The organism is Xenorhabdus vietnamensis (assembly GCF_002127535.1).
Classification (GTDB): Bacteria; Pseudomonadota; Gammaproteobacteria; order Enterobacterales; family Enterobacteriaceae; genus Xenorhabdus; species Xenorhabdus vietnamensis.
Genome location: NZ_MUBJ01000013.1, coordinates 1 through 115343 on the forward strand (window position 1 = coordinate 1; position 115343 = coordinate 115343).

Annotated in this window: 92 protein-coding genes and 2 pseudogenes (1 of these 94 running past the window's edge); 56 read left to right on the forward strand and 38 right to left on the reverse strand. The window is 40.7% G+C overall.

The window, feature by feature from the left end:
* Positions 1-7 precede the first annotated feature (7 nt).
* Positions 8-130: a tail fiber assembly protein gene (locus Xvie_RS12305; RefSeq protein WP_086109700.1), complete on the forward strand. Its 123-nt coding sequence runs from the start codon at positions 8-10 to the stop codon at positions 128-130.
* 136 nt (positions 131-266) lie between these two features.
* Here Xvie_RS12305 and Xvie_RS12310 read toward each other — a convergent pair whose 3' ends face one another.
* From Xvie_RS12310 to Xvie_RS12320, 3 genes are read right to left on the reverse strand one after another with little or no spacing between them, the layout of a single operon-like run.
* Positions 267-917: a hypothetical protein gene (locus tag Xvie_RS12310; RefSeq protein ID WP_086109608.1), complete on the reverse strand. Its 651-nt coding sequence runs from the start codon at positions 915-917 to the stop codon at positions 267-269.
* Positions 910-1344, reverse strand: coding sequence for a hypothetical protein (locus Xvie_RS12315; protein ID WP_244175612.1), 435 nt, complete (start codon positions 1342-1344; stop codon positions 910-912). The genes Xvie_RS12310 and Xvie_RS12315 overlap by 8 nt, the downstream gene beginning before the upstream one ends.
* Positions 1322-2170, reverse strand: coding sequence for a ParA family protein (locus Xvie_RS12320; protein ID WP_086109609.1), 849 nt, complete (start codon positions 2168-2170; stop codon positions 1322-1324). The genes Xvie_RS12315 and Xvie_RS12320 overlap by 23 nt, the downstream gene beginning before the upstream one ends.
* 301 nt (positions 2171-2471) lie before the next feature.
* On the opposite strand from Xvie_RS12320, the gene Xvie_RS12325 reads away from it, so the two are divergent.
* The 7 genes from Xvie_RS12325 to ruvB all read left to right on the forward strand — a co-directional run bounded on the left by Xvie_RS12325 (position 2472) and on the right by ruvB (position 8902).
* On the forward strand, positions 2472-2870 hold the full coding sequence (locus Xvie_RS12325; RefSeq protein ID WP_086109610.1) for a hypothetical protein: 399 nt from the start codon (positions 2472-2474) through the stop codon (positions 2868-2870).
* Positions 2871-3520: 650 nt separating this feature from the next.
* Complete coding sequence (aspS, locus tag Xvie_RS12330; protein ID WP_086109611.1) at positions 3521-5290, forward strand: aspartate--tRNA ligase; 1770 nt, start codon at positions 3521-3523, stop codon at positions 5288-5290.
* The gene (nudB, locus tag Xvie_RS12335) at positions 5290-5724 is read left to right on the forward strand and encodes a dihydroneopterin triphosphate diphosphatase (RefSeq protein ID WP_086109612.1); all 435 of its coding nucleotides are present in this window, start codon (positions 5290-5292) and stop codon (positions 5722-5724) included. Before aspS ends, nudB begins: the two co-directional genes overlap by 1 nt.
* 38 nt (positions 5725-5762) lie before the next feature.
* Complete coding sequence (locus tag Xvie_RS12340; RefSeq protein ID WP_086109613.1) at positions 5763-6506, forward strand: YebC/PmpR family DNA-binding transcriptional regulator; 744 nt, start codon at positions 5763-5765, stop codon at positions 6504-6506.
* Between the two features lie 153 nt (positions 6507-6659).
* Entirely contained in the window at positions 6660-7181 is a 522-nt protein-coding gene (gene ruvC, locus Xvie_RS12345) for a crossover junction endodeoxyribonuclease RuvC (RefSeq protein WP_086109614.1), read from the forward strand.
* A gap of 79 nt (positions 7182-7260) precedes the next feature.
* On the forward strand, positions 7261-7878 hold the full coding sequence (gene ruvA, locus Xvie_RS12350; protein ID WP_086109615.1) for a Holliday junction branch migration protein RuvA: 618 nt from the start codon (positions 7261-7263) through the stop codon (positions 7876-7878).
* A gap of 16 nt (positions 7879-7894) precedes the next feature.
* Positions 7895-8902 (forward strand): Holliday junction branch migration DNA helicase RuvB, encoded by a 1008-nt coding sequence (gene ruvB / locus Xvie_RS12355; RefSeq protein ID WP_086109616.1) that lies wholly within the window; start codon positions 7895-7897, stop codon positions 8900-8902.
* Positions 8903-9159: 257 nt separating this feature from the next.
* Here ruvB and znuB read toward each other — a convergent pair whose 3' ends face one another.
* Together znuB and znuC are read right to left on the reverse strand one after the other, a co-directional pair.
* Positions 9160-9945, reverse strand: coding sequence for a zinc ABC transporter permease subunit ZnuB (znuB, locus tag Xvie_RS12360; RefSeq protein ID WP_086109617.1), 786 nt, complete (start codon positions 9943-9945; stop codon positions 9160-9162).
* Positions 9942-10691: a zinc ABC transporter ATP-binding protein ZnuC gene (gene znuC / locus Xvie_RS12365; RefSeq protein WP_422645933.1), complete on the reverse strand. Its 750-nt coding sequence runs from the start codon at positions 10689-10691 to the stop codon at positions 9942-9944. Before znuC ends, znuB begins: the two co-directional genes overlap by 4 nt.
* Positions 10692-10776: 85 nt before the next feature.
* On the opposite strand from znuC, the gene znuA reads away from it, so the two are divergent.
* The 3 genes from znuA (at position 10777) to lpxM (ending at position 14196) form a co-directional block, all read left to right on the forward strand.
* Positions 10777-11736, forward strand: a complete 960-nt coding sequence (gene znuA / locus Xvie_RS12370; protein WP_086109618.1) for a zinc ABC transporter substrate-binding protein ZnuA — start codon at positions 10777-10779, stop codon at positions 11734-11736.
* 20 nt (positions 11737-11756) lie between these two features.
* Complete coding sequence (gene mepM, locus Xvie_RS12375) at positions 11757-13085, forward strand: murein DD-endopeptidase MepM (protein WP_086109619.1); 1329 nt, start codon at positions 11757-11759, stop codon at positions 13083-13085.
* Between the two features lie 142 nt (positions 13086-13227).
* Positions 13228-14196 (forward strand): lauroyl-Kdo(2)-lipid IV(A) myristoyltransferase, encoded by a 969-nt coding sequence (gene lpxM, locus Xvie_RS12380; RefSeq protein ID WP_086109620.1) that lies wholly within the window; start codon positions 13228-13230, stop codon positions 14194-14196.
* 218 nt (positions 14197-14414) lie between these two features.
* Here lpxM and pyk read toward each other — a convergent pair whose 3' ends face one another.
* Both pyk and Xvie_RS12390 read right to left on the reverse strand, forming a co-directional pair.
* On the reverse strand, positions 14415-15857 hold the full coding sequence (gene pyk / locus Xvie_RS12385; protein WP_086109621.1) for a pyruvate kinase: 1443 nt from the start codon (positions 15855-15857) through the stop codon (positions 14415-14417).
* 297 nt (positions 15858-16154) lie between these two features.
* Positions 16155-17003 (reverse strand): MurR/RpiR family transcriptional regulator, encoded by an 849-nt coding sequence (locus Xvie_RS12390; protein ID WP_086109622.1) that lies wholly within the window; start codon positions 17001-17003, stop codon positions 16155-16157.
* 457 nt (positions 17004-17460) lie between these two features.
* Between Xvie_RS12390 and zwf the strand changes: the two genes are divergently transcribed.
* The 5 genes from zwf (at position 17461) to mdtI (ending at position 21378) form a co-directional block, all read left to right on the forward strand.
* The gene (gene zwf, locus Xvie_RS12395; protein ID WP_086109623.1) at positions 17461-18936 is read left to right on the forward strand and encodes a glucose-6-phosphate dehydrogenase; all 1476 of its coding nucleotides are present in this window, start codon (positions 17461-17463) and stop codon (positions 18934-18936) included.
* A 513-nt stretch (positions 18937-19449) separates the two neighbouring features.
* Positions 19450-19686 carry a linear amide C-N hydrolase gene (locus tag Xvie_RS12400; protein ID WP_167376274.1) on the forward strand — a complete coding sequence of 79 codons (237 nt, stop codon included), beginning with the start codon at positions 19450-19452 and terminating at the stop codon, positions 19684-19686.
* Positions 19673-19834, forward strand: a complete 162-nt coding sequence (locus Xvie_RS25815; protein WP_422645934.1) for a linear amide C-N hydrolase — start codon at positions 19673-19675, stop codon at positions 19832-19834. The genes Xvie_RS12400 and Xvie_RS25815 overlap by 14 nt, the downstream gene beginning before the upstream one ends.
* An 814-nt stretch (positions 19835-20648) precedes the next feature.
* Positions 20649-21044 carry a multidrug/spermidine efflux SMR transporter subunit MdtJ gene (mdtJ, locus tag Xvie_RS12405; RefSeq protein ID WP_244175614.1) on the forward strand — a complete coding sequence of 132 codons (396 nt, stop codon included), beginning with the start codon at positions 20649-20651 and terminating at the stop codon, positions 21042-21044.
* Between the two features lies 1 nt (position 21045).
* Positions 21046-21378, forward strand: coding sequence for a multidrug/spermidine efflux SMR transporter subunit MdtI (gene mdtI / locus Xvie_RS12410; protein WP_086109625.1), 333 nt, complete (start codon positions 21046-21048; stop codon positions 21376-21378).
* 103 nt (positions 21379-21481) lie between these two features.
* Here mdtI and Xvie_RS12415 read toward each other — a convergent pair whose 3' ends face one another.
* A complete protein-coding gene (locus Xvie_RS12415) occupies positions 21482-21826 on the reverse strand; it encodes a RidA family protein (RefSeq protein ID WP_086109626.1) in 345 nt (114 codons plus the stop codon).
* 102 nt (positions 21827-21928) lie between these two features.
* Between Xvie_RS12415 and yoaA the strand changes: the two genes are divergently transcribed.
* The 3 genes from yoaA (at position 21929) to fadD (ending at position 26839) form a co-directional block, all read left to right on the forward strand.
* Positions 21929-23845, forward strand: coding sequence for a DNA repair helicase YoaA (yoaA, locus tag Xvie_RS12420; protein ID WP_086109627.1), 1917 nt, complete (start codon positions 21929-21931; stop codon positions 23843-23845).
* A gap of 77 nt (positions 23846-23922) precedes the next feature.
* Entirely contained in the window at positions 23923-24618 is a 696-nt protein-coding gene (gene tsaB / locus Xvie_RS12425; protein WP_086109628.1) for a tRNA (adenosine(37)-N6)-threonylcarbamoyltransferase complex dimerization subunit type 1 TsaB, read from the forward strand.
* Positions 24619-25147: 529 nt separating this feature from the next.
* Positions 25148-26839 (forward strand): long-chain-fatty-acid--CoA ligase FadD, encoded by a 1692-nt coding sequence (gene fadD / locus Xvie_RS12430; protein ID WP_086109629.1) that lies wholly within the window; start codon positions 25148-25150, stop codon positions 26837-26839.
* 309 nt (positions 26840-27148) lie between these two features.
* On the opposite strand, the gene ymcF is transcribed toward fadD, so the two are convergent.
* Positions 27149-27271, reverse strand: coding sequence for a cold shock small protein YmcF (gene ymcF / locus Xvie_RS23210; RefSeq protein WP_244175628.1), 123 nt, complete (start codon positions 27269-27271; stop codon positions 27149-27151).
* Positions 27272-27277: 6 nt separating this feature from the next.
* On the reverse strand, positions 27278-27490 hold the full coding sequence (cspE, locus tag Xvie_RS12435) for a transcription antiterminator/RNA stability regulator CspE (RefSeq protein ID WP_086109630.1): 213 nt from the start codon (positions 27488-27490) through the stop codon (positions 27278-27280).
* 637 nt (positions 27491-28127) lie between these two features.
* On the opposite strand from cspE, the gene rnd reads away from it, so the two are divergent.
* Positions 28128-29285: a ribonuclease D gene (gene rnd, locus Xvie_RS12440; protein ID WP_086109631.1), complete on the forward strand. Its 1158-nt coding sequence runs from the start codon at positions 28128-28130 to the stop codon at positions 29283-29285.
* Between the two features lie 791 nt (positions 29286-30076).
* Here rnd and minE read toward each other — a convergent pair.
* From minE to minC, 3 genes are read right to left on the reverse strand one after another with little or no spacing between them, the layout of a single operon-like run.
* On the reverse strand, positions 30077-30346 hold the full coding sequence (gene minE / locus Xvie_RS12445) for a cell division topological specificity factor MinE (RefSeq protein ID WP_045970705.1): 270 nt from the start codon (positions 30344-30346) through the stop codon (positions 30077-30079).
* Between the two features lie 3 nt (positions 30347-30349).
* Positions 30350-31162: a septum site-determining protein MinD gene (gene minD, locus Xvie_RS12450; protein WP_086109632.1), complete on the reverse strand. Its 813-nt coding sequence runs from the start codon at positions 31160-31162 to the stop codon at positions 30350-30352.
* 23 nt (positions 31163-31185) lie between these two features.
* Positions 31186-31869: a septum site-determining protein MinC gene (minC, locus tag Xvie_RS12455; RefSeq protein WP_086109633.1), complete on the reverse strand. Its 684-nt coding sequence runs from the start codon at positions 31867-31869 to the stop codon at positions 31186-31188.
* A 174-nt stretch (positions 31870-32043) separates the two neighbouring features.
* Between minC and Xvie_RS12460 the strand changes: the two genes are divergently transcribed.
* The 5 genes from Xvie_RS12460 (at position 32044) to ghoS (ending at position 35808) form a co-directional block, all read left to right on the forward strand.
* Positions 32044-32325 (forward strand): YcgL domain-containing protein, encoded by a 282-nt coding sequence (locus tag Xvie_RS12460; RefSeq protein WP_086109634.1) that lies wholly within the window; start codon positions 32044-32046, stop codon positions 32323-32325.
* 43 nt (positions 32326-32368) lie between these two features.
* Positions 32369-33466, forward strand: coding sequence for a lytic murein transglycosylase (locus Xvie_RS12465; RefSeq protein ID WP_086109635.1), 1098 nt, complete (start codon positions 32369-32371; stop codon positions 33464-33466).
* A gap of 67 nt (positions 33467-33533) precedes the next feature.
* Positions 33534-34190 (forward strand): fumarylacetoacetate hydrolase family protein, encoded by a 657-nt coding sequence (locus tag Xvie_RS12470; RefSeq protein WP_086109636.1) that lies wholly within the window; start codon positions 33534-33536, stop codon positions 34188-34190.
* An 18-nt stretch (positions 34191-34208) separates the two neighbouring features.
* A complete protein-coding gene (locus Xvie_RS12475; RefSeq protein ID WP_208612574.1) occupies positions 34209-34646 on the forward strand; it encodes a YcgN family cysteine cluster protein in 438 nt (145 codons plus the stop codon).
* Between the two features lie 850 nt (positions 34647-35496).
* Positions 35497-35808: a type V toxin-antitoxin system endoribonuclease antitoxin GhoS gene (gene ghoS, locus Xvie_RS12480; RefSeq protein WP_086109638.1), complete on the forward strand. Its 312-nt coding sequence runs from the start codon at positions 35497-35499 to the stop codon at positions 35806-35808.
* Between the two features lie 685 nt (positions 35809-36493).
* Here ghoS and Xvie_RS12485 read toward each other — a convergent pair.
* Positions 36494-37489, reverse strand: a complete 996-nt coding sequence (locus tag Xvie_RS12485) for a 2-hydroxyacid dehydrogenase (RefSeq protein WP_086109639.1) — start codon at positions 37487-37489, stop codon at positions 36494-36496.
* Between the two features lie 249 nt (positions 37490-37738).
* On the opposite strand from Xvie_RS12485, the gene Xvie_RS12490 reads away from it, so the two are divergent.
* From Xvie_RS12490 to Xvie_RS12500, 3 genes are read left to right on the forward strand one after another with little or no spacing between them, the layout of a single operon-like run.
* Entirely contained in the window at positions 37739-40363 is a 2625-nt protein-coding gene (locus Xvie_RS12490) for a YdbH family protein (RefSeq protein ID WP_086109640.1), read from the forward strand.
* Positions 40364-40398: 35 nt separating this feature from the next.
* The gene (locus tag Xvie_RS12495) at positions 40399-40584 is read left to right on the forward strand and encodes a YnbE family lipoprotein (protein WP_208612576.1); all 186 of its coding nucleotides are present in this window, start codon (positions 40399-40401) and stop codon (positions 40582-40584) included.
* Between the two features lie 10 nt (positions 40585-40594).
* Positions 40595-40915, forward strand: coding sequence for a YdbL family probable chaperone protein (locus Xvie_RS12500; RefSeq protein WP_086109642.1), 321 nt, complete (start codon positions 40595-40597; stop codon positions 40913-40915).
* A gap of 54 nt (positions 40916-40969) precedes the next feature.
* Here Xvie_RS12500 and Xvie_RS12505 read toward each other — a convergent pair whose 3' ends face one another.
* Positions 40970-41608, reverse strand: coding sequence for an FMN-dependent NADH-azoreductase (locus tag Xvie_RS12505; protein WP_086109643.1), 639 nt, complete (start codon positions 41606-41608; stop codon positions 40970-40972).
* A gap of 430 nt (positions 41609-42038) precedes the next feature.
* Here Xvie_RS12505 and hrpA point away from each other — a divergent pair, with 430 nt between their 5' ends.
* Positions 42039-45959 (forward strand): ATP-dependent RNA helicase HrpA, encoded by a 3921-nt coding sequence (gene hrpA / locus Xvie_RS12510; protein ID WP_086109644.1) that lies wholly within the window; start codon positions 42039-42041, stop codon positions 45957-45959.
* Between the two features lie 327 nt (positions 45960-46286).
* Here hrpA and Xvie_RS12515 read toward each other — a convergent pair whose 3' ends face one another.
* The 6 genes from Xvie_RS12515 to ydgH all read right to left on the reverse strand — a co-directional run bounded on the left by Xvie_RS12515 (position 46287) and on the right by ydgH (position 55055).
* The gene (locus tag Xvie_RS12515) at positions 46287-47285 is read right to left on the reverse strand and encodes a fimbrial protein (protein WP_244175616.1); all 999 of its coding nucleotides are present in this window, start codon (positions 47283-47285) and stop codon (positions 46287-46289) included.
* Between the two features lie 53 nt (positions 47286-47338).
* The gene (locus Xvie_RS12520; protein WP_086109645.1) at positions 47339-49900 is read right to left on the reverse strand and encodes a fimbria/pilus outer membrane usher protein; all 2562 of its coding nucleotides are present in this window, start codon (positions 49898-49900) and stop codon (positions 47339-47341) included.
* A gap of 87 nt (positions 49901-49987) precedes the next feature.
* Entirely contained in the window at positions 49988-50674 is a 687-nt protein-coding gene (locus Xvie_RS12525; RefSeq protein ID WP_167376275.1) for a fimbrial biogenesis chaperone, read from the reverse strand.
* Between the two features lie 144 nt (positions 50675-50818).
* A complete protein-coding gene (locus Xvie_RS12530; protein WP_086109647.1) occupies positions 50819-51346 on the reverse strand; it encodes a fimbrial protein in 528 nt (175 codons plus the stop codon).
* Positions 51347-52144: 798 nt separating this feature from the next.
* Positions 52145-53536 carry a basic amino acid/polyamine antiporter gene (locus tag Xvie_RS12535; RefSeq protein WP_208612570.1) on the reverse strand — a complete coding sequence of 464 codons (1392 nt, stop codon included), beginning with the start codon at positions 53534-53536 and terminating at the stop codon, positions 52145-52147.
* Between the two features lie 550 nt (positions 53537-54086).
* Complete coding sequence (ydgH, locus tag Xvie_RS12540; protein ID WP_086109649.1) at positions 54087-55055, reverse strand: DUF1471 family protein YdgH; 969 nt, start codon at positions 55053-55055, stop codon at positions 54087-54089.
* 390 nt (positions 55056-55445) lie between these two features.
* On the opposite strand from ydgH, the gene pntA reads away from it, so the two are divergent.
* From pntA to Xvie_RS12565, 5 genes are all read left to right on the forward strand, one after another.
* Positions 55446-56981 carry a Re/Si-specific NAD(P)(+) transhydrogenase subunit alpha gene (gene pntA / locus Xvie_RS12545; protein ID WP_086109650.1) on the forward strand — a complete coding sequence of 512 codons (1536 nt, stop codon included), beginning with the start codon at positions 55446-55448 and terminating at the stop codon, positions 56979-56981.
* A 25-nt stretch (positions 56982-57006) separates the two neighbouring features.
* On the forward strand, positions 57007-58395 hold the full coding sequence (gene pntB, locus Xvie_RS12550) for a Re/Si-specific NAD(P)(+) transhydrogenase subunit beta (protein WP_086109704.1): 1389 nt from the start codon (positions 57007-57009) through the stop codon (positions 58393-58395).
* Positions 58396-59031: 636 nt separating this feature from the next.
* Complete coding sequence (locus Xvie_RS12555) at positions 59032-63132, forward strand: non-ribosomal peptide synthetase (RefSeq protein WP_086109651.1); 4101 nt, start codon at positions 59032-59034, stop codon at positions 63130-63132.
* A complete protein-coding gene (locus Xvie_RS12560; protein WP_086109652.1) occupies positions 63129-67814 on the forward strand; it encodes a non-ribosomal peptide synthetase in 4686 nt (1561 codons plus the stop codon). The genes Xvie_RS12555 and Xvie_RS12560 overlap by 4 nt, the downstream gene beginning before the upstream one ends.
* Entirely contained in the window at positions 67811-73780 is a 5970-nt protein-coding gene (locus tag Xvie_RS12565; RefSeq protein WP_086109653.1) for a non-ribosomal peptide synthetase, read from the forward strand. The genes Xvie_RS12560 and Xvie_RS12565 overlap by 4 nt, the downstream gene beginning before the upstream one ends.
* Positions 73781-73910: 130 nt before the next feature.
* On the opposite strand, the gene Xvie_RS12570 is transcribed toward Xvie_RS12565, so the two are convergent.
* Positions 73911-74459, reverse strand: a complete 549-nt coding sequence (locus tag Xvie_RS12570; RefSeq protein WP_086109654.1) for a helix-turn-helix domain-containing protein — start codon at positions 74457-74459, stop codon at positions 73911-73913.
* Positions 74460-74564: 105 nt separating this feature from the next.
* On the opposite strand from Xvie_RS12570, the gene Xvie_RS12575 reads away from it, so the two are divergent.
* Complete coding sequence (locus Xvie_RS12575; RefSeq protein ID WP_086109655.1) at positions 74565-75227, forward strand: AzlC family ABC transporter permease; 663 nt, start codon at positions 74565-74567, stop codon at positions 75225-75227.
* Entirely contained in the window at positions 75227-75550 is a 324-nt protein-coding gene (locus tag Xvie_RS12580) for an AzlD domain-containing protein (RefSeq protein ID WP_086109656.1), read from the forward strand. Before Xvie_RS12575 ends, Xvie_RS12580 begins: the two co-directional genes overlap by 1 nt.
* Positions 75551-75615: 65 nt before the next feature.
* On the opposite strand, the gene Xvie_RS12585 is transcribed toward Xvie_RS12580, so the two are convergent.
* Complete coding sequence (locus Xvie_RS12585) at positions 75616-76899, reverse strand: arsenic transporter (RefSeq protein WP_086109657.1); 1284 nt, start codon at positions 76897-76899, stop codon at positions 75616-75618.
* Positions 76900-76961: 62 nt separating this feature from the next.
* Positions 76962-77315, reverse strand: a complete 354-nt coding sequence (locus Xvie_RS12590; protein WP_086109658.1) for a metalloregulator ArsR/SmtB family transcription factor — start codon at positions 77313-77315, stop codon at positions 76962-76964.
* 263 nt (positions 77316-77578) lie between these two features.
* Between Xvie_RS12590 and Xvie_RS12595 the strand changes: the two genes are divergently transcribed.
* From Xvie_RS12595 to Xvie_RS12605, 3 genes are all read left to right on the forward strand, one after another.
* Entirely contained in the window at positions 77579-78400 is an 822-nt protein-coding gene (locus Xvie_RS12595) for an intradiol ring-cleavage dioxygenase (RefSeq protein ID WP_086109659.1), read from the forward strand.
* 313 nt (positions 78401-78713) lie between these two features.
* Entirely contained in the window at positions 78714-79151 is a 438-nt protein-coding gene (locus Xvie_RS12600) for a GNAT family N-acetyltransferase (RefSeq protein WP_086109660.1), read from the forward strand.
* 540 nt (positions 79152-79691) lie between these two features.
* On the forward strand, positions 79692-80609 hold the full coding sequence (locus Xvie_RS12605) for a tyrosine-type recombinase/integrase (protein WP_422645935.1): 918 nt from the start codon (positions 79692-79694) through the stop codon (positions 80607-80609).
* A 120-nt stretch (positions 80610-80729) separates the two neighbouring features.
* On the opposite strand, the gene uspE is transcribed toward Xvie_RS12605, so the two are convergent.
* Together uspE and Xvie_RS12615 are read right to left on the reverse strand one after the other, a co-directional pair.
* Positions 80730-81674 carry a universal stress protein UspE gene (gene uspE, locus Xvie_RS12610; RefSeq protein WP_086109662.1) on the reverse strand — a complete coding sequence of 315 codons (945 nt, stop codon included), beginning with the start codon at positions 81672-81674 and terminating at the stop codon, positions 80730-80732.
* 127 nt (positions 81675-81801) lie between these two features.
* Entirely contained in the window at positions 81802-82557 is a 756-nt protein-coding gene (locus tag Xvie_RS12615; protein WP_086109663.1) for an FNR family transcription factor, read from the reverse strand.
* Positions 82558-83339: 782 nt separating this feature from the next.
* Here Xvie_RS12615 and Xvie_RS12620 point away from each other — a divergent pair.
* The 9 genes and pseudogenes from Xvie_RS12620 to Xvie_RS12655 all read left to right on the forward strand — a co-directional run bounded on the left by Xvie_RS12620 (position 83340) and on the right by Xvie_RS12655 (position 93812).
* Positions 83340-85283 (forward strand): pyridoxal phosphate-dependent decarboxylase family protein, encoded by a 1944-nt coding sequence (locus Xvie_RS12620; protein ID WP_086109664.1) that lies wholly within the window; start codon positions 83340-83342, stop codon positions 85281-85283.
* 162 nt (positions 85284-85445) lie between these two features.
* Positions 85446-85577: pseudogene (locus Xvie_RS21050) on the forward strand (IS481 family transposase); the annotation flags it as partial.
* A 1029-nt stretch (positions 85578-86606) separates the two neighbouring features.
* Positions 86607-88031 carry a gamma-aminobutyraldehyde dehydrogenase gene (locus Xvie_RS12625; protein ID WP_208612580.1) on the forward strand — a complete coding sequence of 475 codons (1425 nt, stop codon included), beginning with the start codon at positions 86607-86609 and terminating at the stop codon, positions 88029-88031.
* Positions 88032-88046: 15 nt separating this feature from the next.
* Positions 88047-88820, forward strand: coding sequence for a nuclear transport factor 2 family protein (locus Xvie_RS12630; protein ID WP_086109666.1), 774 nt, complete (start codon positions 88047-88049; stop codon positions 88818-88820).
* A gap of 113 nt (positions 88821-88933) precedes the next feature.
* Positions 88934-89629: a FadR/GntR family transcriptional regulator gene (locus Xvie_RS12635; RefSeq protein WP_244175618.1), complete on the forward strand. Its 696-nt coding sequence runs from the start codon at positions 88934-88936 to the stop codon at positions 89627-89629.
* 35 nt (positions 89630-89664) lie between these two features.
* Complete coding sequence (locus Xvie_RS12640; protein WP_086109668.1) at positions 89665-90417, forward strand: cache domain-containing protein; 753 nt, start codon at positions 89665-89667, stop codon at positions 90415-90417.
* Between the two features lie 36 nt (positions 90418-90453).
* Positions 90454-91740 carry a 4-aminobutyrate--2-oxoglutarate transaminase gene (locus Xvie_RS12645; protein ID WP_086109669.1) on the forward strand — a complete coding sequence of 429 codons (1287 nt, stop codon included), beginning with the start codon at positions 90454-90456 and terminating at the stop codon, positions 91738-91740.
* Positions 91741-91862: 122 nt separating this feature from the next.
* Complete coding sequence (locus Xvie_RS12650) at positions 91863-92261, forward strand: DUF805 domain-containing protein (protein WP_086109670.1); 399 nt, start codon at positions 91863-91865, stop codon at positions 92259-92261.
* A 24-nt stretch (positions 92262-92285) separates the two neighbouring features.
* Positions 92286-93812: an NAD(P)/FAD-dependent oxidoreductase gene (locus tag Xvie_RS12655; RefSeq protein WP_086109671.1), complete on the forward strand. Its 1527-nt coding sequence runs from the start codon at positions 92286-92288 to the stop codon at positions 93810-93812.
* 211 nt (positions 93813-94023) lie between these two features.
* Here the strand turns inward: Xvie_RS12655 and Xvie_RS12660 are convergent, their stop codons facing one another.
* Positions 94024-94638, reverse strand: coding sequence for a LysE family translocator (locus tag Xvie_RS12660; RefSeq protein ID WP_086109672.1), 615 nt, complete (start codon positions 94636-94638; stop codon positions 94024-94026).
* A 140-nt stretch (positions 94639-94778) separates the two neighbouring features.
* Between Xvie_RS12660 and Xvie_RS12665 the strand changes: the two genes are divergently transcribed.
* Positions 94779-95678 carry a LysR family transcriptional regulator gene (locus tag Xvie_RS12665; RefSeq protein ID WP_086109673.1) on the forward strand — a complete coding sequence of 300 codons (900 nt, stop codon included), beginning with the start codon at positions 94779-94781 and terminating at the stop codon, positions 95676-95678.
* 17 nt (positions 95679-95695) lie between these two features.
* On the opposite strand, the gene Xvie_RS12670 is transcribed toward Xvie_RS12665, so the two are convergent.
* Positions 95696-96499, reverse strand: a complete 804-nt coding sequence (locus Xvie_RS12670) for an MFS transporter (protein WP_086109674.1) — start codon at positions 96497-96499, stop codon at positions 95696-95698.
* A 241-nt stretch (positions 96500-96740) separates the two neighbouring features.
* On the opposite strand from Xvie_RS12670, the pseudogene Xvie_RS12675 reads away from it, so the two are divergent.
* Positions 96741-97376, forward strand: a pseudogene (locus Xvie_RS12675) (class I SAM-dependent methyltransferase); the annotation flags it as partial.
* 60 nt (positions 97377-97436) lie between these two features.
* On the opposite strand, the gene Xvie_RS12680 reads toward Xvie_RS12675, so the two are convergent.
* The 4 genes from Xvie_RS12680 to Xvie_RS12695 form a co-directional block, all read right to left on the reverse strand.
* Positions 97437-97793, reverse strand: a complete 357-nt coding sequence (locus Xvie_RS12680; RefSeq protein ID WP_086109676.1) for a DUF1493 family protein — start codon at positions 97791-97793, stop codon at positions 97437-97439.
* A 341-nt stretch (positions 97794-98134) separates the two neighbouring features.
* Positions 98135-99652 carry a trypsin-like serine peptidase gene (locus Xvie_RS12685; protein WP_086109677.1) on the reverse strand — a complete coding sequence of 506 codons (1518 nt, stop codon included), beginning with the start codon at positions 99650-99652 and terminating at the stop codon, positions 98135-98137.
* 196 nt (positions 99653-99848) lie between these two features.
* Positions 99849-102935, reverse strand: a complete 3087-nt coding sequence (locus Xvie_RS12690) for an autotransporter domain-containing protein (RefSeq protein ID WP_086109678.1) — start codon at positions 102933-102935, stop codon at positions 99849-99851.
* A 648-nt stretch (positions 102936-103583) separates the two neighbouring features.
* Positions 103584-104366, reverse strand: coding sequence for a helix-turn-helix transcriptional regulator (locus Xvie_RS12695; RefSeq protein ID WP_086109679.1), 783 nt, complete (start codon positions 104364-104366; stop codon positions 103584-103586).
* A 118-nt stretch (positions 104367-104484) separates the two neighbouring features.
* Here Xvie_RS12695 and Xvie_RS12700 point away from each other — a divergent pair, with 118 nt between their 5' ends.
* The 3 genes from Xvie_RS12700 to Xvie_RS12710 all read left to right on the forward strand — a co-directional run bounded on the left by Xvie_RS12700 (position 104485) and on the right by Xvie_RS12710 (position 107036).
* A complete protein-coding gene (locus tag Xvie_RS12700) occupies positions 104485-105891 on the forward strand; it encodes an MFS transporter (RefSeq protein ID WP_086109680.1) in 1407 nt (468 codons plus the stop codon).
* Positions 105892-105914: 23 nt separating this feature from the next.
* The gene (locus tag Xvie_RS12705) at positions 105915-106340 is read left to right on the forward strand and encodes an N-acetyltransferase (RefSeq protein ID WP_139838856.1); all 426 of its coding nucleotides are present in this window, start codon (positions 105915-105917) and stop codon (positions 106338-106340) included.
* Positions 106341-106418: 78 nt separating this feature from the next.
* Positions 106419-107036 (forward strand): pyridoxamine 5'-phosphate oxidase family protein, encoded by a 618-nt coding sequence (locus Xvie_RS12710; RefSeq protein WP_086109681.1) that lies wholly within the window; start codon positions 106419-106421, stop codon positions 107034-107036.
* A gap of 332 nt (positions 107037-107368) precedes the next feature.
* On the opposite strand, the gene Xvie_RS12715 is transcribed toward Xvie_RS12710, so the two are convergent.
* Both Xvie_RS12715 and Xvie_RS12720 read right to left on the reverse strand, forming a co-directional pair.
* Complete coding sequence (locus Xvie_RS12715; protein WP_086109682.1) at positions 107369-107992, reverse strand: hypothetical protein; 624 nt, start codon at positions 107990-107992, stop codon at positions 107369-107371.
* Positions 107993-108172: 180 nt separating this feature from the next.
* Entirely contained in the window at positions 108173-108478 is a 306-nt protein-coding gene (locus Xvie_RS12720; RefSeq protein WP_086109683.1) for a hypothetical protein, read from the reverse strand.
* Positions 108479-108581: 103 nt separating this feature from the next.
* Here Xvie_RS12720 and Xvie_RS12725 point away from each other — a divergent pair, with 103 nt between their 5' ends.
* A complete protein-coding gene (locus Xvie_RS12725; RefSeq protein ID WP_086109684.1) occupies positions 108582-109448 on the forward strand; it encodes a DUF817 domain-containing protein in 867 nt (288 codons plus the stop codon).
* 98 nt (positions 109449-109546) lie between these two features.
* Here Xvie_RS12725 and Xvie_RS12730 read toward each other — a convergent pair whose 3' ends face one another.
* Together Xvie_RS12730 and Xvie_RS12735 are read right to left on the reverse strand one after the other, a co-directional pair.
* Entirely contained in the window at positions 109547-110143 is a 597-nt protein-coding gene (locus tag Xvie_RS12730) for an NADPH-dependent FMN reductase (RefSeq protein ID WP_086109685.1), read from the reverse strand.
* Positions 110144-110172: 29 nt separating this feature from the next.
* Entirely contained in the window at positions 110173-111060 is an 888-nt protein-coding gene (locus Xvie_RS12735; protein ID WP_086109686.1) for an EamA family transporter, read from the reverse strand.
* Between the two features lie 176 nt (positions 111061-111236).
* On the opposite strand from Xvie_RS12735, the gene Xvie_RS12740 reads away from it, so the two are divergent.
* The gene (locus Xvie_RS12740; protein WP_086109687.1) at positions 111237-111728 is read left to right on the forward strand and encodes a MarR family winged helix-turn-helix transcriptional regulator; all 492 of its coding nucleotides are present in this window, start codon (positions 111237-111239) and stop codon (positions 111726-111728) included.
* Positions 111729-111884: 156 nt separating this feature from the next.
* Here the strand turns inward: Xvie_RS12740 and Xvie_RS12745 are convergent, their stop codons facing one another.
* Together Xvie_RS12745 and Xvie_RS12750 are read right to left on the reverse strand one after the other, a co-directional pair.
* On the reverse strand, positions 111885-113885 hold the full coding sequence (locus Xvie_RS12745) for a TonB-dependent copper receptor (RefSeq protein WP_086109688.1): 2001 nt from the start codon (positions 113883-113885) through the stop codon (positions 111885-111887).
* 85 nt (positions 113886-113970) lie between these two features.
* Positions 113971-114429, reverse strand: coding sequence for a DUF2946 domain-containing protein (locus Xvie_RS12750; protein ID WP_244175621.1), 459 nt, complete (start codon positions 114427-114429; stop codon positions 113971-113973).
* Positions 114430-115138: 709 nt separating this feature from the next.
* Between Xvie_RS12750 and aptA the strand changes: the two genes are divergently transcribed.
* Positions 115139-115343: the 5' end (the start) of an omega-aminotransferase AptA gene (gene aptA / locus Xvie_RS12755; protein ID WP_086109690.1), read on the forward strand. Its footprint extends 1142 nt past the window's final position; the window shows 205 of its 1347 coding nt (coding positions 1-205); the start codon lies at positions 115139-115141; the stop codon falls past the right edge of the window.

Below are 115343 nucleotides of genomic sequence, written 5' to 3' on the forward strand. Positions count from 1 at the left end.
CGTTGATTTGAATATCGCCACTAACGCCGAGAAATCAGCATTGACTGAATGGCGCAAATACCGGGTACTGCTCAGTCGGGTGGATTGCTCAACCGCACCCGATATCCCATGGCCTAAAGTGCCGGAGTAATGACAGGGAGCTATGCTCCTTACCCGCCTAGACGTCCGCGTCCAGATGCCGGCAGAGTCGGTGTGGAATTTGGGGCAGGGGGGAGAAAATTGACTGAGTGGGAGGGGTGAAAAAGCCCTCCTTCGAGGGGCAAGGGTCAGTTTAATTTCTCTATAAATCTTTTATTAGTTAGGTAAGTTAAACTTTCATTCAAGTACAGGAAGGTGTATGTAATATCAGCTTTGTTATTCGCTATCAGTATTTCATCAATTGATGATTGCACTTCGTGCAGTTCTTTAGCTAGCGACTTAAGCCGTTTGGTTGGAAGGTTTTTTGTGCCGTTTATGTAACTAAAACTTTTGGATAAATCCAGCCCAGCTTTAATGTTATTGTGAACATAGTTACACGCATCAGAATATGCGCGAGATAAACTGCTGACTCCGCTTATATTCTTATACTTATCTTTAAACTGAGTAAATAATCTTGTTATTCCAGTTTCATCATCGTTCGGTTTGTCTAAAGAAAATCTAATAATGTTTTCAATTGAAGATCTTAGATTAAAGTAAAAATAACGTTCTTCATTTAAATTGATAGAGGAGATACAGCATAAAAAATCATAAATGATACTTAAAAGATATCTGTTATTTGTTAATGTTTTGTTGTGAATTATTTTAAGTAATAGTGTCTTTTTTACAGTAGATATTAGGCAGTCTCTAACGTATTGATTTTCAATTGAAATAAATTCATTTTTAAATTTTGTAACGGTTTCTAAAATATTATATGGATCAGTTGATAAAAAACTATTCACCCCTTAACCCCTTGATCCACTTTGAGATACTTTCTGTTGTTGTATTCTTCCCTTTCTTACCTTTTTTGCTAGGCGTAGACTTCAATTTATTATCTTCTGACATCTCCTTTTGGGGGGCGTTGATTAACATATCAATATGAAATACAGTGTTATTTTTTGCTTTTATTATACTTTTTTTATCAAGCTTATTGTATATTTCTTTAATGGTTCTAGCGAACATTAGAGTTCTTGAAGCCACAACATATTTTTTGAACTCAAACCCAAAAATTTCTTTTATAAATTCTGACAATTCGTTATTTGTCTTAAATAATTCTTTTGAAAATGTGATCAGAGAAACAAAACCAACAAAAAATTCAATAGAATCATTATTTTTTAATTCTATTAGTTTATCGTTTGTTATTACCTTATTTTGATTTTGTTTCATCATTGACCTCGCTTAATTTTTGCTCCATTTCATGGCAGATTGCGTCTATCATAACCCTAGACTGGGTGTAGGAGGAAGCAAAATTTCCTTGTTGACCAACCTGTAGATCTCTAACATTATGGAAATGATTTGTGAAAAAATACAGCTCTTGAATTCCCTTTTCTGTCTCTATTGAATTTTTTATTTCTTTTGTTTTTTTTGTCAGCCTTTTTGATGTTCCTGTATATATCACTCCGAGAGGTTTTATACTAAGCCTTTGATCTTTAGCTAATTTTGATATTATTGATAGTAAATTACTAGTACCTAAAACGGAGTATTGGTCTATTTTCATTGGCATTATATAGTGGCTTGAAGCCATAATAGATGATTCTGTATACATAGAAATCGTTGGTGGGCAGTCAATCAATATATAGTTGTATATTTTTTTTAAGTTGTTATCATCTATAAAATTGCGAATACGTATCAATCTGGTATTATCAACCGTGTTATGCTCAAACATGATATTTATATCACCAGGAATGATATCTAAGTTAGGATATATATTTAAAATGACTTCTTCTTTTTTTAGATCGTAGTCATCTTCGTAAATTGATGAGTTTACTTCAAAAATTTTCTTGATTGTTCTTTTTTCTTTTACCAAACTTAGATAATCCGAGATCAAGTCTAGCTTTCCAATAAAGGATTGGGTTGCATTGAATTGTGGATCTATATCAATAATTAGCACTTTCTTATCTTTGTGGTTGGCTAAATATTCACCAACGCTAATACACAAAGTTGTTTTACCAACGCCACCTTTCATATTGATAAAACTAATTACGGGAGCTTGCATAGATTATCTCTAATTAATTAACCCAAGTTAGCCAGCCAGCTATGGCCCCTTAGCTACAACAAAATACATTAAGTTATGTTCATCACATCACCATGTAACCCATACTAGATCACCCCGACTAACATGTTGATCAGAAAATGCCTAATTTGTGAAACGTGCACGTAATATGTAATTACATAATTGACTGTTATTGAAGGTAATTATATTAGTGAGATGATTATCAGGTAGCGTTATTGATGCAATCTAAAAAGGACAATCCTCCCCTTTAACCCAACCCCTTGATTCTTTCGAGGTCCTCACTTTGGCTCAGTTCCAATCGGAGAAATATTTCGCCGATGGGTATGCGAATATTTTCGGACACCTTAATAACTCATTGATAAATATCCAGACGCCAAATCTGGCGTCTGGTCATACTTTAGGGTACCCGATAATTTCGGGTCAGTTACCTAACCCATTGAAATATAGTCAAGCTGCAAATATGCAGTCTGGTCATAATATGCGCGTATCATTTAGCGACGCACAAACTTTGCAGTCATCATTTAGTGGAGTGCAAAAAAAGGATAGCACGGCGAATGCTACCCTTTGGGATCACGCGTCTTTGCGCCATGAGATAAATCAATCAGTTATCCGTAATCCAAATCTGGTTTACGAGGAACTACAACAGCTTAAGAGCTTACCATCTTTAAGAGTTCCAGTTTGAGTACCGAAAATATCGGTATGCAAAATCCAATATCCGATAATCGGACTTTGGGTGTAACTGACAGTTAGTCAGTCGCAAATAGTCTTGAGCGTAACCGATAGTTACTCACAATTTGAGCGTCAGTCTGGCTGACTCACAGAATTTGCACACCTCATTAAGAGGTGCACACAAAACAGCCAAGCCTCTTAAAGAGGTGAGCCTATCAGGTGAAAAATATTTTTCAGTTGCTCGCGGTCAAAGTGACGTTCTCGAAAGAATCAATGAGTTAATCAATCATCACGGAAATCCCTATAGTTGCTGCAAGGTGTGATATCCCATCTTGGGTATGGTGATTTCCGCAATACCTTTTATTTGTGCAGGTATCCCATAGGTTAAAGGGCAATTTCTGCTCCATAATGGCTCGTTCTCATCCTCACTCTATAACCCTAAACTTTCCCTATCTAACGTGCGTAAAATCCATTGCTATATGCTATAGTGGGTGTATTTTCTGTTTGTACATACTGGTGTATATTTGTTATTTTATCAAGTTGTATATTTTATTTAATTGCATGTTTTAATTGAATTAAATTAAATATAATATTCTTCCTAAAAAGAACAATGCCAAAATTTCCGCAGCAGAAAGCATAACGAGCTGAGTAAAAGGATATTGTATGCGTACTAATTATTGTGGGCAGTTGAGCCTAGCCCATGAAGGCCAAAAAGTGACTCTTTGTGGTTGGGTAAACCGACGCCGTGATTTGGGTGGTTTGATCTTTATTGATATGCGGGATCGCGAAGGTATCGTTCAGGTATTTTTTGACCCAGACCAGAAAGAGGTCTTTTCTCAGGCTTCTGATCTGCGTAATGAATTTTGTATTCAGATTACAGGGATTGTACGTGCCCGCCCTGATAACCAAATCAATAAAGATATGGCGACTGGCGAAATTGAAGTTTTCGCAGACAGCCTGATGGTTTTCAATCGTTCAGAGCCACTGCCACTGGACAGCAACCAGAACAACAGTGAAGAACAGCGCCTGAAATACCGCTATCTTGATCTGCGTCGTTCCGAGATGTCACAGCGTTTGAAGACGCGTGCAAGAATCACCAGTTTTGTCCGTCGTTTTATGGACAATGCGGGTTTTATTGATGTTGAAACGCCAATGCTGACCAAGGCGACACCAGAAGGTGCGCGTGACTATTTAGTGCCAAGCCGTGTTCATAAAGGCGAATTTTATGCACTACCGCAATCTCCTCAGCTTTTCAAACAATTGTTGATGATGTCTGGCTTTGACCGTTATTACCAAATTGTCAAATGCTTCCGTGATGAAGATTTGCGTGCAGATCGCCAGCCAGAATTTACTCAGATCGACGTCGAAACTTCGTTTATGACCGCTGAACAAGTTCGCGAAATCATGGAAAAAATGATCCGTGAATTATGGCTGGATGTGAAAAATGTTGATTTGGGCAACTTCCCAATTATGACATTCGAAGAGGCAATGCGTCGCTTTGGTTCTGATAAACCAGACTTACGTAACCCTCTGGAATTGGTGGATGTTGCTGATCTGGTTAAAGACGTGGAATTCTCTGTTTTTGCAGAACCGGCAAACAATCCAAAAGGTCGTGTAGCAACGATTTGTGTTCCCGGTGGTGCAGAGCTGAGCCGTAAACAAATTGATGAATACGGTAAATTTGTTGGCATCTATGGTGCGAAAGGTTTGGCATGGATGAAAGTTAACAACCGTGCTACTGGTTTGGAAGGAATACAAAGCCCGGTTGCCAAATTCCTGTCCGCAGAAGTGGTTGAAGGCCTGTTGTCGCGTACCAATGCGCAGGATGGTGACATTCTGTTCTTCGGTGCTGACAAGAAAAATATTGTTACTGATGCTATGGGCGCACTGCGACTGAAACTGGGCCGTGATTTAAACATCACAGATCTGGCAAGCTGGAAGCCGCTTTGGGTTGTTGACTTCCCAATGTTTGAAGACAATGGCGAAGGCGGTTTGACTGCAATGCACCATCCATTTACTTCTCCGTGTGATTTGTCGGCGTCTGAGTTGGAAAGCAATCCAGAAGCCGCGATCGCGAACGCTTACGACATGGTTATCAATGGCTATGAAGTAGGCGGTGGTTCTGTCCGTATCCATCGCAATGAAATGCAACAGACAGTATTCCGCATTCTGGGTATCAATGAGCAGGAACAGCAGGAAAAATTTGGTTTCTTGCTGAACGCCCTGAAATATGGTACGCCTCCACATGCAGGTTTGGCTTTCGGCTTGGATCGCCTCGTCATGCTGTTGACCGATACAGATAATATTCGTGATGTGATCGCTTTCCCGAAAACAACGGCAGCAGCATGTTTGATGACTGATGCACCAAGCCCGGCTAATTCAGCAGCGTTGGAAGAGCTGGCTATTTCAGTGGTTAAAAAAGAGAGCGAATAATGGCTTATAAGCGCCCTGAATCTGTACTGGTTATGATTTACGCCGTTGACAGCAAAAGGGTGCTGATGTTACAGCGACGGGATGATCCTGAATTTTGGCAATCTGTAACAGGTAGCCTTGAAAAGGACGAAAAACCGTGGGAGGCGGCGTTACGTGAAGTACAGGAAGAGATAGGCGTTGATATTATCAATGAAAATCTTGAACTGATGGATTGTCAACGCTGTCTTTATTATGAGATTTTCTCACACTTACGATATCGATATGCTCCGGGGATAATGCGGAATAAAGAGCATTGGTTCTCTTTGGCGTTACCAGAGGAGCGAGAAATCTTGCTGACTGAACATTTAGCTTATCAATGGATGGTGGCGGAAGAGGCCGCTAAATTGACGAAGTCGTGGAGCAATCGGCAAGCAATTGAAGAATTTGTAATTTAGTTTATTAGTCTACAAAACGTTTTATCGGAGATATTTTCATGGCAGGTCATAGTAAATGGGCCAATACGAAACACCGCAAGGCTGCACAGGATGCAAAACGCGGTAAGATTTTTACTAAAATTATCCGTGAATTGGTAACAGCTGCACGATTGGGCGGTGGCGATCCGGATTCTAACCCACGTTTGCGAGCTGCTGTAGATAAAGCGCTGTCCAACAACATGACTCGCGATACTTTGAATCGCGCAATTGCCCGCGGTGTTGGCAATGACGATTCAGATAATATGGAAACCATCATTTATGAAGGTTACGGCCCCGGCGGTACAGCGGTTATGGTTGAGTGTTTGAGTGATAACCGCAACCGTACTGTTTCTGATGTCCGTCACGCGTTTACCAAAACGGGTGGAAACTTGGGTACTGATGGTTCTGTTTCTTATCTGTTTACCAAGAAAGGGGTTATTTCCTATGCACCGGGCTTGGATGAAGATGCAGTGATGGAAGCAGCGTTGGAAGCGGGTGCTGACGATGTTGAAACTTATGATGATGGGGCGATTGACGTCTATACTACACCAGAGGCTTTTGGTGATGTTAAAGATGCGTTGGATGCGGCAGGTTTCAAAGCAGATTCAGCAGAAGTTTCTATGATCCCTTCGACCAAAGCGGAGCTGGATGCAGAAACTGCGCCTAAATTACTTCGTCTGATTGATATGCTTGAAGATTCTGATGACGTTCAAGAAGTTTATCATAATGGTGAAATTTCTGATGAGGTTGCAGCGCTGCTGTAATTAGCATCAGTTCACAGCGTAGAGAAAGTGTTCCTTAATATCAGGGCATTTTCTCTAACGTTTTTATCCCATATCATAGGCGAACAGATCTGGGTAAGATTTAGGCGAATTATTCGATCTTGTGAATAGTTCGGATATGGCGAATAGTTCGATATGGCGATTATTCTTGGTATTGACCCAGGCTCTCGAGTCACGGGATATGGCGTTATCCGCCAGCAGGGGCGACAACTTATCTATCTCGGTAGCGGTTGTATTCGAACAAAAGTAGATGATTTACCCAGTCGCTTGCAGAAGATCTATGCCGGAGTTACTGAAATCATTACTCAATTCCAGCCCGATGCATTTGCAATAGAGCAAGTTTTCATGGCAAAAAATGCAGATTCTGCCTTGAAATTGGGGCAGGCGCGTGGTGTAGCAATTGTTGCTGCATCTAACCAATCTATTCCTGTATTTGAATATGCAGCCCGTCAGGTTAAACAAACTGTGGTTGGTACGGGAGCGGCCGAAAAAAGCCAGATTCAGCACATGGTGCGCTCAATGTTGAAATTGTCTGCTAATCCGCAGGCTGATGCCGCCGATGCTCTGGCTATTGCTATCACACATTGCCATTTCAATCAGAATTTACTTCGGGTAGGCGATGTGCGGTTAAATTTAACGCGCGGTCGTCTGAAATAGTTGAGGCTGGATATACGTCCAGTTTTTTTTGTGCTATAAGCTAGCGGAATGATTTATTTTTATTTTCAGGGGGTAAACAGTGATAGGGCGTTTGAGAGGAACTGTGTTGGAAAAACAGCCACCGTTGGTTTTATTGGAAACTAATGGTGTCGGTTATGAAGTTCATATGCCAATGACCTGTTTTTATGAGCTGCCTGAAATTGGTCAAGAAGCCATTTTATTTACACAATTTATTGTGCGTGAAGATGCTCAGCTATTATATGGGTTTAATGATAAACAAGAGCGGGCACTTTTTCGCGAACTGATTAAAGTGAATGGCGTTGGGCCCAAATTAGCTCTGGCAATTCTTTCGGGCATGTCTGCCCAGCAATTTGTGACGGCAATAGAACAGGAAGCGATTGCTTCATTGGTTAAATTGCCGGGTGTCGGCAAAAAAACGGCTGAAAGACTGGTTGTTGAGATGAAAGATCGCTTTAAGGGGCTTAATGGGGATCTGTTTAACCAAAGTAGTGATATTAATCTGCCTGCCGCCACTGAACAAGCGAGTTCTTCTGCCGATATTGAAGCTGAAGCAGCAGCAGCACTGGTTTCTCTGGGATATAAACCGCAGGAAGCCAGCCGGATGGTGAGCAAAGTAGCTAAACTGGGTGCAGATTGTGAAACCCTTATTCGAGAAGCGCTTCGTGCGGCTCTGTAATCACAGGAGTTAAGTGATGATTGAAGCTGACCGCCTGGTTTCAGCGGAAGTTCTGCAAGATGATGAAGCCGTTGATCGTGCTATTCGACCGAAATTTCTGTCTGAATATGTTGGTCAACCTCATGTTTGTGAGCAGATGGAAATCTTTATCCAGGCGGCACGCCAACGTGGTGATGCATTGGATCACTTGTTGATTTTTGGTCCTCCCGGATTGGGTAAAACCACGCTGGCAAATATTGTTGCAAATGAAATGGGAGTTAATCTCCGAACAACATCGGGACCAGTGTTGGAAAAAGCGGGAGATCTCGCGGCCATGCTGACCAATCTGGAACCACATGATGTGCTGTTCATTGATGAAATCCACCGTTTATCGCCAGTTGTAGAAGAAATTCTCTATCCCGCAATGGAAGATTATCAGCTGGATATCATGATTGGTGAAGGGCCCGCCGCCCGATCAATCAAGATTGATCTTCCGCCATTTACTTTAGTTGGTGCAACCACTCGCGCAGGTTCTTTAACTTCACCATTACGTGATCGATTCGGTATCGTACAGCGTCTTGAATTTTATAATGTTGATGATTTGCAGAGTATCGTTTCCCGCAGCGCCCACTATATGGGGTTAGGTATTTCAGATGACGGTGCAAGGCAAATCGCGATGCGTTCCCGTGGTACTCCCCGTATTACTAATCGATTATTGCGTCGTGTACGTGATTTTGCTCAGGTGAAAGGCAATGGCTCAGTGGATAACAATATTGCATCCCAAGCACTTGATATGCTGAATGTGGATTCAGCCGGGTTTGATTATCTTGATCGTAAGTTGCTGGTGGTCATTATTGATAAATTTATGGGTGGTCCCGTTGGATTGGATAACTTGGCAGCGGCGATTGGTGAAGAACGAGAAACTATTGAAGATGTACTGGAACCTTTCTTGATTCAACAAGGATTTATCCAACGAACGCCGCGAGGAAGAATCGCGACCAATCATGCTTATCAGCATTTTGGATTGATCAAGGAAAGCGTATAATAGCCATTCTGACATGCCAGCTCAGGTAATTACCAAGAGCTGGATGTATCTTTCTGGTCATGAATCCAATTTATTGATAATGAAGGATGTTCAGATAATACCCAATGAAAGTCAGCCGATAAATATGTAGATCTATGAATGTACAAGCCAGTTATCCTTCCAATTAAAGGGTTACAATTAGTCAAATTGTAACCCTTTTTTGTCGTATTTGAGTTGTCGTTAAAAAACAGTAAATTGAAAAAAGAAGGGGGTAAATATCAGTTTCTTGCCTTACACGTTAAACTCAATGCAAATAACATTGCTGAACAAAGAACAACAGAAGGCCCTGCCGGAGTGTTATAGAACGCTGATAATGCTAATCCTCCCGTAACGGAGAGCATACCGAGAATAATTGCAAAACATGCCATTTGTTCAGGTGTGCGGGAGAAACGACGAGCAGTTGCAGCAGGGATAATCAGCAGGGAAGTAATAATTAATGCACCAACGAATTTCATTGCCAGCCCAATGGTTAATGCTGTCATTAACATCAGGAGAATACGTAGGCGTTGAATTTTAATACCATCGACAAAAGCCAGATCCTGGCTCACTGTCATTGAGAGCAAAGCACGCCATTGCCATACCAGTAATCCAGCGACAATCACAACACTGATTGCAATCAACCAGAGATCTCCATCAGTTACAGACAGTAAATCGCCAAATAAGTAAGCTATCATGTCGACTCTGATGTTGGTCATAAAACTAACGACGACTAAACCGAGCGATAGGGCACTGTGAGCCAAAATACCCAATAGTGTATCAACTGCCAATTGTGGTCGTTTTTCCAGCCAAACTAAAATAATGGCCAGAATGAGTGTAATGGCAATAACTGCATAGAATGGATTCACGTTCAGTAATAAACCGAACGCGACACCAAGCAATGATGCGTGTGCGAGAGTATCACCAAAATAGGACATTCTGCGCCAAACGACAAAAGAACCAAGAGGCCCAGCGGCAATGGTCAAAAAAATACCGGCTAACCAACCAGGAAGTAATACTTCAATCATCGACGTGATTCTCCACCATTTTTCAAAATAATTTTCCCTTTAAGATCATGATGATGATTGTGATGATGGCGGTAAACTGACAATTGCTCTGCACCATGACGCCCAAACATTGCAATAAATTCTGGATGCATTGACACGACTTCTGGGGTTCCAGAGCAGCAAATATGCTGATTGAGGCACAAAACTTCATCTGTTTTTGCCATTACTAAATGGAGATCATGGGATACCATAAGCACAGCACAATTAAGTTCTGTTCTGATTTGATTGATTAAATCATAAAGTGCCAATTGGCCATTGACATCAACACCTTGCGTCGGTTCATCAAGAACCAAAAGTTGAGGTTGATTAAGTAAGGCTCTGGCAAGCAACACTCGCTGAGTTTCTCCGCCTGACAGTTTTTGCATGGGGTGTTCCAGCAAGTGAGCCGCTTTGACCTGATTCAATACTGGCATGATATCTGTTGATTTCACGTTGGGTCTTAGCATCATGAAGCGCTTGACAGTTACGGGCAGAGTAGGATCAAGATTAATTTTCTGCGGGACATAACCAATTCTTAGCGCGATTTTTTTTTCAATAATGCCCGCCGTTGGTTGGATTAAGCCAAGGACGACACGAACCAGAGTAGATTTCCCCGCTCCGTTCGGACCGATCAGGGTCAGAATTTTACCTTGTTTGAGATTGAATGAAATATTGTTTAGTACTTTACGGTGACTAAATTCAACCGTAATATTTTTTAGGGTGATCATAGTTGTTGTATTAAAAGAATCTTGCAGAATTAATGAGATGTTATAATATAACATCATTCGATTTTCTGCATGGAATATTCATATTATGTTACATAACTCACAGAAATGCGCACATAAATTTTTTCGTAAAATTGCGATAGCTACTACATTAGCAGCAGGATTGAATAGTGCTGCGCAGGCAGATGTCGTTACATCTATTCGTCCATTGGGTTTTATTGCTGCTGCCATTGCTGATGGTGTAACAAATACTCAGGTGCTTCTGCCCAATGGCGCTTCTCCACATGATTATGCGTTACGGCCTCTGGATGTGCAGAAAATTAATAAGGCTGATTTGGTTGTCTGGGTTGGTCCGGATATGGAAACCTTTTTGGCAAAGCCGATAGCTAAAATTGAACAGAACAAACAATTGGCACTGGCTGAATTATCTACAATCAAGCCACTGTTGTTGAAGAATAGTGAGGATGGTAATGATTCCGTTAGTGAATCACATCAGCATGAACATGATACAGATCATGAACATCACCATCATGGGGAATATAATATGCATATTTGGCTTTCTCCAGAGATTGTGAAGAAAGCCGCTCAGGCAATATATGATCAGCTTATTGAGCAATATCCCCAGAAAAAGGAACAATTAGAAGTAAACCTACGTAAATTCAATGGACAGCTTGCACAAACTGATAAGAATATTGCTAATGTTTTGAAGCCCATAAGAGAACAGGGTTATTTTGTTTTTCATGATGCATATAGTTATTTTGAAAAACGCTACCAATTGGCTCCATTAGGTGTTTTCACGGTTAATCCTGAAATACAACCCGGCGCCCAGAGATTACACTATATAAGAACACAATTGGTTGAGCAGAAAGCGAGATGTATTTTTGCTGAACCTCAATTCAGGCCAGCCGTTATTCATGCCGTAGCAAAAGGCACTGATGTACGTATCGGAATACTTGACCCTTTAGGGGGTGACATCGTATTGGACAAAGACAGCTACATGAAATTTATAACTCAGTTGTCACAGCAATATGCGAGCTGCCTGAATTAGTACAATAAGGAATTTTATTAGTGCAGCAGATAGCTAAAACTATCGTTCTGGTATACAACAACCTGCCCAAACCACATAAGATCATGCTTGGATCCTTAACGATGGTCACTTTGGCTATCGCGATATGGCGGCCGGTTATTTACCATGAGCGAGAAGAACGGACAGGTAGTATTATTCTCAATACTTCCGATAGTATCCCAAATACAACATATGCAGATGCAACAGATGATGTAGCCGGGGATGATGATGAGCAACTTCCCAATGAAGGTATTGAGGATGAAGATAGCAGTTCTGATATAGTAGCGAATGCTCAGCATAATTATATTGTTTCTAATGGGGATAACCTGAGTTTTATTTTCGATCAGTTTGGTATTAGCCTCTCCAACGTTGATTTATTGACAGATGCAAATAGTGCATTGCGTGATTTAGGTATCGGCCAGTCGTTATCGTGGACTATTGACGATAAAGGCAATTTAAAAACACTGAAGTGGGGGGTTTCACGTCGTGAAATTCGCACTTATACCCGTGAAGGGGATCATTTCCGAGAAGAACAAAAATTCCAGAAGGGAGAATGGAAAAACAATGTTATCACAGGTGCAGTCGATAGCAGTTTTAATGGTAGTGCCCTGATCGCTGGATTAACAGGCAGTGAAGCAAGGGAGGTAACAAAAGCGCTGCAATGGCAGATAGATTTCCGCAAATTGCGTAAAGGTGATCGCTTTTCTGTGCTGATATCCCGTGAAATGCTTGATGGAAAAAGTGAACAGAGCCAGTTGTTAGGGGTCCGCTTACAGAGCGGAGGCACTGACTATTATGCCTTCCGTGCTAATGATGGTCGTTTTTATGATAGTAATGCTTCCGGTTTGGGACAGGGTTTCCTGCGTTCTCCGACAACTAAAAAATTCAAAGTATCCTCTTTTTTCAATCCACATCGGTTGAATCCTGTAACTGGCAGAGTTGCTGCGCACAGAGGAGTTGATTTTGCTATGCCTGTGGGAACTCCTGTTCTAGCGGTTGGTGATGGTGAAGTTATTGTATCCAAATTTGATGGTGCAGCAGGTAATTTCATTGCCATCCGACATGGTCGTCAATATACCACTCGATACATGCACTTGCGGAAATTATTGGTAAAACCGGGCCAGAAAGTGAAACGGGGTGAACGCATTGCGTTATCGGGGAATACAGGACGTTCAACAGGCCCACATTTGCACTTTGAATTTTGGGATAATCAGCGGCCGATTAACCCGACCGCTGTAAAATTACCGAGTTCTGGTGGGCTAAGTGGTAAAGAGCGTACAGAATATATAGCAATGATTAAGGAGATTAAACCTCAATTATTGCTAGATTAAGTTATTGGCCAGATTATAAGTGTTTCAGGTTCAGATTATTGACAGACACGAAAGCGGATGATTGCTATCATCCGCTTTTGTATTATTTTTTGTCGTAAACTTGTGCCTTGAACGCGAAAGTTGGAATCATCAGAGTTAGCTCATGAATAAAGAAAAAGATATAGATAGTAAATTGGGATATGTCCCTCGGTTTCATCGATCTTATTTGCATCCTCGTTATTGGGGGCTTTGGGCTGGTGTAGGAGTATTGGCAGGATTGGCTTATATTCCAGTAAAATGGCGCGATCCATTGTTAGCTAAGATAGGTGCTTGGGCGGGTAAAAAAGCGAAAAGTGCTCGTCGCAGGGCGAAAATCAATTTAATTTACTGTTTTCCTGAGTTAACGGAACAACAGCGCGAAGGCTTGATTGATAGAATGTTTGCTAGTGCGCCGCAGTCATTTGTTATGCTGGCAGAGCTTTGTCTAAAAGGTGCTGAAGAGACGTTGAAGCGTACTCAGTGGCACGGTGATGAAATTTTACATACATTAAAGGCACAAGGGAGAAACGTCATCCTAATGGTTCCCCACGGATGGTCAATTGATATTCCTGCCATGCTTTTGTCAGCACGCGGTTACAAAGTATCCGGTATGTTTAACCATCAGAGCAATCCTGTAGCAGATTATTTGTGGAATAAAGCTCGTCAATACTTTGGTGGACGTCTGCATTCTCGTGATGCTGGAATTAAACCCTTTATTGCATCGGTACGTGAAGGTTTTTTGGGGTATTATTTGCCCGATCAGGACCATGGCGAAGAACATAGCGAATTTGTCGATTTTTTTGCCACGTACAAAGCAACGTTGCCAGCGGTAGGGCGTTTAATGAAAGTTTGCCGGGCCGCTGTTGTACCGTTATTTCCGGTTTATAATTGCCAAACCCATCAGTTGGATATTTACATCCGCCCACCAATGGATGATATTGCAGGGCAGGATGATGCTTATATTGCACGTCGCATGAATGAGGAATTAGAAGAATTAGTTAAACCTAATCCTGAACAATATACCTGGATCTTAAAATTGCTCAAGACGCGAAAAGAAGGGGATATTGAGCCTTATAAAAGGAAAGATCTTTGATTTGTGAAATAATTATCTTCAGTTTTGTCTAAATATAATAAATTCGGCGACCGTAGATTCAAGCTCGGTTTTTTAGATTAGACGTATAGGCAATTAATCCTTATCCGATTTTCTTTAAAAAGATGTAAAATTAATTATGATAAGGAGCAGTAAACCGCCCCTTATCATTTATTTTTATAACTAGTTGATTGTTTGGCTGATTATTATTCAGTTAGTTATTATTCAACTTCAAGTATGCGGCAGGTATTGGTACTACCAATCGTTCTCATTTGGTCACCTTGGGTCACTAGCACTAAATCTCCGGTGGCGAGGTAGCCTTTATCACGCAGGCGGCTGACAGCTTCGCTTACCGCAGCAATCCCATCTGTGTGCAAACTGCAATAAACAGGAGTTACACCACGATAAAGTGCGGTACGGTTTAAGGTCGATTCATGGCGTGACATGGAGAAGATAGGCAAGCCAGAGCTAATTCGAGACATCATACGAGCGGTGCGGCCAGATTCGGTCATGGCAATAATTGCTTTGACGCCTTTCAAGTGGTTGGCTGCATACATGGTGGACATTGAAATCGCTTCTTCAATACTATCAAATGTAATATCCAAGCGATGTTTGGAGACATTGATGCCCGGCATCTTTTCCGCACCGAGACAGACTTGTGCCATAGCAGCAACGGTTTCTGCTGGGTATTGGCCTGCCGCAGTTTCGGCAGAAAGCATAACCGCATCAGTACCATCCAGTACCGCATTGGCAACATCCATGACCTCAGCACGCGTCGGCATCGGGTTGGTGATCATGGATTCCATCATTTGTGTGGCAGTAATCACGACACGATTCAGTTGGCGAGCACGACGAATTAGTTTTTTTTGTACGCCAACCAATTCAGGATCGCCGATTTCAACACCAAGATCACCGCGAGCAACCATGACAACATCAGATGCCAGAATGATTTCGTCGATAATTTCGTCGCTACTGACGGCTTCTGCCCGTTCAACTTTTGCGACGATTTGGGTTTCACAACCTGCATCTCGTGCGAGACGACGTGCGTAATTTAAATCTTCACCTGAACGAGGGAAAGAAACAGCCAGATAATCAACACCTATTTTGGCTGCTGTAATGATATCTTCCTTATCTTTTTCGGTCAGGGCTTCGGCTGATAACCCACCGCCCAGTTTATTGATGCCTTTATTGTTGGAAAGCGGGCCTCCAACGGTCACTTCTGTGAAGACTTGCATACCCTGAACGTTTAGGACTCTCAATTGAACGCGCCCATCATCCAATAATAGGATATCTCCAGCCTTTACATCAGATGGCAGACCTTTATAGTCAATGCCAACTTTTTCTTTATTTCCTTCTCCCTTACCCAGATTGGCATCCAGCAGGAATTTATCCCCAACATTCAGGAAAATTTTTCCTTCCTTAAACGTGGATACGCGTATTTTTGGCCCTTGAAGATCACCAAGGATAGCAACGTGACAGCCTAAACGGGCAGCAATTTCGCGCACTTTATTTGCACGTTGGACATGATCTTCCGCAGTGCCGTGAGAGAAATTAAGGCGGACGACGTTGGCTCCCGCACTGATAACTTTTTCTAGATTGCTGTCACGATCCGTAGCCGGGCCAAGTGTAGTGACGATTTTTGTTCTTCTGAGCCGTCTGGACATGTATTACTCCGTTGACCTGTGAAGTATACCTTGCGTTTTTCAAGTTGCAGTTTTATTGGCCGCGTTCACTTACTCAGGTCATATATTATCTATGTTTCCAGAGAACTGTTCTTTTGCCGTTGTGCTGTAACTTGAAATCCACTGGTATATGGGTTTTCGATTACTTTAGAATAACCATTTATATTCTTGATTATTAACCCCGTACTGTAAATATGCAGATGGGGAAAAGTCTACATATGCTATCAGTCTAAGGAATTGATAAATAGTGAATAAAAACACAGTCTATTTTCTGGTTTATTATTCTTGCTTATCAAACCGTGAATTACGCAATGCTTCTTTGACCCTCTTCAAGTTATCCCTGAATTTTGAGCCTCGGCGCAGTGTAAAACCGGTTGCCAATACATCAATGATGGTTAATTGAGCAATTCTTGAAACCATCGGCATATAAATATCCGTGTCTTCAGGAACATCCAGCAAAATGGAAAGGGTTGCTTCCTGCGCTAATGGGGAGCCTGTTGAGGTAATGGCGATTACAGTTGCATCATTCTCGCGGGCCAGTTTGGCAATTTCTACGAGATTTTTTGTTCTTCCTGTATGGGAGATTAGTACGACAACATCTCCTTCAGTACTATTAATGCAACTTATTCGTTGCATCACAATATCATCAAAATAGGTAACTGGAATGTTAAAACGAAAAAATTTGTTCATGGCATCATGGGCCACAGCTGCTGACGCCCCCAAACCGAAAAAAGAGAGCTTTCTAGCTTGTGTCAGAAGGTCTACAGCCCGGTTAATTGCTGCAATATTCAGATTACTTTTAACTGTTTCCAGATTTGCCATAACTGATTCGAAAATTTTGTTTGTATAAGAGGTGACGCTGTCACTTTCTTCCACATTGCGGTTTACATAAGGTGTACCATTGGCGAGGCTCTGTGCCAGATGTAATTTAAAATCGGGAAAACCTTTGGTGTCGAGGCGTCGGCAAAAACGATTAACTGTCGGTTCACTCACATTCGCCATTTTAGCCAGGGTGGCAATACTTGAATGGATGGCAGTTTGTGGTGAAGCAAGAATGACCTGCGCAACCTTTTTCTCTGATTTACTCAAAACATCAAGACTATTTTGGAGCCGTTCCAGTGTGTTCATAAAACGCAGTTCAACCTCGGTTTTAACGATTTCATTAACAGAAGAAATCTATGTCATTTTCATGAAAATATACTACTTGTTATGGAAAGCTGGCAGTGGCAACAATCGGATAACTTGGGATTTTTCATAAAAACATGACAAGTGTCTAACTTTCAGTTTAGTAAGATTACTTCTTAATCGTTGTAAAATTTCAGTTTATAGTCACCATTAAGTATAAATCCTGACTATATTATTAGCGAATATAACACTAGCATGAATGTGAAAATAGCGTATCGAGAGAGGAAGAGATTGTTTAATAGCCAATGGTCAATGAATTCATATTGTCACCAGTATGGCAGCAATATGGAATACGAAAGAATACATGAATAATCGGTGTTTACTGCATATAACCAAAAGAGTACATTACTCACAGGTTCTGTAAAAAAATTACAATATCCCGTAATTGAGGAGATGCAACATGGCGGTGACGTCGACAGCTCAGGCTTGTAATTTGGTAATTTTTGGGGCGAAAGGAGACTTAGCACGCCGGAAATTAATGCCTTCCCTTTATCAGTTAGAGAAAGCGGGCTATATCCACCCTGATACCCGAATTATTGGTGTTGGTCGAGCAGACTGGGATAAAAAAGCTTATACCAAAGTCGTTGAAGAAGCGTTGGCTACATTTATGTCCGAGAAACTGGATTCAGAATTGTGGAAGACGCTCAGTTCACGTCTGGAATTTTGTAATTTAGACGTAAATGAAACAGAACATTTTACTGAATTGGCAAAAATGCTTAACAAGAATAACTTGCCAGCGATTTACTATTTTGCCATGCCGCCAAATACATTTGGTTCAGTGTGTCATGGATTGGGTGCTGCAGGACTGAATACGGAACCCAACCGTGTCGTGATGGAAAAGCCATTGGGAACGGATCTTGCTTCTTCCCGAGCGATTAATGATGAAGTCGCAAAATATTTCAATGAGAGCCAAATTTATCGCATTGACCATTATTTGGGTAAAGAAACAGTATTGAATTTGTTGGCTCTGCGTTTTGCCAACTCACTTTTCGTCAATAACTGGGATCATCGAACGATTGATCATGTGCAAATCACTGTTGCAGAAGAAGTGGGCATTGAAGGGCGTTGGGGCTATTTCGATCAGGCAGGGCAGATGCGTGACATGATTCAAAATCATCTTCTGCAAATCCTGACTATGATTGCCATGTCACCACCGGCTGACTTGACCGCCGATCGCATTCGTGATGAGAAAGTGAAAGTGTTGCGATCATTGCGTCGAATTGATCACACCAATGTGCGGGAAAAAACCGTTCGCGGGCAATATACCGCCGGTTTTGTACATGGTAAGAAAGTCCCTGGTTATCTGGAAGAAGAAGGGGCGAATAAAGCCAGTAAAACGGAAAGTTTTGTATCAATTCGTGTTGATATTGATGACTGGCGTTGGTCTGGTGTGCCTTTCTACCTGAGAACAGGGAAACGTTTGCCAGCTAAATGTTCTGAAGTTGTTGTTTATTTCAAAGAACCTTCTCTGAATCTTTTTGCAGAATCTTACCAGAAATTACCTCAAAATAAATTGACGATCCGCTTACAGCCAGATGAAGGTATTGATATTGAAGTCTTGAATAAAGCGCCGGGGCTGGAACATAAACACCGCTTGCAAACGACCAAGCTGGATTTGAGTTTCTCTGAAACATTCAATCAGACGCACCTGGCTGATGCTTATGAAAGATTGCTGTTGGAGGCGATGCGAGGTATTCAGGCACTGTTTGTTCGCCGTGATGAAGTAGAAGAAGCATGGAAATGGGTGGATTCCATTATGGAAGCATGGGCGGCGGATAATGAACCACCAAAGCCTTATCAGGCAGGCACTTGGGGGCCAGTTGCTTCTATAGCCATGATTACCCGTGATGGGCGTTCGTGGAATGAATTTGGGTAGCTTGCGTGTTATTTGATTTGTATTAAATTCACTCATTAAAATATCAGTTGGGCTTAATGTCTGGCTGATATTTATTAAATAAAATGATGTTATTAAATTCAATAATTATAAATTAATTTATTATTTAAAAGTAACCTTCTATTAAAAAATAATTATTAATTTATGTTGAAACGATGTTTATCAAAGTGAATTTTTTCGAAAAAAAACATGATAAAATTGATGTGTAATTTTTTGACTTTCTGAATTAAAAAATAATGGTTATTAAAGTTTGTTTATTTTTAAAAAAATAAAATTAGCATAAGTGGATATTATTATTTTTGTTGTCAAGATATGGATTATTGAAAGTATTTAAGTTTTAAATTGAATTTTCCTGAATAAAAATATTTAATTTGAAAAATATAACATCAAATAATAATTACAACACATTAAATCAATAGGGCAATGTGTACCAGTTTTGTAATACCAACCATCAATGATTCCAATGTTACAAATGGATATATTTATGGGCGTACAATGGAATTTGCTCAAGAATTGGAATCAAGTATCTTGATGATACCTCGCGCCTGTCATTTAGCAGCAACCGGTCCCAACAGTAAAACTAATCTATCTTGGCACTCAAAATATACAGTTATTGGTGTCAATGCTGTTAAAGTAAATGCATTAGCAGACGGTATGAATGAAAAAGTTTTGATAGGTGAGTGCCTCTATTTCTCAGGATATGCATATTACCAATCTGATGAATTATGCTGATATCAAGTCAACTAACAGTGCACCAATTTCTCTGAATGGACAAGAAATTAAAACCACTGGACAAGGTTCAGGATTACGTGGTTTACCTGGTGATCCTACTCCAGAATCTCGTTTATGTGTGGGCACTGACTTTCAGCCAATCGGTTGAGCGGAAACTCACTGAAGAAGAAAGTGTACGCTTTGTTGAGCATATTTTAAATAACTTTGATATTCCCAGAGGCTGGATACGTGATAAATCTACTGCTAATATAGTGTACGATTATACCCAATGGTCAATCGTAGCAGATTTAAACAATTTGAAATATTACATCAAAACTATACTGTTCCAGTATTGCGTTGTATTTCTTTTAATGATTTTGATCTCGATTCTATTGTGCTAATATCTTATCCGATGTCATCAATTGAGATACCAAGTTTGATATCTGAATAACTGAATATTACGTTACTCCACTTTTCAATAATATAAGGTGGGGTAAATTGTAACAAATTATATTCGATATTCGATATTTGTTATATGCTTAATCATTTTGGCACAGAGGAAAATGATTATGAATAGAAAATACAATATGTTGCTTTTTATTTTGAACTATGGTAAAAATAACCTTATTAAACACTATCATATGAGGATTCTTAGTATATTACACAATAAATTATCGTGTGATGAAAGAATAAAATATCATGAATAGCGCCAAAAGCGTCAACATTCAACAGAGTAACAAAATTCAACGTTGTACCCACGTTCTTTTCCTCTCGGCTATCTTATCCAGTGAGCACTATTGGTGCGGTGCCCTTTAGGGCCTTCTCCTGCTAACCGGTTCTTCACCGGCAATTATCATTTGCCAAAATATTTTGCTAAAACGTCAGTTTCGTTCTGACAGTGTGTAGTTGTATTTACAGCCAATCTTATTGGCATTTATAGCTTGATATCTTGGCATGCTTATTAGTATGTTCAGGAGAAAAAAATGATTTATTGGATATTTCTTGCACTGGCAATTGTGGCAGAAGTAATTGGCACTCTGTCGATGAAACAAGCCAGCGTCTCGGGTGATTTTACAGGCATGATCGTGATGTACACCATGATCACAACTTCTTATATTTTGCTGGCAATTGCTGTGAAAAAAGTGGCATTAGGTGTGGCTTATGCACTATGGGAAGGTATTGGGATTCTGTTTATTACTGCTTTTAGTGTATTGTGGTTCAACGAGTCGCTGTCATTGATGAAAATTGGTGGATTGATATTATTGATAGCAGGAATTGCTTTGATCAAGATAGGGTCAAAAAAAGTCCAGGACCATGCTTCAAACAACACATCAACCTCATCAAATAATGTTTTGAACAAGCAAGTCAAGGAGGCATGATATGCTAACCCAATTTGAATGGTGGCATGGTGCATTCTTGATTCTGGCTGTTGTTTTGGAAATTGCAGCAAATATTTTATTGAAGTTATCTAATGGATTTCAGCGCTTCTGGATCGGTATTTTATCCCTGATTGCTGTTTTGGGCGCATTCAGTTCGTTGGCTCAGGCTGTAAAAGGGATTGAACTTTCCATTGCTTATGCTTTGTGGGGAGCCTTCGGCATTATTGCTACAGTAGCAGCAGGTTGGATCATGTTTAATCAACGACTGAATTTTAAGGGATGGGGCGGTATTGTACTGCTGTTGATCGGTATGATTATGATTAAGATGGCTTAATTTTTACGTTCCATACCTTAAACTTCATTTTATACATTCATTTCCAAAATGGCATTGAACGAGCGATAACTTGTTCAATGCCATGTTTTTTTGATGAATAAGCTTATAAAGCGGCGATAATTTTGATTTCTACTTTATATTTAGGATTCATCAATGCTGCTTGAACAGTGCAACGGACGGGAGCGCTCCCCGCAACAACCCATGCATCCCAAGCAGCATTCATACCTGTAAAATCGGCCTTGTCTGCTAGAAAAATCGTTGCATCCAAGATCTTGCTCTTGTCTGAGCCAAGACGATGTAACAGGATATCAATGGCGGCCAGAGTATCGGCGGTTTGCTCTGTAATATCGCCGTCCAGCTTTTCTGGCACGCTGGTATAATAGATAGTGTCATTGTAAACGACCGCTTCTGACCAACGGGTGTCTGGATCAATGCGTTTAATAGTCAATTAAATCTCCTGTTAATTTATACAGTTTATTTGCTGAATTGGGTGGTTATTACAACTCAGTATTGGCATAATTCTGCCACAATTTATTGAAAGAGACAGTTCGTGTCAGACGATTTTGCGAAAAATGGCGTACTTGCCAAAGCCATACCGGGTTTTAAGCCTCGTGATGCTCAACGGGAAATGTCTTCGGCTATTACAGTTGCGATCAAAAAACAGCAACAATTAATTGTGGAAGCAGGAACGGGTACCGGTAAAACATTTGCTTATCTGGTACCTGCATTGCGCTCCGGTAAAAAAGTGATTATTTCTACTGGTTCTAAAGCGTTGCAGGATCAGCTCTACAATCGAGATCTTCCCACCATTGTTGATGCCTTAGGTTTTAAAGGTGATCTGGCACTATTAAAAGGGCGTTCAAATTATTTATGCCTTGAGCGTCTTGAACAACAGTCAATCAGCAATTCCCCGCTGGAAGCGGAAATATTGGCAGAAGTCATCAAGTTGAGGTATTGGTCAGCGCAGACAGAAGATGGAGATATCAGTAATTGCCATCAAGTTGCGGAAGGCAGTACGGTTTGGTCGTTGGTTACAAGTACTAATGACAATTGTCTTGGTAGTGATTGCCCCCGCTATCATGAATGTTTTGTTCTGAAAGCGCGCCGAAAAGCGATGGGAGCAGATATCGTGATAGTTAACCATCATCTCTTTATGGCAGATATGGTAGTTAAAGATACCGGATTTGGTGAATTAATCCCGCAGGCTGATGTCGTGATTTTCGATGAGGCTCACCAAGTTCCTGATATTGCTAGCCAGTACTTTGGTCAACAGTTAAGTAGCCGCCAATTGATGGATTTATCGCGTGATATCATCATGGCTTACCGTATTGAAGTGCGTGATCAAGCTCAATTGCAAAAGAGTGCCGATCGCCTTAGCCAAAGTGTGCAAGATTTCCGTTTGTCATTAGGTGAAAGCAGTTATCGGGGCAATCTTCGCGAGGCTTTGCGGCAGCAACAAGTGCAGCGGTCGTTAGTACGGTTGGATGATGCTCTTGAACTTTGCTATGACGTGATGAAGCTCTCTTTGGGACGTTCAGCCATGCTGGATGCAGCTTTTGAACGAGCAACGGTTTATCGCAATCGTCTTAAGCGCCTGATTGATGTCAACATACCTAATTATAGCTATTGGTTCGAAAGTTATGGGCAGCATTTTTTGCTGGCGCTGACACCGTTATCTGTCTCTGATAAATTCAGTGAGATGATCCATGAACAATCAGGTTGTTGGATTTTTACCTCGGCAACATTGTCAGTCAATGAACAACTAGATCACTTCACAGAACGTTTGGGGCTTAAACAAGCTCAGACGCTACTCCTGCCCAGCCCATTTGATTATCAACGACAAATGTTATTATGTGTTCCGCGTCATTTGCCATCACCTAATCAGAATGGTGGTGCAAGATGGTTGGCTCGCATGTTGAAACCGTTGATTGAAAGTAATAAAGGGCGTTGTTTTTTCCTTTGTACTTCCCATCAAATGATGCGCAGTTTGGCAGAAGAATTTCGTGCCAGTATGACATTACCGGTGTTGGTGCAGGGTGAGACGAGTAAGACGCAACTGTTGGCACAATTTATCTCTGCAGGTAATGCATTGCTGGTGGCAACAGGCAGTTTTTGGGAAGGGGTTGATGTCCGTGGTGATGCGTTATCCTGCGTTATTATTGATAAATTACCGTTTACTTCCCCTGATGATCCGTTACTTAAGGCGCGTATTGAGGATTGTCAGCTTAAGGGTGGGGATGCCTTTAACGAAGTTCAGCTTCCTGATGCAGTAATTGACTTGAAGCAGGGCGTTGGAAGGCTGATTCGTGACATTGACGATTATGGTGTTGTGGTCATTTGTGATAATCGGTTAGTCATGCGCCCATACGGTGAGGTTTTTTTGAATAGCCTGCCTCCGTCTCCCCGTACTCGTGATTTATCAAAAGCGATAGCGTTTCTGAAATCGCGTCCACCACAGTCAGAATAAAATTGTCGGGGCGATAATGTTGGGGCTATGGTAATATAGCCCTTTGTTTTGAATTCTATTCTTGCCGGAGTTAAGGCATGTCCACGCGGATTTTAGCTATTGATACTGCAACTGAAGCTTGCTCTGTTGCACTTTGGAATGAAGGTGCCGTTGAGGCACTGTTTGAAATTTCGCCACGAGAGCACACCCAACGTATTTTACCTATGGTCCAAGACGTATTATCGAAAAGCGATGTGAGTCTGCAACAATTGGATGCGTTAGCGTTTGGGCGTGGGCCGGGCAGTTTTACCGGTGTACGGATTGGTGTTGGCATTGCTCAAGGTCTGGCATTGGGGGCTGAATTACCGATGATTGGCGTTTCTTCGCTAAAAACGATGGCTCAAGGGGCTTTTCGTTTGAAAGGAGCAACAAACGTTCTGGTTGCCATTGATGCTCGGATGGGCGAAGTCTATTGGGCGCAATACACTTTTAATTCACAAGGTGAATGGCAAGGCGATGAAACTGAAGCAGTTTTGAAACCTGAACAAGTGCAGGAAATTATGAACTCCTTATCAGGAGAATGGGCGATTGCCGGAACCGGGTGGGAAGCTTATCCGCAATTATTGAACAGTCATTTAACACTGGTAGCAAGTGACATTGCTTTACCTCATGCAGAAGATATGCTGCCATTAGCGGTTCAAATGTGGGAAGCAGGGGAGTTAACAGCAGTTGAACATGCTGAGCCTGTTTATCTGCGTAATGAAGTTACATGGAAAAAATTGCCGGGCCGCTAATGATCTGTTGTCTGATGAAATAAAATTCATGCAACTTGTGGCAGGAGGTGGTGTTCATGAATAGAGAGCTAGAATACAGTTAACCAAATTTATAGTTAGCATATCAACCAAAATTGATGAATTTCGCACAAATAACCATGCCAAGTATATGGTTATCAATAAGCTAAATCCCATTACAAATTCTATTCTTAATAAATATCGTTTATTGGTGTATTCTACTTATAACCATTTGGAATAATAGTAAGGCTTTAAGTTAAAAATTAACAAATCAATGTATAATCAATAGATTATAAATCCAAGTGCTAATGTTTTAGATAATTATTTGATAAATAAAGAAAACTATCAGGCAGCAAAGGCTGCCTTATTTTTTTGCAGTAATTAATAGTATTAAATTAGTGATGTGCATCGCCAACCTGAACATTGTTCCTTTTCAAACTGGTACGCTGAGTTAATAATTTGTTAAATATACAGATCTGGTTTGTTTTATGGTCAGTGATCACATCGCAATTAGATTTCAGGAGTATTCAACTTGGAAAAAGTCTGGCTAAAACATTATCCGGCCGATGTTCCGGCAGAGGTCGATCCTGACCGTTACTCGTCGTTGATTGAAATGTTTGAAAATGCTGTGGCGTGTTATGCCGATCAAGTCGCATTTATCAATATGGGCGAAGTAATGACTTTCCGTAAATTGGAAGAGCGTAGCCGTGCCTTTGCTGCCTATTTACAAAATGGATTGGGCTTGAAAAAAGGGGATCGAGTGGCATTGATGATGCCAAATTTACTGCAATACCCTGTAGCACTGTTTGGTATTCTGCGTGCAGGTATGATCGCTGTAAATGTTAACCCGCTTTATACCCCGCGTGAATTGGAACACCAGCTTAATGACAGTGGAACATCTGCCATTGTTATCGTTTCTAATTTTGCACATACCTTAGAAAAGATTGTTTTCAACACACAGGTCAAGCACGTTATTTTAACGCGTATGGGCGACCAACTTTCCCGTCCAAAAGGAACCCTTGTTGATTTCGTCGTTAAATACGTCAAACGTCTTGTGCCTAAGTATCACTTACCGGATGCCATTTCGTTCCGTAGTGCGATGCAAAAAGGCTACCGTATGCAGTATGTTAAACCGGATGTGAAAGGTGAGGATCTGGCTTTTCTGCAATATACGGGGGGAACTACAGGTGTGGCCAAAGGTGCAATGCTGACTCATCGCAATATGTTAGCAAATCTCGAACAGGCCAAAGCCAGTTATTCCCCATTATTGAGGCAAGGGCAAGAGTTAGTAGTAACTGCATTGCCTTTGTACCATATTTTTGCTTTGACGATAAACTGCTTGTTCTTCATTGAACTGGGTGGAAAAAATCTGTTAATTACCAATCCTCGTGATGTCAACGGCACAGTCAAAGAACTGTCACGTTATCGCTTCACTGCACTCTCGGGTGTTAACACATTATTCAATGCTTGGCTGAATAACCCAGAATTCCAGAAGTTGAACTTTTCTTCATTACGTTTATCTGTTGGTGGGGGCATGGCTGTACAAAGAGTGGTAGCCGAAAAATGGCAAAGCCTGACCGGTTGCCATTTACTGGAAGGTTATGGTCTGACAGAATGTTCCCCTCTGGTTGCAGCTAATCCACATAGTCTATCTTATTACAGTGGAAGTATTGGCTTCCCCGTTGCTTCAACGGAAATCAAACTGATAGGGAATGATAATAATGAAGTTCCACTGGGTGAGGCAGGTGAAATGTGGGTGCGTGGTCCGCAGGTAATGAAAGGTTACTGGAACCGTCCTGATGCAACGAAAGAGGTATTGAAAGATGGTTGGCTGGCAACTGGGGATATTGCTAACATAGATGAAAAAGGGTTTTTCCACATTGTTGATCGGAAAAAAGACATGATTCTGGTTTCCGGATTCAATGTCTATCCAAATGAAGTAGAAGATGTTGTTTCTTCCCATCCTAAAGTGTTAGAGTCGGCAGCTGTGGGCGTTCCGAGTGAAAACTCAGGAGAAACAGTCAAAGTATTTGTGGTTAGTAAAGATCCCAGCCTGACTGAGGATGAACTCAAAATGCATTGTCGTCGTTACCTGACAGGATATAAGGTACCAAAACTCATTGAATTCCGTAATGAGTTACCAAAATCTAATGTAGGTAAAATTCTTCGTAGAGAATTACGTAATGAAGAATTGGCAAAAGTGAATAATGCTGCTATTAATTGATCATGTTTATTACTATATTCCCATCGGTTTCGCATAATAGGCGGTTAATAAAACAGCCGATTGAAAGAGGGGGTATAGGGATAAAGAAATGTTTTAAAATTGCCTATTATATCAACAGCGTCGGTTTTTACCGGCGTTATTGTGCATGTTTTATGAATGGCCAAGAGAATGATGATTTCCATGTGGGTTTGTTTCTAAAACACACTACACATGTAACTCTAACCAGAGGAAAGAGCAAATCTTATGCTTAATTTCAGGCAATAAAAAACCCCGCGAGTGCAGGGTTTAACTATCTGAATGTATGCCTATTTAAACAGGCAACATAACTGATTTACAAAAAATACATTTCGCTCCGTATGGATTACTCTCTGATACATCAAAGAAATGTCTCCGATACTGTGAGCCTTTACAGCATGGGCATCTGAAATAGATGTCGCCTTAGAGAGCCACTACATTTGCAGCTGCTGGGCCTTTCATACCATTTTCAATGGTAAATGAAACTTCTTGCCCTTCATTTAAACTTTTAAAATCAGTACCTTGGATTGCAGAATAGTGAACAAACACATCTTTGCTGCCATCTTTCGGAGAGATAAAACCGAAGCCTTTATCGTTATTAAACCATTTTACTAAACCAGTCATTTTATTAGACATATGAGTTCCTTTAAATTTTTTGAGTTGCCATAAGGCAGAATAAGGTTTGTTTTTAATTTGTACGTACTTATGGGAACTAATTAGAAGGAATTCGCAACGAAGGGATATCTAAGATAACGCTTAATGGTGAACTGCTTTAAACTTGCTTGTCATAAATAGGTCTGTACTTCCAAACCGATGGCGCTATTAACTCATATCTTCACTGATATAGCAAACTTTATTTTCTATCAGGACGAAGATAATTGTAATAAGCTCCCAAATATTGAGTGGTCTCCTGTGTCGCAACATGGATATCCAGGTGGCTTTCTGGCGGTACCCATTCACTCTGCAAACCGTGCCCTCTCCATCGGCGCATTATCCAGACAATTGCTACGCCGGTTCATACTCTGGATAATTTTATTTTGCCATAACAAACGACGAAACTTTTTGCTGCATAACGTCTTGGAGTCATGACCCTCTTGTCTTAGATGTCTGTTTGATATTGTGAAATATGAATTTATCAAAATTGTGGCAAGTGGAAAGCATGTCTAATATTATAGAAACAGTTATCCGAGTAAAGGATGTTTAGAGATTTTTATTGCTTGTACATAATTGTGTACATTGTTGAATTTTTTAGAATTTATGGCTACGTAATATAATGTATTTAAAGGATATTTTATTGTCTAATTGTAATTACCAGTTGATTACTACTGATGCCCAATTGCAGTCAGTCTGTGATCAGGCAAAGAAACACGCAAGAGTTGCACTAGATACTGAATTTGTACGTACACGGACGTACTATCCTCAACTAGGTTTGATACAATTGTTTGATGGTGAAAGCCTTTCTCTGATTGATCCCCTCGAAATTTCGCAATGGCAGCCCTTCAGGGAGTTATTGGCTGATCCAAACGTTTTGAAATTTATCCATGCAGGTAGTGAAGATCTGGAGGTTTTCGGTAATAGTTTCCAGTGCTTACCAGAACCCATGATTGATACTCAAGTACTGGCCGCATTTATTGGTCATCCCATATCATGTGGATTTGCGACATTGGTTGCTGAACATTTGCACATTGAATTGGATAAGAGTGAATCCCGTACTGATTGGCTGGCTCGGCCATTGAGCGGAAAACAATGTCAATACGCAGCAGCTGATGTTTATTATTTATTACCGCTTGCCGATATTTTAATGAAAAAAACAGAACAGGAGGGATATTTAGACGCGGCAAAAGATGAAAGCAATCTGATTGCCCAGCGTCGCAAAGAAATATTAATGCCAGAATCTGCTTATAAAGATATTGGTAACGCATGGCAATTACGCCCAAGGCAATTGGCCTGTTTGAAAAAATTGGCCGCATGGCGATTAAATCAGGCTCGGGAGCGTGATCTGGCTGTCAATTTTGTGATCCGTGAAGAAAATTTATGGCAGGTTGCCCGTTATATGCCGACTTCTTTGGGGGAGTTGGATGCTTTGGGCTTGAGTGGGCAAGAAATTCGTTGTCATGGTCGTCGGTTGTTGGCGATGGTTGCGGAGAGCAGGGATATTCCAGAAGAAGAATGCCCGGCTCAAATTATAAATTTGATTGATTACCCTGATTATCGCAAGGCATTTAAGGAAATTAAGTCATTGGTCACTCAGGTAGGAGAATCTCATCATTTCAGTGCCGAATTACTGGCTTCCCGCCGTCAAATCAATCAATTGCTTTGCTGGCATTGGAAATTGAAATCGCCGGAGCATCAACCTGAGTTAATAAGGAGCTGGCGTGGTAAGTTGCTGGCTGAGTCTGTCGCCGAAATATTGGCAAACTATTCGGAATAATAATGTCAGCTCAATAACGGTCATCGTTCCGTTTAAGAGATAAAATTCCGGTTCCCTGCCTGATACACAGGCAGGGGAATATAAGAAAATAAAATTATTTCTTATACTACTCTCCGTTGTTTGAGATTCGGGAATAAATTTATCATCAGGGCTATAGTTTATCAGCAATCTGATATCATTCAGAATAATGTCTTCTTCTGCTAATAATGATGCAAATAAATGCCATAAAAACAATTGCTCCTGCTATGAATGTATTATTTAGTAATCCATACATGTCAACTATATGAACCAAACACATGTGCGATGATTTTCCATTTTATTCTGTCGCAGACATCAAAGAACTAGCGAGGCTTTCTCTTTGATTTTACATACGCCCTCTATTCATCCATTTTACAGCAAATAATGACTTCAGTGCCCCGTGATAATTCGTCTCTGTTACCTGTCTTGGCTTGCATTTTTTAAGTGACGAAGTTCGGTGTTGAGTTTAATGTGATGGACAAACAACATTAATTGTTGCCATCTGAATATTCTCCAAATAAGAATATTATACGCCAATTAACAAATTGGATATCACGAACTAACATAGTTCATTATTAGTTAATCATATAATGAATATAAAAAGGAAATGTAAGAAATGAAGAAACAGGCAAAAGATTGGATAAAAAAATGCTGGTTAGATGTATATCTGAAGATTAAATAGGGGGCTATTTAAAACCGGGATACTATTGCATCCCGGTTTATTATTTTTTGAAAAATCACCGTGTTAAATTAAATAGCGTCATTTGAGGCTGTTATTTTGGCGATTCCTCAACCTCAGGTAATGTTACATTAAGTTCCAGTACAGAGATGTCATCATTTTTTTGCTCAAACTGTACAGAAAGCATATCTGGGTCGATTTGTACATATTTACAAATTACAGCCAGAATATCCCGTTTCATTTCGGGCAAATAGGCAGGCTCAGAGTCACCACGGCGCCGTTCTGCCACGATGATTTGTAGCCGCTCCTTGGCGATATTGGCTGTCGGTTTTTTTCTCGACAGGAAGAAATCTAACAAAGCCATGCGTTACCCCCCAAACAGGCGTTTTAAAAAGCCCTTTTTTTCTTCTTCGATGAAACGGAAAGGCCGTTCTTCACCGAGTAAACGTAAAACAGTATCTTCGTATGCTTTACCCGCGTCAGAATCTTTGTCCAAAATGACGGGTTCTCCTTGGTTGGATGAACGGAGAACAGATTGATCTTCTGGAATGACGCCAAGCAAAGGAATACATAAAATTTCCAGTACATCTTCCATGCTAAGCATATCACCGCGGCTCACGCGTCCTGGATTATAACGTGTTAGCAGAAGATGCTCTTTGATTGGTTCATTACCTTGCTCTGCACGGCGTGATTTGGACGCCAAAATACCTAAAATGCGATCAGAATCACGAACAGAAGAAACTTCCGGGTTTGTTGTAATAATTGCTTCATCGGCAAAGTAGAGTGCCATCAATGCGCCGCTTTCAATACCTGCGGGTGAGTCACAGATAATGAAATCAAATCCCTGTTGATCCAATTCATTCAGAATTTTCTCAACGCCATCTCGGGTGAGGGCTTCTTTATCACGGGTCTGGGAAGCGGGCAAAATGTATAAATTTTCAGTGCGCTTATCTTTGATAAGTGCTTGATTCAAACCGGCATCACCTTGAATAACGTTCACGAAGTCAAAAACCACTCGGCGCTCACAGCCCATAATTAGGTCGAGGTTTCGTAAGCCGATATCAAAATCGATAACGACGGTTTTTTTTCCTCTTTGGGCGAGACCGGTAGCAATGGCCGCGCTTGAAGTGGTTTTGCCAACGCCACCTTTACCAGATGTAACAACAATAATGCGTGCCATGAAGCGATTCCTTGTTATAAGGGCTAGACTAAGGTTTCAATAGTTAATTCATTGTTAACCAGACGTAATTTTGCTGCTTTACCAACAAAATTCTCCGGGATTTTTTCGCTGAGCCAATATTGACCTGCAATAGAGGTGAGTTCAGCGTTTAAATGGGTGCAGAAAATCTGGCTTTCTTGATCACCAGATGCGCCTGCCAATACTCGTCCACGCAGCACACCATATATATGAATATTTCCATCAGCGATTAATTCTGCACCAGCGCTCACATTATTTGTCACAATAAGATCACTGTTTGGTGCATAAATTCTTTGTCCTGAACGAACAGGCGTATTAATTATACGAGTTTTTTTGAAAATAGGTTCAGCCGGTTTATTTTCTTGAGTAAGAACTTTCTGACTTTTACCTTCTTTCAATAAAGGAAGTTCTGATTTTAGAGCAATTTTTCGTTGTTCTTCATCTTGACAACCGCTGATTCCAACAATGCGCAATCCAGCAGACTCAATGGCACGGTGAAGTGCGGGAAGATCAGCACCAACAGGGAGAGCAGATATATTGATAACAACGGGAGCATTTTTCAGGAATTCAGGAGCTTGCTCCATTTTTTCCTGCATAGCTTTATGAATAACTTCCGGCTGGTCATCATACAAATGAACGACCGAAAGCGTAAAATTACTGCCTTTTAGCTCAATTGGCGACTGGGACATTGATATTCTGACTCAGCAAGGTTAAGTTTTCCAAAGTAGGTTTCCCAAAGTAGTTTACACAAACATTTTCCTAGAACAGCCTCTGGGAGACGATATTCTTAAATATAATAAACATGTTATAGTTAGTGAATTATTCAAGCAAGTCGCAGAGTTAATTTAAAAGAGTTTATGACAATGATTTGTGTAATCTACAGAAGTCCAAAACGTGACCAAACATATCTGTATATTGAAAGAAAAGGTGATTTTTCACGTGTTCCTGAAGATCTGTTAAAGACATTTGGTGAACCTCAATATTCAATGATGATTTCATTATCTGAAAGACAAAATTTGGCCAATGCTGATATTGAAAAAGTAAAAACTGCATTGAATGAACAAGGTTTTTATCTGCAAGTACCACCGCCTGTAGAAAGTTTGATCAATGAACATCTGGCATCAAATAAACCATCCAAGCAATAAAAATTGCTGGAGACTGCTTGATCCAGAATTGAGGAGCTGATTTATGAAATTAATCACTGGGCTAACTTTATTGACAGCAACTCTGCTGGTAGGGTGTGGTGCATCAAGTGGTAAATCAAGTAATAAACAATTGTATAATCCATCCATGCTGGCTTCTCTATCTCAAGCAGAAATCAGGGTACTGGATCACGATTTTCCATTGAATTCCCGTGAGCCATCACAGTTTCCTGCTTATGTGGCTTTACTGAAACAGCAAGCTAGGGAGCAGGGAATTAATGAAAAAACATTGGAACGGGCATTTGCCAATATCCATTTTATTCCGCGCGTCATTAAATCTGATCGTAACCAGCCAGAAAAAAAAGTCACTCTGGATGATTACCTGAAGCGCGCCTTGCCAGTCTGGAAGATCGAGCAGGGCGCCAAGCAATATGAAGATAATAAGCAGCAGTTAGAAGGGGTCAGCCGAGAATACGGTGTACCTAAAGCCTACATTGTTGCTTTGTGGGGATTAGAAAGTAGTTTTGGTAAAATTCAGGGAAAAGAAGATGTCATTTCGGCATTGTCCACATTGGCTTTTGAGGGACGCCGGGAAGCATTTTTTATAAAACAGCTATTGGCAGCGTTAACAATAATTGAAAACCAATATATCAGTGAAGATCAAACATTAAAAGGCTCTTGGGCGGGTGCCATGGGACAAAACCAATTCATACCAACCTCCTATTTAACATATGGAGCTGATGGTGATGGTGATGGCAAAATTGATATTTGGAACAATAAAGAGGATGTTTTTGCTTCGACAGCTAATTATCTGCATAAAGAGGGCTGGCAACAGAATTTACCTTGGGGATATGCCATTTCGTTACCTGCAGGCTTTGATACCACATTGGAAGGCATTAAGCCTGAACAGGGAAAAACTCTTGCACAATGGCAAGCATTGGGGATTTCATCTCCACAGTTTGCTAAACTGCCAGAAAATACCAAAGGTTGGATAATCATCCCTGATAATCCAGCACAACGAGCATTTTGGGTAACACAAAATTTCCGGACTATCATGCACTGGAACCGTTCTTACTATTTTGCTCTTAGTGTTGGTATGATGGCGGACGGCATTATGCAACGTACTCATTTCCTCACTCACTGAAAATCAGGTCTTGAAAGCATAAAATTTGATGCTAGCGGGTTTGAAAATAAGATAAAGGAAAAATGTTATGTACCAGCATCGGGATTGGCAGGGTGTATTGTTGGACTTACCTGCGAATAAAATCGTTTGTGTCGGCAGTAATTACGACAAACATATGCAAGAGATGGGTTCTCAATCCACTGAAGAGCCGGTGATATTCATTAAACCTGAAACAGCGCTGTGTGATCTGTGTCAGCCTATTTTCATCCCGCAGGAATTGGGTTCTGTGCACCATGAAATAGAGTTGGCAGTTTTAATTGGTTCGACACTCAAAAATGCCAATGAAGAACGCGTTAATCAGGCTATTGCAGGCTTTGCAGTTGCACTGGATTTGACATTGCGTGATTTGCAGCGTGAATTTAAACAATCGGGGCAACCCTGGGAAAAAAGTAAGGCATTTGATAGATCATGCCCGATATCGGGGTTTATTCCTGTCAATGCTTTTGGTGATCCACAAAATGCTCAGCTTTCTTTGGCTGTAAATGGCGAATTACGCCAAAATGGCAATACGAGTGACATGCGAACGCCTATCATTCCGTTGATTAGCTATATGTCGCGCTTTTTTACCTTACGCCCGGGCGATATTATTTTGACGGGAACACCCGAAGGTGTAGGGCCACTACAATCTGGTGATGTATTAAACGTTTCTTTCAACGAACACGTTTTGACAACCAGAGTGATTTAACCACGAGGAATGACAGAAATTATGTCTCAACCTTTCTGGCAGGTGAAAACCTTAGAGAAAATGACAGACCCAGAGTGGGAAGCATTATGTGATGGCTGTGGCCAATGTTGCCTGCATAAGTTGATGGATGAGGATACAGATGAAATTTATTTCACCAATGTTGCCTGCAATCAACTGAATATTAAAACCTGCCAGTGCAAGAATTATGCAGATCGTTTCAGGTACGAACCTGACTGTATCAAGTTAACCCGTGAGAATATGGACACTTTTGAATGGTTACCAAAGACGTGTGCTTATCGCCTGATTGGTGAGGGGAAGAAACTTCTTCCGTGGCATCCATTGGTCACCGGTTCAAAGTCGGCAATGCATGCAGAGCGCATTTCTGTCAGGCATATAGCTGTGCGTGAAGCGGATGTGGTGGATTGGGAAAACCATATCTTGAACAGGCCAGAATAGTTATTTATTAAGAGTCTTTGCTACTCATAAACCGAAAAGTGCTATGAAGAAGAACAAAAAGGTTACTCTTGATGGCACTTTAGCAAAGTTTGTCTATCATTTTATTCTATGTGTTTTCAGTCATATAAGATTTAATAAACCAGTTTTTTGAAAAAACATCATACATGGTTTTATTCGTAATATGGCAACTGAAGTATGTTTCATAACTTAAGTTGTAATAATTTTTCATTCATTTGGAAGTACATCAATAACACCAAAAACGTTTTTAAAAACGTTAAAAAATGCAAAGGGGCTAATTGCCAATTTGATTGATAGGACAGAGAATATATAAATATATTTATAAGAATAAAAGATATGATCCTTTTAATAAACTAAAGAGCAGGTATTTAATTTTATAAACATTTATAAAATTACGGTTTTTATTCATGTGATTAATCATTTTTTTGTGGCAAAAGATTTTAATGGAATTCTTCTTTTGAATGCTAATAATAATCCAGATCTTACTAAAGTAATACCTACTATGGTTCTCATTAATGATCCTGGCAGTCCGACAAATAACACACTTACCGATGTAATTAAACAGCATTAGGTAGTAGGTTACTATACTTAGTATAAAAAATAGATAATAACACAAGCCACTTTTTCGGGTGGATTTGTTTCTGTTCATAATTAATTACATTGGTGTAGTTGAGGGTAATAGACCGTATGGAATGGGTACTAAAATCACACAATTGTAATTCAAGTACCGGAATTGCCATTAATATCGGATTTTTCTCTCGTTTTTCCGACTTTAAATAATAAAGAAAAACTGATAACTTGCTTGTTCAATGGTCAAAACAAGGAAAGAGAAATGGCAAGTTATTTGGTTCGTGTAGAGCTTTATGGCACAGGTTCTGATGGTTATGAAAAACTACATAAAAGGATGACGGCGAATCAATTCAGCCAATCTATCCGTTTTCCTAACGGGAAATGGCATCGCCTGCCTAGTGGGACTTATATTGGAAATTCGACGATGGAATCTATTCAGTTGGCGGAAAAAATCAGATCTATGGCTACACCATTTTCAAACAAAGATCCTTCGATATTCGTCTGTACTTATAGTAACTGGAGTGCATCGCTGTATCCCGAAAAACAGCATACTGAATCCGGTTCAGGCGAGTGATTTATTGAGATATTGAGAATTTCGGAGTTAATCAATGTATGATTTAACATTACAATCAACATTGTTCCATATCGTATTTTTCATTGTGGGAATGAGTTTAATCATTTCTAGCTTGCGTTTTTTAAAGGCAATAAAAGGTAAATGATACATTGGAATCATAGGGATGGATCCCCACTTTTGACATTGTTTTCTTAGTTATCATGTTATTTTAGTTCGCATATTGCATCGAAGAAAAATCAGTACCTAAGTGAAGCTAAAATTTTATTACCTACGCATTGTCTTACTATTACAACAAATTAGCTAATTTTATACCTGTTGTAATAAATATTAGAATGGCGCTTATGCTGCATACCAAATATATATGAAATACTGTTCGTCAGTTTTCTATGTCAGACAGTTAAGGCCACTACCGTGCAGCTATGGACGTTTGTTTGATAATGAGGGAAAGTAAAATGAATAACAGATGGATAAGCTATGTAACGTTTGTAGGGGTTTGGATTACTGTAACATTAACGATTGGCATTATGTTGTCATAAGAATATAAGAGAAAATTAGTCCTAAACCTCGCTTTGGCGGGGTTTATTGTTTGAGATCTTTGGTATTTTCGATTACCCAGCTGATACTGGGCAATCTGTCATGTATCGTTACCGAATTTATTAGTAAGGTTGTTGGTTGTGATTGAAAATTATTCAACGATATTCAGACAAGCTTGTCCAGAAATTAATTGCTGAATATTTTGCAAAGTCGTTTCACTGATGCTGGTTAATGCTTCTTCGGTTAAGAATGCCTGATGACCGGTAAACAGGACATTATGACAAGAAGACAAACGCCGGAAGATATCATCTTGAATCACATCATTTGATTTATCTTCAAAGAATAAATCTCTCTCGTTTTCATAAACGTCCATGCCCAATGCACCAATCTTTTGTTGTTTCAGTGCATTAATAGCCGCAATGGAATCAATTAGAGCACCTCGGCTGGTATTGATGATCATCACGCCATCTTTCATTTTATTGAATGCTGTTTCATTCAGTAAATGATGGTTTTCTGGTGTCATAGGGCAATGGAGGGAGATTACATCAGATTCAGCATATAAAGTATCTAAGTCCACATATTCCACACCCATATTCAAGGCTTCAGGGTTAGGGTAGGGATCATGCGCCAGTAAACGCATACCAAAACCTTTCAAAATCCGCAAAGTCGCAATGCCGATTTTTCCCGTTCCGATAATGCCAGCAGTACGTTTATACATGTTGAAACCGGTTAATCCTTCAAGGGAAAAATTGGCATCTCGGGTGCGTTGATAGGCGCGGTGAATACGTCGGTTAAGACATAACATTAGTCCAACAGTGTGTTCGGCAACGGATTCAGGAGAATAAGCTGGTACTCTAACAATTTGAATGCCTAATTCCTTCGCTGCATCCAGATCGACATTGTTAAATCCGGCACAACGTAGCGCCAAAATTTTGATGTCCATTTCTGCTAATTCTTGCAGCACTTCGCGTCCACCATCATCATTGACGAAAATACAAACAGCATCCGCACCTACAGCATTTTTGGCGGTTTGTGGACTTAAGGAGAAATCGAAAAACTCGATATGATAGTTAAGACCAAGTTTTTGGTTGAGTACCTCAAAATGTTTACGGTCATACTGCTTTGTACTGTAAACAACTAATTTCATAACAACATCTCCACCTTACAGTAACTATAAAATCATTCGAGCCATTCATTGAATTCACTTTACTGCAAACGGCCTGCAATAATGACATCTCTTGAAGATTCTAAGTGGTATCTTTCGCTATACTCGAATAAATCGCCTGAGTAAGCTATTCATAGTGATAGCTTGCATTATAAATCGGCTTAGAACCTGATATGAGATTATCATAACAGGAAGTTATTCTCAGGTTGATAAAGAAGAGATAAGGATTTAATGGCAAAAATATTCAAAGCGTTTGCAGTGATGGTGATATTGCTGGCGTTATTGGTAGTAATTGGATGGTATACACTCCCACGTTGGTTACCATTGATTGCCAGTCATTGGTTGCCACAAGGAGTCACTCTTTCTTTGAGCCAGCCCAGATGGACAAAGAATACATTATGGTTAGATGAGCTATCATTAAAAGCAAAAGAGTGTGAGTGGATCAATGCCTCTGAGTTATCTATGGAGTATTTATCTAAGGAAAAGAGTGAAAATCGCCACTGGAATATTTATGCTGCCAATATTGATAGCCAGAGTCAGTGTTTGGCACAATTACCTGCCGGAGAAAAGCAATCAACTCCATTATCTGTTCAAGAGGTATTATCCGCGATACCTCCGATTAACCTTACTGTTGATCGTCTGGTTCTTATGCCTTGGCCAGAATTTGCTGGCAGACTCCAATTCAGCTCATCACCTCAGAGGCAATCATTCTCTTATCAAGGTGAAAAATTAGAACTCAATGCGCATATTACAAACGAACAAGACCTCATTGTTCAGCGTTTTTTTGTCAAGTTACCTGAACAGATAATTTCTTTGAATGGCAATATTAAATTACCCCTAAATATTGCAACACTACCAGAACAAGGCCAAATCATAACGCATTTGTCTCTGAACAAATATCCAGCTCCGTTGCAACTGGCATTGAAGTGGCAAGGTCAGAGTGGACGAATCACTGTTGTTGAGGAAAAAAATAAGCAGATACTGGCAGAATTACCTTGGTTTTTCGACGAATCGCAGTTCCAGATAGCTAATGGTGAATGGCAATGGTTGGATGCTAACCAAGCATTATCTGGTAGGGTGAATATTAGGTTTGAACAGTGGAAAAAAGGCTTGTCTGGTATGTTTGTCAGCGGGCGGATAAACCTAGTTACTCAAAACGAGCAGGGTAAAGGTAATATTGTTCTTTCTGTAAAACCGACGCCAATCAATATAACCAATGCTCATATTCCATTTCAGTTAACGGGACAAGTGAATCGTGGCCGGATGGTTATGGCTATGTCATTGCCTGCTGTTGTGACAGGGCCATTGGTTGACCCAAAAATTACTTTTAGCTCAGGAGCTTTGTTTCGGGCATGGGGAAAGGTTAGTGAAACATTTACAGTTAAAGAAGCTCGCTTACCTTTAGCGGGTACTTATTTGACTCGCAATGGTTTTACTGGGCGTCTTCAGGCTATTTTGACGGCACAAGACAGTTATTGGGGGAAATTTAAACTACATTTGGATGGGGCTGCAAAAGATTTTATACCCGATCATGGAAATTGGAATTGGCGTTATTGGGGAAATGGAAATTTACCTCCGTTACGTGCCAAGTGGAATATTGCGGGTAAAGGAAATTGGAATCGATCACAGATAACAGTAGAAGCATTAAATACAGGCTTTGATCTTATTCAGTATGGTTTGGTGAAGATGCAAGTACCGCGCTTAAAACTGACTAGACCATTAATCTGGGAACGTGCGGCAGATTGTCCCAATTTGACTGGAGATTTACAGTTATCTGCTCAGAAAACAGAATTTCACTCTGGTAGTTTTCTACCTCCCTTTGAGTTTAATGCCACGCTTGCAGGAAAATCTCCGGGTAGCTTTATGCTGAATGGAAAACTGCATTCCAGAGGAATTGGCCCCATTCCATTTTATAGCCGTTGGGATGGAGAGCGATTGAGGGGAGAAGTCCGTTGGCCGAAACAATCTTTATTAGCTTTTCAATCTCTGATTCCACCTGACTTGGGGATTGCCGTGCGTGGTGGGCATATTTATGCCCAAGCTGCTTTTTCTGCGGCAGAAGGGCAGGGATTACGTGCGGGCGGTCATTGGGTGGTAAAAGATGCAGGCATGTGGTTGAAAAATGGGGAAGTTGATGGTTTAAATTTTGTTCTGCCTTGGCGTTTGCAGGAACACACGTGGCAATTAGGGATGGCATCTCCTGTTCAATTGCGGATCAACACAATCAAGGGGTTGTTTGATATGCAAAATGTAACCGCTGATCTATTGGGCTACTATCCCCCGACTGATAATCAGCCATTGAAACTGACTAATGTGAATGTGGATATGCTGGATGGTAAATTGGATATGGAGCGATTACAGATCCCACAAAAAGAAGCAGCTGTATTGCGGTTTAGCAAATTGAATCTGAGCAAATTATTTGGTGTATTAAAAGTTAAACAAATGGCGATGTCAGGAAGGATCAGCGGTGAATTACCTGTATTATTAAATGATAAACGTTGGATTATTCCGCAGGGATGGGTATCTAATGAAGGTTATCTTACTTTGAGATTGGATAAGGATACGGTTGACTCTATAAGGAACAATGAGTTATCAGCTGGTATGGCAATGGACTGGCTGCGTTATTTAGAAATTAATCGTTCAAAAGCCTATGTTACGCTCGATAATTTGGGGATCTTAAAATTGCATTCGGAGATTAGTGGAGTGAATCCTGTGGTAGATCGAAAACGTGAAGTCAGGCTTAACTATCATCATGAGGAGAATATTTTTCAGTTATGGCATAGCCTGCGTTTTGGCAGTAACCTGGAAGCATGGTTGCAGAAAAATATATCTGTAATGGACAGGAGTGATAAATGATAATGAACCTTGGATTCAAATTGCCGACAATCAGAATGGGCGCAATGTTGGGCAACGTGGTTTTACTCAATGTGCTATTGGTGGGCTGTGTCAGGTTGGAAGTAGCGACACCGGATAAGCCCATTAACATAAACATGAATGTGAAAATTGAGCATGAAATTCATATTAAGGTCGATAGACAAATTGAAGATATGCTCAAAAACAACTCTAACTTATTCTAAGGGCCTGAATATGAAAAAAGTCGGAGTGATATTTCTGTTGAGTTTGTTATTCAGCTCTTTTGCCGTGGGCATGACGTTGAATGAAGCAAAACAACAAGGGCTGGTGGGAGAAACATTTAGTGGCTATCTGGCACCGGTAAAAAATACCCAAGACGCTCAATCAATGGTGAAAAAGATTAACGAAGAGCGGAAAAAGAAATATGTTGAGATTGCGGCTCAAAATAACATGACGACAGAGCAAGTCGCAAAAATAGCGGGAGAAAAATTGGTGAGTCGTGCAGCTTCAGGAGAATATGTACTTGGTATTAATGGTAACTGGGTTCAGAAATAAGCGCGTTATTTGGCGCGCTTATTTCTTAATTAACCAGCATGTTTTTGGACGATATTAAGCAACAATTTCTTCGGGCTGTTCTTGTGCCATTTTCTCTATGATTTCATGTATCACGTCATGGGCATCTTGATGTGCCCGGTTGGCAGATTCTGCGCCCATAGCTAAGCCTTCAGCAAAGACAAATTTCACATCCGTAATACCGATGAATCCGAGGAAAGTACGTAAGTATGGTGTCATTACATCTGTTGGACCGTTTTTGTGAATACCACCACGGCTGGTCAGAATAATGGCACGTTTGCCTTTCAGCAACCCTTCGGAGCCTGTTTCAGTGTAACGGAAAGTCACACCAGCACGGGCAATCAGATCAAAATAGACTTTTAGTTGAGTAGGAATAGTAAAGTTGTACATTGGTGCGGTGATTACAATAACATCGTGTGCTTGTAACTCTGCAATCAGCTCATCTGACAACGTCAATGCTGATTGTTGACGTTCAGTCAACTCAGTACCGTTCGGGCGCAAAGCATTGACTAACTCTCCATCTAATACTGGAACCGGGTTTTCAGCCAGATCGCGTATAGTCATGTTGTTTTCTGAATTATCGGCTAACCACTTTTCAGCAAAATAGTCGGCCAGTTTACTGCTTTGGGAATATTGCGTCAGGATGCTGGATTTCAGAACCAGTACTTTACTCATTCTTTATTTCCTTATTTATCTACAATTCTGGTTATTTACAGCGCAAGTTATCTGTAACATTAATAACTTCATTGATAATATTTCTTGTGCATCATATTTTATATAGAGAGTTGTTCAGTCAACAGCTCAATATTTTGAGATATTTATTCAAATTCATTGAAGTAATGTAGGAAGCACATCATTACAGGCAGATAGCATCTTTTGGATGCGATACTCTAAAGTATTCCCTATCCAGTACTGGAGTCAGCTTTACAGTCAATAAAGCGATAAATTGGCGAGGTGAAGGATATATATGGAGTACATTGAATTACACAAGATATGTTACACTTCTGATATTTAAATCATAAAGACCTGTTTAAATCATAAAGAACTCCTCTGAGCCTGCAAAGACAGCGCTACTCAGTTAAAAACCGTCACAAGGATTTATCACGTGGAATCACCTTTGACAGCAGCATTCGCTGAACTATTCGCTGAACTTGATCATGCATCGTTGCGCGATCAGTTTCGTTTAAAAAAACGTCTGCATGGAGCAGCAAAAATCAAGAATCAAGTCTCCTTGCAGGCTGTAGCACAATCCATTGCTGAAGATATTGCCACTGCAAAACAGAAAGTTAGGAATCGTCAGGCAACATGTCCTTCGATTAAATATCCTGAAAATCTACCGGTTAGCCAGAAAAAAGACGATATTTATAAGGCCATTAGAGATAATCAGGTTGTTATTATTGCCGGAGAAACTGGTTCGGGTAAAACGACCCAAATCCCAAAAATCTGTCTTGAGTTGGGAAGGGGAGTCAAAGGGCTGATTGGCCATACCCAACCACGTCGTTTGGCTGCGCGTTCAGTTGCCAATCGTATTGCTGATGAATTGGAAACATCGCTTGGCTCAACGATTGGTTATAAAGTTCGTTTTAATGATCAAGTCAGTGAAAATACGTTGGTCAAATTGATGACTGATGGTATTCTTCTGGCAGAATTACAGCAAGATCGCTTGTTATTACAATATGATACATTAATTATCGATGAAGCTCATGAACGCAGTTTGAATATCGATTTTATCCTCGGTTATCTGCGCCAGTTACTGCCAAAGCGACCTGATCTGAAAGTCATTATCACTTCTGCAACCATTGATCCTGAACGTTTTTCCCGTCATTTTAACAATGCAACAATTATTGAAGTCTCTGGACGTACTTACCCTGTTGAAGTGCGCTACCGTCCCATGGTTGATGATGATAATGACAGCGATCGGGATCAGCTTGAAGCTATCATTGACGCGGTAGATGAATTGGGACGTGAAAGCTCTGGTGACATACTGGTATTCATGAGTGGTGAACGAGAAATTCGTGATACGGCGGATGCGCTCAATAAACAAAATTTCCCACATACCGAAATTTTGCCACTTTTTGCACGATTGTCTAACAGCGAACAAAACAGAATTTTTCAGCCTCATATTGGCCGTCGCATTATTTTGGCAACCAACGTAGCGGAAACATCACTGACTGTACCTGGCATCAAATACGTAATCGATACAGGTTTTGCACGTATTAGCCGATACAGTTATCGAACTAAAGTGCAACGCTTGCCAATAGAACCGATATCTCAGGCATCTGCCAACCAGCGAAAAGGACGCTGTGGTCGTGTTTCAAACGGGATTTGTATTCGCCTTTATTCGGAAGACGATTTTTTGTCACGTCCGGAATTCACTGATCCTGAAATTCTGCGTACCAATCTGGCTTCTGTTATTTTGCAAATGACTTCTATTGGCTTGGGAAATGTCAGCGCATTTCCATTTGTTGAAGCACCAGATAAACGCAATATTCAAGATGGTGTTCGTCTGTTGGAAGAGCTGGGAGCTATTGATCCAGAATCATTGTTAGATGAAACTTATCGATTGACTTCAATGGGGCGACAATTGGCCCAGTTGCCTATCGATCCCCGATTGGCTCGCATGGTACTGGAAGCTAAGGCGCATGGTTGCGTTCGCGAAATGATGGTGATTGCTTCAGCATTATCGATTCAAGATCCGCGGGAAAGGCCGTTGGAGAAACAGCAGGCTTCTGATGAAAAACACCGCCGTTTTGCGGACAAAGATTCAGATTTCATCACTTTCTTGAAATTGTGGGATTTTCTGGTAGAACAGCAGAAAGCGCTTTCCAGTTCTCAATTCCGCAAACTTTGCCGTCAAGATTATCTGAACTACCTTCGTATTAGAGAATGGCAGGATGTTTACACTCAGCTAAGGCAAATTGTCAAAGAAATTGGTTTGCCGATCAACAATCAGGAAGCCGATTATCGCAGTATCCACATTGCCTTGCTGACAGGATTATTATCCCATATTGGCCAGAAAGATATGGATAAACAGGAGTATACTGGTGCGCGTAATGCCCGTTTTTCTGTTTTTCCTGGTTCCGGATTATTTAAAATCCCCCCTAAATGGGCGATGGTTGCTGAATTAGTGGAAACCAACCGCTTGTGGGGACGTATTGCTGCACGCATTGAACCTGAATGGATAGAGCCACTGGCTGCCCATCTAACCAAAAAGCATCATAGTGAACCGCACTGGGAAAAGTCTCAGGGAGCGGTGATGGCAACAGAAAAAGTCACTTTATATGGTTTGCCGATTGTGACAGGACGTCAGGTCAATTATAGCCAGATAGATCCTATGCTGTGCCGTGAATTGTTTATCCGTCATGCACTGGTAGAAGGTGATTGGCAAACTCGTCATTCTTTTTTCCGCGCGAATTTGAAATTACGTGAAGAAGTGGAAGAACTGGAACATAAATCTCGGCGGCGAGATATTCTGGTAGATGATGAAATATTATTCAGTTTCTATGATCAACGCATTGGCAAAGATGTTGTTTCATCGCGTCATTTTGATCGCTGGTGGAAAGATGCCAGTAAAGATCAGCCTGAATTGCTTAACTTTGAAAAGAGCATGTTGATTAAAGGAGATGCAAACAAAGTCAGCGCGTTAGATTATCCGAATTACTGGCATCAAGATAATTTGAAATTCCGTTTGAGTTATCAATTTGAACCGGGAACTGATGCTGATGGTGTTACTGTGCATATTCCTTTGCCAGTATTGAATCAAGTCAAAGATGAAGGGTTTGATTGGCAAATTCCAGGTATTCGCCACGAATTGGTTGTTGCATTGATTAAATCATTGCCAAAACCAGTACGCCGTAATTTTGTCCCCGCCCCTAACTATGCTCAGGCATTTCTGGAACGGATTACACAACCTCAGGCTCCTTTACTGGACAGCCTTGAGAAAGAATTACGCCGCATGACAGGAGTGACGGTGTCACGTGATGATTGGCAGTTGGAACAAGTGTCTGATCATCTAAAGATCACATTCCGTATTCTTGGAGAAAAAAGAACAGGTGAAAAAAATAAACCGTTGGCAGAAGGTAAAGATCTGTCAGAGTTAAAACTGAAACTGAAAGAAAAAGTTCAAGAAACGCTTTCAGCGGTTGCAGACGATGGCATAGAACAAAGTGGATTGCATATCTGGAGTTTTGGTGAATTGCCTGAATGTTACGAGCAGAAGCGCGGGGGTTATTCCGTTAAGGCATTTCCGGCATTGGTCGATGAAAAAGACAGCATCGGAATTAAACTGTTCGAAACTGAATCCGAACAGCAAAATGCAATGTGGGAAGGAACGCGCCGCTTGTTATTGCTGAATATTCCATCACCGATTAAATATTTGCATGAAAAATTACCGAACAAATCCAAATTGGGGCTGTATTTCAATCCATATGGAAAAGTGTTGGATTTGATTGATGATTGTATTTCCTGTGGTGTTGATAGATTGATCGCAGAAAATGGCGGACCGGCATGGAATGAACAAGCATTTTCCAATTTGCAGGATAAAGTTCGCGCTGATTTAAATGATGCAGTGGTTGATATTGCTAAACAAGTAGAACAGATCCTGACAGCAGTTTTTAATATCAACAAGCGCCTGAAAGGACGGGTCGATATCTCTCTTGCTCTGGCATTATCGGATATTAAAGAACAAATTTCCGGTTTGGTCTTTAATGGATTCGTGACTTCTCACGGTTGGAAACGTTTGGCCGATGTTTTGCGCTATTTGAATGGAATCGAACGTCGGTTGGAAAAACTGGCAGTCGATCCTAACAAGGATAGGACACACATGAGCCGGATTGAGAATATCCAGCGTCAATGGCAACAATGGCTGGTAAAATTATCTATTCAGCAAAAACAATTATCGGAAGTAAAAGAAGTTCGTTGGATGATTGAAGAGCTTCGGATCAGTTTGTTTGCTCAACAATTAGGTACTCAGTATCCAATATCAGACAAGCGTATTTTGCAAGTAATGGAAAATATCGCTTCGTGATATATATAGGGTTGTAGTCGAGTAGCTACAACCCTAATCCCGAGTTTTTACTTAATATTTAAAGACAATGTTTTAAAAGGCAAATCATAAGAACATTAGTTACAACATACCTATTTCTCATACTAAAAAACAACCCAAAAATCAACTAGCCATCCAACCATCTAAAACAAAACAGTAAAACCAATAAATAATAATAGTAATTCAACTTGCTAAGGTGATAGTGAATTAAAGTGATAAGTATTTGAGAATGGAGAGTTAAGTATGCAGTGAATCAGATTGCCAGAGAGTCCTCCATAACAATGATATTACTGTTATGGAGGAAGGAGGTTATTGATAAGTTAATGTAATTGTTGCTGTGGCATTTGCTTTGCCCGGTGTAATTTCCGCACCTGTCTGGATATAATGGGCTTGCAATGGAATTCTTATATTTCCACCTGTCTGGCTGGAACCAGATACAAACGGGGAGTGCATTGATACGGGGCGATTTAGATATAATATCTGTAAACCGATTCCTGTTGCCGTGACGTTGTCACTATAATCCAATGCCCAAATATTTTTAGTATTCCAGCTGGCAGGGTTTCCATCCAGAGTTACTCCAACATTCACATCAGCATCACAATCTATTTTGATATTAAAATGCCTCATGCCTGCCGTACTGTTAATACCTCGGAAATCACTTTTTTTAATATCTCCCATATCCACTGGAACCACCTTTTGACTGAGAGAACAACCCTTGGTCATGATATACGTATTCGACAAATAGAAAGTGTGAACAGGAGTATCGTGACCTAATTTGGCACGAGTTAGTTTCACTCGCCTGACAGAGCCAGAACCGGTTGTTGGTGCAATCTTGATCAATTGCACCGTTAAATAACCCCATGATCTACCACAATACTGTTTTCCTCTTTGAAATTGCCGCGGTGGAGGGCAAGTAACAGGGTTGGTCGCTGTTCTGGGTAGCCAATCAATACCATAATCCGGCGCCCATGTATTAATACGGATGCCAACCCCCGGAACACCAGATTCATAAATAGCATCATAGTTATAATTTGCAGGTGCAAGATCGGGGGCTTCCCATGTTGTAGTCATGGGCGTATTACAAAGAGCGATATTACCTTTTTCGTCCACTTGATCCAGACGTATTTCTTTGATGGTTGTTCCGATAGGATGGCTTCGAGGAACCGTAATTGTACCAAAAGAAACCGGAGTCATATCGGGTACAAAACCCGTAGAATATTGGCAATAATAATTCGCTAAACTATCAAAGCTACTCATCGTGCCGATGAAAAATGTACTTGCCAATAATAATTTTAATTTGTTGGCCATAGAATAATTTCCACTATTTTTTAATTGCATATCAAATAAATGTGTCGATACTGTTATTTGCAAGAAGTTTCAACCAAATATAAACCTGAAGCAGGTTCTTCATCAGATAGTTGGTAATTGACACGGCACTCTTGTATTTTTTTATGCCCCCATTTCACCCATATATTGCCAGATTTGGGAATTCCGCTGAGATAAACCTGCCCACTATCGCTGACAATAGCGCTATTGGGTTCATCTATCTTGTCTTTTTGCTCTAATGTTGCCATTGCACCAAATGGAACCTCTTTGCCATCGTGAGAAAGTGTCAATAAAACACGATGACCGATGCGAGTCTGGAAATTAGCCAAGCTTAGTGAACCGCGGGTTGGGACAATGGTTTGTGTGTTGATATCAATATCAACATTGTTACCCATTGAAAGCGTATCCAAAGAAATACGATTTTTTCTATAACTACTAACATAAGGCACAATGGCATAACCCTTCCGATCAGTCTTAATGCCAGAATGGTTTTGCACTTTAACTCCTTGAGCGCCATTGGTACGTACTAACACCAACGTATCACCCAAAGATTGAGAAAACGTAACTCCGTAAGGATGGACAACGATCCCGCCATTTAACCCATAATTCAGCTGCTTGGAATGTTTATCATAATTATAGCCCGCATTGATCTGGCTAAATGCACCTTTATATTCGGCATTAATACTTCCACCACTGGCTTTATTTTGGCTGGAATAATTTTGCTGAATGCTATAATTCAGGTTGTTATCTTCAAGAACGCTGCCACTTAAACTGAGCTGATGAGAAGTATCACCATTTTTGCTACTGGTCATGTTATAGCTTGTCCAATTATTTTTTAGCCAGTGCTCAAGCGGAATTTGAATGCTAAATGACACAATCTGTTCATTGCGATTTGAGCCGGGAGGGGTGTTATAAGAATAGTTCAGATTGTAATTGATGGAATTGTAATTAGTGCCATAGCCTGCACTGATATTCCTCTCATAACCTTTTTGATACCAATAATCTTGCTGAAAAGCAGTTACATAAACGCTGCCCCAATCGCCTAACGTTTGGTTGATGTGTAGCTGCAATTTACTGCGTTTATTGGTGTTGTAATGGCTATTATTGGTTGTATCCAATTCATTGGCTTCTTTAAAATCATAAAAACTTTGAGTCGAGTAACGATAACCCGCCAGAGTAACGTTAGTGCCAGTTTTAGAAATATCTTTGGCATATTGGAAACGATAGGATTGCCCAGAACCACTGGAGTTAGGGATAAAATTAGTTTTGGCATAAGTTGCATCAAGAGATAGGGAACCCCAATCAGAAAGGTTATAACCTGTACCCAAAGCGATGGACTGATAATCCTTTGCGAGAGTTGTTCCAGCATATGTTGTGACACGGTTGGAAATACCATAAATCACCGTACCTTGCATAAAATAAGGCTCTTTGCCCTGCAGGGAGTTAGAGTGGTATTTTCCCAGAGTCAGAGAATGGCGCAGGCCATTCTCCCTTAACATAATGGGCACGGTAGAAAAGGTTTGCACAGAACGTTGTTCTTTTCCATCTGCTTCTTTTATGATGACTTCCAGATCGCCAGTGGCAATAGTTGGATAGAGATCGTTAATGACGAAAGGCCCGGGAGAAACATAGGTTTCATAGATAATGTAACCATTTTGTTTAATGGTGACTTGGGCATTACTTTGTGCAATTCCCCTAATTGTCGGAGCGAAGCCTTTTATGCTATCAGGCAACATACTGTCATCAGAAGCTAACTGTATTCCACGAAATTGAAAACTATCAAAGATAGGGGAGAGTGTATAACTATCCCCCAGTGTTAACTGGCTTTTTAATGCATGAATATCTCGTTGGAGATAAGTATTGAGGTTTTGCCATTTTTTGTTCTGACTACTATAGGTCGAATAATTCCGTAAACGCCATGCATCCCAATTTGCACCTGTTCTGAGGTTCAGAAAATGATTAGTCATTGAACCAGGATAACTATCCTGCCAAGTCATGGAACCACTGTAATTATAATTAACCAACAAAGAGGTTAATCCCTGCTCCCATAAATGAGGAGGAACATAGTCTCTGGCTTGGTTTTGCAACGCAGATTGTGGAATACTGATATCCAGCCGTTGGTGCTTAAAATCAAAAGAAGACGATGCAGATGGAATATACTGACTAAGTTCAGTGAATTCGGTTTCCTGCGGCAGATTACGCAATAATAGGAATGAATCAATATTTACTCCCATTTCTTTGAGTTGCTGTATCTTGAGTTTGGGTAAAAGCTTATTGTTTACAATAACAAAATCAATATTTCTGGTATCTACTTTTTCTCGGTTTAGATAGATATCTACCCAATAACGACCAGGTGGTTGTTGATCATCTTGAGTAAAAACAGATAGATCAATATCTTCAGGAAATCCTGAATGGGTTTCCAATGCATTGATATTGAAATATTCTTCAGTATAAGCTTTATTGGTATGTATCAAAAACCATGTGATTAACAATATACAGATGAAAAATTTGCTGTATAAATAGCGTAAACTTAGCTTGATAAATAATACCCAATTATCAGAAATGTTTTGTTGAAGATAATGACGATATTTATCCATGATAGTTTTCTAATTTTGATATACCCGCTATATCTCAAGCTGTATATTAAAAGTGATTAGGTATATATAAATTTTATAATTTTTTGATCAAAACACTCTTTTTTCTTCTGGCGTTACACCGCCAAAATCATTAATCGTTTTCCAGATCACTTGATTGATGTTTTTTATGGGAACATCCCAACTTTTTTGTTCAAAAGGTGGAATCATTCCTGCGGATTGGATTTCATAATTTTTTACGCCATTGCCGGTAGCCAGCTCAGAAAAAGAAATATAATAGGGCGTTGGATTCTCGGCGATCAGTTTATTCCCATCAGTTTTGAATTTCAGTAGCTTATAAGCCATGTTGGCATTGTCCGCTAAGTTAACTGGACGATAGAATAATTTAAACCGAGATTTCACTGTGATTTGCAACTGGTTTTGTTCTGACTTAGTTGTAGCAGGAATAGATTTGACGTTAATCCAGAATACAGATTCTCTATCATTTGGTAAATTATTTCCAGATTTAACAATTCGTAAAATATTCTCATTCCCAGCTATCAATTTAAAGAGCGGAGGCGTGATAATAAAAGGCGCTTTAGCTTCATCATGTTCGCCTTGAACCCACGATTGAATGAGATAAGAAATATCAGTTTCTGGATTGTTAATAGAGATGGATGCTTCTTTTTGATCACTAATGTAAACAACGCGAGTACCGCCAATGACGACACCCGCAAAAGAAATGTTAGAACTAAAAATGTAGATTGCAATAAGAATAAAAATGCGAAAGGATTTCAAAATGATTGCTCCAAACAATATTGTTTTTATATTTATTAATATATAGACAATCTAAATATGCCTGTCTATTGTTTTGGCATCCTTGCCATTAATTCCATTGGTTATAGGTGATTTGGTTAGTGGTGCTTTAGCTATATAGGTAAATTAGTTATAGATGATAGTGAAGTTAGCTACCGCATCACCCGAACCAGGAGTTACTTTATCAGCTGTCGCTATATACTTGGCAACAAAATTCATCTCATCAGTCTTTTGACCACTCAATTGCTGAGGACGAGAGTTTTCAGCCATATTGACTCTTGAGTTACCGTCATTTTCATAAAGAGCGATAGCGACACCCTGAGCAATATTTTCACCATTATTAGTTAATGCTAAAAAACGACTATTGGCTCTATCCGTTTGACCATCAAATTTGACCTGTGCATATTTAACATTTGTTGGGCAGTCTGATAATTTTATACTAAAACGGGTGGGGGCGGAGGTACTATAAATCCCATTGAATGAATTTGAGCTGATAGTTCCCATATTTACGGTTTGACTAGCTGAGCTTGAATCAATCTTACACGCAGTATCTGTAATCTTTCCCGTAAACTTGATTTGCCCATCGGCAGCGTATGCAGCTGACATAAATACAGATGATACAAATAAAGATGAAATAAGTAATTTTGTTTTCATTTTTTAATACATCCCATCTCAGACGAACTTATTCGACAGAGAAATAAATTATTAAGTTAATGTTAAGACCGTACATTAGTACAGCAAGTGGATTGCTTAGGTTTACATCTGAAAAACAACAAATAAATAACAGTTCATATTCCCTTATCAACGGATAAGGCAAAGAATATAGTAGCGAGTAATTAACAAAGATCAAAATAATAACTTGACTAATCTCGTTATTCGGAGTTTTAAAGCTGTTAAGTTATCATTAATAGCATTGTTATTCATAAGGTGTAGTTTTTTCCGAATGCTAATGAATTTTTATTCTGTTTTATAAGATTAACTATTAATTGATGATATCTTGTAAAAAGTAAACATGATGTAATTCACATATATATTTGTGATTTATTTTTTTTGCTATATTTTTAATTAAATGTTATTTATTTGTGACTGTCGTTTTTTCGTGTGGTTTATATGCTAAATATTTTAATTATATTGGGAGTTAAATTTGAGCTTTAAATAAATTTGAATTATTTTCATCTGTTTAAAGTTAACTTGTCATTAATAATATTTTGAAAATAAACACTTAACCACAGAAGAATTTTAAATTTACCCAAAAATTATCCACTGGTTAAATAGAATTAATTCTTATGTATTGGTTGTATAATGATCTTTACTTTTCATTTAGTTACAACATTCTTTTAAAGCATCAAAAAAACAAAAAACTACCAAAAAATAAGAGGAGAAATATATTTCTCCTCTTAAACTAACCACTTGAATAAAAAATAAATTTACATTCAATAATATAAATTACCGTCAGTATATTAACAACCACATAGATGGAATAGCTATCAGAAACAGAATCACTATAGCTAACCTTTCTATTATATTTAAATGGATTTTTTCCTGACCTTGTTTACATGCATACAAAAAAACCAGCAATCCGGGAACATATAACACAACTGACAACAGAAGATTCATTAAACCAGAAGCATACAATAACCATAATCCATAAACACAAGCTCCCAAAGCAACAGCGAGTAAAGCACGACTACTGCGTTGAAAAGCAACTTTCATTAAAAATGCACCAACAAGAAGGTAGGGCACAAGGATCATCTCTGATGCAATAGAAAGCAATGTATTGTAATTACTGCCGCTTAACCAAATTAGAATCAAAGAAAGTTGAATTGCGCCGTTAGTGATCCAGAGTGATGACTCAGGTGCTTTTTTGCTGTTTTGTTTCTTAAACACTTTGGGAAATGAACCGTGTAAAGAAGCAATAAATGGCACTTCTGCCGCCATAATTGTCCAGCTCAGATAGGCGCCACAAACAGAAATGATCAAACCGGTGATAATCACAATCTGACCAGAGGAACCCATTAATCCTACCATCAGAGTTGCCATTGACGGATTGCGCATAGCTGCTAATTCAGGTCTAGAAACCAATCCTAATGAAAGCAGGGTGAGAAGCACATATAACCCTAACGCAGAGATAACCGCCAGTATAGTTGCGATACCAATATCCTTACGTTTTCTTGCCCGGGCTGAAACAACGACTGCGCCTTCAACACCAATAAAAACCCATAGTGTAATTAGCATTGTGTCTTTAACTTGTTGCCAGACAGGAACACCCATTTCAATTCCATTGAAATCAAAAGAGAACACATCCATTTTGAAAGCGATGGTAGCTAAAATAATAAAAATTCCCAATGGCAATAATTTTGCCATTGTAGCTAGCAGATTAACTCCTGCCGCCGTCTGTACTCCACGCAGTACCAGCCAATGAACAAACCACAATAAGATGGATTCGCCTATCAAAGATTGCCAAGTATTACCATCACCAAAGATTACGGAGTGATCAGTATCAGTGAAAAAGCTTAATGCAGCAAAGACGATAACCAAATAAGAGACATTAGCAATAATGGCGCAGAACCAATACCCCCATGCAGAGCAAAATCCAACCAACTCCCCAAAGCCTTCTCTTGCATAAGTAAAAATACCGCTATCCAAATCAGGGCGAAGTCGTGAAAGTAAAAGTAAGGAAGTGGCTAAAAAGAGAATACCTATGCCTGTAATTCCCCAACCAATCATTAATGCAACAGGACTACCTACCTGTGCCATGTTTTGCGGCAAACTGAATACGCCGGCACCGACCATAGAACTGAGTACCAGTGCTGTCAGAGACGTAAGGCCTAATTTCTTTTCCAAAGATACGTTCCTAAAAATAATAGAATCAACACAATTAGTCAGAACACTTGTCCTGAATATCGAACACATATTGGACATTTATTGCATCCATGCTATGGATTGCAGAAAAGATTTAGTGGATAAATCTAAAAACAGAGCGATTCTACGGAGTGAAAGGATTGTATGCAATGGTTGACTATGCAAAAAAACATAAATTTTATGCATAAAATTGTGTTAACGAATAAGAAAACAAATTCTGGATAATTTTCATAATGCATATTATTACTTTAATAAATAGGAAGATGACCAAAATATAAACATCTTTGATAATACCGAGCATTAATTTTACATAATGGAAACAAATGGAAAGCAATCATTTAAATAACATCAATGAAACGAAAGGCCAAATAAGATTATCTACAAGTTACTACTACGCACTGAAATGTTTATTTTTTGTTAATTTATGAGGGTTTTGCTGATGTAGATAAAAGGTTAACTACTCGAAAAATCCAATAAAAAAGCACAAATATTTTTTGTGCTTTTTTATGAGCTACTGAATTACACTCTGCAATTATTTGAATAAATCTGCACTGACGGTAACGTTACCACCATTAGACTGCCATTCTCTAGTAACATGGTAATATTTTGCCCCTTTCTCTGCTGCACGCTTAGCAACCTGATAAGAAACTTCAGGGGCAGTAGTGTAATAACCAGAGAAGGTGATAGAGTCAAATGGAACCATCTGAGCTGCTGATGTTTTATTCAACTCTTGAATTTTTGTGCCATTAGGCAAAGTTACCGTGTAACGACCACCTTTTGATGACTGAGTTTCAAAAAAGCGGCCAATTACATTGCTTGTTGAAGTTGAAGAAGCAATTCCTGGAATTTCAACTTTCTTAGCTTCTTCTCCACCTTGTGCCAAAGCTTGGCGTCCTGATTCAGAGTCTGCCGGAATCACAGCTTCATTGGATTGAACCTTACGTTTTGGTGCATCTTCTTTATAAATATATGCCGTAACTATTTGGTTGCCACCATTATTCGGAGTAATGTCACGAACAATAAAGAAAGATGCTGCATCTTTCTTCTTCGCTGCTTTAGCGACGGCTTCTTTCAGGTCAGGATCAGTAGGGAAATAGCCATTCACTGTTACAGTATCGAAAGGCTCCAAAGTGGTTGCTTCTGTCTTAGGTAGCTCTTTGATGCCACGATAGATGCGATAATTAGGTGTTTTATCTGCTTTTTCCGCATCTTTATGGTACAAATCGGCTACAACACGTAAATTACCACGTCCATTGAGATCGTCGAGGCTTTGGATGTAAAAACTCTCAGCGCCTTTTTTATCTGCCTGACGGGAAACTGCATCAGCAGCTTCATAAATTGCATTAAAACGACCAGTGACTGCAATTCGCTCAAAGGGTTTAAGCTCGACGGCTTGTTCTGGAGTCAATTCTTTAGCCGCATGTGCAGCAGTAATAGTAGTAGTTAAAATAGTAGTTAACGAGAACACCGCGGTAGCGATGATCGTTGTCTTCAGCTTCATAAAAAATCCTTTCGCCTTGCGCATTAAAATATTTATAACGTGCTGAACATTGTTATGTATCACATAGAACGCAATTATTACATGTAATAATGCTAATTGTCGCAAGAAATTATGCCTTCTAAAGAAACGATTACCAGTTTTTAGTATATGACACTGAGAATTTTAATAAATATAGTAAGTTATATGAATTGGATAATTGTTTACATTGGCAGGTCGTTTTGTTTTTCTGACTTTAATTATGATAATTCGTTGACATTATTTTCATTGCGTTACTATTTTGTATTTTATTGATAGGTTTTGCTGATAGCAGAAATAAAATCAATCCAATCGTTAAATAGGCTTCAACAAGGTAATAATCAGCAATATTTCATTCTCAAAGAAGGAAACATTATGCATATTGGTGTACCAAAAGAGCGACTTTCCAACGAAGCGCGTGTTGCTGCCACACCATCAACCGTGGCGCAATTGTGTAAATTGGGATTTAACGTCACAGTTGAGACGGGAGCAGGGCAACTTGCCAGTTTTGATAATATGGCTTATCAAAAAACAGGGGCTGATATAGCAGAACGCCATCAAGTTTGGCAAGCAGATATCATTTTAAAAGTAAACGCCCCTGAATATGATGAAATTGCTTTGATGAAAGAAGGTACTACGCTGATTAGTTTTATCTGGCCAGCGCAGAATCCGGAATTAATGGCAAAACTGGCTGAGCGAAAAGTCACTGTTCTGTCCATGGATGCCGTCCCTCGAATTTCTCGGGCACAATCTTTGGACGCTCTTAGTTCAATGGCGAATATTGCTGGTTATCGTGCCATTGTTGAAGCCGCCCATGAATTTGGTCGTTTTTTCACGGGGCAAATTACAGCTGCAGGTAAAGTACCACCAGCCAAAGTAATGATTATTGGGGCAGGTGTTGCTGGATTGGCTGCTATTGGAGCCGCAGGTAGCCTTGGTGCAATTGTCCGTGCTTTTGATACACGTCCGGAAGTCAAGGAACAAGTACAGAGCATGGGAGCCGAATTTTTGGAATTGAATTTTAAAGAGGAAGCAGGTAGTGGCGACGGCTATGCAAAAGTGATGTCAGAAGCCTTTATCAAAGCCGAAATGGAATTGTTTGCTGCACAAGCAAAGGAAGTCGATATTATCGTTACAACTGCATTGATTCCGGGAAAACCAGCACCACGGCTTATCACAAAAGAAATGGTTGATTCCATGAAACCTGGCAGCGTAATTGTCGATCTGGCAGCCCAAAATGGGGGTAACTGTGAATACACGGAGGCTGATAAACTCGTCGTGACACCAAATGGTGTGAAAATTATCGGCTATACTGACTTACCCAGTCGACTATCCACTCAATCATCACAACTCTACGGAACAAACATCGTTAATTTGCTGAAACTACTGTGCAAAGAGAAAAATGGAGAAATTGTTATTGATTTTAATGATGTTGTTGTTCGTGGCGTCACTGTCATTAAAACGGGAGAAATCACGTGGCCTGCGCCACCAATCCAAGTTTCAGCCCAACCAGCAACCACTAAGCCGGCATCAGTCAAAAAAGAGGAAAAATCGATAGATAAGCCAAAATCTCCGTGGCTAAAGTATGGAATATACGCACTGGCGATAATCCTGTATGGCTGGTTGGCACACGTTGCACCAAAAGAATTTTTATCTCATTTTACCGTTTTTGCCTTGTCCTGCGTAGTGGGTTATTACGTTGTCTGGAACGTCAGCCACTCATTGCACACACCATTGATGTCCGTCACCAACGCTATTTCCGGAATTATTGTAGTTGGAGCCATACTACAAATTGGTGAAGAGGGGTGGGTAAGTTTCTTCTCATTCATTGCCGTGTTAATTGCCAGCATCAATATCTTTGGTGGCTTTACTGTCACTCAACGCATGCTGAAAATGTTTCGTAAAGGATAAGGGGTAACTTATGTCGAACGGAATAATGTCAAACGGAATAGTTACGGCATCATATATTATTGCCGCCATTTTGTTTATTTTCAGTCTTGCCGGTCTTTCCCGCCACGAAAGCTCCAAACGCGGTAATATTTTTGGCATCGTTGGTATGGCGATTGCGTTAATTGCGACTATTCTAGGACCTGATACGGGTAAAGTGGGCTGGATTATTTTAGCGATGATCATCGGTGCAGTCATTGGTGTTCGCCTTGCTAAAAAAGTAGAAATGACCGAAATGCCCGAATTAGTTGCTATTCTGCACAGTTTTGTCGGCTTGGCGGCAGTTTTGGTTGGTTTCAATAGTTTTATAAGCCATGATATTTTCGCCATTCCTGTCATGGAAAGCATTCATCTGACAGAAGTTTTCCTTGGAGTATTTATTGGTGCCGTAACATTTACTGGTTCGATTGTGGCATTCGGTAAATTGCGTGGACAAATCTCTTCCAAGCCATTGATGTTACCGCATCGACATAAACTTAATCTGGCAGCCTTGATTGTATCTCTGATACTAATGTTCACTTTTATAAAAACAGAAAGTGTTGGCTTGCAAGTTTTCACCTTACTGGTAATGACAATCATCGCACTCGCTTTTGGCTGGCATTTAGTTGCCTCCATTGGTGGTGCCGATATGCCTGTAGTTATTTCCATGCTGAACTCATATTCTGGCTGGGCAGCTGCGGCTGCAGGTTTCATGCTGAGTAATGACTTGCTGATAGTCACAGGTGCTTTAGTAGGTTCTTCAGGGGCAATTCTTTCTTATATTATGTGTAAAGCGATGAACCGTTCTTTTATCAGTGTCATCGCTGGCGGTTTCGGTACAGATGGTGCTTCATCCAGTGATGAACAAGATATGGGAGAATATCGTGAAGCAACAGCGGAAGACGTTGCTGAACTACTGAAAAACTCCACATCTGTGATCATTACTCCCGGCTACGGTATGGCAGTCGCGCAAGCGCAATATCCTGTTCATGACATCACAGCGAAATTGCGTGATAAGGGTATCAATGTTCGCTTTGGTATTCATCCTGTTGCGGGACGTTTGCCGGGGCATATGAATGTGCTGCTTGCAGAGGCTAGAGTCCCTTACGATATTGTCTTGGAAATGGATGAAATTAATGATGATTTTTCTGAAACCGATACAGTTTTAGTTATCGGAGCTAATGACACAGTAAACCCCGCAGCCCAAGATGATCCTTCAAGTCCTATCGCTGGAATGCCAGTATTGGAAGTTTGGAAAGCCCAAAACGTCATCGTGTTTAAGCGTTCGATGAATACAGGATATGCGGGAGTACAAAATCCATTATTTTTTAAAGAGAATACACAAATGTTGTTTGGTGATGCTAAAGAGAGTGTAGAAGCAATTCTTCGCGCTTTATAATTACTATGTATAATAGATTTAAAGCATCCTAAATAACCAAGAGCTTCATGTTATAACACGAGGCTCTTTTTTATTATATTTACATAAAATGTAATATTATTTATATCCTTCATCTTTTAATTTACAACACACTCAACAAAATATAGAGTAATGTGTCAGCTTTAAAATAAATTGAGTGATAAAAACATCTGTGTTTTATGATTTTCCTGATAGGATAATCAAATAATGTCACTAATGGTTGGTAGTAATAGTATGTTAGCATGAAGTTCAATAAATTTACCTTGACCTTTTCAAATATTATGACTTATTGCAGAGAAACTTACATTTATTTAAAATCAAAACCCCACCTCATTACTTACTTCAAAATACATATATCAAAAAATGTCTTTTAAGAATATAAATTACGATAAATAACAATGTCGATTTTTATTCTTGATATCCATTGCACTTTAAAATGACACGTTTTAGCACGTCTAATACGTAATGAATTACGTGTAATAAAATCTCTGAAATGAACATTCAGTTTTGGAATGATTATTATCGCATATCCCAAATAGTAATGAATTATCTGATCAAAGAAGAAAAACACTTTCTGGCTGAGCAGAAAACGACATAAAAACTATTGAAAGGTGCTATATGAAAAATGCCACGCAAATTATCAATGAGGCTTTGAATCAAGGGATAACCCTGTTTGTTGTTGATAACCAATTAAGATATGAAACTCACTGTGACAATATACCACCGGAACTGCTCAACGAATGGGAAAGTTATACACAAGAGTTGATCGATTTTTTGAATCATGCTGATTCAGAGGGTGATAAACAAGAAAAACAGCTGGCTTACTGGCTAAATAAGTTATCAGGCATCGTACCACTCCATAGTTTCCCACTGGACAACCCACGTCTGGAGAAACAAAATCTTGAAAGACGCATACATTCACAATGCATTTCCAAAAAACTGACGCAAGATATCAAGGCCTTATGTACCAAACATGAAGTGACATTATTTATGTTTCTGGAAACGGCTTTTACAGTTTTGCTCAGTCGTTACAGCAATGAAAAAGATATCTTGGTCGGAACGGCTTTGACTGGAAGAATTCACCATAACACAGAACCCCCAAGTGAATTCCCTGACAATTACCTAGTTATCAGAACCGATTTATCCGCACAACCTACTTTCGACGAACTTTTAAAACAAAACAGCCGCACTATTCTAGATGCCTACGCGCATCAAGAACTCCCGTTTCAAATATTGGTCGAAAAATTTAGTAACAAGGAGAAATTAAATCACAACCCGTTATTCCAAATTTCCTTCATTCTGGACGATACAAGACAAGATATACCATCAGAGTGGGGTAATAGTCAGAATAATAATATTAATATTGAAAAATGTTATCTCCAAAAAGCAAATCTTGATTTGGAAGTCCAAGTCTATGAAAAAGAAGAAGAGTTATCTTTAGTCTGGATTTCTGATATCTATTTATTCCAAAGCACTACTATTGACAGACTGATCGCTAATTATGCAACTTTATTGTTTAACATTGTTGAGGTGATGAAAGGTACAGAAAAACCATCTATCCAAGATATTCCTCTTTTAGATAACGCTGAAATACATACATTACTTCACGAATGGGGCGGGTCACTGGATCAACATCAACGTGAACATTGTTTTCATAAACATTGTTTCCATGAATTGTTTGAAGAGCAAGTTGCACTAAATCCCGAAAAAACAGCACTGGTTTTTGGCAATAACAGCTTAAGTTATCGGGAATTGAATGAGCAAGCTAACCAACTGGCTCACTACCTTATCAAACAAGGAGTCCAATTAGAGACATTAGTTGCACTTTGTATTCCACGTTCGTTACAAGCAGTTGTGGCGTTATTGGGCGTCCTTAAAGCGGGTGGGGCTTATGTCCCATTAGATCCCAGTTATCCGACAGCCCGCCTTCAATATATGCTGGAACACAGTAAAACTCATTTTATTCTGACTGAAACGCATTTGATAGAAAAATTGCCTATCAATCAGCAACACGTCATTTGTCTGGATACGGACGAAATACAATCACATTTACAGCATTTCCCAATTGAAAATGTCGCTGAACGCCCATTGCCCCTGACCGAAAATCATCTGGCTTATGTTATTTACACTTCCGGCTCCACGGGTAAACCCAAAGGCGTCATGCTGGAACACAAGGGCTGGGTTAATTTGGCATTCTCGCTCTCTGCTCGCTTTGAAATCAATGCAAACACACGGGGGCTACAATTTTCTTCCTGGAGTTTTGATGCCACTGCACTTGAACTGGCAATGACGTTAGCACACGGGGCAACCCTGTACTTAATTTCAGAAACCCAACAACGCTCCCCTGAATTATTAGATGCTATCGTTGAAAAACATCAGCTAACGCATGCCCTTTTGCCACCCGCCTTATTACCGCACTTAACACAAGAAAAATGGCGTTCACTGACAACATTGCTGGTCGGGGGAGAAGCTGTTTCACCGGATATTGCAAAACAGTGGATGCAGGGAAGAACACTGTTTAATGCTTATGGCCCGACTGAAACCACGGTTTGTGTGGCAATGGCATCTCTGGTAAATGAAGAAATCACCATTGGTAAACCACTAAATAATGTTGTTATCCGAGTCCTCAATGCCAACGGTCACCTTGCACCCATTGGTGTAGCCGGGGAACTGTGTATCGGCGGTGTCCAGCTGGCTCGTGGATATTTATATGACCCAGATATGAACGCAAAGAAATTTATCGTTGATCCGATAGATAATGCTTATGTTCAGCGTTTATACCGAACAGGGGATCTAGTACGTTGGTTACCCGATGGTAATCTGGCGTTTATGGGGCGTATTGATGCTCAAGTTAAAGTAAGAGGCTACCGGATAGAGACGGGAGAAATCGAAGCAACTTTAACGGGGAGTGAAATTGTAAGCAATGCTGCTGTGATCACTCATGGTCATCATAGTGACGATAAAAAACTCATTGCTTATATCAGTCCAACGGCTGCTTGGTTGTCTGAAAAGGCTGAGGCATATAATACAGAATATCTCGAAAGTTGGACCGAGGTCTTTGATGAGCAATATCGCAACAATACAGAAAATGTCCATTCTGAAAACATAAGCAATGTAATAACACTAAACAGTGATTTTGGTGGCTGGATGAACAGCTACACTGAACAACCTATTGCGCTTGAACAAATGGAAGAGTGGCGGGCTGGAACCATGCAGCAAATTGAAACACTGGCCTCTCGTCGCTTGCTGGAGATTGGGTGTGGTACTGGTTTATTGCTGTATTGCTATGCTGAACAGTGTGAGTCGGTATTGGCTACCGATATTTCAGCCGAAGTGCTGGCACGGCATCAGAAAATTATACAACAACGTGGCTGGCAACATGTTCAGCTAAGAAGAGGGGATGCACTTAACTTAGGAACATTAGCCACTGACGAATTTGATTCTGTTGTCATTAACTCAGTTATCCAATATTTCCCCAATATTCAATATTTGGAAAAAGTCATTGAACAACTCATATCAGCTATTGAGGCTGGAGGTAAACTCCTGCTGGGGGATATCCGAAACTTAGATTTGTTTACTGCGCATATTACAGCCATAGAGCAAAATCGCTTGAATGGTCAGGGTATTGACGTTGGGACATTTGCCAACCGAATTCAGCGTCGTTTACAGCAAGAGCCAGAATTTTTACTCAGTCCGACCTATTTTTCCCAATTACCAGCGCGTTATCCTGAAATCAGCCGGGTCGATATCTTAGTTAAACGTGGTGTTGGTGATAATGAAATGCTGCGTTATCGATATGACGTTATATTGCATAAAAGAGGGGAAAATACGGAAGTTGGTTGTGATCTCTCCTTAACTTGGTTCGATTTTGATTCCTTTGAAAGTCTGAGGAAATTGTTACAAACAGGCAGAGAAAACTCATTTGGTATTTCAGGAATTCCCAACGCCCGTGTCAAAGATGATTTTGCGTTGGCTGAAGGGGTACGCCACTGGTCGGCCAATCAGATGATACTCCCTCCCGAATATGCTGGCAGTTTCTCCCCAGAGGCAACAAAGCAAGTTCAGGAATTTGAGTCACTGCTTCAATATGCGGAACAATGTGGCTATCAGTGTGGCGTGACATGGTCACAACAGCAACCTGATTTGCTGGATGTGATTTTCAGCCGTGGCAAATTACCACCTGTACAAGCACGCAATGATTACAGCCAGATCTATTTGGCTAATTACCCTCAAATATCCTCTATTGGCAGTGAACTTTCAGAATTGCTCGAATCCAGTCTAAAAAAACAATTGCCTGAATATATGCTTCCCAGCCTCTATATCCCATTGGAACGCATGCCGCTCACACTAAACAATAAAGTGGATAAAAAAGCCTTGCCAATCCCCAATGAAAGTGATTTGCGCCGGCAAGCCTACGTTGCACCAAGAGACGACATTGAGGAAAAAATCTGTCAGTTATGGCAAGGCTTACTAAAAATCAGTCAGGTTGGCATCCATGACAATTTTTTCACCTTAGGTGGACATTCGCTTCAGGCGACGCGCCTAATCAGCTCAATACGCAATGAATTGCACGTTGAAATACCTTTAAAAAGTATTTTTGAGCACCCGACACTTGAGCAATTATCACATATTGTCACGATTCACTTGATCAAAGAAAAAAGAAAGCATTTCCAAGCTAAGCAAAAAACGACTCAAAAACTATTGAAAGGTGCTATATGAAAAATGTCGCGCAAATTATCAATGAAACTTTAAATCAGGGAATTACTCTGTTTGTTGAAGATAATCAATTACATTATGAAACCAGCCGCGAAAGTATACCACCGGAACTGCTCAGTACATGGAAAGATCACAAGCAAGAATTGATCGAGTTTCTTAATCAGATTGATTCAAGAGAAGAAGCTGAAACACATCAATTACAAGGTGTTCAACGTAACGGCATTGCTGCGCATTATCCACTTTCATTTGCCCAACAACGTTTATGGTTCATCGATCAACTTAATGAAGGTAGTTCCCAGTACAATTGCGTAGGGGATTTCAGACTGTGGGAGCCACTCAACTTCAAAGCGTTCGAATCCGCCGTGAAAGAGATAATTGAACGTCATGAAGCATTGCGTACTCATTTTCAGACTATAAACAATGAGCCACGGCAGGTTATTGCAACCAACTACGATTTGCCCATTACATACCATGACTTGTCAACGTTCTCTGATATCGAGAAAAAAGAGCGAGTGAAAAAACTTGGTAAAGAAGAAGAGGAGCTCATTTTTGACCTTAGCACAGATCTGATGCTGCGTGTACGGGCTATAAAACTGGCCGAAAACAATTATGTCATTATTTACAATATTCACCATATCGCTTGTGACAGTTGGTCACTAGAAATATTTCTCAGAGAACTTCTCACCTTATATCGGGCTTATTGTCGAGGTGAGGAAAACCCGCTACCAGCATTAAAAGTCCAATATGCCGATTATGCCCAATGGCAACGGAACTGGCTGCAAGGCAACGTTCTGGAAAAGCAACTGGCTTACTGGCAAAACCAGTTATCCGGTATTTCACCATTTCACCATTTTCCATTGGATAATCCACGCCCGGAAAAACAGAATTTTGAAGGGCGTATGCATTCACAACGTATTTCCAAAAAACTGACGCAAAAAATTAGGGCATTATGTACCAAACATGAAGTGACATTATTCATGTTTCTGGAAACGGCCTTTGCGGTTTTGCTCAGCCGTTACAGCAATGAAAAAGATATTTTGGTCGGAACGGCTTTGGCAGGAAGAACGCACCACGATATAGAACCCTTAATTGGATTTTTTGTTAATTCATTGGTGATCAGAACGGATTTATCCGGTCAGCCTACCTTCAGTGAACTCTTAAAACAAAACAGCCGTACTATCTTAGATGCTTACGCACATCAAGATCTTCCTTTCCAAATGCTAGTAGAAAAAATAAGTCCTGAGCGAAACTTAAACTATAATCCTATCTTCCAGATTGCTTTTACTCTGGAAAATACTCAGCGAGATACGACGCTGGAACAAGATAATAGTATTGAAGTAGAAGAGCGCCCGCTTCTGAAAGCTAGATTTGATTTAGAAATCCATGTTTATGAAGAAGATAAAAATGATTTATCGCTTTTCTGGATTTCAGACACTAGCCTCTTTAACAGTGAAACCATTGACAGATTGATCGCCAATTACACAATCCTGCTTGCCGGCATTGTTGAGGCAATGAGCGATCATTCAGTAAACAAAGAGCCATCCGTCCATAGACTCCCGCTCTTGGCTGACGCTGAAAAAAACACCTTACTGCATGAATGGAATGGGGCACAAGAACACTGCCAACGTGGCCGCTGTTTCCATGAATTGTTTGAAGAGCAGGCCGCCCTGAACCCAGAAAAAACCGCGCTGGTTTTTGGTGATGATTCGTTAAGCTATCAGGCATTGAATGAACAGGCCAACCAACTGGCTCACTACCTTATTGAGCAGGGTGTCCAAGAAGAAACCCTGGTTGCACTCTGTATTCCCCGCTCTTTATCGGCGGTCGTGGCGTTACTGGGTATCCTTAAAGCGGGGGGAGCTTATGTTGCCCTCGACTCCAGTTATCCGACGGCCCGTCTTCAATACATGCTGGAACACAGTAAAACTCATTTTATTCTGACTGAAACGCATTTGATAGAAAAGTTGCCTATCAATCAACAGCATGTCATTTGTCTGGATACGGACGAAGTACAATCACATTTACAAAATTTCCCAATTAAAAATATCGCTGAACGCCCATTGCCCCTGACCGAAAATCATCTGGCTTATGTTATCTACACCTCCGGCTCCACGGGTAAACCCAAAGGCGTCATGCTGGAACACAAGGGCTGGGTTAATTTGGCATTCTCGTTAGCAGATTCATTTGAAATCAATGCAAACACCCGGGGATTGCAATTTTCCTCCTGGAGTTTTGATGCCACTGCGCTTGAACTGGCAATGACGTTAGCACACGGGGCAACCCTGTACTTGCTTTCAGAAACCCAACAACGCTCCCCTGAATTATTAGATGCCATTGTTGAAAAACATCAGCTAACGCATGCTCTTTTGCCCCCGGCCTTATTACCGCACTTAACGCAAGAAAAATGGCGTTCAATGACAACGTTGCTGGTCGGGGGAGAAGCTGTTTCACTGGATATTACAAAACAGTGGATGCAGGGAAGAACACTGTTTAATGCCTATGGCCCGACTGAAACCACGGTTTGTGTGGCAATGGCGCGATTGACCGGGGAAAGAATTACCATCGGAAAACCGCTCAACAATATTACAGTCCGCATTCTTGATAGCCATGATCAACTGGTTCCCATCGGGGCCGTGGGGGAGTTATGTCTCGGTGGCATCCCGCTGGCCCGGGGATATTTGCATGATCCGGAGATGAGTGCCCGGAAATTTACCCTTGATCCGACCGACAGTTCCCATGCCCAACGTTTATACCGCACGGGGGATTTAGTCCGCTGGGCTTCCGATGGCCAGTTGGAATTTATTGGCCGCCTTGATACCCAAGTGAAGGTGAGAGGGTACCGGATAGAGCTGGGTGAAATTGAATCGGTTCTGTCAGGGCAGGATATTTTAAGCCATGCCGCAGTGATCGCTTATGGGGACAACAGCGAAGATAAAAAACTCATTGCTTATGTGTGTCCAAGTGCCAACTGGCTGGCAAAAAAAGCCAGCGCATTAAATGCGGAATATCTGGGGAGCTGGACAGAAGTCTTTGATGAACAATACCGACAGGGAATAGTTGAAAATATCACTACCAACCAAAGTGGTTCCGACAGTGATTTTGGCGGCTGGATGAACAGTTATACCGGGCAGCCGATTGCGCTTGAGCAGATGGAGGAGTGGCGGACGGGCACCATGCAACGCATTGCGTCCTTGCATCCGCGCCGTTTGCTGGAAATCGGCTGTGGTACGGGATTACTGTTGTATCGCTATGCAGAACAGTGTGAGTCCGTATTGGCTACCGATATTTCGGCCGAAGTGCTGGCACGGCATCAGCACATCCTGCAACAACGTGGCTGGTCACATGTTCAGTTACGTCAGGGCGATGCCCTGAATCTGGGAACCCTGGTATCGGGTATGTTCGACACCGTCGTGATTAACTCCGTCGTTCAATATTTCCCCAATATGCAATATATAGAGCACGTCATTGCCCAGTTACTGCCTGCGGTTGAAGCCGGAGGCAAAATCCTGCTGGGGGATATTCGCAACTTAGATCTGCTGACGGCACATATCACCGCCATTGAACAAAGCCGCTTAAAAGCACAGCGTATTGCGGTAGGCACACTGGCCAATCGCATCCAACGGCGTTTACAGCAAGAAGAGGAGTTTCTACTCAGCCCGACCTATTTTGCCCAATTGCCGACGCGTTATCCTGAAATAGACCGGGTGGATATTTTGGTCAAACGTGGTGTTGGCGACAATGAAATGCTGCGCTATCGCTATGATGTCATACTGCACAAAAGAGATGAAAATGTAGATTCTGGCAGCCAACCCGCATTCATTTGGCATAACTTCGAAACACTCGAAAAATTGCGGGATCAGTTACAAACCGGGGCAAACGATATATTTGGCGTTTCAGGGATTCCTAATGCCCGCATCAAGGATAATTTTACTTTGGCAGAAGGTCTGCGCCATTGGCCGGCAAACCAAGTAATATCTCCATTAGAAAATGCAGGTAGCTTTTCTCCTCAGGCAATGGAACAGGTTCAGGCATTGGAACTTCTGTTTCAATATGCCGAGCGGTGTGGTTATCAGTGTGGCGTGACATGGTCACAACAGCAACCTGATTTGCTGGATGTCATTTTCAGCCGTGGCAAATTACTACCTGTACAAGCACGCAATGATTACAGCCAGACCCATTTGGCTAATTATCCCCAAATTTCATCCATAAGCGCTGAACTTTCTGAGCTACTGGAAGCTGCCCTGAAAAAACAACTGCCTGAATACATGGTGCCTGGCCTCTATATCCCCTTGGAACGCATGCCGCTCACACTGAACAATAAAGTGGATAAAAAAGCCTTGCCAATCCCCAATGAAAATGATTCGCGCCGACGAGTTTATATCGCGCCAAGAAACGAAATGGAGCATAAAATCAGTCAGTTATGGCAGAAATTACTGAGCGTCAAACAAGTGGGTATTCATGACAACTTCTTCACACTAGGTGGTCATTCACTCCAAGCAACACGGTTGCTCAGTTCAGTACGTAACGACTTAGATATAGATATCCCTGTGAAAAGCATTTTTGAGCATCCAACACTCGAACAATTCTCGGAAGTCATAACCAATCTCCAAGTGATCAGGGAAAAAAGAAAATTTTTCCAAGCTGAGCAAGAAACGACACAAAAACTATTGGAAGGTGATATATGAAAAATGCTGCGCAAATTGTTAATGAGGCTTTAGATCAGGGGATTACCCTGTTTGTTGTTGATAACCAATTGAAATATAAAACCACGCTTGACAGTATTCCATCGGAACTGCTTAATGAGTGGAAAGCTCATAAACAAGAATTGATCAAATTTCTTGGTCAAATCGACTCAAATTGGTCGCAATCTATCCAACGTTATGAGCGTGCAACACATTATCCGCTCTCATTTGCCCAGCAGCGTTTATGGTTCATCGATCAACTAACTGAAGGTAGCCCTCAGTACAACTGCACAGAGGATTTCAGATTTAGGGATCAGCTTAATTTCAAGGCATTTGAAGCGGCTGTTAAGGCATTGCTTGAACGCCATGAAGCGTTGCGTACTCATTTTAAAGTTATTGATAACGAACCACGACAAGTTATCGTCAAAGACTACAGCTTACCGATTACACTGCATGATTTGTCGGTACTTTCTGAAACCGAAAAAGAACATCAAGTTAAACAATTAGGTGCAATAGAAGAAAACACCGCCTTTAATATCAGCACAGATCTAATGTTGCGCATTCTTCTCATAAAATTAGCAGAAAATGATTATGTCATCATTTATACAATGCACCATATCGCTTGTGATGGCTGGTCAATGTCAATATTTCTCAGTGAAATTCTCACGTTATATAAAGCTTATTGCCAAGGCGAAACAGATCCGCTGCCACCGTTGAAAATCCAGTACACCGATTATGCTCAATGGCAAAAAAGTTGGTTGCAAGGCGATATTCTGGAAAAACAACTAACTTACTGGCAAAATCAGTTAATCGGTATTACGCCACTCCATCGTTTTCCGTTGGATAATCCACGTTCTGAAAAATTACATTTAGAGGGACGTATTCATCAGCAACGAATTTCAAAAAACCTGACGCAAAAGATTAGGGCATTGTGTACCAAACATGAAGTGACATTATTCATGTTTCTGGAAACGGCTTTTGCGGTTTTGCTCAGCCGTTACAGCAATGAAAAAGATATTTTGGTTGGAACGGCAATTGCGGGGAGACAGCATCACGATATTGAATCCCTGATTGGATTTTTCGTTAATTCATTGGTGATCAGAACGGATTTATCCGGTCAGCTTACCTTCAGTGAACTCTTAAAACAAAACAGTCGTACCATTCTGGATGCCTACGAACATCAAGATCTGCCATTTGAGATGTTGGTAGAAAAAATCAGCCCAGAGCGAAATCTAAACTACAACCCTATATTCCAGATCATTTTTGCAGTACAGAACAATCAACGGGATACAACGCTGGAACAGAATAATAGTATTGAATTTGAAGAACGTCCGCTGCGAACTACCCGATTTGATTTAGAAGTGCATGTTTATGAAGAAGAACAGGAAGGTGAATTATCTATTTTATGGATTTATAACACGGGTCTGTTTAACAGCAATACGATTGACAGATTACTTGCCAATTACGAAACTTTGCTGACCAACATTGTTGACGGAATGAATCATCAGTTGGCAAATAAAGAACCGTCTGTCCATGAGTTACCTCTTTTATCTGACGCTGAAAAACATACCTTACTGCATGAATGGAATGGGGCACAAAAACACTGCCAGCGTGGCCGCTGTTTCCATGAATTGTTTGAAGAGCAGGCCGCCCTGAACCCAGAAAAAATGGCGTTGGTTTTTGGTGATGATGCATTAAGCTATCAGGCATTAAATGAACAGGCCAACCAACTGGCTCATTACCTTATCGAACAAGGTGTCCAAGAAGAAACCCTGGTTGCACTCTGTATTCCCCGCTCTTTATCGGCAGTTGTGGCGTTATTGGGTGTCCTTAAAGCGGGGGGAGCCTATGTATCTCTCGATTCCAGTTACCCGACAGCCCGCCTTCAATATATGCTGGAACACAGTGGGGCCGGGTTCATCCTAACGGAGACACATTTGGTTGAAAAATTGCCGGTGAGTCAGCAGAAAGTAATCTGTCTGGATACCGACATAGTACAGTCACACCTGAAACGTTTGCCGACAGGGAATATCACCGAACGCTCATTCTCTCTGACCGAAGAACATCTGGCTTATGTTATTTACACTTCCGGCTCCACGGGTAAACCCAAAGGCGTCATGCTTAAACATCAAGGCTGGGTTAATTTGGCATTCTCGTTAGCCGATTCATTTGAAATCAATGCAAACACCCGGGGACTGCAATTTTCCTCCTGGAGTTTTGATGCCACTAAACTTGAACTGGCAATGACACTGGCGCACGGGGCAACCCTGTACTTGCTTTCAGAAACCCAGCAACGTTCCCCAGAATTACTCGATGCCATTGTTGAACAACACCAATTAACCCATGCTATTTTGCCCCCGGCCTTATTACCGCACTTAACGCAAGAAAAATGGCGTTCAATGACAACGTTGCTGGTCGGCGGAGAAGCAGTTTCACCGGATATTGCAAAACAGTGGATGCAGGGAAGAACTCTGTTTAATGCTTATGGCCCGACTGAAACCACGGTTTGTGTGGCAATGGCGCGATTAACCGGGGAAAAAATTACCATCGGAAAACCGCTCAACAATATTACAGTCCGCATTCTTGATAGCCATAATCAACTGGTTCCCATCGGGGCCGTGGGGGAGTTATGTCTCGGTGGCATCCCGCTGGCCCGGGGATATTTGTATGATCCGGAGATGAGTGCCCGGAAATTTACCCTTGATCCGACCGATAGTTCCCATGCCCAACGTTTATACCGCACGGGGGATTTAGTCCGCTGGGCTTCCGATGGCCAGTTGGAATTTATTGGCCGCCTTGATACCCAAGTGAAGGTAAGGGGGTACCGGATAGAGCTGGGCGAAGTTGAAACGGCTCTGTCAGGGCAGGACATTTTAAGCCATGCCGCAGTGATCGCTTATGGGGACAACAGCGAAGATAAAAAACTCATTGCTTATGTGTGCCCAAGTACCGACTGGCTGGCAGAAAAAGCCACCACATTAAATGCAGAGTATCTTGCAAGTTGGACGGAAATTTTTGATGAGCAATATCGGCAAGGGATCACTGAAAACGCCATCGCTGATAAACATGAGGTTGACAGTGATTTTGGCGGCTGGATGAACAGTTATACCGGGCAGCCGATTGCGCTTGAGCAGATGGAGGAGTGGCGGACGGGCACCATGCAACGTATTGAGTCCTTGCATCCGCGTCGTTTACTGGAAATCGGCTGTGGTACCGGCTTATTACTGTATCGCTATGCAGAACAGTGTGAGTCGGTATTGGCGACCGATATTTCGGCCGAAGTGCTGGCACGGCATCAGCACATCCTGCAACAACGTGGCTGGTCACATGTTCAGTTACGTCAGGGCGATGCCCTGAATCTGGGAACCCTGGCATCGGGTATGTTCGACACCGTCGTGATTAACTCCGTTGTTCAATATTTCCCCAATATGCAATATATAGAGCACGTCATTGCCCAGTTACTGCCTGCGGTTGAAGCCGGAGGCAAAATCCTGCTGGGGGATATCCGCAACTTAGATCTGCTGACGGCACATATCACCGCCATCGAACAAAGCCGCTTAAAAACGCAGCGTATTGCGGTAGGCACACTGGCCAATCGCATCCAACGGCGTTTACAGCAAGAAGAGGAGTTTCTACTCAGCCCGACCTATTTTGCCCAACTGCCGACGCGTTATCCTGAAATCAGTCGGGTGGATATTTTGGTCAAACGTGGTGTCGGCGACAATGAAATGCTGCGTTATCGCTATGATGTCATACTGCACAAAAAAGATGAAAATGTAGATTCTGGCAGCCAACCCGCCTTCATTTGGCATAACTTCGAAACACTCGATAAATTGCGGGATCAGTTACAAACCGGGGCAGACGATATCTTTGGCGTTTCAGGGATTCCTAATGCCCGCATCAAGGATAATTTTACTTTGGCAGAAGGTCTGCGCCATTGGCCGGCAAACCAAGTAATATCCCCATTAGAAAATGCTGGTAGCTTTTCTCCGCAGGCAATGGAACAGATTCACGCCGTTGAATCATTACTTCAAGATGCCGAACAATGTGGTTACCAGTGTGGCGTGACATGGTCACAACAGCAACCTGATTTACTGGATGTCATTTTCAGCCGTGGCGAATTGCCTCAGGTACTGGCGCGTTCTGATTACAGCCAGACCCATTTGGCTAACTACCCCCAGATTTCATCCATAAGCGCTGAACTTTCTGAGCGACTGGAAGCTGCCCTGAAAAAACAGCTGCCTGAATATATGGTGCCTGGCCTCTATATCCCCTTGGAACGCATGCCGCTCACACTGAACAATAAAGTGGATAAAAAAGCGTTACCGATCCCGAATGAAGACGATTTGCGCCGACAAACTTATATCGCACCAAGAGATGAAATTGAGAAAAAACTCTGTCAATTATGGCAAGAGCACCTGAAAATCAATGAAATTGGCATTCACGATAATTTCTTCTCGCTGGGTGGACATTCACTTTTAGCAGTTAAGATAACAGCTTCTATCAGGAATACTTTAAACAATAACTTTAGTATGCATCAATTGTTTACAAAGCCGACCATTGCACAAGTTGCAAATGTGATTCGTAATACTCAAAAACATGGAATAGGAATATCTACACTGAAGCTAACGCAAAATACATTTGACATGAAAATCCCCATTTCTCATTGCCAAAAGGTATTTTGGCCTTTCATTCAAAACGGAGTATTAGAAGACTGTTTTCATATTCCTATTGTTTTTCTGATGGAGGGAAAACTAAATCGCAATGCATTGGAAAAAAGTTTAAATGTCATTCTAGAGCGACATGAAAGTTTACGCTTAAAGTTTTATAAAGAGAATGAACAGATTTTTGTGCAGCCTGATAACAACATGAAAATCAATTTACAAATTGTCGAATCATTACCAAAAGAAATAGAAAAAGAACAAATTACTATTGAAGTTAATAAGCTCTGGGAAGAAAAGCTAAGAAAACCTTTTGATGTTTACAATGGCCCATTAATAAGAACCTTCCTACTGCCTGTTTCGGAGGAAAATTCTGTATTGTTAATTAATATTCATCATATTGTTGCCGATGGATGGTCTGCTGATGTCATTATTAATGAGCTTAAACAGCTATACACGGCCTATTCAAAAGGGCAAGAAAATATTCTTCCACCAGTTGCTATGCAATATTCTGATTATATTTATGATTTGCAGGAACGCCACAAAACTAATGAATATCAAAAACAGATTGAATTCTGGCAACAACAATTTCATGATATTAATACAGAGCGCAATTTTCCAATTGCTTTCAGCAAACACTTAGCTTCAAAATATCGTTTTCATGTCCGCCGTATCAATATTCCTGACTCATTAGATAAAGTCGCTTCACAATATTGTGAGACTAATAATATCACATCTTATATGTTATTCATGGCTCTGTTCCACACTTGTCTTTTTATGCATTCGGATGAGCCACAACATGTTGTGGCTTCACCACAAGCTGACCGTGCTCACATAGAAAGCCATCAAACAGTCGGACTATTTTTGAATGAATTGATAGTAAAATCGACTATAAATAAAGATATGAGTCTGCATGAGATCATCCAGCAGGTTAGTCAGTTTATTTATAAGGCTTTAGAGAACCTGGATATCCATATGTCCGCAGTCATTGATACTGTGGGGGAAAAGGTGAGAGATAGTATATTTACAGTTCTGTTTAACTATATGGATATGGATGTAGCCAATGATGATGAAAAATCATTGTTGCAAAATCTTGACATGGAATTAATAAATATTGACCCAGTTCCTTTTGAGGTACTTGGGATGCACTTTATAAAAATGCCACAAAACATCATATGTGAGCTTAGTTATAATCCTGAGCTGTATGCAGAAGAAACAATTAATGATCTAGCTAAACACTATGAACGGTTATTAAATGTTATTGTGTCTGGTCAAGAAAAAGAGAGAATCAGTCAATTTTATAACTAAATTTAACTAAGAAACATTTTTATATAACAAGTATTCTAAACTAAAGAAATGAATGAGGCCTCATTAATGAGGCCTCATTATGTCTGCCAGCTTTTCCCCACCTTAATACGGTACTGATTCTTCATTGGTATTAATTTTGCTCAGACACTAAAATCGCCTGGGTATTTGGTTCAAGCGCTTTGAATATATGTTCTAGATCTGCCGGATAACAGATATAATCACCTTCACCTAATTCTTCCGGTGCTTCTGTTAATCCTACCAATGCCCGGCCTTGGGTGATGATAATATGCTCCACCGAACCAGGTGGATGTGGGTGAGAAATACGATCTGCTCCCGGTTGAGTCATCAACAAGTAAATATCACGGCGTGCGCCCGGTGGGCAGGTAGCCAGTAAAGTTGCCTGATAGTTAGCCTGTTCCGCAATCACTTTAGTGCCTTCACCCCGTCTAATTACCTGTGTTTTGTTGCTTTGCGGTTCCAACAGACGGGCAAAGGGGATATTCAGTGCCACACATAATGCCCAAAGTGTCTCCAGACTGGGGTTCCCACTACCAGCTTCCAATTGTGACAACGTGGATTTTGCAATACCTGCACGTCGGGAGACTTCCGCTATAGAAAGGCCTATTCGTGCACGTTCACGAGCTAAACTCTTCGCGATTACACTGATTGGCTGTGTCATGCTATTGTTCCAGTATGTTCATTAAAACGAACATAATGTTCGTCTTGATAAAATGCTTAATTCTGTTCATTATAATGGAAATTAGTTCGATATGGATAAAATTGCATGTTCACTCATTATTTCTCCTGTCTGAAAGGTGACATTAAAAAATCAATCTTTCTGGTCTGTTTGGCCGTAGGTATAGTTGGCGTTTCCTATGGTTCGTTGGCTATGGCTTATGATTTTCCTTTATGGGTCCCACTCGCCTTATCCACATTAGTACTGGCGGGAGCATCAGAGTTTATGTTTATTGGCATTGTTGCCAGCGGCGGTAATCCTCTTGCAGCAGCGGTAGCAGGCTTATTAGTTAATGCCCGCCATTTTCCTTTCGGAATAGCTGTACGCGAGTTAGTTGGAAAACGCATGATGGGATTTTTGGGAAGCCACATTATGAATGATGAAAGTGTGGTTTTTGGTATGTCACAACCAACTCCTGAACAACGCAAAGCCGCCTATTGGTTATGCGGTATCGGCGTTGCTGTATTCTGGCCACTCGGCGTAATCATTGGTTGTGTGGTCGGTAAATTTCTGCCTGCCCCGGAAGCCATTGGGCTGGATGCTGTTTTCCCTGCTATTTTATTGGCGTTGGTTATCCCGTCATTCAAAAACAAAACTACACTTACTCGAGCTTCCAGCGGAGCAGTGCTTTCACTGGCCGCAGTACCTTTCACTCCAGTTGGGATGCCGGTACTGATGTCATTATTGGGCTTACTGATGAGGAAAAAATAATGGCAAATTATACCCTGATTATTATTGGCATTGCGGTACTTTCGATCGGCACTTATTTGATGCGCCTCGGCGGGGCAAAACTGGGTAATAAATTGGCATTATCTGAACATTCTCAGGCATTGCTTGCCGATGCAGCAACCACACTGTTGTTCGCTGTGGCACTCGCAGCCACCTTCTACGAAAGTGACCATTTTGCTGGCATGGCGCGTGTATTGGGTGTTGCCGTCGCGGTCTTTCTCGCCTGGCGGAAAATGCCACTGATTGTCGTGATTTTGGCTGCGGCAATCGTAACAGCATTACTACGCTATGCTGGTGTCAATTAAAAAATATAAAATATTATTGGGCATCCACACTCATTTAACTGGGTGCCCAAGTAACTATAACCGCGTTAAAACGACAAACGGATAGCCAGTGCAATCAATGTGACAAAAAGAACTGGTAAAGTCATGATGACACCCACACGGAAATAATATCCCCAAGAAATAGTGATATTTTTCTGCGATAGTACATGTAACCAAAGCAGTGTTGCCAAACTACCAATAGGTGTGATTTTTGGCCCAAGATCGCTGCCAATAATATTGGCGTAAATCATAGCATCTTTAAGAACACCCGTAGCTGTGCTGGCATCAATTGAAAGTGAGCCAATAAGGACAGTAGGCAAATTATTCATCACCGATGACAGTATTGCCGTCAGAAAACCAGTGCTGAGTGTTGCGACCCAGATACCGTGTTCAGCAAAAGTATTCAATATGGCAGATAAGATATCTGTCAAACTGGCATTTCGTAAGCCGTACACCATCAGATACATCCCTAGTGAGAAAAAGACAATTTGCCACGGAGCACCTTTCAACACTTTTCTGGTATTGATCACATGACCACGACGTGCGACCAGACAAAGAATAATAGCGGCGATAGCAGCGACAAAGCTAACTGGTACTCCCAGAGGCTCAAGGGCAAAGAAGCCGATCAATAATAAAATCAGAACAACCCATCCAGTTTTGAATGTTCGCTCATCACGGATTACTTCACGTGGAACTTTCAATTTTGTGATGTCATAAGTAGCCGGAATATCTTTTCGGAAAAACAGATGAAGCATGACTAGCGTGGAGATGATTGCAGCAATATCGACCGGGATCATGACTGAAGCATAATTATGAAAACCGATATGAAAAAAGTCAGCGGAAACAATATTCACCAGATTAGAAACGATCAGCGGCAAACTTGCAGTATCTGCAATAAATCCTGCTGCCATGACAAATGCCAGCGTTGTACCACGGCTAAAACCGAGTGCCAATAACATTGCAATAACAATAGGTGTTAAGATAAGTGCCGCACCATCGTTGGCGAACAGCGCTGCAACAGAGGCACCGAGAAGAATAATGTAGGTGAATAGCCAACGACCTTTGCCTTTTCCCCAACGGGCAACATGCAACGCTGCCCATGCAAAAAAGCCGGATTCATCAAGTAACAGACTGATAATAATCACTGCTATAAAGGTTGCTGTAGCGTTCCAAACAATTTGCCACACCACAGGAATATCGCCGATCTGAACTACGCCGGTGATCAAGGCAAGTATCGCACCCATTGTAGCACTCCAGCCAATACCCAACCCTTTTGGTTGCCATATCACAAGAATTAAAGTCAGAACAAAAATTGCACCTGCTAGCCACATGGTTATCTCCGAAATTTATATATGTGATTTTTCAAATATGTTAGAGTAAATTTTTTAATCAATTATTGGCAAACAGATTTGCCATTTGTTGCTGTATTAACCTGATGAAGACGCTTACTTAATTGAATAATCTCTACATACTGACACTGCGCAGCTTGTTCAAGGATATTCGCTGCCCAAACGGAAATATGTGGTGAGAGATGATAGTAGATCCATTTGCCTTCCCGCCGATCTAGCAGTAATCCCGCTTCTCTAAGCATTCCCAAGTGTCGTGAGGTTTTAGACTGTGGTTGCTGAAGTGCGCTTGAGATATCGCAGACACACAATTCACCGACTTCACGCAGCAATAGTATGATACTCAGACGCGTCTCATCAGAAAGATATTTAAAAAATTGAAGTGGGGTAAGCTGAGTCATAAATACTCCTATTGTTGAATAAGAGATAATACTTAGTAGTTACATGGAGTCAATAATATATTTGCTAAAATGAATATGTTCTTTGTGAATACATGATGTCAGTCAGGACAGATAAAAAATAATATTAAACCACATTTATCTGTTAAATGAGAATGTTACCAAACAATGGTAATACACTTACCTGAATCCGCACGTTAAACTATGGCTTATCCATTTACTAAACAACAAATCATATTATTAAATGACATATAAGGAGCCACTTTATGAAAAATGAAAGAAGACTTTTTTTGAAAAAGGCGAGTGTTACTGGTGCAGTATTTTCATTATTACCTCTGATGCCAGCAGGAGTTCTCGCCTCTTCACAGACTCAACCAAAGAAAGGGGATGGTATTGGTATAGGCGTTTGCGAGATGACCGCAGAGGAAATGTCAGGTCCATATTTTATAAATAACAAACTTCTGAGAAGGAATATAACAGAGGATGAACCAGGAATACCTCTGTTATTGACAATGCAAGTCATTGATTCTGTAACCTGTAAACCTTTAAATGATATCCTTATTGATATATGGCATTGTAATGCAATGGGAAAGTACTCAGGTTGGAAATACATAAACTCAGACCTTGAGGCTCCCTCTGATAATATAGGAACAATTTCAAGAACTGATGAAAGCACATTTCTTCGTGGGGCACAAAGGACAGACAAAGACGGTATAGTCAGATTCACCACAATTTTCCCTGGATTTTATGCTGGAAGAGCTATACATATCCATTTATCAGCAAGGAATGCGAATGTACAAAAAAGACAGGAAGATAAATTCTATTTTGTAGGCCAACTCTATTTCCCTGAGGATATATCTAAAGAAGTAATGATTAATGATATGTATTCTCCAAGGGATATTAATAGGCTTAAAAATGAAGATGATTCTATCTTTTCTGGCGTTAAAAATAGAGCTGCAATTTTGACAGTAAAAAAAATAGGTGATAATACATTGGATGGATTACATGGAAAGATAGTTTTATCTATTAATAAAGACAATGTGTCCAAGAAAATAACCCCTAAAGACTTGGCTAAACACACTGTGTAGGTGAATCTAATTTAGAAAAAATCCTCCATACCTGGGTTTGAGATCCAACAGGATGAAAATATTAGCTCAGTCCTGATCTAATGAGATGGACGTCCCACATGGCGTCAATTGTATCAAAATGAAATAGCCATATTCATTTTACGGGAGCGTCCATCATGTGTAATAGTGGATACTGATATAAACATTAAATGATATCTGAAGAATGGGGTTCTATCGTGGCTGTCTCAAAAAAGATCAATAAAAGAACAGTTTTAAATTAATATAAACAATATTTTTGACGGTTCTGGCTTACAATCCCATATTGGAGCGGTGTATGTTGATTACCTTAACTGACGTAAACAAGAACAATTACGAAGCTGTCTGCGGCCTATCAGTAACTGATGACCAACTTGATTATATTGCCGAAAATGTGTGGTTCCTTGCTCAATCCAAATTCTACCCTTTATACCAAACGCGCGCAATTTGTCTGGATGGGGAGCCTGTTGGTTTTTTCATGTGGGTACCCGATGTTGACCAAAGAATAACGATTTGGCGATTTATGGTGGATAAAAACCATCAAAACAAGGGTATTGGGCGTAAAGCACTATCGCTGGCGCTTGATGAAATCAGGTGCACAGATCAGTTGGAAGCAATAGCAATCAGTTATGATCCGAATAATCTCGTGGCGAAAAATCTTTATGCCAGTTTTGGTTTCGTTGAGGTTGGCATGGATGAAGAAGTTGAAGAGATGCTAGCTGTTATCAAAATTTAGGTGGTTTGCGCCCATCTATTCGAAAAGTTTATTCACTGTTATTCACTACAAATTGATCTGAATACCATACACGAAGGCCTTAGATTAAGCTGGCAACATTTTAGCTAGTTCCGGCTTACAACCCCATCCTTTATTGCCCGTTCAACTTGCTTGAAAATTTTATTGTTATTTATCAAATGGTTAAATTAAACTAGGAAATCAAAATCTTTCTACTTACTAAAAGATACATTTGAAAAAGTAAGCTTTATTGAATAAGATGGCGTGAGTGATTAGCCGTAATTTTTACGTAGCTCAACCATTAATACGCGCTCAAAATGAGCAAAAAACAAACTATCAGGAATGGGGAAATGGAAATGTCTGTTCCGTTCAAACTATATCTATGGATTGATATCTATGGATTATGTCTTGGCGAACTTCAGACATTGAAGTTGGGAGACAGCTTTGAACAACGATAATCAAAATAAAAATAACCACGAAAACAATAGTGATGAAAAATCACTGGTGGTGATGACCGGCTCTCAACAAGAGCAGGGGATGTTGATGTCGTTATCAGCACCGGGAAAACGAATATACGACAATCCGGCAATTGCATATCTTGTTAGTCTCGGATCAAAACGCAGTCGCCAAACTATGAAATCATTTTTAGATATTGTGGCAAAGATGCTGGGGTATCAAAGTGTGCAGGACTGTACTTGGCATGTACTCCGTCGTCATCATGTTCAAGCAATTATGGAAATGCTTTCAGATTCGGGTAAAGCTCCCGCAACAATTAATACTTATCTTTCTGCGTTGAAAGGTGTTGCATTGGAAGCATGGACAATGAAACAACTCGACACTGACAGTTTTCAACATATAAAACAGGTGAAATCCGTCAGGGGAAATAGGTTGCCAAAAGGTAGAGCGCTTGAACGCTATGAAATAAAAACTTTATTTTTTACCTGTGAAAATGATACTAGCACTAAAGGGTTACGTGATGCTGCTATCATTGGTGTGCTTGTTGGGTGTGGACTGCGCCGTTCAGAAATTGTTTCGCTCGATATAAAACACATTATCCATCGCGAACAAGCTTTAAGAGTTATGGGAAAAGGTAATAAAGAAAGGCTATCCTATATGCCGGAAGGAACATGGAAACGTTTAACTCGTTGGATAGATGAAGTACGCGGGGATCATTCAGGCCCACTTTTTACCCGAATCCGTCGCCATGATGATGTAACCGATAACCGTTTGTCAGATCAAGCAATCTATCACATTCTTGAGATTCGTAGAATAGAAAGCGGGCTGGAAAAATTTGCACCACATGATTTGCGCAGAACATTTGCATCAGCCATGTTGGATAATGGTGAGGATATCGTAACTGTTAAAGATGCTATGGGACACTCAAGTATCACTACAACCCAGAAATATGATCGTCGTGGAGATGAACGGTTAAGAAACGCAGCTAGAAATTTAAATTTTTGACATCACGACTTGCTTTCCTGAAAAATACTGTTGATGAGATTTAATGATATTGCCCGAAATTAGGTTCGGGCAACTTATCTATCAAGAAAGCTTTATCACTTATAGCACAGTTCAAGCCAATTACTCTTTCGCTACTTTTATTGGGCAAACAAACCCATCAGGTTTGATAGCCAACAAATCACATTTAAGTCGATCGATAACATGTTCTGCTGTATTACCCAAAAACGCAGCTGACAAGCCTGTTCGACCAAGAATGCCTAAAACAACCACACCTGTATTTAATTCATCGCATATGTCAGGAATTACTTTTTCTGGCACACCTTCATGAACATGAGTCTGCTGTTCATCAATACAAAATTTCTGCCGCAATCCTTTCATGGCGATCAAATGTTGACCGCGCAATGCTTGGTTATACACATTAGGATCAAAGTCAGGCAGCTCAGTTGCAATATTTAAAGGTGCAACTGGATAAGCGCTAACGAGATGAATCAAGGGATCTTTTACAATTCGATTGGCAAGGTCTTGCGTTTCACGTACTAATTTCAGATTCAATTCATTATGGTAAGGTTCTTCGTTGGATAAATTGACGGCAACAACAGCAGAACCATTTTCTGGCCATACTTGATCTTTTACCATCCAGACTGGACAAGGGCACTTACGTAATAGGTGCCAGTCAAGCGGAGTAAAAATTATGGATTCCAACCGAGAGTGTTGATGTGTCATTTTCAATAATAAGTCATGATTTTCAGTGATAACTTCTTGAATAATGGCTTCATAAGAATGATTATTCCAAACCACCTTGATCTCAATATCAATGCCTGATTCAAGATAGTAATGGGCTTGTTGTTTTATCCAAGCGACTCGTTGGCCTATTACACCTTTTCGCATCGCATTTCTTTCTTCAGGAGAAAGCAAAGTGGTCATTTCATATGAAAGGTCATAAATAGGTAGAAACGCTTTAATTCGCCCTCCGTTACGTTGCACAATATAAACTGCACGCCTTAACGCGGGTTGATCATCCTGATTGGGATCAATTGCAACCAAGAGATTTTGGTAGTTTGCCATATTGAGTTCCTCGCAGAGTCTGGAGCCTCTTTCATATAGAAAGATAAACCAATATAGACAACTATAACAGGGTAAAAGCATGCCAGATCAGCAAAATATAGTGATCTGGCTTAAAATTTAGCTAACGCTAGGACGCATTAGCTGGAGACTTACCAACCAACTCAGTCAATTTATCCATATTTTCAACCGAGATATACTTACCTTTAACAGCCAAAATACCATTTTTCTGGAAACGGCCAAGTAGGCGACTAATTGTTTCAACAGTCAAGCCTAAATAATTACCAATGTCACCGCGTGTCATGGTAAGGCGGAATTCACGGGGTGAAAACCCACGTTGTGCAAAGCGACGTGACAGGTTGTAAATAAAGGCCGCCAGTCTCTCTTCAGCATTCTTTTTAGAAAGCAGCAATATCATCTCTTGATCGCCTTTAATTTCTCCACTCATCAAACGCATCATCTGTTGGCGAAGATTAGGCATTTTCCCAGAGAGGTCATCCAACGTTTCAAATGGGATTTCACACACCATTGACGTTTCCAGAGCTTGGGCAAAGCTTGGGTGTTCAGTATTAATGATGGCATCAAATCCAACTAAATCACCAGCAAGGTGAAAACCTGTAATCTGCTCGTCACCTTCTGCTGTAATAGTATAGCTTTTGATAGTCCCAGATCGGATGGCATAAAGTGATTTCAGTGTATCACCAGCCTTAAATAACGTTTGCCCTTTCTGGATGGGTTTTTTACGCTCAATAATATTATCAAGCTGGTCAAGTTCATGCTCATTTAAGGTGAAAGGAATGCAAAGCTGGCTAATGCTACAATCTTGACAGTGGATTGCACAACCACCAGATTGAATCCGACGAATAATACGTTTTTCCGGGATCATAGGAAATGCTCATTAGAAGTAATGGAGATGCGTAAATTTAACATATTTAGGTTGCTCTGATAAGAGCTAGGTACATCCATTAATCACGGTATTTATCATCACTAACGAAAAAAATGATTCTTTGTGGATTAACTTTTAATTTACATAAAATTTTTAGCCACTCAATATAATATCTTAAACAAAATGAAATTGGATTAATAATATGAAGGAATAGGTAATAATTTGATTAAGGTGGCTATTTTATTGTTTCTGGAGTTATTAACATACTTATCACTGAAATGATCAATCAATATACATTTTTTATTATGTGAAATTTATGGTAAATAATTCATACTGTCTTGGTCGATTATCCTACTCTTTTCTTTCTTTGTTCCACGTACCAGAAACCGTGACAGAGTCACGGTTTCTGGTATATCGTAAGTCACTATTATCATTATTTATAGTTTTATGTAGAAATATTACCAACCTAATATTATAAGATAATATTCTCATTTCTTTGTGGTAGTGCACAAATTTAAAGTTAACTATTAATTTATAATTAATATTATAAGAACTATGTTTTATATCTCTATAAAATAGATTGACTCGACATAAGTTGCAGAATGTTTTTTATGCAACGATCGAAAATGAAACAAATTATTTTCAGTTAGTTATTGTGGGTGTTTTATCACCATCACAAGGCATTGGCCATTAAAGCAGAAAATAAAAATAAATTATTAATAATTTTTTAAATTCTTAATTTCCGACAAAACACAAAGAATCAGTTAAAAGGTTGCGTGATTATGACTAAACCATTTCATCCGAATTTAAATGTAGATGCGTTATTTTTGGGGCCAAAATCAGAGAATGCTGTTTTTTTTAGGGAGATGATGGATTATGCGGTTAGCGAACACATGCATTGGCGCTCAGGTTTTCATCCCGAAGATTCTACCTTGGTGACATCTGTTGATCGCTACGAACATAACTATAGAGAAACGCTTTATCGGACAGAAGGGATTTTAAATCAGTTGTCTGCAAAACTGAAAAATACGTCTATTCCTTTCTTTTCGCCCCGTTACCTTGGTCATATCAGCAGTGATACTTTAATGGTTTCTAATCTTGCCTACGTTATGGCTATGATGTACAACCCGAATAACTGTAGTTATGAAGCATCCCCGACAACTACAGAATTAGAGATTGAATCAGGATTAGACCTTTGCCGAATGTTTGGCTATAACCCTCAACAATCCTGGGGGCACATTACTTCTGGTGGCACAGTAGCTAACTATGAAGGGGTGTGGGTAGCCAGAAATTTAAAAACATTGCCTTTTGCAATATCTCAGCATCCTAAAGCAAAAGATTTGGTCGACCATAAGACATCTCGTCAGTTGAAAAATCTGCCAACCGCTGAAATTTTAGATTTGATAACCGAACTGCAAAAACGGGGACTCTTTGAAGAAATTCGCGATATGACATGCCGTGGTACAGGTATTAAAGCGGAAATTCTGGGCAAGCTGTTAGTTCCACAATCCAAACATTATTCTTGGATGAAAGCTGCAGATATTTTCGGGATTGGTCAGGAAAATATTATTCCACTACCTGTCAATGAAGATTATCAAACTGACGTTGCTCAAATGCGAAAAATCACTTTTGAATTAATTGAACAAGGTGAACCCATTTTGGCAATGGTTGCTGTAGTAGGAACGACTGAAGTTGGCGCAATTGATCGAATTGATGAAGTTGTTGCATTGAGGAAAGAATGTGAAGAACGCTATGGCGAATCATTCTATATCCACGTTGATGCAGCCTATGCGGGATATGCATGTTCCATGCTCCTGAATGAGCGGGGAGAATTTATAGAATATGATGAACTGGCCAGTTACCATCGGTCGGTGGGGATTATGCCGGAAAATATCAGCTGGCCTAAACCGGAAGTCTATCAGAGCTTCAAGGCATTGAAAGAAGTTGACTCGATTACAGTGGACCCGCATAAAGTTGGTTTCATTCAATATGCTGCGGGTGCTATCTGCATGAAAGACAAACGTATCCTAGACCTGATCTCTTCTCGTGCAGCATATGTCTTCGAAGACAATAATGATAAAACAAATACCAGCAACCGAGGAATTCTCGGCTCATCCATTATGGAAGGTTCAAAAGCGGGAGCAACAGCAGCGGCACTTTGGGCTGCCCATCGTTTATTGCCTTTGAATATTAATGGATATGGGAAAGTCATTGCTGCCGGTATCGTCACAGCCCAAAGGCTATTGAATAAATTGGCAAATTTATCGCCAATAGAAATCGGTAAACATCGATTTGAAGCACATATTTTCCCATCCCCTGATTTTCATATGATCAACTTTACCTTCAAAGAAATTGGTAACGACAGCCTGAGCAATCATAATGCTCTCAACAAGCGTTTATACGAACTTTGCTCATATTCTGCAGGACGTGCTTATACCAACGATTTTCTCACATCATCAACTATATTGGATTATAAAGAATATGGTGATACGCCATGGCTCTATGCAGAGAAATGTGGTTTTAATCGTAATGAATGGGAAGAGGTTCGCAATATCTATGTATTACGTGCTGCGGTAATGACTTACTGCTTACGCGATGAAGAGCACTTTGAAGAATTTTGGGAGCAGCTTCAAGCTATCTTTGTTAAGAAATTGAATCAGGTTGTTGATGAGGAAGAGAAAAAAGCACGAATAAAATTGGGGTTAGAAGTGCCATTTGTTGGTTAATAATCATAAATTCCAATATTAATTAAGTTAGTGTTTGTAGTTTGAGATAATAAATTAATTGTATTAGTCCCAACTCAATCTGACACATCAACTTGAAAAAATGAAAGTTACCCGCTTTGATATAGGCGTCTAATCCTTAATCAAAAGCAAAAGGTAACTTTCATAATCCACATTAACAATCCCATCCTCAAACATAAAGTTGGTCTCCTTAATTTAGCTCAGGAACTGAATAATGTCTCTAAGGCTAGTAAAGTGGTGAGTCTCTACCGGGACATATTTTATCGCTATCAGGAACCAAGGTAAAATCTGTTGTGGTCGGACACACATGGAAAACGGATTTGGGCTGAAAAGAATTTAACCCCCAATTTAATCTGGCAGACACCATAAAAAATGGGTAACTGTCAGTGAGTTTTCAGTGTAATGGTAATAAATTAACGGTTGGGTATAATCAGAAAGGTCTTGATACTAAAGGTAAATTATCAAAAATAGACCTTGTGCAAATTTAGACTCTACCTAAAGGTATTAAAAAAATTGATTTTTATGGTCATGACTTAAAATTACTTTTTGACAGCCGTCTCCCAGATAAGAATAGTTTTGACAGTGTCATATATAAACTTAACGTCCTTAATGTCAGTGATAAAAACGTAGTCGTTGCCTTTGCGTCAAACGGTATCAAAGAAATTGGGGTAAAAGGTTGGTCACCTATTTTTGATGGTAAATTATTTAAAGGTGTGGCTAATGAAAGTCTAATTGGTCAGTGTAGACATATTCATGCTGTTGATATTGTTAAATAACTAAATGATGGGATTAAATCTCCCCATTTAATTTTTGTCACGTTTCCCAAATCTGGCAGCGGGCTATTTTACTACTGAGTTTTTCGCCACAGTAATATATTTAGAGTGTTGGCCTCGAAACTCCCATTTAGTGTTTTGTTCAAAAAGTGTATTTATCGTGCGTTTCCGTATAGTTGGGCTTCAGACCCCTACAAAGTGTATCGTTACCTCTATAAAAAGAGAGCCGCTCGCACTTAAGCGAGCGGTACCATAAATCTCTACAGAGCCGTACAGTGATGTTATGCCTTAATAACCGGAAAACTCACAATCTTCACAACCGATAAATGTATTTATAACTATGAAATCCTAGATCCTCCTCACAGATTTGAATATTTTTCCTGATGAAAAAGCTGAAAGTTACATGTATGTATCTAATTCCTTTGTTTATTTTACGCTTTCGCTACAAATTTGACGATAATACAACCATTAAATATATTAAATCATAGGTTATATTTTATGTATTCCAATCCATCAGGAGGTAACCATGTCGATGCCAACGCTCAGGCATTTCATTAATGGTCAGTATATTGAAACTAAAGGTTCCGAATATTTTGATCTGGTCAGCCCGGTCACGGGTGAGTCTTATGCGCGTTCTCCTAACGCAACTGTGGCAGATGTTGATGATGCTTATGCATCAGCTAAAGAGGCATTTAAAATATGGGGACGTAGCACACCCTCAGCACGTCAGCAAGCGTTGCTGGCGCTGGCTGATACGGTGGAGAAAAATGCTGAACGTCTGATTGAGGCACAAAGCCGCAATACAGGGCAACTCAAACACTTGATTGCTTCCGAGGAGATTGCGACGTCGGTGGATCATATCCGCTTCTTCGCCGGTGCTGCGCGTTTTTTGGAAGGCAAGGCGACAGCGGAATATCTTTCTGGCATGACCACCAGCATCCGGCGTGAACCACTGGGCGTGGTAGGGCAGGTTACCCCATGGAACTATCCGTTGATGATGGCGGTATGGAAAGTAGCGCCAGCTCTGGCAGCAGGTAATGCTGTGGTGCTTAAACCGAGCGATACGACACCGGAGAGTACGCTGTTGCTGGCTGAACTGTCCGCTCCGTTCTTCCCTGCCGGCACCGTCAACGTGGTGCTGGGTAATGCCAGTGCGGGTGCACTGGTTGTTTCACACAAAACGCCGGCTATGGTTTCCATTACCGGTTCCGTACGTGCGGGGTTGCAAGTCGCGTCTTCAGCGGCGGCGAATCTCACCAGAGCGCATCTGGAGCTGGGTGGCAAAGCACCGGCAGTTGTTTTTGCCGATGCGGATATCGACAAAGCAGTAGAAACCATTGCTATCGCAGGGTGCTTCAATGCGGGTCAGGATTGTACGGCAGCTTCACGCGTGCTGGTGCATGAATCTATTTACGATATCTTTGTCACTAAACTGGTGGCGGCAGCTAAAGCAACCAGTTTTGGTGATCCAGAAGATAAATCGGCGCTGTATGGGCCACTTAATAATGTTCGCCAGCTGGAACAGGTCAAAGGGTTCATTGCGCGTCTGCCTGCGCATGCCCGCATCGAAATAGGGGGTTGTCAGGCTGATCGTTCGGGGTATTACTTCGAACCTACAGTGATTACCGGTCTGGAGCAGCATGATGAAATGATCCAGACCGAGATTTTTGGCCCGGTTATCACCGTGCAGAAATTTCTAACAGAACAAGATGCTATCGAGAAAGCTAACGATGTGAAATACGGGTTGGCCTCGAGTGTCTGGACCCGCGACCACGGTCGCGCGTTACGCTTGTCCCGTGAGCTTGATTTTGGAACGGTCTGGATTAACACCCATATCCCTCTGACGGCAGAGGCACCGCATGGCGGCTTCAAGCATTCTGGATATGGCAAAGATCTGTCGGCTTATGGTTTCGATGAATATACGCGTATCAAACATGTGATGAGTTCCAACGACTGACACAGGACACTCCTAATGAATCAAAATAGATATTCGCACGATCTGGTGTCATGCGCACACCACGAGCTGTTTACTGACCATGATGTGGGGGCACTTAAACGTTATTTTGCCCCGAATTTTATTGAACATTCCCCATTGGTTAAAGATGGCCTTGCCGGGCTGCGTGAGCTGATCCAGACGCATCCTGAACTGCACCATGAAACGTATCGCGTACTACAGGATGGCGACTTAGTTGCTATCCACGGCCGTTTTACGGGGTTAGACGAGCAACCGTTGGTCGGTTTCGATCTGTATCGGGTTGCCGATGGCTTAATCGTGGAGCACTGGGATGGCTTAGTACCGCAATCCGCGCCTAACGCCAGTGGCCGAACTCAGTTAGACGGTCCGACTGAAGCGGGCCATAATCATGACAGGGAGAAAAACCGTAAACTGGTAGTTAACTTTTTCACGCGTACCCTGATCGAAGGACACTATGATGAGTTTGGAAATTACACCAATGGTGAAGCCTTTCGCCAGCACAGTCCTGATATCCCTGATGGTACGGCTGCGATCATTGCGTTTCTTAAGCGACTCAAGGATGAAGGGCGGGGCCTGCATTATGCCAAAATCCACCGTACCGTCGCTGATGGGCAATTTGTTCTGAGCCATTCGGAGGGGAGTATCGCCGGAGCACGTCACAGTTACTTTGAGTTATGGCGCGTTGAAAACAGCAAAGTGGCTGAGCTTTGGGATGCTATCGCACCAGTACCGGAAGATGCACAAGCACTGCATCGCCACGGTATTTTTTAGTGCTATTTGCAGGTATGCTGAAATCCCGTGTCATTTCAATCAGGAATTAAATCATGACGGCGTATTCCATCGTCTACGCACCGCTCGATCAAGCCACCAGGACCGAACAGGTTGTGGCACGTTTAAGTAACGCGATCATCTCCGGGATATTACAAACTGATGAGCAGCTACCTAACGAAAACGAGCTGTCGCGGCGGTTAGGTGTGTCACCGGTAACTGTTCGTGATGCGCTGAACACGCTACGCGCTAGGCAATTGATCGATACTCGACGTGGACGTCATGGCGGGAGTTTTGTGTGTCAGGTTTCCGTTGAAACAATGCGGAAATATCACCCGTTGCGGTTGATGGCTTCAGGCGAACTGGCAGATTTCAGCGAATTTCACTGTGCAGTGATCGGTCATAGCGCGCAGCTTGCAGCTCAACGTTCAATGCCGGGTGAGCTGAGAAAGCTTGAGCAACTGATCGACAGCTTTGCGGCTGCGGCGCAACCGGATATCCGTATACAGACAGATATGCGCTGTCTGTTAACCTTGGCATCCCAAGCACAGTCGGCCCGGCTTGCCAACCAAGAGCTGGAGATCCAGGCTGAATGGACGCCTTTGATGGGGATTCTGTACCAAGAAGCTGCCATTCACAGCGAAGTTGCTGCTGCTTGGCATACACTTCTGGCTGCGCTGTATAAGGGTGATGGTCTGGCATGTTACCAGCTGGCGCAGAAGATGATTATCCGAATTACTGACCACCTGCTTGAATGCAAATTGCGTATGGATGCTGATGAACCATTCTTGCAGGGATCTGATCGCGAGTAACGCGGCTGCATTCATCCCAGGAGAGAGGGAGGCATATGTACAACGACATACACGTAGAACGGGCCAGGAGCATTCTGGACGATATTCTGGTCACGGCGCAGCGGGCTACCGCAGCGCTGGCGGATAAGGCAGCACGTATTTTATTGGCGCTGCCGTTATACCATACAGAAGGTGTCCAATTGGCGCGGGAGCAGCGCGATGCATTGCAAAAACATATCCACGATGTACTGCGTCACAACGCTTGGTGTAATGGGGCGGGATTCGCCAGCTATGCGGTAACAAAGGGAGTTGGAGAGGAGGGAGGTTACTGGACGCTGGAGTGGTGGCGTCAGGAAAGGGATACCCTTCAGTATGCCCAGCTGGAACATAATCAGGAGCAGCGCAGGCGCCTGGATTTCCGATTGTTTGAGTGGTTCCGGCAGCCTGCCAGTCGCCATCTTCCCATCATTGATGGCCCCTATGTGGATTATGTCTGCAACGGCGCTTACACGATTACGATAGCCCATCCAGTGCTTATCGGTGAGGAGTTTGCCGGTGTTACAGCGGTAGATATTTTGGTTTCGACACTGGATCGGTTACTTCTGCCGATTTTGGGTGCTATCGGTAAGCCAGCATTAATTATTAATGATGATGCGCGGGTTGTGACTTCAACTATACCGGGTGTTCGTTCAGGTTCGCTCTTCAAGGGCCAAAATGTTAACCGATCGGCCGATGGTGAAGTACCTTCACTGCGTCTGGTGATCCTGCCGTCATTACACACTGAATCACACAGGGCGTTTATCTGCTGAAGCCCACTTATTCAGATTACTGAGGAGCTTTTACTTATGACTGAGTCAATGTTAGCTAAAAGGCGCAATGCGGCTATCGCAAAAGGGGTTGGCGTGACCACACAAGTCTATGTTGAGCGTGCGGAAAATGCTGAAATCTGGGATGTTCAGGGGCAACGTTATATCGATTTTGCCGCCGGTATCGCCGTGGTGAATACCGGTCACCGCCACCCGCGTGTCATTGCCGCAGCCAGAGAGCAGCTGGAAAAATTTACCCATACCTGTCATCAAGTCGTGCCTTATGAAAATTATGTAGCACTCGCTGAACGATTGAACCATCTGGTGCCAGGTAATTTTGTGAAAAAAACCGTCTTTGTTACCACCGGAGCTGAGGCAGTAGAAAATGCCGTGAAGATTGCGCGCGCTGCCACCGGGCGAAGCGGAGTGGTGGCTTTCAGCGGTGCTTTTCATGGCCGTACCTTCCTCGGTATGTCATTAACCGGCAAAGTAGTGCCGTACAAAATAGGGTTCGGTCCATTGGTTAGCGATGTTTACCGTATCCCGTTTCCAGTAGAACTACGTGGGATCAGTGTGGAGCAAACGCTGAACGCACTGGAGAATCTCTTCAAAACCGATATTGAGCCGACACGCGTCGCCGCCATCATTATTGAACCAATACAGGGAGAAGGTGGTTTCTATCCTGCACCTTCCGAGCTGCTCAAATCCCTACGCGAAATTGCCGATCGCTATGGTATTGTACTTATTGCCGATGAGATCCAAACTGGCTTTGCGCGTACGGGCAAACTGTTTGCCATGGAACATCATGGGGTTGCGGCCGATCTAACCACGATGGCAAAAGGCTTGGCGGGGGGATTGCCGCTGGCGGCTGTAACGGGGCGATCAGAGCTGATGGATGCTGTAGTGTCGGGTGGTTTGGGGGGAACCTATGGCGGTAATCCGGTAGCGATTGCGACTGGCCATGCGGTGCTGGATGTGATCGAAGAAGAGAAGCTGGCTACGCGTGCGACGCAATTGGGCGAGCGGCTAAAACAATGTCTGCATAAACTCAGGCCGCATGTTCCGCAGATTGCCGACGTGCGTGGGATTGGGCTAATGATTGCGGTGGAGTTTAACCGTGCGGGCAGTCAGGAACCCGATGCCGTTTTTACCAACACGGTACGTCAGAAAGCGCTGGAGCGAGGCCTCATTCTGTTAACGTGCGGTATACACGGCAACGTGATCCGTTTCCTGCCACCGCTGACCATACAAAATGATGTTTTTGATGAGGCGCTCAACATCCTGGAATCTGTTCTGCTCGATTTGAGTGGTAAAAAGGGAAAATAATGACAGGGCGTTCTTACTGGCAATGAAACTCAGGAGCCATTTTCCCTCAGATGGCTATTCTGCCGTTTAAACGGGAACAACTAAGGAGAGGAGAATTCACGGGTTTATAAGAGAGGACAACAATGTACTGGTATATACATGTATTGAAAAATTATATTTGTTTCAAGGGGCGAGCCCAGCGTAAGGAGTTCTGGTATTTCGTTCTGTTTCAGATCCTGGCTATTCTCATCATTTCTTTTCTGGAAAGGCAGTTTGCTGTCGCCAATCCTGAAATTTATATGGGATGGTTCAGCGCTATCTATCTGCTACTCACCTTTTTGCCAGCGTTGGCAGTAAATGCCCGTCGCCTGCACGATATCAACTGTAGCACTTGGTGGCTGCTGTTACATCTTATCCCGTTTGTCGGTACTGTTATCTTACTGATTCTGGCTGTTCTGAAAGGGCAGGTGGGCAATAATAAATATAGTTCAGAGAACCGGATTCACTCACAGGGAAATACCCCAGATCAGGCTAACGGGTAATTCCGGTCATAAAGGAGTGCTGAAATGGTAATGAATAGAAGATATTTTATCTCTACTGCTGCAACCCTCGCAGGGGCAGGAGTATTGTCATCCATACTTCCCACTACATCTCTGCTCGCCCAGACCTTAACTGCGGCCAATATTGACCAAATCCGACCGAGGCTGTTGCAGGATGCACAATACAGAACCAGCCGGTTGGGGTTAGATCCGCGCATCTGGAATTGGCATAGAGACGTGGCTGCCAATGCCATGCCAGCCAACTACTATGAGGCCTCCCTGGCTGATTTGCCGGCTTTTGGTGGTTTTTCTCGAGAGCAGTTTTGTGAGGTTGTCGTCATTGGCGGCGGGTTGCTGGGGGCTTCCACTGCGCTGCACCTTGCTGAAGCGGGCGTGGATGTAATTCTGGTTGAAAAAGATAATATTGGTTCGGGAGCTTCTGGCCGTAATGGGGGGCAGATGACCCCCGGAATTGCCCGCTGGGAAGCTGAAACCATACTGGAAAAATTTTCACTCGATGAGGCCAAACGTTTATGGCGTTTTGCATCGATTGAAGCAATGGATCTTGTGGATGAACTCCGCGAGCGTTACGGTTTTGAATGTGACCGCAAATATGGACATATTACGGCAGCGATACACCCAGGTCATATGGGATCATTGGTGGCTAATGCCGATGCCCGGTGCCAGCTGGGAGATACAGCGGTGAAGGTGATTGGGCCGCACGAATTGCAGGAAGAGTATGTGCACTCGAGTATCTATCATGGTGCCAATATCGACAGCATCGGTGGACAGGTTCAGCCTCTAGCGCTGCTGCGAGGCCTGATTTATGGCTTTGCCAGACTGGGGGGGCGAGTTTACGACAGCACGAAAGTGCAGGGTATCAGGCAGGATGCCAGCAGCACAGTCATAGAAACTGAGCGGGGAATTATCAGGGCAAGTAAAGCCGTGGTACTGGGGGTGCATAGCTCCTCCAATGAGTTTATCTCCGGCCCTTCCACTACAATACCTTTTTTCACCTATGTGGCGGTCACTCCGCCGTTGCCGGTGGATATAAAAGAGCTGATCCCGTCAGATCTTCCAGTCTACGATACACAGTTACAGATAGACTATTATCGTGCGGTGCGTGACAACCGCTTGTTGTTCGGTGGACAGGGTACCGGCAACTCCTGGTCACCACGTGATGTGAACAATTATTTGCTTGAGCGTATCAGAACCGTATTCCCGTATCTGGAAAAACCCGAGCTGGAATACTCCTGGGGCGGGATCAGCGATTTAACCCTGAATGGAGCCACTGATGCCCGCAAAAGCGGTGACAGTGTCCCTGTGTATATGGTACATGGCTGGAGCGGTCATGGCGTGGCGCAGACAGTGCGCATTGGCAAAGCCATCAGCGACGATCTTACTGGCCGCAATCACGATTTTGCCATGCTTACCCGCATCGACCACTCGAGTATTCCGCTGGGCTCCTATCTCTCTCCGGTGGTTATCCCATTGATTAAAGGCGCACTGGGAGTGATAAACACACTTAATCCAGCAGAGATGATTTCGTTCTGAAAGGCAGGTTCTATTAACCGAAAAGTCGCTATTATGTATTCTTTACTACACGGCATTTCACACTGATAGCAGCACGTTCACTGCCCGGTACAACCGGGCTTAAGGTCACGTAAGCATAGAAGAACCAGCGGTGTTTGTGCAGTATTAAGGCTAATTCCCATGACTCGTTGTGCTGTCGCTCGATATTCCATTCCAAATTTATCGTTTTTTATCAATTGGCGATAGGAATTACCCCTAAAGAAACACCCAATCCCATTAAAATGATGCCAATGATACGATTGAGTATGGTTTGTTTTTCTAACATTGTGGCTCTGAGTTTATGGTGAGAGAAGAAAACTGCAACTCCCATAAACCAGATAAGGTGCATAAGGGACATAAAAATTCCATAACCAATTTGTAACCTAATATCAGTCGATGGTGAAATAATTTGAGTAAATGTACTAACAACAAAAAGTGTTGATTTGGGATTTAATACATTAGTTAGAAAGCCCATTCGAAAAGAAATTAGTGGGGTATTTTTGCTTGAGTTAATATCAACATTCATTTCCATTTTTGATGTCATCGTTTTGTAGCCGATGTAGAGCAGATAAGCCGCTCCTGCAATTTTTATAGCAAGCAATATATTGGGGGAATGAGCGATCAAAATACCGATCCCAAGAATGGTATAAGCAGCATGAACCAATATACCTGATGCGATCCCAAAAGCTGCAACTATGCCTGCTCGTCGACCATAAAGATAACTTGTGCGGGTAATCATCACAAAATCAGCCCCCGGACTGATAACAGCAAGAATGGTAATAATGGCTACTGCAATTAACTCTGTCATTATGTCCTCTAGTCATAATCTGTCATATTTCAATAAGTTATTCTCTTGATTTTTTTGACTAAAGAATAACGATTAATTTACGCTAGAATGATTGAGAAAAAATCAACGATTATGTTCAAAATTCTTTATAAGAGACTGTAATGAAAAATCTTCCTTCATTAAATGCACTTCGGGTATTTGAATCCGCCGCCCGTTACCAAAGTTTAGTCAAAGCATCGGAAGAATTATTTGTGACACAGGGAGCGGTGAGTCGGCAGATCAGACAATTAGAAGCTACTTTGGGAGTTATATTATTTGAACGAAGGAATAGGGGGATCTTTTTGACATCCGCAGGTGAGAAACTTAAACAGGCCTGCCAGCAAGCATTTGGGTTACTAACATTGACAATTGATGAACTTCAGCAAACTTCGCAATTAACACCCTTGGTTGTTTCATGTGAACCCACAATTATGATGAAGTGGCTTATACCTAAGTTAATGATATTTAAAACGGAACATCCTGATATAGAAATTCATTTAGTCTCCGGTGGGGGTCATATTGATTTCTCACGCAGTTCAGTGAACCTAGCCATTCGCCGCAATGACTTCTTCTGGAATAAGCGCTACATTGCCGAACAGTTGGGAAGGGAATGGATAGGCCCGATTTGTTTACCTAAAGCCGAAGAGCATGTTATTACACATCAGCCAATTACCTTATTGCATACACATACTCGCCCTGAAGCGTGGAATGATTGGATGTCAGGCGTTAAACAAATCATCCATAAACAGCATGAGCACTGGTTTGAACATTTTTATATTTTATTGGAAGCAGTGATGGCTGGACATGGCATTGGGATAAGTTCCATATATATGATTGAACAAGAATTGAGTGATAAGAGAATAAATGCACCTTACGGCTTCATTCCAGATGGCTCTGCTTATTATTTGATATCACCTGAAATTTTCAAAGCCGATACACCGCAAACTCTCTTTCTTGAATGGCTGAAAAAAGCATTCCATGAAACCCATACTCGACTGACTGATTTTTGCCATCAGTCATGATCATCACTTTATTTTAATTACTGATAGTGACGCCAACCAAGTGACAACGTCACTAAAAAATCTTTCAATGAAAGCACAATTGCCACGATAAAGCAGCTTCCCAATATCATCATCGTGGCTGTAGTACCATATTGTGTCAGCAGCATAGTAGCTAAATTCCCTTGGAATACCCACTGAAATATTGCCGTTTGGTGAACGGTTTTTAGGGTATTAACATTTCGGGTATTAATCTGGTTTGGAATGTATTTTTTACTTAAAACATTTTTGCTTAAAACATAAAGTAAAAAACATCCTGTTGCGCTCACTAAAAATGGCACCTGCCAATAAAATAACTCCGTTGAAACGCCAGCAAATACCGGGCCACCTGCAATGCCAGCGGTCATACCAAACATGACGATTCCCATTGCAGGTGCTTGTTTATGAGATGGAAAAATTTCTGCAACCAGCGCAAAAATGGTTGGAATCAAAGCGGCAGAAGCAATGCCACCAAAAATGCGCAATCCGACTGCAATCTCCAAATTGGGAGCTATCGCCAACGCCAATCCATCAAGGAAAAGAAACAGCAAAGATATCTGCAATAATTTACGCCGGTTGATCCGATCTGATAACCAACCAAAAATCGGTGCTGCACATGCACATGCACATGCATAGGCGATGGCGTAGCCAGATACTAGCCAAGCTGCTTTGTCTGTTGTTGTTTTAAATGCATCAGCCAATGGTTTGAGCATAGGTGATAACATAAATTCTGTTGCACCGACGAAAAATACAGAGAGTGAAAAAATAAGCAAAATAGGGTTGATAGAAATAGTACGTGGCGTCATATATTAGCCTCCTTAAGTGAAAATAGGATTGATAGAAACAGAATTCAGAGTTAACTGATGAAAAATGATGGGATGATGGTATAAAGAAAGAGCAAGAGAGTGGAGAGGGTGAAAATGATACTAAGGTTTATCTGACATGACAATTGATCGACTCTATCAAGATAGCACATTAGCTCAGTTTTATGATTTCGATAACGAATGGACGGCAGATTATGATTATTAACTCGCCAAAAATGCACATGCTATTTTAGATCTTGGCTGTGGTACGGGAATGCTTACCAATAAAATTGCGCAAATTTATCCCGATAAGGTGATATTTGGCAGTGATATTGCTGCTCCTATGTTGGATATTGCCAAATCCAAACCAGCAGGTTCAAAAATTACCTGGATACAATCGGATGCCAGACAATTGGTATTATCACGCAGATTCAACCTAATCATTTTATCTGGTCATGCCTTTCAAGTATTTTTAACTCATCAAGATCGAGTTGAGGCACTTAAGCGTATTTATGAACATTTGGAAAACGACGGGAAATGCATCTTTGATAGCCGTAATCCTATAGCAAAGGAATGGCTGACCTGGACAGAAAAGGATTCTATGCGTCAATTTTTCCATCCAATGTTAGGGCCTGTTTTGGCGTGGAATGATTTTCGCACTCACAATGATATCGTTACTTACGGTACTTATTACCGAGTTTTAAACGATAAACAGGAATATCAGGCATTTTCAAACATTGCATTTGCTAGCTTTACCGACATTCAGCAAGCGCTCACAGAAGCAAATCTAATCGCGGTAGATGTATTAGGTAACTGGCAAGGGGATGTTTATCATGAAAAGGTAGAAGAAATGATTTTTATTGTCAGAAAAAATAAATGAAATGGCTCGTGAGGCTCTCGCTAGTAACATGCAAGGGTTGTAGCAATACAGCACGTTTATTCAGTCATAAAGCCAATAGCCTACTTTTGCCGAGTTAACCAACATGGCCATCGTGAGTGGTAACGGTTCAATGTATTTAACCCTATTTTCTTTTTTTCTTAAAAAATTCAATGGGATTAAAACTTCTTCATTCGGCCAATATTTGCGAAATGTAAAATTACGTTGCTCGACGTTAAATTTTTCAAAGTATTCAGCGAGGATATCTTCTGCATCTTCACACGACCACGGATACTTCCCGGTCGAAAGACTCGTTTCAAGGGTAAGTTTGGGCTTTTTGAAACACAGAAAAATTGGCACATTGTGATTTGCCTCATACCATGCAAACACTTCGCTCTCTATGTTTGTCCGGTCTACCATAAGCGATCCTTTCAGTTGGCAATAGTGTTATATTTCTTGACTGCCTTATAAGTAAAACGATATCCATGTCTTACTCCTTTTTGTGAAAAAGAACAAATTATAATCACGTAAAGAAGGTTGCCAGAACAGATTTGTTTGAAGAATGAATCTCGTTTTCGTCCGGTTGAGCTTTAGACTTCTTTACAGGGCTATTAGGGAATATTGGTTAGGTTAGTTCGGCACAGATACGGGGCACAATCCCCTTGAGAATGGGCATATACTATAAAAAGGAAAACTCACTACCAGCGTTTGCCAGCAGTGAGTTCTTTTACCTCTCTAACAGTACTTATATTTAATAGTGCTTACTTAGCAGTACTTGCTTCAATATCAAGTACATTTATTGGGCCAGCATTTCGTGCGATATCTTCACCATACGCGCAAACACGCCATGGAGCTTCAGATTTTTTCAGTACGATTGGCATCCAGAATGGTTTGTAATCTGTTTTATCGTCGCAATTAGTTGTCGCTTTAGGGCCATATTTCACATGAACACTTGCGATTTCATAGGCACTACTTTCAGTAGTCACAAACCAGCTATCACTCTCATGGCCTTTCACATTTAAAATAGGTTTAATTGATGGTGGTGTATTATCAATTTCCCGTAGCATGACTGAGGCATCTTTTGTATTTTGCCATTGACCATCGTTATTCTGATGAATAACACAGAGTTTATAGATCCCATCTTGCTTAGGAACCAACATGTTTTCTAGTGGGCTTTGACTTGCAAGAACAGAAGCACTGTATCCCGCTTCATCAGCACAATTTACACTATTGATTAAACCTGTTTTATAACGAATGTTCTTAACATTAGCTCCTTCCTTGACAACGATGTCCCATTTTGCTTTCTCGCCATCAGTAGGATTAACGCTTTGAGTTATCCAAGATGACCAAAACTCTCTTCTTTCCAGAACATTACCACTGTTATTTTCAAGTTTAGACAGGTCTAGCTTGTTATCCTTTGTCAATGCATTAGCAATGCTATCAACAGGGATGAAATAGCTAGCGCCTTCTGTCGGAACACCTTTATTGTTTTCGATGGTACAAGGTCTGCCAAATCCACAGCCGGTCATTCCTGGTGTTGTTGTTGTATTCATTACACCAATCACTTCTGTTTTGTCTTTCTCAAAAACAGGAGAACCTGACGTTCCACCAACGACACCAGCGCAGTTAGTAGAGAAAACCGGTGACCAAATCCACGGGGAGTTACCTTCATACAATAATGGGGATGTTCCAGTAATGTTACATTCAGATTTTCTGAGATAAGCATAATTGTAATCAACGTTATTAACAGGAATATGAGTCAATACAATAGGTTGATGTTTCATTTTAAGGTTTTTCTTCAGCTTCAAAGGATGATAGCTTTTTTTCGCTAAGTCACCATAAGTTGCGTCCAATTGTAAAACCGCGATATCTTCGTATTTCATCGTTGAATATAAAATACGCTTAATTTTTATTGGTGATAATTCATCTTTCTTATCAATGAAGTAATCCGGGGTATATTGCCAAAACCCAGGTGCTGGCTGATCAACAATTACATCATTTGTACCCACATTACTATTTACACAATGTCCGGCGGTGAGTATCAGTGCTGGTGTATCCTTGTTCGGTGTATTTTCACCAGAAATCAGGGTTGCTGTACAATGTGAGTCACCATTTAATTTACCAACGATTCTGTATTTTTCAGCATCAGGATCGGTTGATTTCATTAATGGAGCACCATTATCATTTGTTGTCGACAAAGTTGCAGCATTTAAGGCCAAAGCACTTGAACTTGCAGAAATAGAGAACAAACTAATTAATAAAATTTTACGATAAGTCACAATTTTCCTCCTTTGGATACGTTTGATGACTTAAATTCATTATCCAATTTAATCATTGTTCAATACTACCGGAGTGATTTGTATTAAAACGGATACAAATGTCCCAAACAAAATGCCAAAAAGAAAAACTCACTGCCAGCCTTTGCCAGCAGTGAGTTTTGTTATTGAGGATAAGATAATAAGCGATTTTTACTGATTAGAACTTCCAATTGGCATTCAGGAACACGCCGTTATCCTTATGGCTGCCTGATAAAACGCCGTTATATCCCAGTGACAAGCTGGTGTTCTCATTGATGCCCAATGTCGTACCGGCTTTAATGACGGCTGCATCGCGCGCGGCTGAAACACTGTTAAGTGTGAATGTTTCATTGCTATTGCTAAAGCGCAATTGAGTATCACGATCGACATTACCAAACTGGTGTTGCCAACCCAATTCACCATATACGTTTACAGTCAGTTCATTTTCAGTCTGCCATTGCTGGTTAGCACGTAAACCTAATGTAGAGAGAGTGGCATTTTTCGATTGTTTTGTACCGCTTAATGCCGCGGCACCACCATGTTCATTAAAGCCATCATGACGGAAATTAACATGAGACAGATTGACGAATGGCTCCAGATTCATCCAAGAGGTATTCATGCCATAAGCAGCTTCAGTAAACAATTGTCCTGTTTGTGCACCATATTTGGCATTCAAATTGTCTGATTGGCTACCAAACGCAACTGAGCGTTTAGTATCAAAACGGTGCCAACTGTAGGCCGCACCGGCACGTAACGCGAATGCATCCATTTGTTTGCTACCATATAACGCCAAGTGGAAATTGTTACTCCGCGCTGAAGTGTCATATCCCCCATTTAAAGAAGAGCGGATATATCCGGTTGCAACTCCCAACCGCCAGTCATTGCCCAAGTCCTTATCTGCACCCAGCAACACACCGTAGTTGGATACTCGATAACCATTGGCTTCATTGTTATCTTCAGCACGTTGCCAGTTACCAATGATTTGAGCCCACGCTCCGTTTTTATCTGCTTTGATATCCTGTCCGACAGTGCCGCCATCAGCCTGACGCAAACGGGTATTCAATGCATCGCGCAGATAACGGCTATTATCGATATGCGCCGCAGCAACATCACCATGGATCTGTCCGGTAGCAAGTTGCTGGAATGCTTTATGGGCTTGTGCCTTTGTATCAGACATCAAAATACTCTCATACACCGGATTGCCCAGATTCAGTTTATCGGCTGCATTCGCAACAGCACGTTCGTTAGCGGTCATTCCCAAACTGGTGAATGTGGTGTTATTGCGTTTTATATCTAACATCACATTATTCTTGAGGTAGCTCAGTTCGGTTCCAACGAACAAATAGTTCGGCACTACGGTAGCAAATTGACCGTTGATACCCTGATTTGCTTGCAGGATATTGTATTGCTGACCCAGTAAGCTGCGAACTTCTTGCTTCGATAGCAAGTTGCTGCTGTTTTCCAGCGTGACTTGCACTTCACCGCCTTTCAGTATTGCCGTTCCATTGCTGGTAATACGATCGCCATGATTCGGATTATTTGGTGTGACTTCGACCAGATAACGTGAACCCGGTTGGAAGGTCACATTGCGATCAACGTTCAATATTCCACTTAGGCTGGAGCTAACATTGGAACCATCAACAAACAGTAAATCACCTGGTGCAATATTGGCACCGGCGTTTGCCATAATTGAACCGACAGAACCAACACCACCAAGGGTTGAACCATCTTTTACTGTTACATCTGAAGTGATGGAGCCACTAACCTGCAAACGGCCTTTTTCCACTAACGTTGGCCCTTTATAGGTACTATTTTTACCAGCAAGTTCGAGTATACCGTTGCCGATTTTAGTCAACCCACCATGACCAGAGATATCGTTGCTCCAGCGGTCATAAGCACATTCATGACTATCACAAACGCGTTCTACTGTCGTACCTTGCTCAACTACGCCACCGATCCCCGGAATATTGGCGATAAATTGAGTTTCCGTATAGGAGCCGGGAATATAATACTTCTTGAGAATATCCTTTTCGGTGATAAACATTTTAGGACCATCAATGGCATCTTTCAGGTTCAGCATACCCCAACCATACAAATCATCCATGCCGGGGTCACCCAAATCGGTAGCCGTGGTTTTGAGGACATCTGAAATTTGTCCGGTAGTCATGTAAGGGAAGCGTTGCATCAAGACAGCAGCAGCTCCCGCGACATGTGGAGAGGCCATTGATGTCCCTGTGTAGGCATCATAGGTGGGGCTTATCTCCAGCTCACCCTTTTCGAAAGCCTCTTCATCAATGTTTCCGTTAACTTTAGAGACAAAACTTCCTGTACTGCTGTAAATTTTTGTGCCTGGTGCGGCTAAGCAGTAGCTGGCGGTATAACCACAACTCGTTGATGATAAATTAACTTTATTTTCTATGGTCAGGTTGGCAACGCTAAGATAGTTTTTCAACGCGTCCGGGAAAAAATAGGGCATACCTGCATGCATCCAAGTAACGTTATAGTTATTGGCATTTCCCGCCGCAAAAACAACTAATTTTCCTTGACGTGCCGCACGTAATAAACCAGCGCTTCTGGTTGTATAATCATCAGATTCTGGGATTGGAGAACGGCTTAACCGATCCAAGTCATCTTTAATCGGATTAACATAATCAATCACATCTTGCAGTGTAACTTTGTAATACTTGACCGTGCCATCTGGCCATCGTTTAGGTTTACCGTTTGAATCGATTTCATAGCGAGGACGAACCCCCCAGCTATTATTGATAACGCGTGCATTGCTTTGGATCATGGCTTCTGTGCGGTTATATGGGTTTTGTAAATATTTTCCAGTGATCAAGCCCGCATCAAATGCAACGCCGTGCATTTCTTTACCATCTCGGTTTGCTGCAATAATTCCAGAAACATGGTTACCATGAGCACCGAAATCGATAATCCCTGTGTAGGGGTTTTCATCATAATTCCAAGGATCATCAGGGCTCAGTATTTTCAGCTTGCCTGCAAATTCTGGATGTTGAGTAACTGCCTCATCCAGAACACCAACATTAATGCCTTTCCCCGTATAACCACGGGCATAAGCATAATGAGCACCAATAGCAGCCAATCCCCATTGATGATTAAATTCTTCTGATAACCAACTCTCTGGTGAGTTCTTCTTGCCTTGTTCTTGATAATCAGTAGCAGCCATCAAAGTACCAGCCGGTAATGATCCAAAAAATAACGTCATCCACAAAAAGATCGGTCGTGCCGAATTGTTTTTTTTCATAATAGATAATCCATTTTTAAAAAGTGGCAACTTTCAATTCGCTGTTTGGCACATCGCTCCTTGAAAAGTCCTTATTAATAAAACCGATTATTGAATTTAAATAAGTAGGCAATGACGATCCTCTCCCATATTTTTAACCATCTATAGGATAATTTCGGCATAAATTTTCCTGCCCACAAGTTGCTATAGGATAATAATTAAACCAAAATTGCAAGAAAGTTATTTAACTTTTTTATAACCATTTTGTAACAAAAATGAAACCACACATACAATGCAAGACAAAAAATAAATTACTTTAAAAACATATTGTTGTATTACAACATATATTAATTGGGTATTAATTATTGTTTGAATGTAACTTTTTTAATGGAGGGATATTGTTTGTAATACTTTCCATTTTGATAGTTTATTAAACTTGTTTTTATATCTAGGTATTTAATTATTTTGTTATGGGTTTTGTTTTTTTAATTTGAATAAACATCAATGTGAAAGTATTTTGGTTTTTATTTTAATTGTTGAAAATAATGATTTGAAAAATCTTACTATATACATAAAATGTTATATAAGTTATTTTTTGTGAAAGAATTATTTTTGAATTTAATGTATCTATTAAATGAATATACTAATAAATGGGTATAACTGAATAGATCAATTTTTCGCATAAACAACCAAACGCAAATGTCTTTCCAAATCGGTAATCATTGAAGTGTAGTTGAAAATCGTTTCCTGCCCATTTAAATTCAGCTCCCGTACACCATTGCAAGGCTCATAAATTTCATGTCTATGCCACATATCATAAAAATCAGGTGAGGTTTTAATCAAATTATTCACTAATGCTTGAATATAGTTGTCTTTAGTGGCAAGCGCATAATCGCGCCTAAAGCTAGCCAATAAACGATAGGCATCTCGTTCCCAATAACATAAGAGTTCACGATAATGTTCATTAGTAAACAATAACCATAGAAAATTACGTTGTTTACCTTTAAATTGGCTGAAACGAAAACACTCATCTGCTGGTTGATTAAAGGCTAAAACATCCCAATGCAAATTCAGCACATAAGTTAGATGAGGGGATAAGTCGTCCATAATTCGTTTAATAAGTGGAGATACGACACACCACGTTTGCCCTGTTTCAACAGGCTCACGCATATGCGCCAGTAAGTATAAATGTCTGCGTTCAGCAGTAGTCAGTTTTAAGACTTTGGCTAGATTATCCAAAAAAGCAGCAGATACACCAATTTCCCGACCTTGTTCCAGCCATGTATACCAAGTGACACCAACGCCTGCTAAAGCGGCTATTTCCTCACGCCTTAATCCCGGGATTCGACGGCGTCCGATGTGGGGTAATCCGACGGATTCAGGGCTGATACTTTCTCTTTTGGTACGTAAAAAATTGGCTAATTCGGTACGGGATCTTTTCATTTTTGTCATAATTTTTTCCTTTATTTCAAACTATTACTTTAAGTAATAGCATAAATGGTTAAATTGTAACAGGCTAATGGTGTGATTAAAATCCGTTTATCTCAAACTTTATGTGAGGATTTGTATCATGACTAAAAGGGATTATTTAGCTTTGTCAGTTTTATTATCAGCAGGATTCGTGACGATTTTTGATCTTTTCGTCGTCAACATTGCTATTGCCAATATTCAATTGCACTTACAAGCAAGTTTATTCCAAATTTCACTCATTATCATAACCTATGAAGTTGGATTTGGTTTATTACTGATCACAGGAGGGCGTTTAGGTGATTTATTTGGACGGAGGCGATTATTTCAGTTAGGGATATTTGCTTTTACTTTAACATCATTGCTTTGTGGTCTTACACCTACAGCAACTTTTTTGATTTTTACACGGTTTTTACAAGGGTTGTCGGCAGCACTATTATTTCCACAAGTTTATGCCAGTATTCGTGTCAGCTTTGACGACAATAATAGCCGCCGAGCATTTGGCTTGTTGGGAATGACGTTAGGCTTTGCCGCCATTGCAGGCCAAACTTTGGGAGGTTGGATAATTTCCATCAATTTACGGGATTTACAATGGCGCTCAATTTTTCTGGTTAATGTTCCGATTGGTTTGTTAGCCTTAATTTTCTCAGGTTATCTCAACGAAAGCATTGCACAAGAAAAAACAGGATTGGATTTAGTTGGGGTGGCATTTTCCAGCATTGGGATTTCTGCTTTTCTATTACCAATTTTAGTTGGGCCAATATTAGGCTGGCCAATGTGGTGCTTGGTACTACTCCTTTTAGCTTGTCTGACACTGTTACAGTTCTTTCGTCATGAAAAACATCAGGCGGCTAAAGGGGAAACACTGTTATTCAATTTTGACCTATTGAAAAACAAACAATTTAGTTTAGGTTGTTTATTGGTTTTATTTGTTTATTCCACTTCCAGCTCGTTCTTTCTTGTTTTCGCTTTGTTTTTACAAAACGGCTTAGGTCTCAATTCATTTGATGCAGGATTGATTTTCGCTCCTGCAAGTATAGGTTTTGTTTTATCTTCACTCAATGCACCTTATTGGGTTAAACGCTTTGGCAGCAAAGCCATAATTACCGGTGGCTTGCTTTATATGCTTTCCTTCATTGCTCTGATTATTGCCATTAGTGCACTATCCACAAAAGAACTATTATCCTTAAAAGCATTATTGATGATTGTTCCAATTCTAATACTCCTTGGATATGGTCAGGGTTTTGTCATGACACCATTGCTTAATATTGTTCTGGCTTTCGTCGACGTGCGATTTGCAGGTATGGCATCAGGTGTAATTGCAACTTTGCAACAAATCGGAGCAGCTTTTGGTGTTGCCGTAATTAGCCTATTAGTTCAGTGGCATTTTAATGGAATGGATACACCGCCTTTTGTTACATATCAAAATGCTTTTGCTCACAGTATGCTTTACAATGTGGCAGCTGCTTTTATTGCCTTTTGCTTATTGAAAAGATTACATCGGAAATAGTGAACATCAGGAGATATTAAAAAGTGATCAGAATATTTACAGAAGCAGATATGGATGCGGTTCTGTCTATTTGGCTAGAGGCTTCCATTAAAGCTCACAATTTTGTGGCGGCTGAATTTTGGCAATCACAAGTCAATAACATGAAACATATCTATATTCCTTCTTCAGAACTTTATGTTTATGTACAAGATTCTAAAGTGGCTGGATTTTATGCTCTTCACGAAAATAATTTGGCCGCCGTTTTTGTATCACCAGACAAACAGGGGCAAGGAATAGGCAAAGCATTATTGAGTGATGCCAAAAATCGAAGAACTGAACTCACGTTATCGGTTTACCAACAAAACCAAGCAAGTTGTGAATTCTATTTATCGCAAGGATTTTATGTTGCCAACGAAGAAATAGATGAAAACACAGGATGCAAAGAATATGTCATGCGCTTAAAAAGATAGAGAATAGACCTAATAATAATTAGAAATTATCACGATATTTACATTACTATCAACTGACTGGCTGTGAAGAGGACAACAATGATAAATAAGATCGTTACTGATATTGTCGAATTAGAAGAGATATACGGAAAACCGGCACCTGCTTCTATTCTTAAGGAAGTAAATTATATTCATCCGTTATACCGTCCTTTTATCGAATCTTCGCCTTTTGTCTCATTAGCTACTGTTGGGCCAGAAGGTATGGATGTTTCTCCTCGTGGTGATCAGGCTGGATTTATTCATATTGAAGATGAAAAAACGTTACTGTTACCGGATAGGAGAGGCAATAACCGTATCGACAGTTTACGTAATATTCTGCACGATAACCGAGTCGCATTATTGTTTCTTATTCCTGGAATTGGTGAAACATTGCGTGTTAATGGTCGGGCGGAAATCGTTATTGACCCCGAAATGCTGGAACGCTTTGCGTATCGCAATATACTTCCTTGCTCTGTATTGCGTATCACCGTAGGTGCAGTATTTTTCCAGTGCTCACGCGCTATCTTACGTTCTAAATTATGGGATGTTTCAACCCAGATTGAGCGCAGTAATTTACCCGGAGTTGGCAGTATGCTAAAAGAAATCAGCAAAGGGGATTTTGATGGAGCTGACTATGATGAAAAATTAACTCAGAGACTTAAAGATTCCCTGTATTAGCCCATGATCTAAAATCTATAGAATTCCGTAATTATGCATTTACAAACTACAAACAAAGAGATGCTGGCTTTGCTTGCTGGCATTTTAACCCGATAGAACAAATTGAAATCTAATTAAGCCTCATTATTGAACAAAAATGCCAAAAATACGCTACACTGTATTTTTATACAGTTACCGTTGTGGTTGGTGCTTTATTTGATCAAATTTTTTGGCAAAATTAGGAAGAATACATCAGCGAAAATCACCTCTTTTTAAGAGAAAAAAGGCTTCATTATCAGAAACACGGATGAAGCCTGTGATGATTATCGCTATCAAACTTAAGGATAGGGTCGTCAAATCCTGCATTTTCTAACTGAATTTTTGCGATCTTGCTCTGGAACATCCTCCACAAGATTATTGTTATGATGTACACCGTTAAAACTCTTACCGGTTGATGTTTTTATACATTTTTTAGTTGGCTTATTACTAATATCTGAGCCTTGTTTTTGGTCTAACAACATATTCATTTTGTTAGTTAATGCTTTATTTTCATTTTGTAGCTTGACATATGTGCTACCTGCTTCACGCATACTTTTCTTGAATCTATCACAAATCTTAATGTACTTTTTATAAATACTCTCTGCTTCTTCCTTATATTTTCCATATGATTCATTAAAATTTATTCTTAATTTATGCTCATGAAACGTCCGTTCTAGTTTTTGATAAACTTTAAATACTTCAAATTTATTAGAAAAGATAGAAAATTTAATGACAATGGATTTATCTTTATCAATTAAATTAATGTAAATTTTTTTACCTAATAATAAAATATCCTCGATTTTATCAAAAGAATCTGAGAATATAATTCTATTATTTCTCTGCTTCTCTATAGTTAAATGATTTCCGGTGTGTCTGGTGTTTAGTTTAAAAATGTAATTATCAAATTCATAATTGTCATTTTTATCGATGTCATTCATGATTTATTCCTTATTTCTTTTCTAATTAACTCTGCGTCTTTCAAGCTGCCTCTTTGTTGGCTGTAATGCAACCCGAAATTCATTGGATATAGATAATTCCATCTGAAATGATAAATGTCTACTAATTTAAACTCAGTGACTAAGCCCTTGTTATATACAGGATCTTAAGCATTAAGCCTTTCAAAACACCCATCTAATGTTTTGTTTTTGCATAATTTTCTTTGCGGTGTTTTGAAAGAATTCCGGCATAAATAATTTCTTACTTTTTTCAGAAAAAATACGTTGTAGCTGTCTTGCCAGCCTAGCATCCGTCTGACCAGAAAAGCGAGTAAACTTAACCAGATGAGTCCGGTGACTAACGATGCTTTTCTCCCGCAAAACAGCGGAAAATGAGGTCTTGAAGCGATAAAGAAAAACATCAGCGAGAGCGGAGTAGACTTTGAAAAAACTGCCATCCTGCAAAATCACATTGTGAAATTTAGCCAATTTTAGGGGGTAACCTGATTACTCAAATCTTGCTAGAATTCGCTGCTTGAAATAGGCATTATCGTAATGAATTGACAACAAATAACACCAACAGGTTAATTAAATGGAAAATAGGTGCCAGAAGCTGAATGTGCTGCGTAAAGTTGATAACTTCTTAATGGCTCACAAGCCCAATAACAGCATGGGTGTTAAACGATTTATTTTAGAGTTTTTTTTCTTTGGATTGATTAATGCACGCTCGTGCTTATTTGCCGGTTTCTTTTTTTTAGCTTTATTTTTGGTTCCAGCAAAAGGCATCTTGGGTATACCGCGTTATGATGTACTATTGGTATTTGCAGTGACCTTTCAAGCATTACTAATACGGTTAAAACTCGAAACATGGGATGAATTGAAAGCGATCTGTGTCTTCCACTTAGTCGGTTTTATGATGGAGCTATTTAAGACATCAGCATCTATTAGTTCATGGCAATATCCTGATGCTGCGTTTACTAAGCTTTGGGGAGTTCCACTATTTACAGGTTTTATGTATGCGGCGGTAGGGAGCTACATTATACAATCATGGCGCTTTTTTAAGGTACGCATTGAGCATTATCCACCGTATTGGATGGCAACACTGGTGGCATTGGCGATTTATATTAACTTCTTTAGTCATCATTATATTGATGATTATCGCTGGTATTTAACTGCTTTTATTTTCGGTTTGTATGCACGTGGTACTGTTTTTTATACGCCGTTGGATAGAGAATGTAGAATGCCACTATTACTTGCTTTTATACTGATTGGTTTTTTTATTTGGTTGGCGGAAAACTTCGGTACCTTCTTTGGGATCTGGCAATACCCGAATCAATTAGGTGCTTGGTCTGTTGTTCATGCAGGAAAATGGGGGGCATGGTCATTATTGGTGGTTGTTACCTTTACGATTGTAGTTCACCTTAAACATATCAAAGCGAATGTGGCAATTGCCCGTTAATTTAGAAATGTCCCTTTTCATGCATAACAGTATGAAACGTAAACTCGGCTCAAATGTTTGAGCCGAGTTTTATTTATACAGAATCGAATGCTATTGAACTACATACCATACAGATAATTTTTACTTTCTTCGCCAATATCTTCGCGAACTTGCTTCAATGCCTTAGCATAAGCTTTAAACAGTTTCAGCGTATAGTTAGCTCGGCCTTCAAATGCCTCATCGTTACAAACTAGCTCTTTCGAAATCAAGTTTTCCCCTTGGCGGAAAATTAAATGATCAGGCAAGAAGCAAACATGGTTATTTTTAAAACCTGTCATCCGTAATTCGCAAAGCGGGTAAACACCATTGATCCCACCAGATACACTTGCCAATAATGCCGGTTTATGGCCCAGTTCAGCTATAGAACAATGCAATAAAAAGTTCTTTAATGCCGGGGTTGCCATTCCATGCCATTCTGGAGTAACAAAGATAAATGCTTCACTTTCTCTTAAAAGTTGTGCAATTGCCTGCCAGGGATGAGATTCCGCTGATATGTCCGTCGTAAAACCATCATGTAATGGCAATTCTGTATTGGCGAGATCCAAAAGCTCTATATCGGTAAACCCATGCTTGCTACTTAACTTTTGCAAATAACAAGCTACACGTTGGCTGCGGGAATCCGGGCGTTGACTGCCTGAAATTATAGTAAGTTTCATTGATTTTCCTGTTATTTCTTACTTGTTAATTAAGTTATAGGATTATCGGTTTTTTCTATCTGATTCCGAGGAATCGAAAGCCAAACAGAAATAATGATGGTGCATGCTCCAAACATTTGTAGCAAGGAGAATGTTTGTTTTAGAAACAGGTAGCCTAAAATACCAGCAGAAACAGCGCTGAGAAATCCCAAAAAAGAGATTGTCACAACAGGTAATTTTTCAATTCCCCGAAACCAAATGATATAAGAAAATACTGCACCAACCATGCATAAATAACCGTAACCGAGAATATTGGATACGGTAAGATCCTGCGGTAAGCCTTCTATAGAAATAGTGACAGGCAATAACATTAATCCTCCAAGTGTTAATTGCCAACCAGTAAAACTGAGTAATGATAAGTTGGTGGGACGACCCCAATATTTGGTCAGGATAACACCTAAAGCCATGCAACAGCATCCTGCCAAGCCAGCAATAACGCCTTGCCAATTTAAGCTGGTGGTTGAATTTAATACCAATAAGCTGATCCCGATAATCCCCAATATTGCAGAAACGATGTGTTTTATTGTCAGGGTAGTTTGTAGTATGCAAGTGCTTAACAAAATAACAATGATAGGTTGGCAAGCCATAATCAGTGATGCTGTACCACCCGGGAGATATTCCGCTGCCACAAACAAAAAATAGAAAAAAGCCCCAATGTTAAGTAATCCCAGTACCATAATACGTAACCACCAAATTCCTTTTGGCGCGGTACGGCAAATCAACAGTAATAATATACCAGCAGGTAATGCCCTGATGGTGGAAGCCAGTAAAGGCATATTGGGAGGCAATACTTCTGTTGTAATAATATAGGTGCTTCCCCAAACAATCGGAGCTAACGCAGTCAGTAAAATATTCCGGACGATTCTAATTTCTAACATGTTGATGTCCTTCTAAGTTATTCATTTTTTCATCCTGTGTCTCATCCTTTCAGTGATTATCAATTTAAATATGCCATCATTAAAAGTATCTTTATTTAAAGATAAATTAAAATAATAGCCTAAACGATTTTTATCAAGTATCTTTTTGTCGAAATAAAATAAATAGGGAAAAAAGCATGAAGTACGATCACGTTGACCGATTACTGATACAGTGGGAACAGCAACGCCCAGACCTTGACCCGTCGTCAATGGGCGTTATTGGACGGCTATGTCGTGTAAACACAATTATTGAACAACGCTTGCAACATGCTTTCAAAGAACACGATCTAAGTGCCATTGAATTTGATATCCTTGCGACACTGCGTCGCAATAACACACCAATTACACCTACTGAAATGTATCAATCAGTTATGCTCACTTCTGGAGCAATGAGCACCCGAATCGAACATATGGTACAACGAGGATTGGTTGAGCGTATTGCCAATGAAGAAGACCGACGTAGTTGCAAAGTTTTTCTGACATCAGAAGGAAAGGCATTAATAGACAAAGCAGTGGAAAGTCATTTAGAGAACCAAAAAAAGATTCTCGAACCGTTGACTGAAACTCAACAAGAGCAGCTTGCAACATTGCTAAGACATTGGTTGCTGACCAATGAATCAGCTATCTGAGTTTTTTGAATTACCCAAAAAGTATCTTTCTTGAAAAATATTATTAATCCAACCATAAAATATATCTTTCATTAAAGATATTTAAAAAATTCGCCCTGACTTATGCCAGGGCGAACTGTTTCTAATCTAAGAAGATAATGCTAATAATAGAAAATATTAGAACTTAACATTCATTCTTGCCCAATACGTACGGCCAGGCTCGTTTACTGCTGTGTTGCCAGAATAACCAAAGCCCTGATTTCCCGCTAAGTTAAGGTGTTCGCTATAAGCTTTATTAAAAATGTTATCAACGCCAGCACTGATTTGAACATTTTTAGTCACTTTATAGGCTGCATTTGCAGATAAAATAGCAAATCCTTTACTGCTACCAAAATCTTGGCCGACAACGTTACCTTCATTGATTGCCACTCGGTGTTGGCTATTTACCAAACGCAACAAACCGTTGCTAGTCCAATCACCATATTCCCAAGTTAGACCAAAACGCGCTTCCAAAGGTGGGATCTGAGGTAACGGACGATGATTAGTAGTATTTTGCGCCCAAGAATACGCTAAGCTGGCATCGGTTTTCCAATGTTCGTTAAACTTATAAGCAAGTCCCGTTTCTCCACCCATAATGGTGGCATTAATGTTGTGAGCCCGGTCTTTGTTTCTGTAGTTAAATAGAATGAAATCATTCACTTTACCAACATATGCCGATACCCAACCTTTCAGTTGGTTATCGTTATACTGAGCACCGATATCCAGCTGGGTAGTTTTTTCGGTTTTTACATTCGTGAAAACATTTTCACCTGCTTTACCTGAAAATATCTCCCAGTAATCAGGGAAACGCTCGGTATAACCAACACCGGCATAGAACATCAAAGGAGCGTCTTTCAGATTATGTTCAAACCGGACAAAGCCAGCGGGAAGGGTTTCTTTGCGCTCTTGTTGGGTAGAGTATTTATATGCCGTTGCACGATCCAAACGAGCACCACTAATAACTTTACTCTGTCCTGTTGCATCCCACGTTAATTCGCCAAAAATACCATAGTTGTGGAAACGTGCGTTTTTCTGCCAACCCATCCTTTTAGCTTTATCCATGTCATGATCGGTATTAGAACGATGGGTATTTGTTTGCATATCTACACCGCTCTGCAATTTGAAATCTTCCCAAATCCAAGTACCCATCATACGGCCACCCATGGTAAGACGATCCGGTTCTGAAATCATTCCCGTATGCCCAGGTAGAGGTGTGCGCATGGAATAATTATCCATTACGTGATCGGTGTGGTTGTAGTAAAAATTGCTTTCGAATTTGTCAAACACTTCACCAATATTGGATTTTTCAAAACGTACGCCAAAACTTTTGCGTTTGAATTGAGAGCCGTCCATATAACGCGTAGCATAGCTTGCTTCACCATCACCTTGTCCGGCGCTTAGTTCCAATAACGTATTTTCATCAGGTGTTAATCCCAATGCGATATCGGTATTCCATTTATCCCAACGGGAAGGAACGCGATGGCCATTACCATCTTTATAATCATTGGAACGGGATTTATTACCAATCAAACGGATATAACCCAGCTCATTGCCAATACTAAGGTCAGCATTACCATCCCAACGCCCATTGGAACCAATAACTGTACTGACATTACCTTGTGCGCCAAATTGTTCAAACTGAGGGCGAGTACGTTCGAAACGGATAGTTCCCGCTGAATTTCCTGCTCCCCAAAGTACTGTTTGAGGGCCTTTCACTAAACTCAAAACATCATAACTTTCTGGTGAAATATAAGAACTTGGCGCATCCATACGTCCACCACAAGAACCCAGGATTTCACTATCATCAATCAGCATTCTCAGACGCGAACCAAACATGCCACGGAATACGGGATCACCGTTAGTACCACCATTGCGGATCTGTGAAAAACCGGGAATAGTTTTCAGGTAATCAGAACCATCGCTGGCGGGAATTGGTTGACGAGGCGTTTTTAGTGAAGAAGCCACTTCAAGTGGCGACGTTGCCGGAGCTGTTACAGTTATTACTACTTCACTGTCACTTTCTGTGTGTGTTTCTTTGGTGTGTTTCACATTGGCAGCCCAGCCACTGGTTGGTATGGAAAGTGCGATAGCCAAAGCAGCTGTCAGAGGTGATACACGAAATAATTGTGCAGCAGACATAAAAATCCCTTAATTAGTAACAAATAGCCGTACAGAATTATGCAAGGCAAGAAAAATAAAATGATTTATTTCAAACGAATAGAGACTAATTAAGGGGTGGGGCACGTGGCTGTGATTCGCCGTAAAAAAGCCGAATAGTTGGGCCAGAAAAACGTGATGCTGGTGGTGCTCGAGACACCATAAGCGTCAGTAAAATGAAAGGAACAAAACCCCCTGCCAATAATGGCAGGTTAATCAGAAGTTGGCAGTAACCACAAGCAATATCATCCATCAATCCCATATGGATATGATCAGCACCATGATGGTTCATGGAATGGGATGATAGCGATGCTTGGTCGTGACTTGTTTTATGGTGACTATTGTTATCACTATTTTGCATATCAGACACAGACATGCAGTGGTTCATTCCGCTTTCACACATTTCGTTTTCACAATAGTGTTCCAGCGTTTTCGATACCACTGGCGCAATGAACAGCATCAAAATCGCTAGTAAGGCGATAAAAGCAGGTGTCCGACGTTGTGATAAGCGAAAAAGTGATAACAAGTTAATAACCCAAATCAATTTCTACGATTGGGCGCTAATCTTACTGCATTTTTGATGTATTTGTTCAAATATTTTTTTGGGCAAGGTAAGTATTGAAGAATATTTTATTAAATGAAGCAATGATAAATGAGTGTGAAAAATATACTAGCCATCTTCATAGGAGATAGCCAGTAACAACCCATTCTCCATTACAGTTTATATTAACTTTTAAATGGGTTGCCAACATACACTCTTACATATATTTATTTCTTTGTCTTTATCTTCAGCATAAGATAATTGAATGCTTCCCATCAGAAGAAATACAACAAATAATTTAGTTAACATAGAATAAAAAACACTGCCAAGATTATTTTTCAAAAACACCATTATCTTCACTCCATTAAGCAAGAAAATTACTAACAATGACTTTATTTCATTAAATAAAATTTTAAGGTTTTTGTATAATGAAAGATGGTTATCAATTGATAACCATTAATCCCGACGGGTGATTTTTAATCTGATTTATTTAAAAACAATACGAAACAAAAATCGCATTATTTCGTTATACTTTCGCAGTCAGACGCAGTTGCAGCACTGTTCAGCAACTTATCATCGTATGTTGTTTCATTTACGTAAGTAAACTCATAACTAATGATTTGATAATTGAGATTTAACTTGAGTACAATTTCATAGCAAACTCTTTGTGACAACCTTGTGTAAGGAGTTAAAAATGTCAGATAGCTATCCGTTTAAAACCAGTTGTTTGCAAACACTGAATCTTAAATCACATTGGATGCCGTTCAGTGCTAACCGTCATTTTCAACAAGACCCACGTTTAATTGTCTCCTCAGAAGGAAACTGGTTGATCGATGATCAAGGTCGGCGCATTTATGACAGTTTGTCAGGTTTATGGACATGCGGGGCAGGCCATACAC

Coding starts and splice junctions, on each gene's coding strand:
- Xvie_RS12315 (WP_244175612.1), bottom strand. CDS start 1,344: ATGATGAAACAAAATCAAAATAAGGTAATAACAAACGATAAACTAATA.
- Xvie_RS12320 (WP_086109609.1), bottom strand. CDS start 2,170: ATGCAAGCTCCCGTAATTAGTTTTATCAATATGAAAGGTGGCGTTGGT.
- aspS (WP_086109611.1), top strand. CDS start 3,521: ATGCGTACTAATTATTGTGGGCAGTTGAGCCTAGCCCATGAAGGCCAA.
- nudB (WP_086109612.1), top strand. CDS start 5,290: ATGGCTTATAAGCGCCCTGAATCTGTACTGGTTATGATTTACGCCGTT.
- Xvie_RS12340 (WP_086109613.1), top strand. CDS start 5,763: ATGGCAGGTCATAGTAAATGGGCCAATACGAAACACCGCAAGGCTGCA.
- ruvC (WP_086109614.1), top strand. CDS start 6,660: ATGGCGATTATTCTTGGTATTGACCCAGGCTCTCGAGTCACGGGATAT.
- ruvB (WP_086109616.1), top strand. CDS start 7,895: ATGATTGAAGCTGACCGCCTGGTTTCAGCGGAAGTTCTGCAAGATGAT.
- znuB (WP_086109617.1), bottom strand. CDS start 9,945: ATGATTGAAGTATTACTTCCTGGTTGGTTAGCCGGTATTTTTTTGACC.
- znuC (WP_422645933.1), bottom strand. CDS start 10,691: ATGATCACCCTAAAAAATATTACGGTTGAATTTAGTCACCGTAAAGTA.
- znuA (WP_086109618.1), top strand. CDS start 10,777: ATGTTACATAACTCACAGAAATGCGCACATAAATTTTTTCGTAAAATT.
- lpxM (WP_086109620.1), top strand. CDS start 13,228: ATGAATAAAGAAAAAGATATAGATAGTAAATTGGGATATGTCCCTCGG.
- pyk (WP_086109621.1), bottom strand. CDS start 15,857: ATGTCCAGACGGCTCAGAAGAACAAAAATCGTCACTACACTTGGCCCG.
- Xvie_RS12390 (WP_086109622.1), bottom strand. CDS start 17,003: ATGAACACACTGGAACGGCTCCAAAATAGTCTTGATGTTTTGAGTAAA.
- zwf (WP_086109623.1), top strand. CDS start 17,461: ATGGCGGTGACGTCGACAGCTCAGGCTTGTAATTTGGTAATTTTTGGG.
- Xvie_RS12400 (WP_167376274.1), top strand. CDS start 19,450: ATGGAATTTGCTCAAGAATTGGAATCAAGTATCTTGATGATACCTCGC.
- Xvie_RS25815 (WP_422645934.1), top strand. CDS start 19,673: ATGAATTATGCTGATATCAAGTCAACTAACAGTGCACCAATTTCTCTG.
- mdtJ (WP_244175614.1), top strand. CDS start 20,649: ATGATTTATTGGATATTTCTTGCACTGGCAATTGTGGCAGAAGTAATT.
- mdtI (WP_086109625.1), top strand. CDS start 21,046: ATGCTAACCCAATTTGAATGGTGGCATGGTGCATTCTTGATTCTGGCT.
- tsaB (WP_086109628.1), top strand. CDS start 23,923: ATGTCCACGCGGATTTTAGCTATTGATACTGCAACTGAAGCTTGCTCT.
- cspE (WP_086109630.1), bottom strand. CDS start 27,490: ATGTCTAATAAAATGACTGGTTTAGTAAAATGGTTTAATAACGATAAA.
- rnd (WP_086109631.1), top strand. CDS start 28,128: ATGTATTTAAAGGATATTTTATTGTCTAATTGTAATTACCAGTTGATT.
- minE (WP_045970705.1), bottom strand. CDS start 30,346: ATGGCTTTGTTAGATTTCTTCCTGTCGAGAAAAAAACCGACAGCCAAT.
- minD (WP_086109632.1), bottom strand. CDS start 31,162: ATGGCACGCATTATTGTTGTTACATCTGGTAAAGGTGGCGTTGGCAAA.
- minC (WP_086109633.1), bottom strand. CDS start 31,869: ATGTCCCAGTCGCCAATTGAGCTAAAAGGCAGTAATTTTACGCTTTCG.
- Xvie_RS12460 (WP_086109634.1), top strand. CDS start 32,044: ATGATTTGTGTAATCTACAGAAGTCCAAAACGTGACCAAACATATCTG.
- Xvie_RS12465 (WP_086109635.1), top strand. CDS start 32,369: ATGAAATTAATCACTGGGCTAACTTTATTGACAGCAACTCTGCTGGTA.
- Xvie_RS12470 (WP_086109636.1), top strand. CDS start 33,534: ATGTACCAGCATCGGGATTGGCAGGGTGTATTGTTGGACTTACCTGCG.
- ghoS (WP_086109638.1), top strand. CDS start 35,497: ATGGCAAGTTATTTGGTTCGTGTAGAGCTTTATGGCACAGGTTCTGAT.
- Xvie_RS12485 (WP_086109639.1), bottom strand. CDS start 37,489: ATGAAATTAGTTGTTTACAGTACAAAGCAGTATGACCGTAAACATTTT.
- Xvie_RS12490 (WP_086109640.1), top strand. CDS start 37,739: ATGGCAAAAATATTCAAAGCGTTTGCAGTGATGGTGATATTGCTGGCG.
- Xvie_RS12495 (WP_208612576.1), top strand. CDS start 40,399: ATGGGCGCAATGTTGGGCAACGTGGTTTTACTCAATGTGCTATTGGTG.
- Xvie_RS12500 (WP_086109642.1), top strand. CDS start 40,595: ATGAAAAAAGTCGGAGTGATATTTCTGTTGAGTTTGTTATTCAGCTCT.
- Xvie_RS12505 (WP_086109643.1), bottom strand. CDS start 41,608: ATGAGTAAAGTACTGGTTCTGAAATCCAGCATCCTGACGCAATATTCC.
- Xvie_RS12515 (WP_244175616.1), bottom strand. CDS start 47,285: ATGGCCAACAAATTAAAATTATTATTGGCAAGTACATTTTTCATCGGC.
- Xvie_RS12520 (WP_086109645.1), bottom strand. CDS start 49,900: ATGGATAAATATCGTCATTATCTTCAACAAAACATTTCTGATAATTGG.
- Xvie_RS12530 (WP_086109647.1), bottom strand. CDS start 51,346: ATGAAAACAAAATTACTTATTTCATCTTTATTTGTATCATCTGTATTT.
- ydgH (WP_086109649.1), bottom strand. CDS start 55,055: ATGAAGCTGAAGACAACGATCATCGCTACCGCGGTGTTCTCGTTAACT.
- pntA (WP_086109650.1), top strand. CDS start 55,446: ATGCATATTGGTGTACCAAAAGAGCGACTTTCCAACGAAGCGCGTGTT.
- pntB (WP_086109704.1), top strand. CDS start 57,007: ATGTCAAACGGAATAGTTACGGCATCATATATTATTGCCGCCATTTTG.
- Xvie_RS12555 (WP_086109651.1), top strand. CDS start 59,032: ATGAAAAATGCCACGCAAATTATCAATGAGGCTTTGAATCAAGGGATA.
- Xvie_RS12560 (WP_086109652.1), top strand. CDS start 63,129: ATGAAAAATGTCGCGCAAATTATCAATGAAACTTTAAATCAGGGAATT.
- Xvie_RS12565 (WP_086109653.1), top strand. CDS start 67,811: ATGAAAAATGCTGCGCAAATTGTTAATGAGGCTTTAGATCAGGGGATT.
- Xvie_RS12570 (WP_086109654.1), bottom strand. CDS start 74,459: ATGACACAGCCAATCAGTGTAATCGCGAAGAGTTTAGCTCGTGAACGT.
- Xvie_RS12575 (WP_086109655.1), top strand. CDS start 74,565: ATGTTCACTCATTATTTCTCCTGTCTGAAAGGTGACATTAAAAAATCA.
- Xvie_RS12580 (WP_086109656.1), top strand. CDS start 75,227: ATGGCAAATTATACCCTGATTATTATTGGCATTGCGGTACTTTCGATC.
- Xvie_RS12585 (WP_086109657.1), bottom strand. CDS start 76,899: ATGTGGCTAGCAGGTGCAATTTTTGTTCTGACTTTAATTCTTGTGATA.
- Xvie_RS12590 (WP_086109658.1), bottom strand. CDS start 77,315: ATGACTCAGCTTACCCCACTTCAATTTTTTAAATATCTTTCTGATGAG.
- Xvie_RS12595 (WP_086109659.1), top strand. CDS start 77,579: ATGAAAAATGAAAGAAGACTTTTTTTGAAAAAGGCGAGTGTTACTGGT.
- Xvie_RS12600 (WP_086109660.1), top strand. CDS start 78,714: ATGTTGATTACCTTAACTGACGTAAACAAGAACAATTACGAAGCTGTC.
- Xvie_RS12605 (WP_422645935.1), top strand. CDS start 79,692: ATGTCGTTATCAGCACCGGGAAAACGAATATACGACAATCCGGCAATT.
- uspE (WP_086109662.1), bottom strand. CDS start 81,674: ATGGCAAACTACCAAAATCTCTTGGTTGCAATTGATCCCAATCAGGAT.
- Xvie_RS12615 (WP_086109663.1), bottom strand. CDS start 82,557: ATGATCCCGGAAAAACGTATTATTCGTCGGATTCAATCTGGTGGTTGT.
- Xvie_RS12620 (WP_086109664.1), top strand. CDS start 83,340: ATGACTAAACCATTTCATCCGAATTTAAATGTAGATGCGTTATTTTTG.
- Xvie_RS12625 (WP_208612580.1), top strand. CDS start 86,607: ATGCCAACGCTCAGGCATTTCATTAATGGTCAGTATATTGAAACTAAA.
- Xvie_RS12630 (WP_086109666.1), top strand. CDS start 88,047: ATGAATCAAAATAGATATTCGCACGATCTGGTGTCATGCGCACACCAC.
- Xvie_RS12640 (WP_086109668.1), top strand. CDS start 89,665: ATGTACAACGACATACACGTAGAACGGGCCAGGAGCATTCTGGACGAT.
- Xvie_RS12645 (WP_086109669.1), top strand. CDS start 90,454: ATGACTGAGTCAATGTTAGCTAAAAGGCGCAATGCGGCTATCGCAAAA.
- Xvie_RS12650 (WP_086109670.1), top strand. CDS start 91,863: ATGTACTGGTATATACATGTATTGAAAAATTATATTTGTTTCAAGGGG.
- Xvie_RS12655 (WP_086109671.1), top strand. CDS start 92,286: ATGGTAATGAATAGAAGATATTTTATCTCTACTGCTGCAACCCTCGCA.
- Xvie_RS12660 (WP_086109672.1), bottom strand. CDS start 94,638: ATGACAGAGTTAATTGCAGTAGCCATTATTACCATTCTTGCTGTTATC.
- Xvie_RS12665 (WP_086109673.1), top strand. CDS start 94,779: ATGAAAAATCTTCCTTCATTAAATGCACTTCGGGTATTTGAATCCGCC.
- Xvie_RS12670 (WP_086109674.1), bottom strand. CDS start 96,499: ATGACGCCACGTACTATTTCTATCAACCCTATTTTGCTTATTTTTTCA.
- Xvie_RS12680 (WP_086109676.1), bottom strand. CDS start 97,793: ATGGTAGACCGGACAAACATAGAGAGCGAAGTGTTTGCATGGTATGAG.
- Xvie_RS12690 (WP_086109678.1), bottom strand. CDS start 102,935: ATGAAAAAAAACAATTCGGCACGACCGATCTTTTTGTGGATGACGTTA.
- Xvie_RS12695 (WP_086109679.1), bottom strand. CDS start 104,366: ATGACAAAAATGAAAAGATCCCGTACCGAATTAGCCAATTTTTTACGT.
- Xvie_RS12700 (WP_086109680.1), top strand. CDS start 104,485: ATGACTAAAAGGGATTATTTAGCTTTGTCAGTTTTATTATCAGCAGGA.
- Xvie_RS12710 (WP_086109681.1), top strand. CDS start 106,419: ATGATAAATAAGATCGTTACTGATATTGTCGAATTAGAAGAGATATAC.
- Xvie_RS12715 (WP_086109682.1), bottom strand. CDS start 107,992: ATGAATGACATCGATAAAAATGACAATTATGAATTTGATAATTACATT.
- Xvie_RS12725 (WP_086109684.1), top strand. CDS start 108,582: ATGGAAAATAGGTGCCAGAAGCTGAATGTGCTGCGTAAAGTTGATAAC.
- Xvie_RS12730 (WP_086109685.1), bottom strand. CDS start 110,143: ATGAAACTTACTATAATTTCAGGCAGTCAACGCCCGGATTCCCGCAGC.
- Xvie_RS12735 (WP_086109686.1), bottom strand. CDS start 111,060: ATGTTAGAAATTAGAATCGTCCGGAATATTTTACTGACTGCGTTAGCT.
- Xvie_RS12740 (WP_086109687.1), top strand. CDS start 111,237: ATGAAGTACGATCACGTTGACCGATTACTGATACAGTGGGAACAGCAA.
- Xvie_RS12745 (WP_086109688.1), bottom strand. CDS start 113,885: ATGTCTGCTGCACAATTATTTCGTGTATCACCTCTGACAGCTGCTTTG.